The sequence below is a fragment of the Fictibacillus norfolkensis genome (assembly GCF_014836645.1).
Lineage (GTDB): Bacteria > Bacillota > Bacilli > Bacillales > Fictibacillaceae > Fictibacillus > Fictibacillus norfolkensis.
In genome coordinates this window covers 115344-199396 of record NZ_JACSQM010000007.1, presented here as the reverse complement: position 1 = coordinate 199396, position 84053 = coordinate 115344, and the positions used below count along the sequence as shown (strand labels likewise).

General features: G+C 41.1%; 83 protein-coding genes. 16 read left to right on the top strand and 67 right to left on the bottom strand.

Features of this window, described 5'->3' with window-relative positions:
- Positions 1-97 precede the first annotated feature (97 nt).
- From H9648_RS16075 to H9648_RS16025, 12 genes are all read right to left on the bottom strand, one after another.
- The gene (locus H9648_RS16075; RefSeq protein WP_225218944.1) at positions 98-901 is read right to left on the bottom strand and encodes a glycerophosphodiester phosphodiesterase; all 804 of its coding nucleotides are present in this window, start codon (positions 899-901) and stop codon (positions 98-100) included.
- A 207-nt stretch (positions 902-1108) separates the two neighbouring features.
- Positions 1109-1969, bottom strand: a complete 861-nt coding sequence (locus H9648_RS16070) for a Cof-type HAD-IIB family hydrolase (protein ID WP_191754827.1) — start codon at positions 1967-1969, stop codon at positions 1109-1111.
- Between the two features lie 128 nt (positions 1970-2097).
- Positions 2098-2229 (bottom strand): hypothetical protein, encoded by a 132-nt coding sequence (locus H9648_RS20905; protein WP_263600344.1) that lies wholly within the window; start codon positions 2227-2229, stop codon positions 2098-2100.
- A 96-nt stretch (positions 2230-2325) separates the two neighbouring features.
- Positions 2326-2631: an AzlD domain-containing protein gene (locus H9648_RS16065; protein ID WP_191754826.1), complete on the bottom strand. Its 306-nt coding sequence runs from the start codon at positions 2629-2631 to the stop codon at positions 2326-2328.
- The gene (locus H9648_RS16060) at positions 2624-3349 is read right to left on the bottom strand and encodes an AzlC family ABC transporter permease (protein WP_404825760.1); all 726 of its coding nucleotides are present in this window, start codon (positions 3347-3349) and stop codon (positions 2624-2626) included. The genes H9648_RS16065 and H9648_RS16060 overlap by 8 nt, the downstream gene beginning before the upstream one ends.
- A 78-nt stretch (positions 3350-3427) precedes the next feature.
- On the bottom strand, positions 3428-4492 hold the full coding sequence (locus H9648_RS16055) for an undecaprenyldiphospho-muramoylpentapeptide beta-N-acetylglucosaminyltransferase (protein ID WP_191754825.1): 1065 nt from the start codon (positions 4490-4492) through the stop codon (positions 3428-3430).
- A gap of 433 nt (positions 4493-4925) precedes the next feature.
- On the bottom strand, positions 4926-6359 hold the full coding sequence (gene lpdA / locus H9648_RS16050; RefSeq protein ID WP_191754824.1) for a dihydrolipoyl dehydrogenase: 1434 nt from the start codon (positions 6357-6359) through the stop codon (positions 4926-4928).
- Positions 6360-7637, bottom strand: a complete 1278-nt coding sequence (locus H9648_RS16045) for a dihydrolipoamide acetyltransferase family protein (protein WP_191754823.1) — start codon at positions 7635-7637, stop codon at positions 6360-6362.
- A gap of 13 nt (positions 7638-7650) precedes the next feature.
- Positions 7651-8646, bottom strand: coding sequence for an alpha-ketoacid dehydrogenase subunit beta (locus H9648_RS16040; protein WP_191754822.1), 996 nt, complete (start codon positions 8644-8646; stop codon positions 7651-7653).
- Positions 8646-9710 carry a pyruvate dehydrogenase (acetyl-transferring) E1 component subunit alpha gene (gene pdhA / locus H9648_RS16035; RefSeq protein WP_191754821.1) on the bottom strand — a complete coding sequence of 355 codons (1065 nt, stop codon included), beginning with the start codon at positions 9708-9710 and terminating at the stop codon, positions 8646-8648. Before pdhA ends, H9648_RS16040 begins: the two co-directional genes overlap by 1 nt.
- A 15-nt stretch (positions 9711-9725) precedes the next feature.
- The gene (locus H9648_RS16030; protein WP_191754820.1) at positions 9726-10826 is read right to left on the bottom strand and encodes a Leu/Phe/Val dehydrogenase; all 1101 of its coding nucleotides are present in this window, start codon (positions 10824-10826) and stop codon (positions 9726-9728) included.
- A 93-nt stretch (positions 10827-10919) separates the two neighbouring features.
- Complete coding sequence (locus H9648_RS16025) at positions 10920-11315, bottom strand: thioesterase family protein (RefSeq protein ID WP_191754819.1); 396 nt, start codon at positions 11313-11315, stop codon at positions 10920-10922.
- Between the two features lie 155 nt (positions 11316-11470).
- Here H9648_RS16025 and H9648_RS16020 point away from each other — a divergent pair, with 155 nt between their 5' ends.
- A complete protein-coding gene (locus H9648_RS16020; RefSeq protein WP_191754818.1) occupies positions 11471-11881 on the top strand; it encodes an HIT family protein in 411 nt (136 codons plus the stop codon).
- A gap of 182 nt (positions 11882-12063) precedes the next feature.
- Here H9648_RS16020 and H9648_RS16015 read toward each other — a convergent pair whose 3' ends face one another.
- From H9648_RS16015 to H9648_RS16000, 4 genes are all read right to left on the bottom strand, one after another.
- Positions 12064-12483, bottom strand: a complete 420-nt coding sequence (locus H9648_RS16015) for an AhpC/TSA family protein (RefSeq protein ID WP_191754817.1) — start codon at positions 12481-12483, stop codon at positions 12064-12066.
- A 157-nt stretch (positions 12484-12640) separates the two neighbouring features.
- Positions 12641-13360 (bottom strand): SDR family oxidoreductase, encoded by a 720-nt coding sequence (locus H9648_RS16010; RefSeq protein ID WP_191754838.1) that lies wholly within the window; start codon positions 13358-13360, stop codon positions 12641-12643.
- A 362-nt stretch (positions 13361-13722) separates the two neighbouring features.
- The gene (locus H9648_RS16005) at positions 13723-15057 is read right to left on the bottom strand and encodes a sodium-dependent transporter (protein ID WP_191754816.1); all 1335 of its coding nucleotides are present in this window, start codon (positions 15055-15057) and stop codon (positions 13723-13725) included.
- 36 nt (positions 15058-15093) lie between these two features.
- Positions 15094-16044, bottom strand: a complete 951-nt coding sequence (locus tag H9648_RS16000; protein ID WP_191754815.1) for an NAD(P)H-dependent flavin oxidoreductase — start codon at positions 16042-16044, stop codon at positions 15094-15096.
- 66 nt (positions 16045-16110) lie between these two features.
- On the opposite strand from H9648_RS16000, the gene H9648_RS15995 reads away from it, so the two are divergent.
- Positions 16111-16626 (top strand): gamma carbonic anhydrase family protein, encoded by a 516-nt coding sequence (locus H9648_RS15995; protein WP_191754814.1) that lies wholly within the window; start codon positions 16111-16113, stop codon positions 16624-16626.
- Positions 16627-16694: 68 nt separating this feature from the next.
- Here H9648_RS15995 and paaX read toward each other — a convergent pair whose 3' ends face one another.
- The 19 genes from paaX to H9648_RS15900 all read right to left on the bottom strand — a co-directional run bounded on the left by paaX (position 16695) and on the right by H9648_RS15900 (position 36203).
- Complete coding sequence (gene paaX / locus H9648_RS15990; RefSeq protein WP_191754813.1) at positions 16695-17588, bottom strand: phenylacetic acid degradation operon negative regulatory protein PaaX; 894 nt, start codon at positions 17586-17588, stop codon at positions 16695-16697.
- A gap of 190 nt (positions 17589-17778) precedes the next feature.
- Positions 17779-18555: an enoyl-CoA hydratase-related protein gene (locus H9648_RS15985; RefSeq protein WP_066391454.1), complete on the bottom strand. Its 777-nt coding sequence runs from the start codon at positions 18553-18555 to the stop codon at positions 17779-17781.
- A 14-nt stretch (positions 18556-18569) separates the two neighbouring features.
- Positions 18570-19775, bottom strand: coding sequence for a thiolase family protein (locus H9648_RS15980; protein ID WP_191754812.1), 1206 nt, complete (start codon positions 19773-19775; stop codon positions 18570-18572).
- Positions 19775-20647, bottom strand: coding sequence for a 3-hydroxyacyl-CoA dehydrogenase (locus H9648_RS15975; protein WP_191754811.1), 873 nt, complete (start codon positions 20645-20647; stop codon positions 19775-19777). The genes H9648_RS15980 and H9648_RS15975 overlap by 1 nt, the downstream gene beginning before the upstream one ends.
- A 499-nt stretch (positions 20648-21146) precedes the next feature.
- A complete protein-coding gene (locus H9648_RS15970) occupies positions 21147-22652 on the bottom strand; it encodes an aldehyde dehydrogenase family protein (RefSeq protein WP_191754810.1) in 1506 nt (501 codons plus the stop codon).
- A gap of 27 nt (positions 22653-22679) precedes the next feature.
- Positions 22680-23453: an enoyl-CoA hydratase-related protein gene (locus H9648_RS15965; protein ID WP_191754809.1), complete on the bottom strand. Its 774-nt coding sequence runs from the start codon at positions 23451-23453 to the stop codon at positions 22680-22682.
- A 13-nt stretch (positions 23454-23466) separates the two neighbouring features.
- Positions 23467-24243 carry an enoyl-CoA hydratase/isomerase family protein gene (locus tag H9648_RS15960; protein ID WP_191754808.1) on the bottom strand — a complete coding sequence of 259 codons (777 nt, stop codon included), beginning with the start codon at positions 24241-24243 and terminating at the stop codon, positions 23467-23469.
- Positions 24236-24541: an EthD family reductase gene (locus H9648_RS15955; protein WP_191754807.1), complete on the bottom strand. Its 306-nt coding sequence runs from the start codon at positions 24539-24541 to the stop codon at positions 24236-24238. The genes H9648_RS15960 and H9648_RS15955 overlap by 8 nt, the downstream gene beginning before the upstream one ends.
- Before the next feature lie 37 nt (positions 24542-24578).
- Positions 24579-25079 carry a 1,2-phenylacetyl-CoA epoxidase subunit PaaD gene (gene paaD / locus H9648_RS15950; RefSeq protein ID WP_404825759.1) on the bottom strand — a complete coding sequence of 167 codons (501 nt, stop codon included), beginning with the start codon at positions 25077-25079 and terminating at the stop codon, positions 24579-24581.
- 26 nt (positions 25080-25105) lie between these two features.
- Positions 25106-25912 (bottom strand): 1,2-phenylacetyl-CoA epoxidase subunit PaaC, encoded by an 807-nt coding sequence (gene paaC, locus H9648_RS15945; protein ID WP_191754805.1) that lies wholly within the window; start codon positions 25910-25912, stop codon positions 25106-25108.
- Complete coding sequence (paaB, locus tag H9648_RS15940) at positions 25909-26256, bottom strand: 1,2-phenylacetyl-CoA epoxidase subunit PaaB (protein ID WP_066391438.1); 348 nt, start codon at positions 26254-26256, stop codon at positions 25909-25911. Before paaB ends, paaC begins: the two co-directional genes overlap by 4 nt.
- Before the next feature lie 23 nt (positions 26257-26279).
- A complete protein-coding gene (gene paaA / locus H9648_RS15935) occupies positions 26280-27245 on the bottom strand; it encodes a 1,2-phenylacetyl-CoA epoxidase subunit PaaA (protein ID WP_191754804.1) in 966 nt (321 codons plus the stop codon).
- A 71-nt stretch (positions 27246-27316) separates the two neighbouring features.
- Positions 27317-28645, bottom strand: a complete 1329-nt coding sequence (locus tag H9648_RS15930; RefSeq protein WP_191754803.1) for a phenylacetate--CoA ligase family protein — start codon at positions 28643-28645, stop codon at positions 27317-27319.
- A gap of 967 nt (positions 28646-29612) precedes the next feature.
- Positions 29613-30602, bottom strand: coding sequence for a lipoate--protein ligase (gene lplA / locus H9648_RS15925; protein WP_191754802.1), 990 nt, complete (start codon positions 30600-30602; stop codon positions 29613-29615).
- Positions 30603-30629: 27 nt separating this feature from the next.
- Positions 30630-31364: an MBL fold metallo-hydrolase gene (locus H9648_RS15920; RefSeq protein WP_191754801.1), complete on the bottom strand. Its 735-nt coding sequence runs from the start codon at positions 31362-31364 to the stop codon at positions 30630-30632.
- A gap of 141 nt (positions 31365-31505) precedes the next feature.
- Positions 31506-32333: a carbohydrate ABC transporter permease gene (locus H9648_RS15915; RefSeq protein ID WP_066391426.1), complete on the bottom strand. Its 828-nt coding sequence runs from the start codon at positions 32331-32333 to the stop codon at positions 31506-31508.
- Positions 32334-32363: 30 nt separating this feature from the next.
- Complete coding sequence (locus H9648_RS15910; protein WP_191754837.1) at positions 32364-33692, bottom strand: ABC transporter permease subunit; 1329 nt, start codon at positions 33690-33692, stop codon at positions 32364-32366.
- A 162-nt stretch (positions 33693-33854) separates the two neighbouring features.
- Complete coding sequence (locus tag H9648_RS15905) at positions 33855-35162, bottom strand: ABC transporter substrate-binding protein (RefSeq protein WP_191754800.1); 1308 nt, start codon at positions 35160-35162, stop codon at positions 33855-33857.
- A gap of 54 nt (positions 35163-35216) precedes the next feature.
- A complete protein-coding gene (locus H9648_RS15900) occupies positions 35217-36203 on the bottom strand; it encodes a LacI family DNA-binding transcriptional regulator (protein WP_191754799.1) in 987 nt (328 codons plus the stop codon).
- Between the two features lie 211 nt (positions 36204-36414).
- Here H9648_RS15900 and H9648_RS15895 point away from each other — a divergent pair, with 211 nt between their 5' ends.
- The gene (locus H9648_RS15895) at positions 36415-37137 is read left to right on the top strand and encodes an amino acid ABC transporter ATP-binding protein (protein ID WP_191754798.1); all 723 of its coding nucleotides are present in this window, start codon (positions 36415-36417) and stop codon (positions 37135-37137) included.
- A gap of 257 nt (positions 37138-37394) precedes the next feature.
- Here the strand turns inward: H9648_RS15895 and H9648_RS15890 are convergent, their stop codons facing one another.
- The 8 genes from H9648_RS15890 to hemE all read right to left on the bottom strand — a co-directional run bounded on the left by H9648_RS15890 (position 37395) and on the right by hemE (position 48202).
- The gene (locus H9648_RS15890; protein WP_404825758.1) at positions 37395-38957 is read right to left on the bottom strand and encodes a glycine betaine ABC transporter substrate-binding protein; all 1563 of its coding nucleotides are present in this window, start codon (positions 38955-38957) and stop codon (positions 37395-37397) included.
- Complete coding sequence (locus tag H9648_RS15885) at positions 38941-40095, bottom strand: ABC transporter ATP-binding protein (protein ID WP_191754797.1); 1155 nt, start codon at positions 40093-40095, stop codon at positions 38941-38943. The genes H9648_RS15890 and H9648_RS15885 overlap by 17 nt, the downstream gene beginning before the upstream one ends.
- A gap of 209 nt (positions 40096-40304) precedes the next feature.
- Positions 40305-42443: a YhgE/Pip family protein gene (locus H9648_RS21005; protein WP_191754796.1), complete on the bottom strand. Its 2139-nt coding sequence runs from the start codon at positions 42441-42443 to the stop codon at positions 40305-40307.
- A 153-nt stretch (positions 42444-42596) separates the two neighbouring features.
- Positions 42597-43169 carry a TetR/AcrR family transcriptional regulator gene (locus H9648_RS15875; RefSeq protein ID WP_191754795.1) on the bottom strand — a complete coding sequence of 191 codons (573 nt, stop codon included), beginning with the start codon at positions 43167-43169 and terminating at the stop codon, positions 42597-42599.
- Entirely contained in the window at positions 43166-44443 is a 1278-nt protein-coding gene (locus tag H9648_RS15870; RefSeq protein WP_191754794.1) for an ATP-binding protein, read from the bottom strand. Before H9648_RS15870 ends, H9648_RS15875 begins: the two co-directional genes overlap by 4 nt.
- A 370-nt stretch (positions 44444-44813) precedes the next feature.
- A complete protein-coding gene (gene hemY / locus H9648_RS15865; RefSeq protein WP_191754793.1) occupies positions 44814-46220 on the bottom strand; it encodes a protoporphyrinogen oxidase in 1407 nt (468 codons plus the stop codon).
- 5 nt (positions 46221-46225) lie between these two features.
- Entirely contained in the window at positions 46226-47167 is a 942-nt protein-coding gene (hemH, locus tag H9648_RS15860) for a ferrochelatase (protein ID WP_191754792.1), read from the bottom strand.
- Between the two features lie 6 nt (positions 47168-47173).
- Positions 47174-48202 (bottom strand): uroporphyrinogen decarboxylase, encoded by a 1029-nt coding sequence (gene hemE / locus H9648_RS15855; RefSeq protein WP_144703764.1) that lies wholly within the window; start codon positions 48200-48202, stop codon positions 47174-47176.
- 341 nt (positions 48203-48543) lie between these two features.
- On the opposite strand from hemE, the gene H9648_RS15850 reads away from it, so the two are divergent.
- Positions 48544-48906, top strand: a complete 363-nt coding sequence (locus H9648_RS15850; protein ID WP_191754791.1) for a hypothetical protein — start codon at positions 48544-48546, stop codon at positions 48904-48906.
- A gap of 24 nt (positions 48907-48930) precedes the next feature.
- Here the strand turns inward: H9648_RS15850 and H9648_RS15845 are convergent, their stop codons facing one another.
- On the bottom strand, positions 48931-50184 hold the full coding sequence (locus tag H9648_RS15845) for a hypothetical protein (RefSeq protein WP_191754790.1): 1254 nt from the start codon (positions 50182-50184) through the stop codon (positions 48931-48933).
- A gap of 346 nt (positions 50185-50530) precedes the next feature.
- Positions 50531-52750, bottom strand: coding sequence for a transglycosylase domain-containing protein (locus tag H9648_RS15840; protein WP_191754789.1), 2220 nt, complete (start codon positions 52748-52750; stop codon positions 50531-50533).
- Between the two features lie 159 nt (positions 52751-52909).
- Here H9648_RS15840 and H9648_RS15835 point away from each other — a divergent pair, with 159 nt between their 5' ends.
- Positions 52910-53401 carry an antibiotic biosynthesis monooxygenase family protein gene (locus tag H9648_RS15835; RefSeq protein WP_191754787.1) on the top strand — a complete coding sequence of 164 codons (492 nt, stop codon included), beginning with the start codon at positions 52910-52912 and terminating at the stop codon, positions 53399-53401.
- Positions 53398-54312 (top strand): diacylglycerol/lipid kinase family protein, encoded by a 915-nt coding sequence (locus H9648_RS15830; RefSeq protein WP_191754785.1) that lies wholly within the window; start codon positions 53398-53400, stop codon positions 54310-54312. The genes H9648_RS15835 and H9648_RS15830 overlap by 4 nt, the downstream gene beginning before the upstream one ends.
- Here H9648_RS15830 and H9648_RS15825 read toward each other — a convergent pair.
- The gene (locus H9648_RS15825; protein ID WP_191754783.1) at positions 54290-54997 is read right to left on the bottom strand and encodes a phosphatase PAP2 family protein; all 708 of its coding nucleotides are present in this window, start codon (positions 54995-54997) and stop codon (positions 54290-54292) included. The two genes, H9648_RS15830 and H9648_RS15825, sit on opposite strands and share 23 nt — an antisense overlap.
- Before the next feature lie 306 nt (positions 54998-55303).
- On the bottom strand, positions 55304-55621 hold the full coding sequence (locus tag H9648_RS15820; RefSeq protein WP_191754835.1) for a DUF3243 domain-containing protein: 318 nt from the start codon (positions 55619-55621) through the stop codon (positions 55304-55306).
- 216 nt (positions 55622-55837) lie between these two features.
- On the opposite strand from H9648_RS15820, the gene H9648_RS15815 reads away from it, so the two are divergent.
- On the top strand, positions 55838-56269 hold the full coding sequence (locus tag H9648_RS15815; RefSeq protein ID WP_191754781.1) for a ferritin-like domain-containing protein: 432 nt from the start codon (positions 55838-55840) through the stop codon (positions 56267-56269).
- Between the two features lie 29 nt (positions 56270-56298).
- Here H9648_RS15815 and H9648_RS15810 read toward each other — a convergent pair whose 3' ends face one another.
- The 5 genes from H9648_RS15810 to H9648_RS15790 all read right to left on the bottom strand — a co-directional run bounded on the left by H9648_RS15810 (position 56299) and on the right by H9648_RS15790 (position 61466).
- A complete protein-coding gene (locus H9648_RS15810; RefSeq protein WP_318243545.1) occupies positions 56299-57072 on the bottom strand; it encodes an EcsC family protein in 774 nt (257 codons plus the stop codon).
- Positions 57073-57142: 70 nt separating this feature from the next.
- Positions 57143-58513 (bottom strand): FAD-binding oxidoreductase, encoded by a 1371-nt coding sequence (locus tag H9648_RS15805; RefSeq protein WP_191754780.1) that lies wholly within the window; start codon positions 58511-58513, stop codon positions 57143-57145.
- Between the two features lie 395 nt (positions 58514-58908).
- Positions 58909-60126, bottom strand: coding sequence for an ABC transporter permease (locus tag H9648_RS15800; RefSeq protein WP_191754778.1), 1218 nt, complete (start codon positions 60124-60126; stop codon positions 58909-58911).
- Positions 60123-60866: an ABC transporter ATP-binding protein gene (locus tag H9648_RS15795; protein ID WP_191754776.1), complete on the bottom strand. Its 744-nt coding sequence runs from the start codon at positions 60864-60866 to the stop codon at positions 60123-60125. The genes H9648_RS15800 and H9648_RS15795 overlap by 4 nt, the downstream gene beginning before the upstream one ends.
- Before the next feature lie 63 nt (positions 60867-60929).
- Complete coding sequence (locus H9648_RS15790) at positions 60930-61466, bottom strand: PCYCGC motif-containing (lipo)protein (RefSeq protein WP_318243544.1); 537 nt, start codon at positions 61464-61466, stop codon at positions 60930-60932.
- 603 nt (positions 61467-62069) lie between these two features.
- On the opposite strand from H9648_RS15790, the gene H9648_RS15785 reads away from it, so the two are divergent.
- From H9648_RS15785 to H9648_RS15775, 3 genes are all read left to right on the top strand, one after another.
- Positions 62070-62498 carry an HIT family protein gene (locus tag H9648_RS15785; RefSeq protein WP_225218930.1) on the top strand — a complete coding sequence of 143 codons (429 nt, stop codon included), beginning with the start codon at positions 62070-62072 and terminating at the stop codon, positions 62496-62498.
- 292 nt (positions 62499-62790) lie between these two features.
- Positions 62791-63870, top strand: coding sequence for a phosphoserine transaminase (gene serC / locus H9648_RS15780; RefSeq protein ID WP_191754773.1), 1080 nt, complete (start codon positions 62791-62793; stop codon positions 63868-63870).
- A gap of 116 nt (positions 63871-63986) precedes the next feature.
- Positions 63987-64508: a tryptophan transporter gene (locus tag H9648_RS15775; protein ID WP_191754771.1), complete on the top strand. Its 522-nt coding sequence runs from the start codon at positions 63987-63989 to the stop codon at positions 64506-64508.
- 31 nt (positions 64509-64539) lie between these two features.
- Here the strand turns inward: H9648_RS15775 and H9648_RS15770 are convergent, their stop codons facing one another.
- Entirely contained in the window at positions 64540-64965 is a 426-nt protein-coding gene (locus H9648_RS15770) for a YkvA family protein (RefSeq protein WP_186320596.1), read from the bottom strand.
- A gap of 360 nt (positions 64966-65325) precedes the next feature.
- Here H9648_RS15770 and H9648_RS15765 point away from each other — a divergent pair, with 360 nt between their 5' ends.
- Together H9648_RS15765 and H9648_RS15760 are read left to right on the top strand one after the other, a co-directional pair.
- On the top strand, positions 65326-65607 hold the full coding sequence (locus H9648_RS15765; RefSeq protein WP_191754769.1) for a YtxH domain-containing protein: 282 nt from the start codon (positions 65326-65328) through the stop codon (positions 65605-65607).
- 212 nt (positions 65608-65819) lie between these two features.
- Positions 65820-66401 carry an HTH-type transcriptional regulator Hpr gene (locus tag H9648_RS15760; RefSeq protein WP_066391382.1) on the top strand — a complete coding sequence of 194 codons (582 nt, stop codon included), beginning with the start codon at positions 65820-65822 and terminating at the stop codon, positions 66399-66401.
- On the opposite strand, the gene H9648_RS15755 is transcribed toward H9648_RS15760, so the two are convergent.
- Positions 66392-66733: a DUF1878 family protein gene (locus H9648_RS15755; protein WP_137790539.1), complete on the bottom strand. Its 342-nt coding sequence runs from the start codon at positions 66731-66733 to the stop codon at positions 66392-66394. The genes H9648_RS15760 and H9648_RS15755 overlap by 10 nt on opposite strands.
- A gap of 131 nt (positions 66734-66864) precedes the next feature.
- A complete protein-coding gene (locus H9648_RS15750) occupies positions 66865-67443 on the bottom strand; it encodes a YpmS family protein (protein WP_191754767.1) in 579 nt (192 codons plus the stop codon).
- A gap of 100 nt (positions 67444-67543) precedes the next feature.
- Here H9648_RS15750 and H9648_RS15745 point away from each other — a divergent pair, with 100 nt between their 5' ends.
- On the top strand, positions 67544-67723 hold the full coding sequence (locus tag H9648_RS15745) for a hypothetical protein (RefSeq protein WP_066391378.1): 180 nt from the start codon (positions 67544-67546) through the stop codon (positions 67721-67723).
- A gap of 173 nt (positions 67724-67896) precedes the next feature.
- Here H9648_RS15745 and H9648_RS15740 read toward each other — a convergent pair whose 3' ends face one another.
- The gene (locus H9648_RS15740; protein ID WP_082861266.1) at positions 67897-67992 is read right to left on the bottom strand and encodes a YjcZ family sporulation protein; all 96 of its coding nucleotides are present in this window, start codon (positions 67990-67992) and stop codon (positions 67897-67899) included.
- Positions 67993-68093: 101 nt separating this feature from the next.
- The gene (locus H9648_RS15735) at positions 68094-68186 is read right to left on the bottom strand and encodes a YjcZ family sporulation protein (protein WP_269148791.1); all 93 of its coding nucleotides are present in this window, start codon (positions 68184-68186) and stop codon (positions 68094-68096) included.
- 232 nt (positions 68187-68418) lie between these two features.
- Here H9648_RS15735 and H9648_RS15730 point away from each other — a divergent pair, with 232 nt between their 5' ends.
- Positions 68419-69312 carry a peptidylprolyl isomerase gene (locus tag H9648_RS15730; RefSeq protein WP_191754765.1) on the top strand — a complete coding sequence of 298 codons (894 nt, stop codon included), beginning with the start codon at positions 68419-68421 and terminating at the stop codon, positions 69310-69312.
- 257 nt (positions 69313-69569) lie between these two features.
- On the opposite strand, the gene H9648_RS15725 is transcribed toward H9648_RS15730, so the two are convergent.
- The 9 genes from H9648_RS15725 to H9648_RS15685 all read right to left on the bottom strand — a co-directional run bounded on the left by H9648_RS15725 (position 69570) and on the right by H9648_RS15685 (position 81382).
- On the bottom strand, positions 69570-69920 hold the full coding sequence (locus H9648_RS15725; RefSeq protein WP_191754763.1) for a sporulation YhaL family protein: 351 nt from the start codon (positions 69918-69920) through the stop codon (positions 69570-69572).
- Between the two features lie 61 nt (positions 69921-69981).
- Positions 69982-71292 (bottom strand): MDR family MFS transporter, encoded by a 1311-nt coding sequence (locus H9648_RS15720; RefSeq protein WP_191754761.1) that lies wholly within the window; start codon positions 71290-71292, stop codon positions 69982-69984.
- Between the two features lie 611 nt (positions 71293-71903).
- Positions 71904-72863, bottom strand: coding sequence for a 3'-5' exoribonuclease YhaM (gene yhaM / locus H9648_RS15715; RefSeq protein ID WP_191754759.1), 960 nt, complete (start codon positions 72861-72863; stop codon positions 71904-71906).
- 103 nt (positions 72864-72966) lie between these two features.
- Positions 72967-74331, bottom strand: a complete 1365-nt coding sequence (locus H9648_RS15710; protein WP_191754758.1) for a sensor histidine kinase — start codon at positions 74329-74331, stop codon at positions 72967-72969.
- Entirely contained in the window at positions 74328-75005 is a 678-nt protein-coding gene (locus tag H9648_RS15705; RefSeq protein ID WP_191754756.1) for a response regulator transcription factor, read from the bottom strand. The genes H9648_RS15710 and H9648_RS15705 overlap by 4 nt, the downstream gene beginning before the upstream one ends.
- A gap of 20 nt (positions 75006-75025) precedes the next feature.
- Positions 75026-77881, bottom strand: coding sequence for an ATP-binding protein (locus H9648_RS15700; protein ID WP_191754754.1), 2856 nt, complete (start codon positions 77879-77881; stop codon positions 75026-75028).
- 8 nt (positions 77882-77889) lie between these two features.
- Positions 77890-79107 (bottom strand): metallophosphoesterase family protein, encoded by a 1218-nt coding sequence (locus tag H9648_RS15695; protein ID WP_191754753.1) that lies wholly within the window; start codon positions 79105-79107, stop codon positions 77890-77892.
- A 111-nt stretch (positions 79108-79218) separates the two neighbouring features.
- The gene (locus H9648_RS15690; RefSeq protein WP_191754750.1) at positions 79219-80493 is read right to left on the bottom strand and encodes an ABC transporter permease; all 1275 of its coding nucleotides are present in this window, start codon (positions 80491-80493) and stop codon (positions 79219-79221) included.
- The gene (locus H9648_RS15685; RefSeq protein WP_153239274.1) at positions 80486-81382 is read right to left on the bottom strand and encodes an ABC transporter ATP-binding protein; all 897 of its coding nucleotides are present in this window, start codon (positions 81380-81382) and stop codon (positions 80486-80488) included. The genes H9648_RS15690 and H9648_RS15685 overlap by 8 nt, the downstream gene beginning before the upstream one ends.
- A 148-nt stretch (positions 81383-81530) precedes the next feature.
- On the opposite strand from H9648_RS15685, the gene H9648_RS15680 reads away from it, so the two are divergent.
- On the top strand, positions 81531-81716 hold the full coding sequence (locus H9648_RS15680) for a YhzD family protein (protein WP_137790551.1): 186 nt from the start codon (positions 81531-81533) through the stop codon (positions 81714-81716).
- 29 nt (positions 81717-81745) lie between these two features.
- A complete protein-coding gene (locus tag H9648_RS15675) occupies positions 81746-82180 on the top strand; it encodes a GNAT family N-acetyltransferase (RefSeq protein WP_318243543.1) in 435 nt (144 codons plus the stop codon).
- 351 nt (positions 82181-82531) lie between these two features.
- Here H9648_RS15675 and H9648_RS15670 read toward each other — a convergent pair whose 3' ends face one another.
- The gene (locus tag H9648_RS15670; protein ID WP_191754749.1) at positions 82532-84016 is read right to left on the bottom strand and encodes an aldehyde dehydrogenase family protein; all 1485 of its coding nucleotides are present in this window, start codon (positions 84014-84016) and stop codon (positions 82532-82534) included.
- Positions 84017-84053: the final 37 nt, after the last annotated feature.

Here is an 84053-nt window from a genome sequence, read left to right as displayed (position 1 = left end):
ATACCCCATAAAAAAACTCCCCTTAAGATAAACAGATTTTTTATTTCATCTGTCTACCTAAAGGGGAGCATATCACAATGTCAGCTGCTTTTCTTCGTTATTTACCTTTTTTCACTTCATGCAGAAGATCAGGGAAGTTTGTGAAAATACCTGTTACACCCCAGTCGATCAGTTTCTGCATTTCTTCTTTTTCATTTACAGTATACGGATGGATCTCGAGACCGTTCTGAACCACTTTTTGTACATACTCGCGGTCGATCATATCGCTGTTTGGCCCGATTCCCATCGCATATTGTTTGATGGATTGCACTTCTGCATCACTTAACTTAGCAGGAGTTGTATATTCTAAAAGCTGAACAAGGTTCACAGTCGGATCGAGCTTGTTCATCTTTAATAGACTTTCAGAGCTGAATGATTGAACCAACAGCTTATCTTTATTAATTCCGTACTCATTTACTTCATCAAGAAGCTTTTGTTCCATACCCGGATAAACTTCAGGTGATTTTGTTTCAATATAATAGTTTGCATTCTTCCCAAACGCCTCAAATACTTCTTTCAATGTTGGTACTTGAAGTCCTTCGTATTTTGCTTTTGCATGCTCCGGGTATTGCTCATTGAACCAGCTACCTGCATCAAGCTCTTTGATCTCTTCCAGAGTATGATCTTTAACTAGACCAGTTCCGTTCGTTGTACGATCTAACGTCTCGTCATGCATAGCGATCAACGCGCCATCTTTTGTCATTTGAAGATCAACTTCAATGTAGTCTCCATGCATTCTTTCACCCATCTTATAAGAAGTGATCGTGTGTTCTGGTGCATAACCAGAAGCTCCGCGATGTGCAACATTTAAGATGTCTTTATGCTTTTCTTTTGCATCAACCATTGAACTATCAGCCCCCATCAATGTAAGACTTAGTGCTAAAGCTCCTATACCCGTTTTTAATACTTTCTTCATCATGTTGCACTCTCCCTTTGTTGTAAGTGAACTACTTTGTCACTGTAACAAGGGAATGTGAACCTGCTTTGGCATTTCTGTAAATCACATGTGAAGTTTTTGTATACTAAAAAAGCTTGTCCGAAATGTTCGAACCAGCTTTTGTAAGTGTTATTATTTTTGTTCTAAGAATTTCTTGATTGCAAACGAGACACCACTCTCGTCATTTTCTTTCGTAACAAATGAGGCCATCTCTTTTACCTCATCAACAGCATTTCCCATCGCTACAGGAAAACCTGCCACTTCTAACATGGAAACATCATTATAGTTATCACCAATTGCCATCGTGTCTTTTAAAGAGATTCCTTTAAGCTCAGCATACCGTTGAACCGCCACACCTTTTTGTGCTTCACTGTTGGTAATCTCTAAGTTGTTATCAGCAGAAGCACTGACTGCGAGAGAATCAACACCTTTTAAATGCTGAAAAGCACGTTGAAGTTTTGCTGTATCACTTGAAAAGGCAAGGAATTTATAAACCTCAATACCATTCTCACTTAAAAGTTTATCAAAATCTCCAACAACACTCACTAATCCTAATCGGAAACGACGAAGAGCCGCTTTTTGAACGTCGTCATCTGTAGCTTCTGGATTGGAAGTTAATACGATATCTTTCATCACTTCGTAAGCTTTTTCACGATTATCTGTAAATGTTCCTTTGCTTGTGTAGAGTTCATAATAAATATCTTCTTCGTCCAGAATTTTTTTGATATCCTCGTACTGCTCAAACGTTAAAGGAATGGAAGAGAGAATCTCCCACCCTTCTGATCGAATCTCTGCACCATTCACACAAATAAGCGGCAGATGAAGATCTGCATCTTCTAGCGTGTGTTTGGCTTCATCATAAGAGCGACCTGTAGCGATTACAACATGATGGCCATCGTTTACAGCTTTTTTAATGGTTTCGCTGTTCTCTTTTGTGACTTTTAACTGTCTATTAACTAGAGTTCCATCCATATCAATTGCGATTAATTTCATCTAAATCATCCTTTATTGCTTAGTCCATTAGTAAGTGTACCCATAATTGAAAGCTTGTTAATCATTATTTGAAGCTTATCAGGTAACAAAAAAAAGAGCTATAGATAGCTCTCTGATTTTACAAATTATTAATCTTTATAGATAAAAGATTGTACAACGTCCGTTACAGCATGGAAAATCTCAACTGCTTGAAAAGAGAGTACAGATAAAGCTGAAACGGAAAATAAACCGATTAGTACAAAACGAACGAAATGAGGCATCTTGTATCTCCTCCTTTTATTTGTGATTATACGCCCACCTTTTCAACAAATCAATTCATAAGGTGTAATATTCACAAAGTAAATTATGACAATATCCTACAAGAACGTATAACCGTACAAAACGAAGATTGAAGATAGCACGACCACGATTACATTTAAGTTCAACCAAGCGGCGATAAATGCTGCTGCAGCGCCTATTCCTCCATATAGATAATTTTCTGGATTAATGGTTAACACACCTGGAAAAATGAGAGCACCTAATATAGCAAAAGGAACGTTCTTCAATATCCCCTGTATCTTTGGATGGAGATGGTTCGTATGAAAGAGAACGAGCGGCAACATCCTAGGAATATAGGTTACAATTCCCATCCCGACAATTACCCACATTAATTGTTCACTCATCCCTCTCATCCCCCTTCATAAAAAACTCGATTGAAACGGCAGCGATTAAAGTAGATAGAATAATTCCCCATCCACCTTTTAAAGTGGGAACGAAAGAGAAGATTGAATTTAATACCGCTGCACTTGAGGCAAGAGCAATGACTTTCTTGCTCTTTTTGGCAGCAGGTACGAGTAGTGCGATAAACATCGCATAAAGCGCGATACCCATACTGTCCTGCAGCGATTGTGGAAGTCCCGATCCCATCACATAACCTACCCCTGAAAAGATTACCCAACAGCTATATGCAACGATTCCCAATCCAAGCAAATAGCTTCCTGTGATTTTTTTTTCGGGTGAGGTCGCAGCAACAGAAAAAGTCTCATCCGTAATGAAAAAAGCGTAGATCGCACGCAGCCATTTAGGGTCATCCTCAGCACGCTCCTTTAGAGACGCACTCATCAGAAGATGCCTAATGTTCATAATGAAAGTGGTCAGGATTAGTTCTGCAGCACCACTCATTGCCACAATCATCGATAAGGCGATGTATTGCGAAGCACCAGCAAACACGATAACACTCATGCCTATCGTTTCAAAAAGACTTAACTCTGCAGCTTTAGCGAGCAGACCAAATGTAAAAGCAACTGGCATATAGCCAATCGCGATCGGCAAACCAGCTTGAACACCTTTCTTCCAGTATGCAGGTGTTTCTTCTCTATGTACGGCAGGGCTTGGCATCATCTTTTTTCATCTCCGTTTTATATGATGTGGAATCTATTAAATTGTAAGGGGTCTGTCCCCGGGACAGACCCCTTATCATTATTTCTGTCCTGTGATCGTGCGTAGAATAAGGTCTACACTATCAGAAGCTTTAAATGTGTCCATGTTTTTCTTCATCTGCTCTTGATCATCTTTCAGATCTTTTAAAGAAGTGATCAATGTTACTTTTGTAAGTTCTTCTTCATAAAGAACGTGGCAAAATCCCTGTTTTTCAAAGGATTGCGCATTAAGGATCTGATCTCCTCTGCTCGCCGCTCTTGAAAGCGGGATAAGCAACATCGGTATCTTAAGCGTCAGCCACTCAAAGATACTGTTCGATCCAGCACGAGAAATCACGAAGTCTGTTGCTGCAACCACATCCGGAAGTTCACTTTGAATATACTCAAACTGTCTGTAGCCTTCTGTATTTTTCAAACTCTCGTCTACGTTGCCCTTTCCACAGATGTGTACGATCTGATAAGAACGTAACAATTCAGGCAGTGCTTCTCGAAGAGCTTCATTGATCTTACGTGCACCTAAGCTCCCACCCATTATTGTGAGTACAGGGAGATGGCTTCGGAAGCCTAAGAAAGACAAACCTTTCTCTCTTGAACCTTGAAGCAGTTCATCGCGAATTGGTGAACCGGTCACAATCGCTTGCCCTGCTGCAAAATGTTTCTTTGCTTCATCGAACGTTACAAAAATCTTAGAAGCAAACTTAGCTGAGATTTTGTTAGCCAGACCTGGCGTAATATCTGATTCATGGATATAAACAGGAATCTTTCGCATCCATGCTGCGATAACCACAGGTACAGCCACGAAGCCTCCTTTTGAGAAAACAGCATCTGGCTTTAATTTTCCGAGCTTCAAATAAGCCTGTGCAATACCTGCTGCCACTTTAAAAGGATCTTTTATATTTTTCAAGTCAAAATAACGACGCAATTTCCCGCTAGATATACCATGATAGGGCACGTTCGTACCATCTTGAATCAAACTTTTTTCGATACCATCAACAGAACCGATGTAATTCAAGTCCCATCCCATCTTCTCCAATTTAGGTATTAAGGCAAGATGCGGTGTTACGTGTCCAGCTGAACCACCGCCAGTTAAAACTAACTTCTTCAAACAGCATTCCTCACTTCTTTTATATCCGCCGTGCTTTTCTATAGCGGATGTTATCTTATCGCCATTTTAATATATGTAGCCCAAAAAAGAAAATGGCATGTGAGTGATAATTGTTTGTTTATTCTGATTGAATATCACATTTTGAACGTTTTTGCTTGAGGTGATTCCTCTAATAGCTAAATAAACGTCATTTCAGTGATCGAAAGAATTTCCTACTGATACCAGCAGGGGTATAAGCATAGCTAATTCTAGAAATTCAGGAATTAATCCTAGAAATTCCGGACTAATTCCAGCGAGTTTGGGCGATAATCCGGCGAGTTTTGATCATTTATCAGCGAGATGACATAACTCGACAAACTGCAGACAGCCATATACCCTCAAACCCAACAAAAAAACGGCCCACAAGACCGTTTTTTTCACATCATCATAACAATCATACAGAGCTTTTCTCTTTTTTGCGAGCTGGCGGTACATGAATCGCTTTACCGCTCGCGCTTTCGATCGCTTCAAGCCATGCTTCGTTCAAAGCTGGATGCGCATAAACCGGGTAAGCCAAATCTTCTTCACGCGCAACCATCTCAAGTGCAAATGTTCCGGCTTGAATCATTTCGATAGCGCCAGCTCCCATCATATGAATGCCAAGAACAACATCACTCTTCGCATCCATCACCATCTTGGACAATCCTTCTTTTTGACCTAGGATGGAAGCAAACCCATTGCCGCTCATTGAAAATTGCCCCGTCTTCACTACATAGCCCTCAGCTAAAGCTTGCTCTTCTGTCAGACCAACTGAAGCGATCGGCGGATTCGTATGAACGACATAAGGAACCAGGCTTAAATTGAACGCAGACTGCATTCCCGCCATATGTTCAGCTGCCGTCTTTCCTTGTTTGATCGCTTTTGACGCTAACTTCATCCCAATCGTGCAGTCACCAGCAGCGTAAATGTTAGAAACAGAACTTTGGCTATGCTCGTTTACGATAATAAAACCGCTCTGGTCACGTTCGATCGAGATCGCTTCAAGTCCAAGCCCCTCCACATTTGGCGAATAGCCAGCGGCAAACAACACATGAGACGTCTCGACAGAAACTTTTTCATCACCGTCTTTTTTCAACGATACGGTTACTGAATCAGCCATCTCTTCAGCACTTTCCCAGAGATGATTCTTAAACACTTTTATCTTATTTTTCTTTAGTACACGCTGCAGTTCTTTTTCAATGCTAGCATCAAGACCAAAACCATTACGGGGTATGGCTAACGTAACATCACTCCCAAGCTGTCTATAAGCCATGGCTGCTTCTAGCGCGAAATAATCATCACCATAGATGAATAGACTTTCAGGAAGCTCACTCAACTCCCATAACGTATGGGGTGTCATGATTCTATGTGATAGCTTTGCCTGTTCTGGCAATAATGGTGAACTTCCTGTCGCGATGAGCGCATGCTCAAATTCATACATCTCAAAATGATGACCAGAATCGATACCTATTCTCTCACCGGACATAAAAGATGCTGTACCTGTTAAATGCTCGACTTTGTTTGCTTTTATCAGGGCTTCTACTCCCTTTTGAAGTCCATCTACGACCGAAGAATAGTAGTTTGAGAATGTATCATATTCAAAACTTGCTTCTGAAACTGAAATCCCCATATTTTTAAACTGAGAAAGGTTTGAAAAGTTAGAAGCAGACTGTGTAAGGCTCTTTGAAGGAATACATCCTTTATGAAGGCAAACGCCGCCCAACTTTGCTTTTTCGATCAGCGTAACTTCCATTCCAAGCTGTGCCGCACGGATTGCGGCATGGTATCCGCCAGGTCCGCCTCCGATAATAACCAGTTGTCGTTTTGTTGCAAAATCACCTACAACCATCTATATCAGCTCCAGTGTCATGAAGTAAGGATTCTCGATGAGTTCTTTTACGCGGTTCGTGAACATGACAGCCGTTGCACCGTCTGCCACTCGATGGTCAAACGACATAGATACGTTCATCATAGAACGGATCACGATCTCATCTCCGATCACAACAGGCGTCTTCTTTGTTTTATGAAAAGCCATAAGCGCAACTTCAGGATGGTTGATGATCGGTGTTGCTGCGATCGAGCCGAGCGGACCAACGTTTGAGATCGTAAACGTGCTTCCTGTTAAGTCAGAACTTTTCAGCTTGTTCGTCTTTGCACGTGTGATCTTGTCTTTCATGTCAACCGCGATGTCTCGTATATTTCTCTGTTCCACTTTTTGAATCACCGGTACGATCAAGCCTTCATCAGAGTCTGTGGCGATGCCGATATTTACGTTTTTCTCAAGACGAATAACTTCCTTTTCTTCATCCAGCTTTGCGTTAAAAATCGGGAAATCTTTTAATGCGATCTGAATCGCTTTTACGAACAACGCTGCAACAGACACGTTCATGCCACGCTTGTTATCTGGGTCCATCGCTTTAAGCTGTTTCTTCAGATCCATGACAGCTGTAACATCGATCTCTTCAAAATGAGTAACATGCGGAATCGTCGCAAGAGATTGAACCATTTTCTTCGCGATCTGCTTCCTGCGTCCTTTAAAAGGAATTTCTTCCGGGTCACTTGTTGAAAACACTTGAGTTGAAGCAGTCGCTTTTGCTTGCAAAGAACCAACTGGTGTTTCCTCTGTTTCTGCTGCTTTAGCAGGCTGATCCATAAAGTTATAAACGTCTTGATCTGTCACTCGTCCACCAGATCCTGTACCCACTATCTGTTCGATATCCACACCGTTCTCACGCGCAATTTTTCTCGTATATGGAGCAGCTAGAACACGTTTGTTCAGTGTTGCGATTCCGCCCGAAAAGGCAGTGTGACTTGGTGCTTTAACGATTTTTTCAACGACCGGCTGATCTTTACTTTCTAGAGCTTCTTCTCCTTTTTGAGAAGATGGCGCAGATGCAGCATCAATCGTTAAGATGACAGATCCGACAGTCACTACATCCCCCTCTTTTACCTTGATGTCTTTAATCGTTCCGGCTGCTGGTGAAGGAAGTTCGGCCGTTACTTTATCCGTTTGAACCTCTACTAAAGGCTGATCAACTTTAACGGAGTCTCCGGCTTTTACGAAAAAGTGTATAACTTCTCCTTCATGCATACCTTCACCGATATCATGCAATTTAACTTCTACCACTCACACTCACCTCCTAAAATTGCGTTACTTTTTCAATCGCTTGAACAACACGATCTGCACTTGGCAAATAATGATCTTCTAGTGCAAACATTGGCACCGGAGTATCAAAACCTGTTACTCGTTCGATCGGCGCTTTCATATAAAGGAAAGATGTATCATTGATCAATGACATGATCGTTTCTCCCAGCCCACCTGTTCCCGGTGCTTCGTGAACAATGACGGCACGACCCGTTTTTTGTACACTTTCAGCGATCATTTCTCTATCTAACGGATAGAGTGAACGAAGGTCAATCACGTCACACTTGATCCCTTTTTCTTCTGCAGTCTTTGCAGCTTTCATTACAACTTCGATCATCGCACCATAAGCAAAAATTGTTACATCGCTTCCCTCTTGTAGACGAGCAGCTTTCCCGAGTGGAACATTGTACTTTCCTTCAGGTACATCCATCTTTGTACTTCTGTAACAGCGCATCGGTTCTAGAAATAGGACTGGGTCAGGATCTTCAATCGCTGAAACAAGCATTCCTTTTGCGTCATACGGATTAGATGGAACAACAACCTTCATTCCTGGCATCCCCGTAAATAAAGCTTCAACAGAATCAGAATGGATTTCAGGTGCACGCACGCCTGCTCCAAATGGTGCCCGAATGACCATTGGCACTGTAAAATGTCCAAGTGTTCTCGCACGGATTCGAGACGCATGAGTCATGATCTGATTGAACGCAGGATAGATGAAACCAAGAAACTGCATCTCAGCGATCGGCTTAAAACCGTTCATCGCAAGTCCGATCGATGTACCGATAATGCCAGATTCAGCAAGCGGTGTATCAATAACTCGCTTCTCTCCAAATTCAGCAACAAGACCATCTGTTGCACGGAACACCCCGCCGTTCTGTCCAACATCTTCACCAAGCACGATAACGTTCTCGTGCTCTTTCATCATCACTCTCATGCCGTCTGTTACAGCTTGAACCATCGTTAATTTTTTCGTATCAACTAGCGTTGTCATTAGCGATCACCCCTTGAATGAGCGTATGCTTCTTTTTGGCTTTCGATCGGCCACGGATTTTCTGCGAACACATGATCAAACACATCGTTATAATGCGGTGCTTGTGCTTCTTCCATCTCTTTAACTGCTGCCTCGATCTCAAGCGTTAGTGATTCTTGAAGGTCTAGAGCCCATTTCTCATCCCACATGTTTTCGTTCTTCATAAATCGCTCAAGTCTAAGAATCGGATCTGTCGTTTCACGACGATTCACAGATTCTTCTTGGTTTCTATATTTCGAAGGATCATCTGCTGTTGTATGAGCTCCATAACGCCACGTTACAGCTTCAATCAACGTTGGTCCTTCCCCTTTTCTAGCACGTTCGACCGCTGTACGTGTGTGGAAATAGACGGCGAATACATCATTACCATCTAATCGAACGCCTTCCATCTCATACGCTACTGCTTTTTGAGCGATCGTTTTACTTTTCATCTGTTTTTCGATCGGCACAGAAATGGCAAACCCATTATTCTGATTAAAGAAAACAACTGGAGCGTTAAACACGCTAGCAAAGTTTAACCCTTCATGAAAATCACCTTCTGATGTAGCTCCATCTCCAAAGTAAACGATTGAAGCACGATCTGTACCTTTTAACTTTTCAGCCCAAGCTGCCCCAGTCGCATGAAGAAGCTGTGATGCGATCGGAACCGCTGGAGGAAAAATGTTCTTCCCTTCTGGAGGGATACACCCTTCCTGACGGCCTTTCCAATAAAGAAAAAGCGTTTTTAGCGAATGACCAAATGTCATCGTTGCCGCATGATCTCGATAAGTCGGGAACATCCAATCGCCCTCACCCATCACCATCGCGCTTCCAATCTGGGATGCTTCTTGCCCTTCAAAAGGAACGTACGTACCAATTCGTCCTTGACGCTGCAGGTTTACCCCTTTACGATCAAAAAGTCTAGAACGAAGCATCTTCGTGTAAAGCTCTTTCGTTAATTCCTCTGTGATCTCACCGCGGTATGTTTCATCATTCCACTCACCGTTCTCGTTAATGATCTGCATCTTTGGAAATAACTTTTCCATGGATAGAATCCCTCCTTAGTTTCGAACTTGCCATTTTGGTCTTCGGTTGTGAGCGAAAAAGCTGTTTCGTTTCGAACGAGCTGCAAGTTTTTCCTCACAGAAAAGATTTGCTGCTTCCATTGTAGATATCTGTTTTTTCGTGCTCTCACTATAGATCTGGATCAGACTGTCATAGATTGCTCTTGTTTTTGTTAATACACGAGCTTTATTCGGTCCATAAAGCTCATCAGCTACCTGAATGAGCCCTCCTGCGTTCACAATATAATCCGGACCATATAGGATTCCTTTTTGTTGCAGGTAAAGCCCATGTTTATCTTCTAAAAGCTGATTGTTGGCACTACCAACTATCGCTTTAACTTTCAACTGTTCGATCGTCTCGTCGTGAATGATTCCTCCTAACGCGCAAGGTATGAAGATGTCAGCGTCCACCCCGTAGATGTCGCTTCCCTCGACTACCTCCACATTTCCAGGCAGCAGTTCTGCTCGTTCTTGAATCATCTTTAACGCTTTTTCGTTAATATCCGTTACATAAATCTGCGCACCGGCAGCGAGCAGTTGCTCTGCGACCTTAAACCCTACTTTTCCTAATCCTTGTATCGAGTAGGACTTACCTGCGAGTTCATCTGTACCTTCGAGAGTCTGAATCGTAGCTTGAAGGCCATAGATAACTCCTTGTGCTGTTGGAACAGAAGAGTCGCCGCTGCCGCCATATTCCTCGGGTACCCCGACGATACAATTCGTTTCTTTTAACGCGTGAACAAAATCATCAGGCGTCGTACCCATATCCGTTCCTGTATAAAAGCGACCGTTTAAAGAATCTACAAACTGTCCGAATGCACGAAACAACTCTGGTGTACGATCTGTCGTGGGGTCTCCGATAATGACCGATTTACCCCCACCGAAGTCAACATCTGCACCTGCACATTTGTATGTCATACCTTTTGACAGTCTCAGAACGTCCTCAAGTGCCTCATCCACCGATCCGTACGGTCTCATTCTGCATCCGCCGAGTGCTGGGCCGAGTGTAGTGTTATGTATAGCGATAATTGCTTTGAGACCTGTTGATGGATCGTTACAAAAAACAACTTGCTCATGCTGTGATATTTTTTCAAACATGTGTAAATCCCCCTAGTGTGTCTCTCGTTACTCTATTTCTTTTTCGCTTTGCTGCTTTAAAGTGTAAGCGCTTTCATAATTGAACAAAAAAATTTAAATCTTCATTTCTTTTATTTTTTGTGAGATTGCTTCTCGTGGCAGAATATATTGTGTTACTTCTCCTTCACCTGCTATTGCTTTACCGTTATAGACGGTCACATCACATATGACAGCTTTACCTTTTACTTCTCTTAACGTTGCCGTTACAGTAAGCTCAGCGCCTTCTGGTGTCGGAGCCATATGCTTGGCTGCAACTCCTCCGCCGATTCCTTCTTCATGCTCTTCAAGATATGGCAATATAACCTGTCTCGCTGCCCATTCCATATGATAGACCATGCTAACCGTTGAATAGGCTGGATGGACAAGCTTTCCTTCAAATTGAGCAAACATATCGGGTGTAACGGTAGCTTTGATGGTCGCACTTTGGCCAACATTCATGCCTGATTTCATGCACACACCTCATATCTTTCATCTAATTTATATAACGTTTTCTTAACGTAATCATAACATTTTGTGTGATATCCGGTCAATGAATCCCCAGAATTGTTTGATTTGTAAGAAATATGAAAAATGTGCAAAAATGGTTCTGGAGGTGTTTTAATTAAATGGATGATTGTATATTTTGTGATCCCATGAGTTTTCCAGAACAAAAAATAGTGTTTGAGAATGAGAGCTGCTACTTTTTGCAGAGTCCGAGAGCTCAGGACATTTTACAAGGTGCGGGATTAATTATTCCAAAAGCTCATAAACAGACTGTATTTGATTTAAGTGAAAAAGAGTGGAGAGATACATATGAATTGATGCAGCAAGCAAAAAGATTGCTAGACTCAGAATTTTCACCTGATGGCTACAGCACGGGCTGGAACGTAAATACAGTAGGAGGACAGAGTATTCCTCACGCTCACTTTCATATCATCCCTCGATTTGAGGACGAGCCGTTTGCCGGCAGAGGAATACGTTCGTGGATAAAGTCGGAGGATAACCGCAGGCCTGGCAGTGTAAATAAGGCATTATAAAAATCTGCTATTCCACTTTTTATGTGATTGATGATCATTTCTATTTGATTCGTCATCTTTTTTATATGATTGATCACCATTTTTATGTGATCGATGCTGTTTTTTATGTGATTAAGCTTAGCGGACGCTTCCTACCCCATGAAAAAGCTGATATAGCATTTGCTATATCAGCTTTATTCTTATCATTTCCGCAACTGCTCCAATACTTCGTCGACTTTCGCATGATCTTCAGGAGTGTCATCCACGTGCTTCCACATAACATCTCCATTCCGATCAAACAGCCACGAACTTCCTTGAATGTTCACATCTTGATTTTTCACTGCGCTTAAAAAATGCTTTCTTTCCTTCTTATCTTTAGGCACAATGTCGCTTATCTTAACTTCACCTTTTAAGAGATCGGCCCCTACAGACAACATGCTTTTCACGGTCGTCATGTGGTGGTTCCCCATCTCCTCGTATAACTCAAGCTCCGGATCACCATAGATTTTAAACGGAAATGGGCCATGTACATTCAAAAACTCTTCGATTTGATCACGATTAGCTGGTGACACGGCTACAACCTTAACATCTGAACGTTCAAACTTCTCAAATGACTCACGCAACTGCGCAAGGAACTCTTGATAGTATGGTCAGCCAAGGTGTCTGACTAACACCACAAATGTTTTATCTTCACCAAACAATTCATGAAATGTAACAGATTTTGAACCTTCAATGGATAACACTTCCTGATCTAGTTTCAATCCAGATCGCCTCCTCGTATTATACGTTCGGATATTCCTGAGAAAGAGGGTGAAGCATGATCTCATCAACGACCATATGCTTTGGTGCGCTCGCCATGTAAGCAACAGCTTCTGCGATATCATCAACTTTTAACCAGTCTTCTTTAAAATCAAGACCTTGTTCAGAATCAGCAAAGTACGTATCGATCGCTCCTGGGTTCACAGTACCTACTCGTACTCCAAATTCTCTAAGTTCTTGTGCTAGAGACCCCGAAAATCCTTGAACCGCGTACTTTGTAGCTGTATAGACAGAGCCGTTCGCAATCGTTCTGCGACCAACATCTGATGAGATCGTGATAATCGTTCCCTCTTTTCTCTCTTTCATATGTGGAACAACCGCTGTACTACATAAGAATACACCTTGAACGTTGACTTCAAACATTTTTTGAAAGTCTACTAATGAATGTTCTTCTGCTAATTTAAACTGTCCTATACCAGCATTGTTTACTAGAATATCAATGTTTCCAAACGCTTCAAACGTTTGTTTAAATAATTCTGCTACGTCCGCTTCATTTGTCACATCGGCTTTTATGGCAAGAACATCGAAACCTTTAGCTTTTAACTCTTCTCCGGTTTTGAAGATACCATCAGAAGAACCAACGATCGCTAATTTTGCTCCTAATGTTCCTAGCTTTTCTGCTATAGCTTTCCCACACCCGCGAGTTGCTCCCGTTACTACTGCAATCTTGTCTTTCAACATCATTCATTCTTCCCTTCACTTCTGTATTTCACAAATTCTATTATTAACACAAAAAAGGCGCTAAAACCAATTATGGTCCGCGCCTTTCCCATTTTATTAGCTTTTCTTCAAGTCTGTTATAGCATGTATTTTGCTTTATATGAAAGTAGTTGATCTCCGTTTCAGACGCTCGCTTTCCGGGGGGCGTGCGGTGAGCCACCTCGGCACTTTGCGCCCATAGGTGTCTCACCTGTCCCGCTGATCCCCCAGGAGTCTCGCATCTTACACTCCAATCAACTTGTCAATGATGCCTTTGAAAATACCCAAAAGGCACAAATCTCTGAGACAAGAAGCTTTTTTATCGTTAGCAAAAAAGAATATTTTTAAAAAAGTCCAAGCATGTTAACGAATACGATGATGATTACAACAGGAACAACATAACGGATCAGCATAAGCCATAGCGCAAAGCCTTTTACCGAAACAGAGGAACCTGCTCTAAACTCTTGAAGAAGCATCTCTCTAGGATAACGATAGCCTACAAACAGCGCGATGAATAACGCACCTAAAGGAAGCAGGATGTTACTAACTAAATAGTCGAGTTGATCAAAGATAATCTTATCAAACAGCGTGAAATCTGACCATACGCCATAAGACAAAGTAGATGGTACTCCGAATGCAAAGATAAGGATACCAATGATCCATGACCATTTTGCACGGTTCTTAAGTTCACCCTTTGTGATTGATGCAACGATGATCTCTAACATCGAGAAAGCGGATGTAAGGGTCGCAAACAAGAACAATGCCAAGAACACGATAAAGAATAACTGTCCAAAAACGATCTGATCAAAAACGGCAGGAAGTACAACGAAAAGCAATCCAGGTCCTTCTGTTGGTTCTAGACCTAATGAAAATACACCTGGGAAGATCGCTAAACCTGCTAATAAGGAAATCAATACGTTCAGTAATACGATCGTTGTCGCTGATTTTGTAAGACTTTCTTTTTTACTCAAATAAGAGCTGTACGTTACCATTACAGAGATACCTACACTTAATGAGAAGAAAGACTGACCTAATGCAAATAGGATATCGTCTCCACCGATCTTAGAAAAGTCAGGAAACAAGAAGAACTTTACGCCTTCCATCGCATTATCAAGCGTTAATGAACGAATAATCAAAACAGCAAACAAAACAAAAAGAGCTGGCATCATAATTTGGTTTGCTTTTTCGATACCGTTCTTAATCCCGCGACTTACAACGAAAATCGTGATCATCATAAAGATGAACTGAGAGATCAAAACCGGCCATGTACTAGAGATCGATTGGCCAAACATTTGACCAAAGTCATGATTAAAGAAGTCCCCGGAAAAACTTTTACCCAGGTAGAGTACGATCCATCCACCGATTACACTGTAAAATGATAATAAGATAAATGCTGTCGCTACACCCATTCTGCCTAACCAAGGCCATGCAGAACCTGGCGCGATCTTTCGATAAGCAGAAACAGCCTCTTTTTGCGCTCCTCGGCCGATAACAAACTCAGCCATCAATAGTGGAAAACCGATTAGAAACGTAAACAACAAAAAGAGGATAAAAAAAGCTCCCCCGCCGCTAGTACCGGCGACATAAGGGAATTTCCAAATCGCACCGAGTCCGATTGCTGATCCTGCTGCAGCTAGAATAAAGGCTAACTTTGACGTCCACTGGTCTTGCTGATTCATAATTACATACACCCTCCTGTTACTATAACTACTGAATTAGATGAAACGATTGTTTAACATACTTACTGCTTCTCTTGCTTCTTTCATCATGGTCTCTAGCAGATCTTTTACGCTCGGCACATCTGAAATCGCACCCGCGATCTGACCGCTATTAATAAAACCGTTCTCCAAGTCCCCTTTTACAGCTCCTAAAATATGATGATCTTCTGAGGTGTGTGTAATAAACTCTTCAGGTGAGACGCCATTTTTTTCAAGTTGAATTAACTTTTGAGCATAAGGTGTATCATAAATTCTTCTGATCTTTCCTGTTGAGCGGCCAACGATTAACGTGTTGGTATCATCTGCCTCTACTAAGGAAGTTTTGTATCTTTCATGAAAAGGCGCTTCCTTTGTTGCAATGAATCGAGTTCCCATCTGAACACCTTGGGCACCAAGAGCAAATGCAGCTGCCATACTGCTCCCATCAGCAATACCTCCAGCAGCGATGACAGGAATCTGTACGCTTTTGGATACCTGCGGCAACAGAACCATTGTCGTTGTCTCATACGGTGAGTTAAGTCCCGCTGCTTCATAGCCTTCAGCCACTAGCAGATCTGCCCCTGCTGCTTCGGCTTTTTTAGCATGATAGACAGAAGCCACAACACAAATAACCTTTAAGCCGTGTTCCTTTAGTTTCGGTATGTAAGGAGCTGGATTGCCTGCAGATAAGGAAACAACTTCCACTTTATGTTTGATCAGAAGTCTAAGAATTTCTTTTACATTTGATGCAACGGTTAAAGGTACATTAACAGCAAATGGACTGTCTGTCATCCCCTTTGTTGCAATTATCAAATTTTCTATCTCTTCAGGTGACATCGTACCAGCACCGATTGTGCCTAACCCACCTGCATTTGATATAGCAGAAGCTAGTTCTGCATTACTAACATTTCCCATTCCGCCTTGAAGGATTGGATACTGAATGTTTAACAATTCACAGATGCGATTCAATTTCTCCACTTCCCATTCTAACCTTTGTTATACTGAACCTATAACCTGTTACGAGGGAGGCTCATAATGAAATACACGTTTAATGGCAAAACACCAGATGTTCATGAAAGCGCTTTTATCGCGCCTGGGGTTCACCTAATTGGCGACGTCACTGTAGAAGAAGGAGCTAGCGTCTGGTTTAACTCCGTTCTTCGAGGTGATGAAGGACCGATCTTCATCGGCAAAAAGACTAACGTTCAAGACAATTGCACGCTACACCTCTATGAAGGATATCCCCTCATTCTAGAAGATGAGGTGTCGATCGGTCACAACGTCATCCTGCACGGATGTACGATTAAAAAAGGCGCACTCGTTGGTATGGGTTCTACCATTCTTGATGGTGTAGAAATTGGTGAACAAGCCTTCATCGGTGCGAATACACTGATCCCTCCCGGCAAGAAAATACCGCCGCGTGTCATGGTCATGGGGTCACCGGGTAAAATCATACGCGAACTGAACGACGATGATCTAAAGCTCATTCAGCTTACGATCGACACGTATTATGAAAAAGGGAAACAGTTCCGTGACGAATTAAAAGAATAGTAGAAAAGCACTTTCGTACGATAACTTGCGAAAGTGCTTTTAAAATTGTCCAATCTAGCTAGATAGTTTTATGACCGGTTCTCCTGAATAAGAGGATGATTAAGAGCATCAAACTCTGAATCTTTCTTTAGATCGTTTCCATCCGAATAGATGCTTTCAAAGAAACGACTTGCAGGTCCTGCTAATGCTCGGTAATAATCACTAAAGAGCGAAGCTGCGTGATCCCCTAGCCATTCTGCATGAAGTAGCTCCTTCGGAAGACCTGGATCGATAAACAGGAACTTACGATATTCGTGAACAAGCTTTGTACGCTCTACAAAGCACTCTCCGTCTGTCATCTCACCTTTTTCAATCTTATTCTTATGGATCACATATTTTTGAGAATACGTTACGATGAACTCGTTGTATTTCTCGTTAATGTCATTCAGATCCCAACACTCAGAAACTAGCTTTTCATTCTCATTCGGACCATTGTAGACCGCTGTAAAAGAATGAACATAGTCTTTGATCTCATATTTATCGATCATGGATTGAATCTGCTCAGAGTATGCGTGCGGTGAGATCCAGAAGCTGTTAGCGAGTAGACCAAATCCGCTCCAGACCAGTTCTTTTCGAAGCTCATCACGAATGCTTCTTTTCTCTTCAGGAATCGTATAGGTGAACATCATCCATTCGCCGTTCCACGGTTCCTGTTGCGCGTTAAAAATTCTCTTGGCTGCTTCGTCCATCCGCTTTTTTCCACGCTCCGTTAAAAAATAATAACTTTTATTGCCTTGTTTTCTAGCTGCGATCCAGCCTTGCTTATTCATTCTGGAAATCGCTGCTCTTACGGCCTGTTCGTTGTGACCAAACTCTTCTAACAATCGAATCAAGCTGCCGATCCATATCTCACTGCCATAATGCCGGATATAGTCTCCGTATAAAGTGAATATCATGGAGCGTGTGTTTAAACTATTCTGCATGTTCATACCCTCATTTGTACCTGTTATTGTCTGTACAATCCTACCATAAAGAAAACTTAGCCGACATCAAGTCTTTCACGTCAGAACTTCGTTGCACTTATATTATCGAATTAAATCTGTAACCTGGTCGAAAATCATTGTACAAAAAAGTTACACTCTATGATAGTGGAATTATTGAGACAGAAACAAGTTACTCTCCCTTAAATACTGGGGGTCTTTTTTCTCCGAATGCAACAAGTGCTTCCATTCGATCTTTTGTAGGAATCGTCACTTCGTACGCTTTCGCCTCAATCGCAAGTCCTGTCTGAAGATCCACTTCCGTTCCATGCTTGATTGCATACTTTGCTTGCTGAACGGCTACTGGTCCATTCTTCATGATAAGACCAGCATAGTTTTCACAAACCGCCATCAATTCTTCTCTTGACGTCACTTGGTTTAAGATGCCGTATGAAAATGCTTCTTCGGCCATCATCTTTTTCGCTGTTAAGATCAGTTCCATCGCTTTCGCTTGACCGATCAGTCTCGGAAGACGCTGAGTTCCTCCCGCACCAGGAATGATCGCCCAACTAAGTTCTGTCAGACCCATCGACGCTTCTCTTACAGAAACCCGCAGATCACAGGCAAGAGCTAATTCGAAGCCTCCTCCAAATGCATGGCCATTGATCGCACAGATCGTAGGCTGCGGCAACGCTTCAACAGCAGAGAACACATCGCGAATCTTACGTACATTTCTTCTTACTTCTGATTCACTCAGTGTACGGCGTTCTTTTAGATCAGCTCCTGCACTGAATGCTTTTTCCCCTGCACCTGTAAAGATCACAACGCGAACATCATTGTTGTGATGAATGTCTTCTACGACTTCTTCAAGCTCTTTTAACGTTGAAAAGTTAAAGCAGTTTAAAACTTCTGGACGGTTTAAGGTTACATATGCAACATAATCTTTTACTTCGTATAAAATAGCACTCATGTTAGATGACCCTCCTATTCATTGATCGCTTCAACTACGGAAGCAATACCTTGGCCCACACCGATACACATTGTTGCTAGACCGTAGCGCGATCCCTGCTTTTTCATTTCATGAATAAGCGTTGTTAAAATACGCGCACCACTTGCTCCTAGCGGATGGCCGAACGCAATCGCACCGCCGTTTACGTTAACTTTACCAGAATCTAATCCAAGCTCTCTCATACAGGCAAGCGATTGTGACGCAAAAGCTTCATTCAACTCCACCAAATCCAGGTCAGCAATAGAGAGACCTGCGCGCTTCAGTGCTTTTTTGGAAGCTTCGATCGGGCCTACACCCATTATAGCGGGCTCAAGACCTGCAACACCGGATGATACATAACGGGCCAGAGGTTTTAATCCTAACTGATCCGCTTTTTCACGGCTCATCAAAAGTAAGGCAGAAGCTCCATCGTTGACCCCAGACGCGTTTCCTGCGGTTACGCTTCCGTTTTTAAACAACGGTTTAAGCGTACCAAGCTTTTCGAGTGACGTTTCAGGACGCGGGTGTTCATCTTCTGTAACCCACGTTTCGTTTCCTTTTCGGTCTACTACTCTTACAGGAACGATTTCTTCTTTAAAACGGTTCTGTCCGATAGCTTCTTTTGCTTTCTGCTGTGAATCATAAGCGAATTTATCTTGTTCTTCTCTTGTAATTCCATATTTCTTCGCTACGTTCTCTGCTGTTTCAGGCATAGAATCTGTACCGAATTTCTCATGCAGAAGCGGATTCACAAAACGCCATCCGATCGTCGTATCAAACATTTTCATATCACCACGAGGATAGTCGACTTCAGGTTTCCCTATTACGAGTGGTGCACGTGTCATACTCTCCGTTCCACCCGCTATGAAGATATCTCCTTCACCAGCCAAGATGGCTCTGGCACCGTAAATGACCGCATCCATACCAGATCCGCATAAACGGTTGATCGTCGTTCCACCTACTTCAACAGGAAGTCCAGCAAGTAAAGCAGACATTCTTGCCACGTTACGATTATCTTCTCCTGCTCCGTTTGCGTTTCCGAATATCACTTCTTCGATCTCGTGGACAGGAAGTTCAGGGTTTCTTTCCACAAGCGCTTTGATTACTACTGCACCTAGATCATCGGGGCGAACCGTTTTCAGTCCACCTTTGTATCGTCCTATAGGCGTACGAACAGCATCAACGATGACGACCTCTCTCATCACTTTTTCACCCCGCTATCTTCTGTGGTGTAGTCGTATACCCCTTTACCTGACTTTCGGCCAAGTCTTCCCGCTTTTACATACTTCACTAAAAGGGGTGCCGGACGATATTTTTCACCTAACGTTTTATGAAGGTAGTTCAAATTATTCAACCGTGTATCAAGACCTACTAAATCGCCAAGTTCAAAAGGTCCCATCGGAAAATTCAAGCCCAGTTTAATCGCTTTATCGATGTCTTCTGGCGTTCCTACGCCTTCTTGCAGCATATAGAACGCTTCATTCCCAATCATAGCTGAAATCCGGCTTGTAACGAATCCTGGGAACTCATTAACGGTTACGGTTTCTTTCCCCATCTTCACAGCAGCTTCCTTGGCAAGTTCAACCGTCTCATCGTTTGTTTCATGCCCGCGTACGATCTCGACAAGTGGCATTCTATGAACTGGGTTAAAGAAATGCATCGCGATTACTTTTTCAGGACGTTTCGTAAATGAACCTATTTCTGTCGGACTCATCGTAGAAGTGTTTGTCGCAAGCACACAATGTTCAGGTGCTGAACGGTCTAGTTCTTCAAAAACAGCACGCTTGATCTCTATGTTTTCTGGAACAGCTTCAATCACTAAATCTGCACCGCTAACGGCCGCTGAGAGATTCGTAGCATACGAAAGTCTTGCTTGTGCTTCTTCAGCCGCACTTTGTGATAACTTTCCGCGAGATACTGCTTTTGAAAAAATAGAATCGATCTCTTTTTTTGCATTTTCAAGTTGTTCTTCTTTTACATCAACGAGTTGAACATCAAAACCGCCAACTGCGCTCACATAGGCGATTCCTCTTCCCATCACACCAGATCCGATGACTATAGCATTTTGTAACAATAGTCTCTCCTGCCTTTCTTTTAAACAAATGTTTAACGTTTTGTATGCAATACTGCTTTTGAAGGAGGTTAATTTCCGCTGCAAGGCTTGCTTTCCGCAGGGTGTGCGGTGAGCCCATTCGCCGCTTTGCGTCATTGAACGGTCTCACCTGTCCCACTCATCCTGCAGGAGTCTCGCCTTTCCGCTCCAATTAACTATTCAATGAAGTAGTAATTTAAATCTCTTTGCAGCAAATTCTTGTATAAAAAGCGAGCACTAAGGCCCGCTTTTGTTTTGTTCTTTACTAAATAAATCACTGACAGAAAAGCTTTAAAACCTTCTGTTAAAGGTGATTGTAGTGGAAGATGCGAGACTCCTGCGGGACAGGCCGGCAGGTGAGACACTTAAGAGTGAAACGCTTCAAATGTGGCTCACCGCCTGCCCCGCGGAAAGCGAGCATCTGAAACGGAAATCAACTCTCCCACAAGCAACAAAGCTTAAATAAACAGTTATTTTGTTTTTACAGATTAAAAGGATTCAACGGACGTGATCCTGTGTAGGACACGACGCTCTTTGTTTCTGAGTAAAGATCAAGTGTCTCAATGCATAGCTCTCGGCCGAAACCTGATTGCTTGTAGCCGCCGAACGGTGTTCCTGGGAATGCTGAGAACGGTGAGTTGATCATGATCGTTCCAGCTTGAATCATGCCTGCTACTCGCGTTGCTTTTGCGTGATCTTTCGTCCAGATCGCTGCAGCTAAACCAAAGTCTGTGTTGTTTGCTAGTTTCACAGCCTCTTTTTCGTCCTTAAACGTTGATACAACGACAACCGGTCCGAAGATTTCTTCTTTGACTACTTTCATTTCTTCATTTACATCTGTGATGATCGTTGGAAGATACCAGTGACCGTTTTCAAAGCCATCCACTTTCGCACGTCCACCGCCTAAAAGGATGGTTGCTCCTTCTTCTTCAGCAGATTTGACGTAGCCATCGATCACTTCCAACTGACGCTCTGAAATAATCGCCCCAACATGGGTACCTTGATCGAGCGGATTACCAAGTACAAGTTTTTTCGCTTTTTCAACGAACTTCTCCATGAACGCATCATATACACTTTCCTCGATATAAAGACGAGAACGTGCTTCACAGGATTGACCTGTATTGTAGAAAATACCAAATAATGAGCCGTCGACTGCCGCATCAATATCTGTATCCGCAAAAACTAAGTTAGGAGATTTCCCGCCAAGTTCAAGTGTCACACGTTTTAACGTTTGAGATGCTTTTGCCATGATGTCTTTTCCTGTTCCTGTTTCACCAGTGAACGCTACTTTATCAACACCTTCATGTTCAGCAAGGTATGAACCTACTGTAGCTCCGTCACCTGTAATGATGTTTACAACACCTTCTGGAACACCCCCTTCGTGGCAGATCTCCGTCATTACGATCGCTGTGAGTGGCGTTAAGCTAGCAGGCTTTAAGATAACTGAGCAACCTGTTGCGATTGCAGGTGCGATCTTCCACGCTGCCATCATCATCGGATAGTTCCAAGGAATAATCTGTGCGCATACTCCTAGAGGTTCTTTTAACGTGTAGTTCATGAATGGTCCTGGCAAAGGGTTCACAGCACCGCGGTGGCTGACAATCGCACCTGCGTAGAACTCAAAATCTTCGATCGCTTGCATGACTTGACCTTGTGCAGCGCTTAATGATTTTCCGCTGTTTAAAATTTCAAGCTCAACAAGTTCGTTATAACGAGAACGCATGATACTAGCGATCTTGTTCATCGTGCGAGAACGCTTGTTTACAGGAGAACGCTTCCATTTTCCTGTTTCAAAAGCTGTTCTTGCCGCCTCAACAGCACGATCAACATCCGCTTTTGTTGCTTTTGCTACTTTCGCTAACGCTTCACCTGTTGCTGGGTTATATGTAATAAAGTATTCTCCCTCAGATCCACTAACACTTTGTCCGCCAATAACCATTTCGTATACATCACGTTTTACCGCTTTTACTTCTGTCTTTGTACTCATGTTCTCCACTCCTTTTGGTCTAGATGTCTATTTTCCTGTGAATGCTGGTTTTCTCTTTTCTATAAATGCATGCAAACCTTCTTGATGATCCGCTGACTCTCCAGCAATTTTTTGCGCTTGTGCTTCATATTCCAACACTTCGTTCAAATCGCTTTCCCAGCTTTTATTCATATAGCGTTTGATGAGGCCGATTGCTTTTGTTGGCATGTTTGCTAGTTTCTCAGCGAACGTTTCCACTTCAAGCATGAACTCTTCTTCACTTACCGTTTTAGTAACGAGACCAAACTCTTTCGCTTGTTGAGCGGTAATCTTCTCGCCTAACACAGCTAGCTCCATCGCTTTTGCGTGTCCTACTAAACGCGGCAAGAAGTACAGATTGCCCGAGTCAGGTACGAGACCCACATGAATGAACGCTTCTATGAAACTCGCTTTCTCACTTGCGATACGGAAGTCACAAGCTAGAGCGAGACTCATTCCTGCACCAGCTGCAACACCGTTCACGGCTGCGATTACAGGCTTCTCCATGGCAACTAGTGCTTGCACCATCGGATTGTATCCTTTTCGCAGAACATCGCCATAATCAGTGCCCTCTGGTGAACCTGTTAAGTCTTGACCTGAACAGAATGCACGCCCAGCGCCCGTTATAACAACGGCTCTCACATTGCTATCTTTGTTAGCTTCTTTTATCGCTGAAACCATTTCCTTATGCATGAGTGAAGTGAATGCATTGAGTTTATCCGGACGATTTAAAGTAATCCAAGCCGTTTTCCCTCTTGTTTCGTAGCTGATCGTTTCAAACATGTTCATACCCCCTCTACTTCCCTTTAAATTCGGCTGGACGCTTTTCAACGAAAGCCTTCATGCCTTCTTTTTGATCCTGAGACGAGAATAATAGATAAAAGTTTTTACGTTCGAACTGCATGCCTTCGTGTGTGGAATAATCAATAGACTTATAAACGGTCTCTTTTATTAAACGAGTAGATAATGGCGCTCTGGATGCGACAATTTTCGCATACTTTTTCGCCTCGTCCACGACAAGTTCAGGTGCGATGACACGGTTGATCACTCCGTATTGAAGAGCTTCATTTGCTGTCATCGGATCACCGAGCCATAGCCACTCAAGCGCTTTTTTCTGACCCATCAGTTTTGTTAGTTTTACCGTCCCACCAGCACCTGGCATCACACCAAGTTTGATCTCAGGAAATCCGAACTGTGCGTTTTCTGCCGCGAAGAGGATGTCTGCGCATAACGCTAGTTCAAAACCTCCTCCGAAACAGTAACCGTTGACGGCACCGATGATCGGCTTTTTGATCGTTGCGAGACGATCCCATTCTTTAAACTGGTTTAATAGTTCAAGCGAGACCGCTGTATCTTCTTTCATCTCATCAATGTCGGCACCGGCGGCAAATGCACGCTCACTGCCTGTTAAAACAATTGCTTTTACCTCATCATTACGGTCGAAGCTTTCAAAAGCTTCTAATAGTTCCGTAACCATCGGCCTGTTGATCGCGTTTAACACGCGCGGCCTGTTTAATTGAATAGAGGCTATCCCATCTTCAACAGAGGTTAGAATTGTTTCGTAATTACTCATTGATTTCCTCACCGATCATGAGCGTTACAAGTTCAGCAGCAAAGCTCATCAAGTCTTTTCCAGAAGCTTTACCTTCATCAGACTTCATCGCCGCTTTCAACGCATCGTGATCGTCATAGTACATTTCACAAAGAATGTGATAATCGCTTTTCCCCATCGGCGAACCTACGATTTTCGTTACTTCCATTTTGCGAAGTCCAGGAATTTTTTTCGTGATCTCAGTATGTTGTCCAAAATAGTGGTCATCGAACTGCTCCAAGTTTTCCGGTGTTTTGTAAAGTGCGATTAGTTTTACCATGTGTGTTGCCTCCCTATTTTCAAACTCATTATTTGTCTTACCCCATGTCAGCAACAGGTTTCATCGCTTCAAACGGGTTCTTGCACGACTTGCAATATAGGATACTTCTGCAGGCTGTAGGTCCAAAGATGTTTTCCATCGTTACGTATGTTGATCCACAATACGGACAATCGATCTCCCAAGGCTCACCCATGACATGGTTCGCTGGTGGAGGCGAGATGCCGAACTCTTTTAAACTCTCTCGCCCCTCTGGTGTAATGCGGTCTGTTGTCCACGATGGTGTAAATACAAATTTCACTTCTGCTGAAGTAATTCCTTCTACATTTTCAATCGCTTTTTTTATATCTCGTTCGATGATGTGCAGAGCTGGGCAGCCAGAGAACGTAGGTAGAACAGAAATTCTTACCTTATCATCTGTCACGTCCACTTCATGCACCATCCCGAGATCCAATATGCTGACAGAGGCGATTTCAGGATCTTTTACATCCCCAAGCGCGTCCATCACACTATCAATCATGCTGCTCTTTAATTCGGACACGTGGTTCATCTCCTTTCTAAATCGTCTTACCAGCCAGTTGCAGGATTTGTTGCATAAACTTCAGACAGTGTTGCAGTTGCTTGCTTCAAGTCTTCCGTGTGCACGCCGTTTCGGCCGTTGCCTCTTTCCATGCGAGGTTCACCGGGATAAGAAGCACCTACTTCTTTTAAGACAGCTTCAATCTTGTTGTTCCATCTCTTCTTCATAACGTTCTCATCATCGATCAAGTTCGCCTTTACGATATCTTCATAGTACGGTCCGAGCGTAAGAACTCCGCCAAAGTCTTTCCAAACCTTTTGGATAGCTGCTGTCATTCGCAGGATCGCTTCATCTGTACTGGTCATGAGCTGCTTGAACCAAATCTCCCAGTGCATCAGGTGGTAATACTGCTCTGTCATGATTTTGCGTGCTGCTTCTGCCAAAGGTTCATAGGATGAGTGGCGTAGTGAATCTAGACGTATATGTTTGTGTACAGCGTAAAAGTAGTTCCGTACAACAGTGAATGCCCAGTCATAATCTGGTTCTTTTAAGTATGTTCCAGGTCCGTTCACTTCTTCTAGGATGATCGCATTTCGAAACTGATTAGGCGATCGTAAGTGAGCGATTCTGTCAGCTTCGCCTTCTCCAATGTTCTCTAGCAAGTTATAATACAGGTTTGCGTGCCCCATCATGTCTTGTGAGATGGATGAGAATGCAACATCCTCTTCAATATGCGGTGCTAGACCAAGCCACTCCGATCCGCGAAAGGCAAGAAGAAAATCATCGTCTGCAAGCTGATAGAGAAGCTCGATCAATGCTTTCTTTTCTTGTGGTTTTAACGTTTCTTGTGTCATGAATTGTCTCCCCTTCCGCCAAGGATGTGCTGTTCGGTAAACTGCTCCTGATTATAGTCGCGCCACTTCTTCTTTAGATATCCGTATCCTTTTGTTTCTCTATATTGTTTATCAAGACGTTTTAGCATCTCTCTTTCGTCTTGGTTAAGCCCTCTGATGTTCTCTCTCTTAACAACCCAGATGTCAGCGACCGTTTCTCTTCTGAAAAAGTTCTCTTTTGCCATGATGAGCGCCATATCCGCGTTTGGTGCTAAAAGGCTGAAGCTATGCTGAAACGGAGATTTGTCTGTTTTTTTGCTGAATACTTCATATACATTATAAAATTCGTTTGTTGATTCGTTCACCTTTGTTTCTCTCCTTTCCGCTGTTAGATCGCCTTTTTAGCAGCGAGCGCCGTTCGTACCCACTCGTTATTTTTGTATGAGCGGCGACGCAAATCTAAACGATTCTGTGATTGTGGTCCGTTACCTGAAACGATTTGTTTGAACTTGCTCCAGTCAGCGTCCTTATAGATCCACATCTGGCTGTCTTCATCAAATCGGATCGTATCGTCTGGAATCGTTAATCCAAGCGACCAAATACGCGGAATATATTTAGTGAAGAACTCTTGTCTAAGGTCCTCGTTTGTTTTTGTACGGATTTTGTACATGATGTTCTTATCAGCGTTTGAATTTCCGGTTTCTTTTGCTGACTTTGGTCCGAAGAACATGATCAGTGATTCCCACCAGCGGTTTAATGAATCCTGAAGCATTTCACGCTGTTCCGGCGTTCCTTCTGCCATCGCTAAAATGATGCTCTCGCCATGCTGTGCGTGGAAGACTTCCTCTGCACAGATACGCTTTAAGGCTCTAGCGTATGGACCATAAGAAGAATCAAGCATCATGCTCTGAGAGATGATTGCCGCTCCATCCACAAGCCACGCGATGATTCCCGCATCGCCCCATGTTGGAGCATCCATATGAAACACGTTATGAAATTTTAATTTGCCTGAAAAAAGATCTTCCATGATGTCGTGGCGGTTCTTGCCAAGAGGTGCCATCAAATCTTCTGCCACACGAAGCAAAAGCTGTCCATGTCCCATCTCATCCTGAACTTTAGCCATGATCGCAAGTTTGCGGTGAAGAGAAGGCGCTTTAGGTACCCACTCTTTTTCTGGAAGCGCTCCCATAATTTCCGAAATGCCATGCATAGAAATCAAACGAATCAGCTGCAGGCGATAATCTTCCGGCATCCAGTCATCCGGTTCAATCTTTTCACCAGCGTTGATCCGATCAAGAAAATGAGTCATCTTCTCTTCTTCACTAAGCTGATTAAAACTCATACCAACTGTCATGTTGTTTCCCTCCTGTTATATTACGTTTATTTACCGTAATTATAAATTAACGTCATACAATTGAAAAGTAATTATACGCCCATTTTTTTCTGTACCCGTCTGACCACACGGATTGCCTTCCCTTCAGAACGCGGAATCCCTTTTGGTGGATACACTTTAATATTCATGGATACAAGGCATGTGTCTTTAACTTTCTTTGTGATCGTCTTCTTTAATAGGTGCGTCGCCTCATGATTTTCGTCTCCGTTTGTTACAGCATAAAGTTGTTCCGTCATCTCAACATGAAGTTCGATATGTTCTTTTAAGCCTTCTGTTAAAATATGAACTTGATAGTGAGGAACGATATCCTCTATCGAAAGAAGACAATTCTCAATCTCAGACGGAAACACGTTAACTCCACGGACGATAATCATGTCATCGATCCGTCCCTTAACACGGCTCATTCGTATGGAAGTCCTTCCACAACTGCAAGGTACTCGATTAATGGAAGCAATATCTCCTGTCCGATATCGGATGATCGGAAAAGCTTCCTTTGTTAAACTCGTAAACACAAGCTCTCCATACTGACCATCTGGCATTGGTTCGAGCGTATCAGGATTAATAATTTCAGCTAAAAAATGGTCATCCATAATATGAAGGCCATCCTGGGCTTCATGGCATTCCATCGCAACCCCGGGCCCCATCACTTCACTCAATCCATAAATATCCATCGCTTTGATATTTAATTTTTCTTCGAGCGTTGATCGCATCTCTTCAGACCACGGCTCTGCTCCAAATATTCCGTATTCTATTGAAGTCGCTTTCGGATCTTTTCCTAGCTCCTCCATCTTTTCAGCAATGGTTAGGATATAAGAAGGAGTTCCGCATATCACCTGTGGTTTAAAGTCTTCGATTAAAAGGATCTGGCGTTCTGTATTACCGCCCGATACAGGAACCGTAATCATGCCAAGTCGCTCTGATCCGTTATGAAGTCCGAGCCCCCCTGTAAAAAGGCCATAGCCATATGCATTATGAAGGACATGACCTGGTTCTCCACCTGCAATGGCGATAGAACGCGCAACCATGTTGCTCCACCTGTCAATATCACCTTCTGTATAGCCAACTACTGTCGGTTTTCCGCTCGTTCCAGAAGAGGCATGCAGTCGGACAAGGTGATCGTTTGGAACTGCGAAAAGTCCAAATGGATAATGATCGCGAAGGTCTTTTTTTACGGTAAAAGGAAGTTTTTGAAGATCGTCTAATGTATCAATTGAAGAGGGATTAATTCCTTTTTCGTCAAATGCATTTTTGTAAAAAGAGACATTCTCATATACGTTGTTTACCGTCTGCTTTAACCGATGAAGCTGCAGCTCTTCTTTTTCATCACGACTCATACATTCCACTTGTGGATGGAGGATCATTCTTTCATCTCCCTTTATAATATGTAAGCGATTACAATTGAGATTAAAAAAATATGACGTTTTTGTACCGTTATCTAATTATTGTGTGATGTATTTGGTTTCAGCTTATCATTTATAATAATTTTCTGTCAAATGAAAATACAAAGCTGAAATGACCGTTAAGCCCCGAACAGCACATCATTTCCTGAATGGGATACGTTTTTTGTATCCTAGTCAGGAAAGAATGTGACCTCGAGGGGCTGGTCATTGAAGCTGGACTGATTTTGAGTGCTGAAACAGCCGTTTAGACACGAACAGCACTTTACTCTTTTCTGAAGACACGCTCTTTGTGTCACAAGAAAAGTGTAAAGTGACCTCGAGTGTCTGGCTGTTGAAGCCGGATAAAATACAAAGCTGAAATGACCGTTAAGCCCTGACATAGAAAACACCGTTTGTGTAGTTTACAAACGGATGTTGCACTTGTGCCTGTGGTGCCAGCACATCATTTCCTGAATGGGATACGTTTTTTGTATCCAAGTAAGAATAAGATGGTTTTGTTTGAACTTCTGTTGTACTAAGTACTCTTATTTGTTGTAACAAAGCACTGTTTGATCAAGAAACAATTTTTTTCACCTAACACTATGTATCTCATTAGAAAATCAGCTCTTAGACGAGTTCCCCTTTATACCAACCCGGGTATATCGAAGGTGGATTCGAGAAATTTCAAAAGTAATTCAAGAAATTTTGGACTTATTCCGGCGAGTTTTGGCTATAATCCGGCGAATTTTCCTCATATATCGGCGAGTCTACAAAAATCGACAAGCTCCACCCCACCATATACCCTCAACCTCCAACAACAAGCCCCACACACTCGCCAGCTACAACGCCACTCACAAGGTTTTAGTTTAAGAAACAACAAAAAAGAAGCTGATCATACAAAGGACAAACTCAAGCCCTTTACTTAATCAGCTTCTACACACTCTTTTAATTAATAAAGAAGATCCAAGAACTCCTGACGCGTTACATTCCCGAAGTAATGGCTCAAATCAAGGTCTCCAAGCACTTCCTCGATCGCCTCACGGTCATAACGAACACCGTTCAGCTTGTTTTCAATATCTGATACGTCACCTACACCAAAGAAATCCCCAAAGATCTTACTTTCTTGAATAATTCCTTTTACGATATGAAGACGGATATCTACGGAGCCTGCAGCAAATCGGTTCGAAAGTTCTACATTGAACTTCGGTGACTTGCCGTAGTTCCAATCCCAGTTGGCATACCGTTCTCTTGAGATCTTGCGGATTTCTTCCCAATCGCTTTCCGTCAGTTCATACTTTGGAATAGAATCGAATTCTTCAAACAGATATGTTAATAGCGTCTGTTTGAACTCTTCCATCGTCATATCTTCATCCAAGTGCTCACGGATATTTGTTACTCGGCTGCGGATGGACTTGATTCCTTTTGACTCGATCTTGTCCATACGTACATTTAGAGCAGAGACTACATTTTCGATCTCAGAATCAAAAAGCAAAGTGCCGTGGCTAAACATACGGCCTTTCGTAGAAAACTGAGCGTTGCCGGAAATCTTCTTTCCGTCTGCCAAAATGTCGTTTCGTCCGCTTAATTCAGCGTTCACACCAAGTTTATTAAGTGCTTTTACAACAGGGTCGGTAAACTTCTTGAAATCATGAAACGAATTCCCGTCATCTTTTGTAATAAAGCTGAAGTTTAAGTTTCCGAGGTCATGATACACGGCACCGCCACCTGATAAACGACGAACCACATGAATGCCTTCATCACGAACATAGTCCGCGTTGATCTCTTCAACGGTATTCTGGTTCTTACCGATGATAATCGATGGTTCATTTATATAAAAAAGCAAATACGTTTCATTGATGTCTAAATGTTTTAAAGCGAACTCTTCTATAGCTAGATTCACTCTTGGGTCTGTAATATTTTCATTATCAATAAAAAGCATATTTCTCTCCTCTTTCAGTCCCTATCTTTAAGCTCCCCACGTCCAGCCGGAAGAGGCAAGCTCCACTTTATTGTTATACACCTCTTTTGCCTCTGTGACAAGCTGTGATAACTGACCAAAATGAGGAAGATGTGTGAGGAGCAGTTCACGAGCTTCAGACTCCTGCGCTAGCTTGCCGCAATCTTCTGATGTCATGTGACCTGGGCCGCTTCCATCCATCCCTTTGTAAAAGTTGCATTCTGCGATTAACAAGTCCGCATATCGGCTGAACGGAACGAGTTCAGGAATGAGCGCAGTATCTGCCGTATATACGATCGTATGCTTTCCATCCGTTATACGCATCGCATAGCAAACCGCAGCATGCTTTGTCAGTTGAAACGTGATCGTAAAAGGCCCGACCTTCAACACTTCATCTGGATGATAGGGAATCCCCTTTGTGGTAGTCCCGTGCGTGAGCGAGCGAAAACCATCTTGATCCTTATCGTGGCCATAGATTGGAAGTGTCTGTATTCCTTTTTGTAAAAACGACTGAATGAGACGACTGTATTGAAGAACACCTACATCAGCCTCATGATCCGCATGATAATGCGATAATACGACTGCATCTAATTTTTCTGGCTGTATATACTTTTGCAGTTGTGAGAGCACGCCGCTTCCACAATCGATGAGCAGATTGAATCCTCCGCTCTGAAGAAGATATCCCGATGTGGCTTCTCCCGCTCCTGGATAACCACCCCAATATCCGATGACCGTTAGTTTCATAACTCTAGCCCTCCGCCTTTTTATTTACTAGTTTACACAATGCCTCACTCTTTACACTAGTCATCGGACTTTTTTAAGAGACAAAGCAATAGTAGAGACACAATAAACCCCCGCTTTTTTAGCGAGGGCTACCGATCAAATCTATTCTTTTACCGCACCTGAAGTTAGTCCTGATACGATTCGGCGTTGGAAAAGTAGAACCATGATTACAAGCGGCACCGTTACGATAACGGTCGCTGCTGTAACTTCTCCCCAAGGAATCGTGAACTGGCCTTCGAACATTGCAATTCCGACCGGAACGGTTTTGAACTCATCATCGGTATTGATCGTTAATGCGAACAGAAACTCGTTCCATGCTGATATGAATACAAGAATCGCTGTTGTGAAGATTCCTGGTATCGCTAGCGGCAGAATCACACGCCAATACGTCTGCATTGGTGATGCCCCGTCCATTTTTGCTGCTTCTTCAAGATCGAACGGGATCTTTCGGAAGAACGTTACAAGAAGCCAGATGGATAATGGCAACGTAAAGGTTGTGTACGGAATGATCAAACCTAGATAGCTGTTCGTTAATCCAAGATTTTTCAAAACGATATAGATCGGTGAGATCGTTGCGATCTGTGGAAACATGGAAACCGATAACACTAATCCAAGGATGACTGTTTTTCCTTTAAAGTTTAATCGTGCGATCGCATAAGCTGCAAAACTCGCTACAAGGACTGCATAGACGGTAGTAATCGTTGACACGACTAAGCTGTTCCATAGATATTTTAAAAATGGATAGTTAACAAATACAGATTCATAGTTCTCACCTGTCATGTTGTTTGTAAACGGTATGAACGCACGGTCGCCAAACAATTCCGCAACCGGTTTAATTGAGCTTGCCAGTACCCATAAAAACGGAAACATGACAAGGAAGACAAACAATGTTAAGAATACGTAAAACATTGGGCCTGCTTTTTTGTTCATTTCCTATTCACTCCTTTATCTGTTCCGTTTTTATCTATCATTCAAAAGGTCTCGTCCAAGAAACTTGATGTAGATCATAGAAATGATCGCTACACAGACAAAGACGATAACCGACAGCGCCGAACCTTCACCAAAATTGGTCTGTGCAAACATGACTTTGTAAGCCAGGATCGATATCGTTTCCGTAGAGTTTGCTGGACCTCCACCAGTGAGTACATAGATTAAGTCGAACACACGGAACGCATCTAGTGTACGGAACAACAAGGCAACAAGGATGCTAGACTTTAATAAAGGCAGTGTGATCTTTAAGAACTGTTTCCACTTGCTCGCTCCGTCAATCGCAGCTGCTTCATACAATGAACTTGGAATCGTTTGAAGCCCCGCTAATAATAACAGTGCCATATATGGCGTCGTTTTCCATACGTCTGCGAAAATGACGGCAAACATAGCGCCCGTGCTTGTTGTCAGCATATCCGTCATTTGGTCAAACAATCCGATCTCTGCAAAAGCCTTGGCTACGATTCCATTTTGGCCATCATATAGATACTTCCACATGAACGCCGAAACAGCAGTTGGGATCGCCCATGGAATGAGGATGGTTGCTCTGACGAGTCCTCTACCAAAGAATGCTTTATTAATGAGCAGTGCGATCGCGAGTCCGATAACGAGCTCTGCAAAAACAGAGATTATCGTAAAGACAGTTGTATTTTGAATCGCTTTCCACATGCGGCTATCTGTTAGATTTTCTTTATAATGCTTCAACCCGATAAAGTTAGGCGTGATGACTGAATCCTTTAATGATGCTGAAAGTCCGATCACGTCTTCTGGGTTTTGCAGTTCACCCTTCAGTTCTCTAAGACGTTCAGAAGAATCTGTTACAGCTTTCTCCAGATCGAGCGCTACCTCTTTGTCCAAATCAGATACAGCAAGCTCTTCACTGATCGGCTCCATCACGGTCAGCTTTTCATCTATTTCGTCATACTTGCTACTCAATTCTCCATCAGACTTTAATTCTGCATCTACTTTTTCAAGATTTGTTTTAATCGCTTCAAGCTCTGTTTTTGTTTTGCCTGTTGCTTCATCTACTTCATCTTCTAGTGAACTGATCAAGAATGGATAGTTATCTAGATAGGTTTGCAGATTCACTTTATACGATACATACGCTTCCGATTTTGCTGGATTGTTGAGTCTCAGATCAAACATGCTGTAATAAAAAGATTGAAATACGGGCCATATGGCAATGATTAAGATCAAGATCATCGACGGGGCGATCAGCATGTAGCCTAGAGAACGGTCAGAACTCTTTTTCTTCGCCTTTTGTTTCGTTTTTGCTGCTATGGGCTTTTGGTTGTTAGGCATTAGATCAGGTTTCAAACGTGTCAGCTCCTTACTATTCGAATGCAATCGACGGACGGGCGCTGTTACGTCCATCCATTTCACTCTTTGTGGAATCGATACCAATTATAAAAGTAAGGGGAGCCTTTCAGAGAGAAAGGCATACCCCTTATCCATTTACGTTTCTTACTTTACTAGTTTTTCAGAGATTTCTTTTTGCATGTTTTTAGCCGCTTGTTCTGGTGTAATTTTTTTCGCTACAGCTTGAGAAACTTGTACTTGAATGATGTCAGAGATCTCAGGGTAGTTTGGTGCTACTGGACGAGATACTGCTGCTTCAAGTGCGTTTACAAAGCCTTCTTCTTTAAAGTATGGGTTCGCATCTAAAATTTCTTGATCTTCATAAAGGGATAGAATCGTTGGCGCGTGTCCACCTTTGATCGCGTCGATCTTCTGTCCTTCTTTACCAGCCATAAAGCTTAAGAACTTCCAAGCTTCTTCAGGATGCTTCGTGTTTTTGTTGATACCAGCCATCCAGCCGCCAAGTGCTGCAGCAGATCCTGCATCACCTGCTGGAAGTGGAGCTACTCCAACTTTACCTGCGATCTTAGATTGCTTCTCATCATTTGCTAGTGCGAATTGATATGGCCAGTTACGGATCAGACCTGCTTGTCCGTTGATGAATGCTGTATGTGACTCTGGCTCAGCAAACGTTGTAACGTTTTGCGGAACAACATCAGAGTTTGCAACTTCTACAAGCTTAGCGATTCCTTTGATCGCTTCTGGAGAGTCAACTTTAACATCACCATTTTCGTCGATGATCTGTCCACCGTATGATGCGATAAATTCAACCGCGTTACATACAAGACCTTCGTATTGCTTCGCTTGCATCAAGTAACCAAACTGTGTTCCACCTTGGCCCTTCGTTTCCTTCGCTTTCGCTAGAAGCTCGTCCCACGTCTTGGGAACAGAACCTTCATCGACTAAGTCTGTGCGATAGAAAAGCATTCCTGCATCGATAAACTTAGGAAGAGCCCATTGCTTTCCTTTAAATTTAGATGCTGTGATCGCACCTTGGTTATAATCATCTGCGTTGATACCGTCTTTTTCCATAAAGCGGTCTAACGGCATCAGAAATCCTGCTTGTGCAAATTCAGCCGGCCAGATTACGTCTAGATCGATAACGTCGATCTCATCTGAGTTGGCGTTGAACGCTGTTACATATGCGTCATGCTGCTTGCCCGTATCAGCAGGCATCTCTTTAAAATCAACATTAATGTTAGGGTATTTCTTTTCAAAAGCTTCCACCATTGCTGTTGTACCTTGTGTATCATCCTTACCACGTGCATAGACGATCGTTACTTTTTCGTCTTTATCACCGCCGGAATTGTTACTGTTGCTGCTTCCTTCTTCTTTGTCCGAACAAGCTGCAAGTACAAGTGACAACGCTAGTGAAGTAGAAATCACTTTTGAGATTTTCTTTAGCTTCTTCATTGTGTTTCCCCCTAATCTCCTGTTTTGTAAACGATTACATTCCACCACAAAAAGTTACGTTGAGGATCGTTGGATTAACTGAAATGGCAGGATTACTTCTTTTCGACTTAAAGGTTTCTTTGCCTGAATCGCTTCTACCATCAGATTCATAGCCTGCTTAGCAATGGTGTCGATGGGCTGTTCGACCGTCGTCAGATCCATTAATGCTGCCAGAGGCTGGTTATCAAAGCCTATGATAGCGAGGTCATCTGGTACTCTCCAGCCAGCGTCAAACGCAGCTTTTGCGATACCTGCTGCCACTTCATCACTACCGGTAAAAACCGCTTGTGGCTTATCATCCAGCTCACTCAATTTTTTAAATGCAGCAAAGCCGTCTTGCACACTATAGGCGTTGTAAAAGAACCACTCTTCCTTCATCATGATTCCCGCATCATCTAGCGCTTGTAAGAAGCCGATCTTTCTGTCTTTAGAAACTCTGGAGCTTTTGTGGTTGCCCGTGCAATACCCGATCTTTGTATAGCCTTGGTCGATCAAGTGCTTCGTTCCTAGATAGCTACCTTCTATCTGGTTTAAGTAGACGGAAGGTACTTGAGCAGAGTCTGAGTATTCGTTGCAAACAACGATGGGGCCGAACGATAAGTATGGTTCAAACTCACTCCAATCGTTTTCTATGGATGTTAAGATCAGACCATCTACTTGCTTTGTTTTTAAAAGCTCTAAAAAATTCCGCTCTTGCTCTTTCTTATAACGGGTCTGGCACAAAATCAGCTGATAGCCTTTTTTCGCGGCTTCCTTCTCCATCACTTCAACTAGATGACTAAAAAATGGATTCGTGATCCGAGGCACATAGACAGCGATCGTTTCTGTCTGCTGCCGCCTCAATCTTCTTGCTGATGAATTGGGCACATAATTCAGTTCTTGCATCGCCTGTGTTACGAGACGTTTCTTCTCTTCTGTCACATACGGATGTTCATTGATCACCCTAGAGACAGTTGTGCGGGATAATCCTGCTTTCTTCGCCACATCTTGAATGGTTGCCATCAGATTCTCCTCTTAAAACAATTGTGGAATCGAATTCATGAAATCGTTTTCATAATCAGAGTATAGTTCACGAAATATTCACAGGTCAATCCTTTTTTTCAGAAAGTTTTGTAATTAAAGATTTCATCGGAAGCAGGAAATACAACGATTCAAACGAACTTATGATAAAATACATACACCATTTTGTTTTTAACGTGAAAGGAGCCGGACCATGATTACAGTAAAAAATTTAAAAAAGTCCTTTGGTGATCTTGAGGTATTGAAGGATATCAATGCAGAAATAAAAGCACAAGAAGTTGTTTGTGTGATCGGCCCTTCTGGCTCAGGAAAAAGTACATTTCTCCGCTGTATCAATAAACTTGAAGATATAACTGGTGGACAAGTCATCGTGAACGGAACGGATATCACAGATCCAAAAACGAATATCAATAAAATTCGGGAAGATGTTGGAATGGTATTTCAACAGTTTAACCTTTTCCCTCATAAAACCGTCTTAGAAAACGTAACACTTGCTCCTCTTAAAGTGAAAAGCACCAATAAAGAGGAAGCTCGTGACAAAGCATTAAAATTACTCGCAAAAGTAGGCTTGCAAGATAAATCAAACGCCTATCCTTCTCAGCTTAGCGGTGGTCAGAAGCAGCGTGTTGCTATCGCACGTGCACTCGCGATGGACCCTAAGATCATGCTCTTTGATGAACCTACCTCAGCACTCGATCCAGAGATGGTCGGTGAGGTTTTAGAAGTAATGAAAGATCTTGCGCGTGAAGGGATGACGATGGTCGTCGTAACGCATGAGATGGGCTTTGCGCGAGAAGTTGGTGACCGCGTGCTCTTTATGGATGGCGGCTACATTGTTGAAGAGAACATTCCGTCTGAATTGTTTGGAAACACGCAGCACGAACGTACGAAGTCGTTTTTGAGTAAAGTTTTATAAGGTGATGCCGGTTCCTAATTGTGAGGGGCCGGCTTTTTATTTTGCTTTCTATTGGATGTGGTGAATGTCGAATGGCCTTTATTTTTGATTTTAGAATTAATTGGTCTGGGTTTAGACTTAATTCACTGCTGTTTTGACTTAATGTGATTCACTTTCGACTTAATTCATTGGCCTTAAGACTTAATTGACCCTGCTGCCCCTCTTTCAAACCACCCACAAACAAAAAACTGGACCCCTAAAGAGTCCAGTTTCCTACTTTACTTAATCAATCCTTTGTTTTTCAGAAATTCTTGCGCTACTTCACGCGGATCTTCTTTATCTAGGTCCACTTTCGCGTTCATTTCTGCCATATCTTCTTCAGAGATCTTCCCTTCAAGCTCATTTAAAACACCTTCAAGCTTTGGATACTTCTTCAACGTATCTTCTCTAACAACTGGTACTGCATAATAAGGTGGGAAGAATTTCTTATCATCTTCTAGCGTCTTCAAATTGAAACGAACGATTCTTCCATCTGTTGTATAAGCTGGAATCGCGTCCACCTTACCTTCTTTTACAGCAGAGTACATCAAGTTCGCATCCAGACTCTTCTTATCCTTAAAGTTTAGATTGTACGTATCCACAAATGGCGTATAGCCGTCCTCACGTTCAAAGAACTCTGTTGGACCACCGAAAGTAAGCTGGTTCGACCTCGGTGCTAGTTCTGAAATCGACTTCACATTCACTTGTTTCGCCGTATCAGGATTTAACGCTAGCGCATATGTGTTTTCAAAACCGAGTGGCTTTGTCCACTTCAGGTTATACTCTTTCGCATAGCCTTCTTTTACTGCATCATAAATTTCTTCAGGCTTCATACTCGGATCATATTTTTCTTTTAAAATCGTTAAATAGCCTGTTCCTGTGTATTCTACATAAAGATCGATATCACCCTTTTTAATCGCTTCCGTAAGAATAGGCGTCTCACCAATCGCTTCTTTAACGATTACTGGATAATCTGTTTTGTCTTTGACATACTCAGAAATCACATAAGGCAGGATATATTGCTCTGTCCACTTCTTACCTGTGATCACGATCGCATCTTCTTCACCGCCACCGCGCAGTGCAAAGAAAAGAACTAGCGCAGCGATCGGTACCCCAATAAGGACTGGCAGTTTCCATGAACCACGTTTTTTCGAAGCTTTAGGCTCAGTAGCTAACTCAATGCGTCGCAGAATAAAATCAAATACGATGGCAAGCAATGCAGCTGGAATCGCACCTGCTAGGACGAGCTCATTTCGTGTTGTGGATAATCCGCGATAGATCAGATCACCTAGACCACCTGCTCCAATAAATGCCGCAAGTGTAGCTACACCAATCGTTAATACAGTAGCTGTACGGAGACCAGCCATGATGATCGGCAGAGCTAACGGCAGTTCGATCATTCGTAAGATTTGAGTATTTGTCATACCCATACCTTTACCTGCTTCAACAGCCGATTTATCTACCCCTGTAATTCCTGTGTATGTGTTGCGCAGGATAGGCAAGAGTGCGTATACGGTAAGTGCGATGATAGCTGTTGTACTTCCGATTCCGAAAACAGGGAGTAAGAAACCGAATAAGGCCAAACTCGGTATCGTTTGAAAAATGGCTGTAATCCCAATAACAGGTTCGGCAACCGTTTTTCTTCTTGAAATAAAGATTCCTAGAGGAACAGCGATCACAGCAGCGATCAAGATTGATACAAGAGATAAAAATAAATGCTGCTGAAGTCCTGTAAGAATTTCTGGCCATCTGTTCACAAACGTATCTTTAATCGTGATCAAAAAGTTATTCAATGCCCGCACCTCCTTCAACAGGTTTTTGTGCGGAAATATTTAACCCAGCTAAACCGCGCATCATGGATGCACGTGTGATTAATCCAACTAATTTTCCGTTATCGAGTACAGGAATCATATGAACACCATGGGTTGCGAAAATTTCTGCAACCTCCGTGTACGTTGAGGACACATCGACCGTAATGATCTCTTTTTCCATCAGATCACCGATGGTCTTGTCTTCTTCAGGATAATGCTGTTCGATTTTATCAAGTGTAGTGATTCCTAGAAGTTTGTTTTGCTGATCTGTGATCAAGAGACTGTCTACTCCATATCTCTTCATCATTTTTAATGATTCCGCAAGTCCTCTCGTTACTTTAGCCGTAACCGGATTCGGTCTCATAAGATCTACTGCTTCTGGCATGGACGATTCATCAGCAGACAATCGGTTCTCTCCGATAAACCCTTTAACAAAATCGTTCGCCGGATGACGCAAAATTCGTTCTGGTGTATCAAACTGAATGATCTCTCCTTTATTTAAAATCGCGATCTTATCAGCAATCTTAATGGCTTCATCCATATCATGCGTAACGAATACGATTGTTTTCTTGATCGTATCTTGCAATTTAACGAGTTCATCTTGCAGCTGTTCACGGCTGATCGGATCAAGTGCAGAGAATGGTTCGTCCATTAAGATAATAGGAGGTTCTGCAGCAAGGGCACGAATAACACCAATACGCTGCTGTTGACCACCGCTTAGCTCAGAAGGATATCGCGTTCTGAATGTTTTAGGATCTAATCCAACTAGATCTAGCAATTCATCAACTTTGCCATCATATTTTTCTTTTTCCCACCCTTTTAAACGTGGTACGAGTGAAATGTTGTCTTCTATCGTCATATGAGGCAATAGACCAATTTGCTGAATAACATATCCAATATTCCTTCTCAGCTCAACGGGGTTTCGGTTTGCAATATCTTCTCCATCAATGAGAATCGTTCCTTTTGATGGCTCGATCAAACGGTTTATCATTCTCATGGTTGTTGTCTTACCACAACCACTAGGCCCGATTAAAGCTACTAACTCCCCTTCATTAATTTGAAAGTCAATATTCTTCAAGGCCACAAAACCGTCAGGGTACGTTTTCCCTACGTTTTTGAAAGTTATCAAGTTCGGTTCTCTCCTTTACATCTACATAAATAAGCTGCATCCATTAGAATGTCCATAACTTATGTTTCCCTTGCTTGCTTGCTTGAAAACTTATTTTCTAAAAGTTTTTTGTTAACATTGTTGCTATTGCTGCAAAAAGACCGGATTCCGCATTTACAAAACGATAAAAAAACACCTGAAAGGATATTGTCCCCTCAGGTGCTTTCTTATTATGCTACTGAACCTTCGTCTTCACTATTCTTTTTTCTAAACTGACTTGCAAAGTATGCCCATGTACCGATCATACTGATCGCCATGAAACCTACTAGAATCCATAGATTTAAGCTGAAGCTTTCCATGTCTCCACTTGAGATTACCGCTTTAAAGCCTGAAACGGAATATGTCATAGGAAGCCATGCATTGAATCCTTGCAGTCCGTTCGGAATAAGTTCTAACGGGAATGTTCCCGCACTCGTTGTAAGCTGTAGGATTAAGATAATAATCGCGACAAATCGTCCTGGATCTCCAAGCACTGTAACAAGTAACTGGACGAGAGCTAAGAATGTAAGACTCGTGACGATACTTAGTCCAAGGAACGCTCCAAAGTTACTCACTTCAATCCCTAGACCATAGATCAATACTGCATCCGCAATAAGTGCTTGAACAACACCGACAACTGCTAAGAATGTGAACTTACCAGCAAACCAGCTGAAACCTGATCGCGGATGTCCTGCTTTATCACGTAATGGGAATACGATTGACATTAACAATGCTCCTACGAAAAGACCTAATGATAAGAAGTAAGGAGCAAAGCCTGTTCCATAGTTTGGAACATCAGAAAAGGTTTTTGTTTTAACAGAAACAGGGTTCGCGATTCGTTCGAACATGTCACTGTCTGGATCAAGCTCACCTGTTTTGTCCGCTGCATCACTTAATGAAGAAGATAGTTTTCCGCTTCCATCAAGCAGCTTTTGTTCACCATTATGAATTTCCTTCACATGACCCGTAACTTCCTGCCAGACTGTTGCTACAGTGGAAGTTCCATCTGCTAACTTGCCACTCGCACCTAACAGCTGCTGACTGCCGTTAGCCGCTTCGCCCAATTTAGATTGGAACGTTTGCGTACCTTCGTTTACTTTTGCTTGACCACTTGCGAGCTGATCGACTCCGCCAACAAGTTTTTGCTGACCGTTATGAAGGTCTTCTGCTCCTTTTGCTACTGCCGTTTGTGAATCACTTAGCTTTTTAGCTCCTGCAGAAAGTTCATTCGCTCCGCCAGCGATCTTTCCTGTTGCTGCAGTTAAGCTATCTAAGCCGTTATTTATGCCATTACTTGCTGCTGCAAGCTGTTTTAAAGATGCGGCCATCTGCTCTTCTGACATGTTTCCTTGGTTTTGAATGAGTGCATTAATTTGTTGTTTTAGCTGTTTCGAACCTGCTGTTGCTTTTTGTGCACCAGCGTTCCACTCATTTACAGAACCTGCGAGCGTACTTGCACCAGTCGACAATTTAGTTGCACCGCCTTGTAAGGCTAAGCTTCCGTTCTTAATTTTTTCAGAACCTGCTGTCGCTTGGCTAAGTCCACCTTTTAGAGCTTGTGCTCCATTACTTAGTTGACCTTGTCCGTCTGCTAGTTGTTTATGAGCAGCAAGCAATTTATCCATGCCACTATCGAACTCGGTCATTTTTGAATTAAAAAGCACAGCTCCTTCTTTTAACTCATTGATTTGAGGTGTTTTTGCTTCCATTCCAGAAGCTAGCTCACCACTGCCAGAAGATGCTTTTTTTAATCCATCTGTTACTTGATTTGACCCATCTGCTGCTTTCTCCAACCCGCCAGCCAACTGTTCGACTTGATCGAACATCACTTCAGCGTATGTTTTTGTTAATTCATTAGACAAACTTTCTTTCATTTTATCGACGGCTGTTCCGCCAATTTGTGCTGCAAGAAAGTTAAAGCCAGCATTCGGTGTATAGATGATCTCAGGCTTTTTGTTCGAGTTTCCTGATAGAGCCGTTGCCTCTTCAGAAAAGTTCTCAGGAATCTCGATCATCATATAGTAATCGTTATGTTCCAAACCTTGCTTTGCTTTTTCTTCACTAACGAACTTCCACTCAAACTGTGGATTCTCTTTGAGTTTTTTTACGAACTCATCTCCAACTGTTAAGTTCTCACCGTTATATTCATAACCTTCATCTTGATTGACTACGGCCACTGGCAGATCTTCCATCTTGTCATACGGATCCCAGAACGCCCATAGAAACATTCCGCTGTATAACACAGGTATAAATAGAACTGCTAAGACCGGTACTGCAATTTTTCTGTTAGAAAAAACTGCTTTAAATTGAGCTCCGATACTTTTTAGCACAGTTGTTCACTCCTTCTAAAACTGAATGACCGTTATAGTCATTTGGTCATTTAATGGTAAAAAAAGAGACTCTTACAGTCCGCTTTTTCAAAATGACCGAAATAGAAATTCGGTCAAAACTTAATGTAACACGTTTTCCTTGCTTCTGCAATACTATGGTTTCCTTAAACCATCCATTACAAACATCTCTAGAACTTCAAGCATCTTTTCTTTCTGAAGAGCTTCGTGATCACGTTCCCAATCAAAAATAAGAGCGATATATACCTTTACCATCATAAACGCCACAATATCTGTATGACATTCTTTGATCTCGCCTTTTTCGACCGCTTTATCCAGCTCTTTTTGAACAAAATTCAATACCGCTTTTTCGATTCTCTGCAAAGCCTCAGTTACAGGTGAAGTGTTTAACTCTTTCACTTCTTGAGAAAGTTTAACGGCTAACTTGTGCGTTTTACGAAGTTCAACGACTTCATACAAAGCATTATGCAAGTTCTCGTAAAAAGGTCGATCCTCTTTTATTGCAGAAGATGCCGCAAGTTTTGTCTCAGTTACTAAGTTAGTGATAATTTCCGAAAATAATTCTTCTTTGTTTGCGAAAAAAGTATAGATCGTTCCTTTTCCAACGTTTGCGATCTTAGCGATTTGATCCACTGTACTCGCCTTATAACCAAACATAGAAAAACAGCGCTCTGCTGCATCTAGAATACTTTTTCTGCGGTCCATCATCCCACCTCCTCACCATTAACAATATTTCGTTTCGTACATAACTGCAAGGTTAAAAGGACTCTCGTGCCTTCATTAAGTACGCTCTCATACCGGAGTTTCCCGTCCATATCTTGAATTAGTTTATAGGTTACCATCATACCCAAACCCGTACCTTTTGCTTTCGTTGTATAAAAAGGTAGCCCGATCTGTTCGAGTTCCTCTTCTGTCATACCCTTACCATTATCTTCGATCGCTATCGTAATTCTACTTTTAGTAACTTTATAGCGATACAGATGGATCGTGCCCCCTTCTTCTATCGCTTCTATCCCGTTTTTGATAATATTTATTAAACCTTGCTTAAGTTTTGGTTCATCAATGCACACATTGTAAGACCCTAATGGACTAGCGGTAACTTCCACATTATTTATCGCTCCATATGGGGCAGTAAGCGCAATAACATCTCTTAACACTTTTTCGAGTGAAACGGTCTCAAGCTTAGGAACATCAGGCTTAACCATGGACAAATAGTCTGTGATAATCTTATTCGTTCGATCTAGCTCTTCGATTAAGAGCGGCGAGTGTTCCCTTAGCTTAGCATCTGTTGTCGTGCTGCCAAGGAACTGAATCATTCCACGAATGGTCGTCATCGGGTTTCTAACTTCATGCGCGATTGCTGCTGCCATCTGTCCCGCAACTGCCAGCTTATCTAAGTAAACGGTTTCCTTTAACTGCATGTTGATCTTAACAAGTCTCTCTATTAAAAAGATACAAGAAAAGAACGCGATCAAAAAACTGGAAAAATAGACGAGATAAAAATCGATTGTCAGAAAATCAAGATATGTATGAATGAACAACATATAAAAAAGTGTATAGACTAAAGCAATATAGATAGCAGAAACCCATCTGCGCTTATCTTCATCAAAGAATCCATGATAGATAAGACACACAACATATGCTAGTGAGATTAAAACGATGCCTAGCCATGCTAGTTCTCCACCTACTGCTAACCTTGCGATCGCAACTATTATCGAACAGATTGCTCCCGGTAGCCAGCCTACATAAAGTGTGACAATCATGATTGGAACATTTCGAAGATCAAAAAAAGAATCCTTCAGCGTCTCGATTGGAAACAGCATACAGACTAGTGCACCCGCACCACTGATCAGACCAAAGACAACTTGATTCTTATAACTCGGAATGACACCAGGATGAAGAGGGAAGAACATATTCAATAGATGAGTAAAAGAAAATATGATTGCAATATTTACAAATAACGGCTCGATAAATGCTTGCACAGCGGCTTCCCCCTTCCTTTTTTCTCCCTACAGTATAGCAGAAACATTCTACAAGAAAATATAAAAAACGACAAACATATCCATTTGCCGTTTAATTCTTAACATATTTATTATTTTTAGCGCTCTTTTCTAAATGAGTGTTGCTTTTAACTCCTTGTCACCGTTGATAATTGATTGGAGTGGAAGGTGCGAGACTCCTACGGGACAGGTGGGCAGGTGAGACACTTAAGAGTGAAACGTACGAATGTGGCTCACCGCGTGCCCCGTGGAAAGCGAGCCAGCCTGGAACGGAAATCAACACTTCCAAAGCAACAAAGTTTACGAAAACAGCCTTTTTTAAAAAAGTTTGAGTGATTTCATGTCTCATTCTTTAAGAACGGAACAAAGAATCCACAGCCATTTTTGCTGAATTCACACAATCTGGCAGTCCCACACCATCATATGGAGCTCCTGCTAGTCTTATGCCAGGCAGCTCCTGTTGAAACACAGTTCTGAGCTTTTTGACATACTCTTTATGTCCGACTTCATATTGCGGCATCGAATCAATCATACGAGAAACATGGTAGAATTCAGGACGAGAATCAACACCCATAATCTTCTTCAAATCATCTAATACTTTTTCCAAAATAACTTCATCTGATTGTTGAACGATGTCTTGATCTTCTGCTCGTCCTACATAACAACGAAGAACCACTTTACCTTTCGGAGTCGTATGCGGCCATTTTCTGCTCGTCCATGTACACGCAGTGATGGATGTTTTTTCACTTTTAGCAATGACAAAACCTGTTCCATCAAGATTAAAGTTCACGTCTTCTTCATTAAAGCTCATCGCAACAGTTGCTACTGAGGTTGGCTTCGTGTCGTGAAAACCCACAGGAAACAGAGATTCACCAAGAAGTTTTTTCGTAACATGATAAGGAGTTGTGACAATTACATGATCACCTTTCATTACCGAACCATCTTCCATCATCACAGAATATGTCCCGTCTTCAGACCGCTCGACAGCTTTAACGGAAACCCCTGTCTTTATACTCTCTCCTGGCACTGCTTTCGAAAGAGCTTCAATGAAAGAGGACAGCCCGCCTTGGAGTGTTAAAAAAGCACCTTTTTTCTTTTTCGTGATCGGTGACTTCTCTTGTTTAGGCTGCGTTTTTTTCATGCCTAAGATTAGACTTCGATATTTCTTTTCCGTTTCTACAAATTGCGGAAACGTAGATTGCAGACTAAGCCGATCGATCCTTCCGGCATATATGCCCGATAACAAAGGTTCGATCAGCCGATCAACTACTTCATCACCAAGACGTCTTCTAAAAAAGTGACCGACAGAAATATCTTGTTGCGCATCTTTTCGTTTAGGAAGAATAAGGTCTAACCCTGCTCTTGCCTTTCCTGTTACAGAGAAAAGAGGTGTTGTGGCAAACGGCATCACTTTTGTAGGAATTCCCATCACAGCTCCTTCAGGAATTGGGTGAAGCCTCATATTATGCAAAATATAAGCCTGACCCGTTTCATTAGAAACTAAATCGTCGCCTAGACCAACATCTTTAACAAGTTCTGTCATTACTGTTTTTCTAGCAAGATAAGAATCAGGACCCCGCTCTAGAACAAAACCATCTTCTTTAATCGTATCGATCTTACCGCCAAGACGGTTGCTTGCTTCGATCACTGTGAAGGTTATCGGCTTGCCCGTTTCCTTACCATATTTCTGAACATAAAAGGCAGCGGCTAAACCTGTTATGCCGCCGCCCAATATAATAACGTGCTTTCGCTCGCTCATTTCTTTCACATTCTTTCTTTTGCTAGTGCGTTTTCAATGACCGTTGCCAAACAGTCTATAAATTCCGGCCTTGCGTTAGGCATCTCAGGACGATAATAGTTCACGCCTAACTCATCTGTGACCACTTTACACTCATAATCGTTGTCATAGAGAACTTCTAGATGATCCGCCACAAACCCTACAGGACAATAGATAAAATGCGTATAGCCATGCTCGTTATAAAGATCTCTAGTTAAATCTTGAACGTCTGGTCCGATCCACGGTTCAGGTGTATTACCGGCACTCTGCCACCCAATCGTGTGATGAGGGACATTTGCCTCTTTTGCGATCAGATCAGCTGTTTCCTGAAGCTGCGTTGGATAAGGATCTCCCATTTGAAGGATCTTTTCTGGCAGACTGTGTGCAGAGAAGATCACAACGGTTTTGTCGTGTTCGTTCTCTGGAATAGAGTTAAACGTTTGTTTAATGCCGTCCGCCCAAAATTGCACATACTTTGGCTCATCATACCAGCTGTCGATCGTCGTAAAGGATGGCCCGCCAATTTTTGCAGACTCTTCCACAGCACGTCCGTTGTATGATTTAACGCTGAACGTTGAATAGTGAGGAGCAAGAACAAGCGTTACTGCTTCTTCAATTCCATCTTCCTTCATCTGCTGCACAGCATCTTCAATGAAAGGATCGATATGCTTTAGACCAAGATAGCTTTTAAACTCACGATCGGGATAACGCTCATTCATCTCTGCTTCAATTTTTTGCGCTTGCTCTTCTGTAATCTTAGCAAGTGGCGAGATTCCACCAATCTGTTCGTAGCGTTCTGTAAGTTCTTGCAGCTGTTCAGGAGACGGCTTCCGTCCTCGTCTTATATGTGTGTAATAGCTTTCTACTTCATCAAGACTTCTTGGCGTTCCGTACGCCATGATTAATAGACCTGTTTTCTTGTTACTCACTTTTTATCACCCTAGTTTTTTAGACGTATATTCATGAACAAAGGTGGTCAACTGCTTTAATGTTGCAATGTTTACTTCAGGGAAAATACCTTTTCCGACATTGAAGATAAAGCCTGGTTCTTCCATACCTTCATCCAAAATTTCTTTCGTACGTGCTTCGATTACTTCCCATGGCGCCAATAGAATGGAAGGATCTAAGTTTCCTTGAAGAGCCTTCGTAACACCCATCTGACGAGCTTCTCTTGGGGATAATCTCCAATCAAGTCCGATCACATCGATCGGAAGCTCGTTCCACTCCATGATTAAGTGTCTTGCACCTGTTCCGTAAAGAATCAAAGGAATATTTTCTTCTCTTAGTGATGAGAAGATCTTATACATCACAGGCTGAATGTATTTTCTGTAATCAGCTGCATTTAACGCGCCGACCCATGAATCAAAAATCTGAAACGCTTGTGCGCCAGCAGCGATCTGCGCTTTTGCATAAGCGATCGTCATATCGCCTAGCTTGTCCATCAGCATGAACCAGCTTTCAGGATCAGAGTACATCAGCTGCTTCGTTTTATGATAATCACGGGATGGCCCACCTTCAACCATATAGCTCGCAAGGGTGAATGGAGCACCTGCAAACGTGATAAGCGGCACTTCTAACTGCTGTCTTAAAATTTTTATCGTATCCAAAACATACGGTACGTCTTTCTCAGGGTTGATCGTCCCTAAGCGCTCTACATCTTCGCGCGTTCGTACAGGCTTATCGATCACTGGTCCAATTCCCGATTTAATCTCTACGTCTACTCCAATCGCTGGAACTGGAGACATAATGTCTTTATAAAGAATCGCAGCATCCACTCCATGTTGATCTACAGGAAGCTTCGTAACGCCAGCGCACATCTCTGGTCTATGTGTGATTTCAAATAGTGAATACTTCTCTTTCAGTTTACGGTACTCTGGCTGGGAACGGCCCGCCTGTCTCATGTACCATACAGGAATATGTGAATTTTTCTCCTTACGACACGCTTTCAAAAACTCTTCATTCATAGTCAAAACGTACACACCTTTCTATACAAGACCAAAAGCTGCAGCACTATTGTTATCTCCTAGCTGCTGAAACTTAAAACCTTTAACGTCAATATCCATACACATTGTAAGGGAATTCATAATAAAAGTATAGGCAATAAGCTCAAATGTCATGATTTTGGCAAAATGGGTAGAAAATCTGTCATCAATATGAATTATAAACATTATTCTAAAGAAATTTTACAAACGAGTCGTTTATGTTTTATTGTTCAATTAATTTTTTTTGAACACACTATAGCCTAATTTTCATACTATGTTTCTATGGATTGGTAAAATTTTAATTAATAATGAGGTGAAAGTTGATGAATTCTGAGGATCTACAAGAATTGTTTTCTCAATTACAAAAAGAGGTTCTTCTTAATTTAGAAACTGAATTAGAAGAAATGAAGAAAAAGTTTAAAGAAGAAATCGACACCTATTTATCTGCAAGAAAAGAAGGTTTTGTAAATACGGTTAGAACCCAATCTGTTCAATACAATCCCCCAAAAACACAAAGTCAAGTGATTGTTAACGGAGAAGTCATAAAAGGAGAAAACTCCTCTGATAATCCTGCTATCGACGGGAAGCTACTAAGCGAACAAATTATAAACAATGTTTGGGAACAACTGGCCAAGGCGAATATTCACAAAAAGAAAGAAAAAGAGAACAAGAATGAAAAAGAATAAGGGTGCTTCTTCGCACCCTTATTCTTAATCTTCATCATCCATACAACAATTAAATAAAGTGATTATAGGTGTTTGTGGTGGAGCTGGTGGAGCTGGTGGAGCTGGTGGTGGTACGATAGGCGTTAATACTGGAGTAAATCCGTTGATTGCACATAGGGTAAACACATAGACGATTGTAGGCGTAATAAGATCATCGACGAAGAATCCTAAGCAATCACAAACATTTCTTACGAATACTGGTCCTATCGGATCCTCCAAATCTTCTACAATAAGATTTACTTGCCCACCAATTGGGAGCTGTTCTCCAATTCCATTTGCACAACAATTACAGCTGCAGAATTCATTGTTACATGTGTTGCAATCATCGTCTCCTCCACAATCACACTCTCTTCTAAAGCAAGGATTATTCGTACAATTGTTTGCAAACGCAAGTATCGTTTGCACTAGACTTGGAGTAGTTGCTTGTAGACCAGCTACTTTACATAGTTGCAGCGTCGTAATCGGTGTAACTATAGGGATCGAACCTGTAGCTACAGATACTGTAGAACATCCATTTACATTCGTAATGGTTTGATTCTCTAAAGGGTTATCTAAAGCCGGAGAATCAGTTAGATAGAGATTCACGGTTTCAAGGGACGATAATTGATTTTGTCTCACTTGATTCAAAAGATTTCCGAGTGCTTTAGCACAGCAGTCACAACGATTACCTTTTTGCGGACGTCTTTTCTCCTTTTTCTTCTTCTCTTTGCAGCCACAGTGTACGTTCACGTTTACAGGTACACTTACTGTTACTCCATTAACAGAAACATCTGCGCTGCTGTTATTCGTTGGGTTAGCTTGAAGAGTCTGAGCTCCCGTTGTTTGATTACCATTAGTATGCGTTTGAGTTTGTGAATTGTTCCCGCCTAGTGTAGGTGTTGAATTTTGGGTTACAGTGGAGCCAGTTTGTGAGGGATTCTGCGTTTGTGTTAAAGTTGATCCTGATTGACCTTGGGAAGGATTTTGAGTCTGGTCTCCCATGGTTGATCCTGATTGACCTTGAGTAGTATTCTGAGTTTGCGGACCAAGAGTTGAACCAGAAAGGCCTTGAGTATTCGTTTGAGATTGTGGCCCTAAACTTGATCCCGTCTGACCTTGCGTGTTCGTTTGTGCTTGATTCCCAGTTTGACTTCCCATTGATTGCGTTTGATTTTCTATTGGATTTTGGGTTTGGGAACCTAAAGTTTGACCTTGCCCTTGGTTAACATCTACATCCCCCTGCTCAACATCAACAGTCAAGTCTCCTTGAGCTATTGTTATCTCTTCAGAAGCATCTATTTTAGTAAGTTCACATCTCTCCTTACATTTACATTTGCAAAATTCGAGACCACATGACTTGCAACATCCGAAAAGCGTTTTGTTTTGACAACAGCATTTATATGACTTGCAACGCTGACAATGCTTGTATATTGAGCCGTCCCTATGAAAACTTGACATCTTTTCCTCTCCTTTAATTCTTTCGTCCATTGCTTGTATCTTATTCAATTCGTACAAAGATGTGAAAAGGACTATATGAATTAAACAGCATGTTTTAAAAAAATAAAAAGATGGTTGTTTAACCATCTTTAGCTCATCCATCTTATTTCTAATCTCGTTTCTTTTTCTCTTTCTTCTTTTTTCCTTTAACAGCTTTTTCTTTTTGTTTTGCCTCTCTTTTATCATCACCAAAACTAGGGAAAAGAGAGATGGACACTACATTTGATGCTTCTCCTTCTTGTTTTGTAAGAGGATTATAGGGAACAACATAAAAGTCTGGCAGCGTGAAAAGATTCTTGCCAGAAGCACTATACTCCCCTTTGCCTTTTATCGTATCTAATAGAGTCGTTTCTCCTTCATTTACCGCGTAAACCTTGTATTGCAGACGCTCGTCTTTTGAAGGAGTCCAGTTCAGTTTAACCGAAGGAATTCCATAGTCCCCCATACCAAATGAAGCACGCAGATCGTTTAACTCTATAAGCTCGATTGGCGGTGGCAAGTCTTTTACCCCATCAGGTTTTTTGAACGATAGTCCTTGTTGAGACGGCATTTCGTTAATCACTTGTTTAAATAGAAGCGTGGGTAGAGAGCTGCCGCTATTTAGATAAGATTCTTTGGTCGTTCGATCATAGCCAATCCATACAGCACCGACTATTTCAGGTGTATATCCGACAAACCAAGTATCTTTGTTTCCTTTATCTACGTTTGGGTAGTTTGTTGTACCCGTCTTTCCTGCGATCTCCATGTTCTCTTTTCCATCAGATCCAGTTCCGTTCTTCACGACTTGCTGAAGCATACGCGTCATGTACCATGCATTCTGCTTTTTCCAAACTTTCTTTTCTTCCTGTTTGGCTTTACCGATCAGTTCCCCTTCATTGTTATAGATCTTGCTGATCACGAAAGGCTCGATCGTCTTACCTTCATGAAGAAAACTGCGGTATCCTTTTACCATTTGCAACGGGGTTACACCTTGATCGATGCCGCCGAGTGCAATTCCGAGTCCTTTATCCTCAATCGGCATGCCAAGCTGTTCAAGATAACTTTTAGAGTCAGCTATTCCGTTCTTGTTCAACAGCCATACTGCCGATGAATTTACAGAGTTAGAAATGGCATCCGCCATGGAAACTTCACCATCGTATCTGCCGTTATAATTCTTAGGTTCATAACCGTCGTAGCTTAATTCTTCGTCACGCAGCATAGAATAGGGTTTGTATTTTTCAGATTCAAGGGCGGGACCATATACGGATAAAGGCTTGAACGTCGAACCTGGCTGCCGATTCACCTGTACTCGATTAAGTCCCTCTGTCACATAATTTCGTCCGCCTTGAACAGCGAGCAAACCACCCGTTTTTCCATTCATCAGCACCATGGCGCCTTCAGGTTTTTCCTGACCCGTTCCTACAAAATAACGACCGTCTTGAAAGCTTTTATATACAGAATCTTGTGCTGCAAAATTCATAGGTACAACGATTTTATAACCACCTTGTCGCAGCTCTTCTCTTGAAAGTTGATACTTTTCTTTTGCTTCTTTTATAACCATATCAATATACGTTGTATAAGCAGGGTTTCTTTTTTCTTGCTGAAAATCTAAAGCAATCGTTTTACCTTGCGCTCTAACGGTTTCAGAAGGTGTCAGATAATCTTGTTTCTCCATGAGGGCAAGAACGAGATCACGGCGCTCTTTCGCTTCCTTAGGATTCTTTAATGGCGAATAATAGTTTGGTGCTTTAGGAAGTCCTGCAAGCATCGCACCCTCTGCTACAGTTAAATCTCTGGCATCCTTATTGAAATACGTTTTTGCAGCAAGCTGAATGCCGTATGCGCCATGCCCAAAATAGATTTGGTTCAAATACATCTCCAAGATTTTATCTTTCGGGTATCTTCTTTCTAGATTGATAGCAATGACAGCTTCTTTTGTTTTTCTTAGCCAAGACTTCTCATGAGATAAAAAAACATTCTTTGCTAGCTGCTGAGTAATCGTACTGCCGCCTTCGACTTTTCCACCAGCTAAAATATCTTTATAGATAGCACGCGAGATCGCTTTAACATCTATTCCATTATGTTTGTAAAAACGGCTGTCTTCTACCGCTACAAAAGCTTCTTGAACATGTTTCGGAATATCCTCAATGTCGACGATCTCTCTATTTTCATCATAGATCTTTGTTATTTTATCTCCATTCTCTGCCACAAGGACAGTAGCTGAATCCATTACAAGATCTTTTTCATCGATCACATAATCTCCCGCTAAGATAATGAAGAGATAGGCGAAAAAACCTATTATAAGTGAACCCGTTAAAATACCGAGTACGACAAGACTTCTCTTTACCATAACCAACCCTCATTTCATTCTAGGTCGAAAAGTACATTTTATATAATTTTCCCTTAGTTGGAAAGTATATTACAAGTAACCAACTTCTTACACTGTTTAATGTGCTGAACGGTTGGGTAAAACAAAGGTAAATCAATAAAAAAAGGGGCAGGGATTCCTATGTACATATATATTACTTATGGGACTTTAGACTATTTAGCAACATATCAAGAAAAATACGATGGAGCTCTTCTGCTAGAAGGTGACTCTAATTCTGCTCTCGTGATCGAAACAGATGGTGAAAACCCATTTACAGAAAAACATGAGTATGAAGTAATAAACCAAAGAGGTTCCTTAAACGGTGCTGGCTTTGTTGTAATGAACCACATCCCGGTTACAGAAGAAGGAAGATCTCTTTTTGAAGAAAGATTCCAAAACCGTGCAGGGCTTGTTGATAGTGAACCAGGCTTTAGTGGCATACGTATTCTTCGACCTCTTCACCAAGATCCTTATATCGTTATGACACTTTGGAAATCACATGCTGATTTTATAAATTGGCAACAATCCAATGCCTACGAGGAAGCACACAAAAATAGAGGCACTTCAAAAGGCTTGCCAGAAACACTCTTTACTGGAAAATCATTTGTTAAAGAATACATGGTAGCCAAATGACTAGAAATCCATCAACAATAAAAAGAGCATCTGTCATATTAAATCCTTCTGCCGGTCAAGGCAGATTGCTGAATCAATGGGATGCCGTGCTAGAGCAGCTAAAAGTTGGTTTTGAGGACGTTCAAGTTTATAAGACGACCGCTCCAGGGGAAGGTGCTTCCTTCGTTAAAGAGCTGGAAGGTAAGACAGATTTGATCATAGCTGCTGGCGGTGACGGCACGGTACATGAAATTGCAGAAGCGGTATTGTCGATCAAAGAAAATCAACCAGCTTTCGGAATCTTACCAGGTGGAACGTGCAATGATTTTTCTAGAGCGCTAGGCATGAATCAAAATCCTGTAAAAGCAGCGGAACAGCTTAGTGAAAAAAAGTTTCGCAACATTGACGTTGGAGAGTTTAACGGACATTTCTTTACAAATTTCTGGGGAGTTGGGTTGATCACACATGTCTCCGAATCCATCGACCCAGATACAAAAGAAAAATTTGGACGTCTTTCTTATTATTTATCTGCGGCAAAATCCTTTCAAACATGGGAGCCATTTGACATCTCCATCTCATCTAAGGAGTTCCAATTTGATGGACAAGCTGCAATGTTTCTTGCTGTGAACGGGCCCTTTACCGGTGGTATCCGTCCCTTCTTTCCGGATACTGATATACAAGACGGAAAGCTCGATTGTTTGCTGATCGAAGAGCCTTCCACTTCGTTTATTTGGGACGTCCTTCTGAATCGTTTATCTGATACTTCAAAAGAAGGACAAGGGTATCATTATTTTCAAAGCTCAGAGATAAGCATAAAAACAGCTCCCCAACAGCTTATTGACTGTGATGGAGAGCGACAACATCGTACACCTTCAGTTATTAAATGTTTACAAAATCAACTACTCACACTTACTGGGGATGTTTCCTTTTAAAAAAAGGAAGCGTCCTTTTTTGATAAGCTCTTATCGATTCACGTCCAGCTATACATAGCAGTAGCCAAACCGTTCCAGCACTAAATCCTGCTACTATATCAGATGGATAATGAACGCCTAAATAAACACGGCTAAAACCAATAAGGAGAATCGTAGATACAAATGCAATCGTGAGAATGATCTTAAGCGGCTTTCCTCTTCTGCTTCTTACGACCAAGTAGCCAAGAAAACCATAATAAATGAGACTGCCCATGGCATGTCCACTCGGATAACTGAAACCTTGTTCGACGATTAAGCTATCTTCTGGTCGTATTCTTCCAAACCAATGTTTCAACCCTAGGTTTAAAAGACCTCCGCCCGCAACAGCAATCAAATAGAAAATAGCACCCCAATAGTTCTTTCGTTTTGCGATTAGCCAGATCAGACTTCCTACTAACAAGAGTGTTAGAATATTTTTTGACCCTAAAAAGGTAATCACTTTCATTACTTCCGTTAACGTGTCTGTTCTGATATCCGTTACATATTGAATGATCACTTGATCAAAATCAAATACCTCATTCTCCATTAAGTCTTCTGACAACTCAAAAAACACGTTTAATGATAAGAAAGAAAGACCTAATCCGCTTATGATATATATAAGAGGAAGGATCGGAAAGGGTAGTTTATTGGCCAGTTCTCGTAACATTAAGATTCTCCTCAACATCATTTTTTCTCTTTTATAAACTCTTATTAAAGCTAAGTTTTCACTCTTTTATCGTTGATTAAACCACTTTAAAACATTGTCGTTTTTTTAAAGGTCTTTGTAAACGGTCATTGAGGTGAATTTATTGACGTTTTAGCAAACTTTATAGGTTTCACAAGCTTTTTACTATTTATAGGGATTGCTTCATTACATTACGAAATTTCACACGGCAAACAAATGTGTTGGCTACTTCTAAATAATGGTGTAAAAAAAAAAGCCGCTCAAAGATGAGCAGCTTTTACATGTATGCTATTTAACAAGCTTAACTAACATATGAGCCAGCTTATGACGCTCTTCTTGCTCTCCAACTTTCCATAGTTCTTTTAAGAGGTTCTCTTCTGAGTTACGAGGTTCCTCATGGTTAGCTAAGTAATCTGCTACTTTCTCTGCAGTTTTTGCAAGTGTTTCTTCGCTCATGCCCATTTTTTCACCGATCTGCACTTTACCGTGCAGGTAGCTCTTAAACTCTTCAAAGTTTGATAAGATCTCTTCTTTCTTGCTCTCGCTCATACGGCTTGCTGTTTCTTCAACCTTACTTGTGTCTACATTACGATCTTCATCAACCATGTGTCTGCTATCCATTTTTGTTACCTCCTTAAATTTTGTATCACTTTTGTTCAATATTTGTTTCATGCATAGTAGTCTTTTACCGATTTTAACAATCCTTAAACCTTATAATGCAGTTCCTTTATTTTTTAGGTCGTCTATCCTACAAATATTGTTTATGGTAACGAGAAAAGGGGAAGGATATCTCTGTAGAACAAGATTCAGGAGGTTATACAAATGGAAAAAGACTTACAAGCACTAATCGATGGACTAAATGAGGATCTTGCAAACGAGTACTCAGCAATCATTATGTACAACCATAATGCAGCTACGGTTTCTGGTTTGTACCGTCAAATTCTAAAACCTTTCTTCCAAAGTGAAATTACTGATGAGCAAGGACATGCTCTATATTTAGCAGAGAAGATTAAAACACTTGGTGGTACACCTACTACTCAACCAAAACCAGTTAAACAAGTTGAGAGTGTTCGTGAGATGTTGGAAGAAGCTCGTAACGCTGAGGAAGATACGATCAGACGTTATGAAGAACGTAAAGAGCAAGCATCTAACTTAAAATTGACTGAGCTTGTCGTTCAGTTAGAAGATATGATTGCTGATGAAACGAAGCACAAAGAAGAAATGGACCGCCTATTAAGCGATAGCCGCTTCTAAACCCTCATATTATTACAAGCACCCGCAATTTATTGCGGGTGCTTGTTGTTTATGATCCTCTTCTTTTTTTCATCTGTTAACAAACGCCATCTGAAACAATTCTTTGCCACATGACCTAAATCATCAAGAAAATGATAATTCGCATATGCCCCAACAATCGCTCCCAATCCTGGTATCATCTGAAGCATCTTTATGAGATCGATATGATCCCGATAATCTTGCTGCAGTTCTTGCCAATTCATTTGGTTGATCGATTCAGGAGACTCCGGAAATTCTTGAATGGTCTCTTTCCATGAAATTACCCTTTGATATGCATCTTCTCGCTTGTGCGGATCAGAAAAAGCTAGGCGAAATACATGCAGAATAAAGATTCTCTCTTTGTAGTCCCTAACATCCAATCCATAAATACTAGCTGCTTCGAACAAAAATTTCATTTTTATTCCTAACAATAATGGAAGATCTGCAATACCTAGCAAAATGCCTCCAGCACCTGTTCCTGCTCCTTCAATTGCTGCTGTTTTTCTGTAGAAGGATAGCCGATCTTCAAATTTAAAATCACGCTCTCGTAGATCTGCAGTAAACTTAATCGTTTTTTTAGTCGTATATTCAGAACCGATCAGAGTCGCTTTAATCATATGTTTCATACTTGATGTCATAACATCATGCACTTTTTGCGGAATTTTCTCATTGATTTTTATTTGAAGAGATTTTGTTGTCTTATTCCATAGTGAGGGCCGTTTACACATTTCTGTTTCCCATTTTTTAAGCTCTTCTATTACTTTTTCTTCATAAGTGTCCATCATCTACCTCCCTCCTTCTATACGATTTTTGTTAGGCTTTCGTTTCAATATTTTCGCCCTCACATTATGAGATCTACACAATCATATTTGCAGTCGGAATTCCTAGCGGGAACGTAAACACATTTTTTGGATCGTATTTTGTTTTCACTTCAATTAAGCGAGGCAGGTTCACAAAGTAACATTGTTCTAACCAGTTCTTAATACAATTATCATGAAAATTCACATAAGCTCCATCCGCAAAAGGAAGTAGAGAATTTCTTAGACTTTCTACCCAGCGTGTATTTATGTCTGCCTCACTCTCATTCTGCCATTTCGTAATATAAAGCAAGCTGAACAATGCTTCTCTATGAACATAAGCCGTTTCCGTCGGACTTATACAAGAAGCATTTCCGGCTAGAGCTTGCAGCTGCACTTTGTTCTCAATACTAGGTGAGTTTGATAGAAAGTCTTTCAGTTTTTTTATCGCACTCATCGGTAACTGCCTTTTCGCAAACGCACCTGTATTCTTAAATGGATGCGCATCAGGATCACCATGGTTTACAGCATACTCCATCATACCTGGCATCATTCCTCCAAATATCTTGACCGCATCAATATAAGGTACTTTCTTAACTTCAACTTCTTTTGGTGGAAAGGCGATCAAAAGAGGCTCCAGCAACTTTTGCAGTTCATCCGTACTGCCAAGAAATTCTCCTAATGCACGCAACTCACCAATGTCTTTCGTTAAGAGATCAATAATGGCTGTCAATCTGACGTCTGTATAAGGAGCCCATTTTTGCCACGCATCCACCACTTTTTCAAACCCTTTAAAGTCCCATGTAATTTTAAAGATGGCAACATCATCTACGGGAACAACTTGAAAACGAAATGATGTGACCACACCAAAGTTCCCGCCACCACCGCCCCTTGATGCCCAGAACAAGTCCGCGTTCTCATGCTCATTTGCTATGATGATATTTCCATTTGCATCGACCATCTCCAGCTCCAGAAGCTGGTCGATCAGCATTCCATAAGGCCGGGTTAACATCCCCCATCCACCACCAAGTGTCAGACCGGAAAGGCCTACTGATGGACATGTACCTCCTGGAATCGTGAAACCTTCTTCATACAATTTTTCATATAGTGGAAAAAGAAATGCCCCGGCACCAAGTACGGCCGTTTTTGATTTCCGGTCCACTCTTACTTCATTCAACTCGCTTATGTCTATCACTAAACCTCCATCTAATGATGAATAAGCTTCATAACTATGTCTTCCTGTTCGAATCCGAAACTTAACCTTCTTCTTTCTTGCCCAACGTATTGCGTTTGAAACATCCTTAGCAGTTTCACAAAAATTGATAATCAAAGGAAACAAGTTAAAACGAGTATTGAACTCTTCTCTTGCTAGATCATAATCAGGACTTCCTGGTGTTACAATCCTCCCTGTTAGTCCATAAGTATTCATGAGACCCAGCTCCCTTCCATAAAACTTATAGGCATAAGCTATGAAAGATGCCCAAAATTTGTTTACAAACTTGGAAGTAGTTGATTTCCATTCCAGGATGCTCGCTTTCCGCGGGGCAAGCGGTGAGCCACATTCGTACGTTTCACTTTTTAAGTGTCTCACCTGTCTAGTTGCAGTGGCTAGCCCCTCGAGGTCAAAAGTTAAATCGTCCAGAAGGCATAGTGCGCCTTCAAAGCCCATTTACTTTTGCTGGTCGGGGCTGAACGAGCCACCTCCACTTTTCAGACTGCACGCCTGTCCCACAGGAGTCTCTCACCTTCCACTCCAATCAACTGTCAAAGGAGACAAGCTTTTAGAAAAGAGCGCTTTTAAAAAAACTTCCCAGCCATAAAGAGCTAGGAAGTCAACGTAATGTGTTTTTTCGTCATAGTAGGCAGTCGTAATATACTGTATAGAATTGCTCCAACAGGCATTAGGATCGCGATCATCCAGTCTCCTGACAGTAGTCCATAGAAGAGGCCATAGAATACACCTTGTATGATCAGCAAGTGTCTCAGCCAATTTTGAAATGCTTTTACTCTTGTATCTTGTTTGATCGGATAGATCATGAATACAACATTCCATCTATACTGGGTGTAAAGTGTGAATAATTGCAACGCAAACATTTGAAAGAACAAGAACACGACAATCAACTGCCACCATCCTGCAGGAATTAAATAAATAAACAAAAAGCCGATTAAGATCAGTCTTACATATAAGCCCAGGTAATCGCCTGAACGGACAAATGTCTTCATGTATAGAGCAGGAAGTGCATTCTTCTTTTTAAACGAGAAACTTGCTAAGCTGTTTAACCATGGTCGCTTATGAACAGTCTGCTTTAAAGCTGGGACATCTGTAAAGTAATTGACGAATCGGTACCCTTTCATCTTTAAAGACTGTTCTTCGGCTAATAACATTTCCCACTGATAGCCATGCTGTTTCTTAAAGACACCGAAAACAAAATTCTTTAAAACATACATAATCGCAAAAATCGCGATTAAGAAGATGTATGCTTCATTAAAGAGCAAATAGGCATATACAAAGTTTACAATGAACCTCATGATCTTATAGTTCGTTTGATGACTCTTATAGGGTAATCTTCTTTCTTCCCATGATACATAAATATTAAATACTTTGGCTGCGATCAAAAAGAATCCAAATGTGACATACATCTTCCATCCATCATGGATAAAGAATTGAACGATCGGCCATAACAGCGTAAAGATAAATAGGGTTAAAAAAGCTCCCGTAGCAGTTGCAGATGAGATTGCTTTTGAGAAATATTGTTTCATGCCTGATTCTACAGGAAGTAAAAATACGAGATCTCCTTCTTTTAACAATGTACGGATCGGACTTTTAGTCAACCAAACAGAAAAGACGATCGTTAAAATAAAAACGGCCGGAAAATTCTCAGGAAGTGCTTGCAGAAGCTTCGCATAATATACACTTCCGATTACGATGAGCAAAATTAAGGAAACAATAAGTCCGCTGTTTGCCATTAAACTAAAATATTTAAGCGTTTGGGTAACGTGTGCATTGCGTCGTTTTGTCCATAATTTTTTTACATCGATCATGTTACTTTACCTCTTGCTACATAGAGATAGATCTCATCTAACGTTGCATTCTCCAGCCCGCTTCTTACACGTAGTTCCTCTAAAGTTCCGCTTAGTACCAGCCTTCCTTCATGCATGATTAAAAAGCGATCGCAATATCTTTCTGCTGTAGACAAAATGTGAGTAGACATCAACACGCCAGCGCCGTTATTTCTAAATTTAACCATATATTCAAGAAACGATTGAATACCTAATGGATCAAGACCCACGAACGGTTCATCCACGATATATAGCTTAGGTTCAACCAATAGTGCACAAAGGATCATTACTTTTTGCTTCATCCCTTTTGAGAACTGACTCGGAAACCACTTAATCTTATTATCCATTCGAAACTCTTCTAGTAAAGGGCGTACACGAGTTAAAAAGGTTTGTTCTTCTAGTCCATATGCCATTGCTGTTAGCTCTAGGTGTTCCCATAACGTTAATTCTTCATAGAGAATCGGCATCTCAGGTATGTAAGTAAATTGACTTCGATAATTTTCTGGTTCTTCCCTAAACGTCTGTCCATCGATTTTAGAAGTGCCTGACATAGGTTCCATGAGACCTAACACATGCTTGATGGTTGTACTTTTACCGGCTCCATTCAAGCCGATCAAACCTACTATCTCATTTTCTTTCACCGTGAAATCTAAGTGATGAATAACAGGCTGATTAGGAAGATACCCTCCTGTTAGATCTGTAACTTCAAGGATTGGTTTCATATCGTACCTCCTTCTGCAATCCAGCATTTTCATTATTGTTTGCCATTTTTCTCGTTTTACACCTTATGAGGCAGGCATCGGTGTCGGAGTTGGCTCTGCAAATCCTTCTTTATATTTCTCATCGATCATCTTTCTGATTTCAACAGGCGTCTTTCCATCAGCAGAAGCACTCATGCTGATCGCAGCGATCTCTAAACACGTCCCGCATTTTGTGCCATGATCATCCCATACCATTTTGCCATCTTCTTTGTTTTCTGAGACGAAACAATCATAATTGTCTTTATGACCTGCCGATTCACCACAGCCACAAAAACAAGGCATTGATTCAAGCAGATCCTTATATTTAGGAACTTCCGCATAAATGGCCGCAATCTCATCAGGTTGTTTATCCAAGAAACCTGGCAGTTCTTCCATTGATGCAGTAAGTTCTTGAATATCACCGTTCGGCAAATGATTCTCATGTCCTTCATGAGACGTTTCTTGTTTGGCGCTTGACTCCTCTTGATGATTTTTATGCTCATCCTCTGATTTATTCCCGCACCCTGAGATGAGGAAACTAACACCGAGTGTCATTGTGAAAATAAGTTGTCTTTTTTTCACGGAGAGTCCTCCTTTTTGTCATTCTTTCCTTATAATAGCTCAATTCCCGTTTCCTTTACCAATTTTATATGTATAACTTGTAAGACTTCCTGGACAAGATATAAGAGAAGAAGGTATCCCCCCTTCTTCAAGGAGAAAGATACAAGGTATTAGATTTTTTCTGAAATGCTAAATTTTAAGGAGATGGTTCTCTTGGACTATTTAGTGCTTGAGCAATTACAAATTCTTAACATTGAGGTGCATGGCTAAAAAATCGTATTGTTTTGTTTTCGTGTTCTCCTTTCTTCTCTAACCTCTATAAGATGAAGGGTCCTATTTTTGAATAGGACCCTTCTTCTTTTTTTAAGTTGTTGCTATTAGAAGAGGTTGATTTCCGCTCCCAATTGCTCGCTTTCCACTGGGTGTGCGGTGAGCCTCCTGCCACTACGCGCCATTAGGAGTCTCGCACCGTGCGCTCCAATCAACCTGTCAATGAAGAAAATAATAAAACATTCAAAAGCAACTATCCTGTAGAAAAGAGCCTTTTGATAAGATAAAGAGAATACCTTATTTTTTAGGTTGATTATGTGTGATATGATAAGTAAAAAAAATGAGGTGAGCCACTTGTCCCACGATTTAAACTGCATTTTTTGTAAAATTGTTGCGGGAGAAATTCCATCCTACAAAGTGTACGAAGACGAAAACGTCCTAGCCTTCTTAGACATCAGTCAGGTAACCAAAGGACATACGCTGATCATTCCTAAAGAGCATTCCACAGATATTTTTGAACTTCCTGCAGAAACAGCAGCGAAGCTTTATTCTGTCGTGCCTAAAATTGCCTCTGGAATTAAACAAACGTTTAACCCGATCGGTCTGAACATCTTAAACAACAATGGTGAAGCAGCTGGACAATCTGTTTTTCATTACCATATGCACTTCATTCCACGTTACGGACAAGGTGACGGATTTGGAGCAGTCTGGAAAACACAGGATACCCCTGCAGACGAAATGACTGAGATCGCTCAACATATTAAAGAGAACGTTAAAAACTAACGTTACATAGTAAAACTGCCTTTTTTAAACTGGGCAGTTTTTTCATATTCTTTTTTAGTTTTTGCTTTATTCTAACAATTCTTTGCTTGTAAGACGTCACTGAAAAGTTGATTGGAGTGTAAGGTGTGAGACTCCTGCGGGACGAGCGGTCAGGTGAGACCCTTAAAGGCGCAAAGCGGCAAGGGGCTCACCGGTCGCCCCGCGGAAAGCGAAGCACCTGTAACGGAAATCAACAACTTTCAATTGCTCTAAGAGTTTACTAAAACAACGTAATTTTATAAGGAGGAGAACGATGACACGCATCTATTTTCAAGCCGGACCCACAACATTGCCAAAAGAGGTCATGCAGCAAGCAAAGGAAGAGTGGGATGACTTCTTAGGTACTGGGTTAAATATTATGGAGCATAGCCACAGGGGTTCAGAATATGAAGGCATCCACAATCAAGCGAAAACACGCATGAAACGTTTGCTCAATATACCAGATACACATGAAGTATTGTTCTTACAAGGCGGAGCAAGTCTACAGTTTGCTATGATTCCGATGAATTTTATTCAAGGTGGAAAGACGGCAAAATACGTACTCACTGGGGCATGGTCTGAAAAAGCTTATAAAGAAGCTCAGAAAATCGGATCGTGTGAGGCAGTCATTACAGGTAAGGACTCTGACTATCGCACCCTTCCAGAGATGAATTATGTTCCTAGCGAAAATGACGCCTATCTTCATATTACTTCTAATAACACGATCTATGGCACACAATGGGCAGACCTACATGCCTTCACACATCCAAATCTTGTAGCGGACATGTCGAGCGATATTATGAGCAGACCCTTATCTGTTGAAGATTATGGATTAATCTATGCGGGTGCTCAAAAAAACCTTGGACCTTCGGGAGTAACCGCCGTTATCATACGTAAAGATCTGCTACAGGAAAATAAATCTGTCCCATCCATCATGTCGTATTCAGTTCATGCAAAGAATAATTCTCTTTATAACACGCCTCCTGTTTACTCCATCTACTTGCTAAACCTTGTACTAGGCTGGGTAGAAAAGTGTGGTGGTGTCAATGAAATGGAAAAGAGAAATCATAATAAAGCTGGAGTCATCTACGACACGATCGATAGAAGTAATGGGTTCTATAACGGGTATGCTACACCTGAATCCCGTTCGAACATGAATGTTACTTTCACTCTTTTGAATGATGAACTGGAAAAGCAGTTTATTAAAGAGAGTGAAGCAAACGGAATATATGGGCTAAAAGGACACCGATCGGTCGGGGGATTCAGAGCTTCTATCTATAATGCTGTACCACAAGAGTCGTGTGATAGCCTTGCACAGTTCATGAAACATTTTCAGGAAAAATACGGAAAGTAGTTCACAAACCTTTTCAGTTGTACGTACATCTGTTAACATAAAGGTACTTTCGCATTAGGCCAAGAGGGCACTATTGGAAAGAAATTAGGCTAAGAGTAGCTGAGGAGAGATGAGAAATGAATACGAATACTAAATCATTAGCTTTAACATCTGTACTTATTGCATTAGGGTATGTGTTTCACACTGTTGTACCCCCATTATTTTTTGGAATGAAACCTGACTTATTACTCGTGATGATGTTTTTAGCCATCATGCTATCACCTACTAAACAAAACGTGATTATTGCAAGTATGGCAGCTGGAGTCATCTCAGCACTAACAACTGGTATGGCCGGCGGACAGATCGCCAATATCGTTGAAAAACCTATAACAGCTTTTATCTTTTTGGCGTTGTTCTTACTTGCTAAAAAAGTAAAAGTAAATGCGATAAGCGCTGTTCTTTTAACAGTAGTCGGAACGATTATCAGCGGTACATTATTTCTCATGGTCGCCATGCTCGTAGCGGGATTACCTGGTACATTACTTAGCTTCATTGGAATGATCGTTGTTCCAACAAGCGTCGTTAGCGGCTTGATCATGTTTTTTATCTACCCGATCGCAGAACGACTATCTAAACGTTCAAACTTAACTGCAAATTAATAATGATAATGTCAAAATAAAAAGCCAGCTCCTATGGAGTTGGCTTTATGTATTTATCCTCTTCTTCTTTTTCTTCTTCCCACGTCTGAAAAGCTGCTATCTCAGTTGATAACGTTGAAAAAATAAAAGCTAGGACAGTTGCATCATCCAATAGACCTGCTCCGATCAGAAAATCAGGTACTGCATCAATTGGACTAACAAAATACAGAAGTCCTGCGACCACTAATAGTAAAGATTTTTTGGAGACATCACGATAGTCGCCTCTTTTATATGACTTTACCATTCGAACTAACGCTTTTACTTGAGAGCCTAGGTTACTTAAACCTTGTTTATCAGGTTGCGAACTTTTTTTCTCAGCTTCTGTAACAAGCTCACCCGTTTGAGTAGAACTTTCAAGCACAGCATTCGCTTTTTCCTTCATTTTATTAAAGTAGTTGCCGATTGTGTTTTGTTTCAACCCATATCCCTCCATTCTTTTTATTATGTATACCCTCTTTTAAACCTCTTCGTCAATTATGAAATTTTTTTCCCTTTCATTTATTTTATATTATCTTTCTCCAAAGTCAGTCAAATATCTTCTGTTTTAGACAAGTATGACATTTTTTGAAACAACGTACAGCGTCACTATTTTCTTCTGATTTTCCTATTGTATCAACGGTTTTCAAATTTTGACCGTTCTATAAAAGCTTGATCTTGCATGTCCAAACATGACGAAATCTATCGGGAAATATTTTTATATTCGTCATTATTTTTCATAGGAATATAAGAGAAATTCGCGAATTCATAAGATAATAAAAGAATGAGGAGGAATTATAAGATGTCTAAACAAAAATCCATGGTAGTAGGTTTCGCATTAGGAACGGTGGTTACTGCAGCAGCTACTCTGCTTTCTACACCAAAAGCAGGTAAAGAAGTCAGAGAAGATCTTAAAGTGAATATGGATAAAATGAAATCGACGTTCTCCAGCATCAAGCGTGATGGCATTCAGCTTAGAGCAAAGATCAGATTTGCTAATAAAGAAAAAGAAGAGGCTCTACAAGAAACAGCTGCCTCTACAATTGAAGAAACTCCTGAAGAAATGGATCAAGAAATTAAATAATCCCAAAAAAATTCTCCCTTTTTGGAGAATTTTTTTTATCTATACTTCCGAACAAGTAAGAACACTTACATCAACACCATATCAGCTAAAAGTTATATAACTATTTTACTAAAAAATAAGGAAAAATTGAAAAATTTTACTTTCTTATTATAGGAAATACTGGCATAATGAGGAATAGGATGTGTTTTATAAGATGGAGGGGCATTTTAAAAATGAACAAAGATCAATTATATAGTTTTCAAGAAGCCATGATCTATAGTCACAAACTTTCACAGATTAGTAAAGCTTTATGGAAAAGTGTAGAAAAAGACTGGCAAAATTGGATTAAGGACTATGGTTTAAACATTAATGAACACCATATTCTATGGATTGCTCATCATCTTGAGGGTGCATCAATCTCTGATATTGCAAAGTTTGGCGTTATGCACGTATCCACTGCTTTTAACTTTTCAAAAAAGCTTGAAGAACAAGGCTATCTAACATTTTCTAAAAAAGAAGATGATAAGCGAAATACATATATTTGTCTAACACCTAAAGGTGAAGAGCTTTTACTTCAAACATTGAACACGTACGATCCTTCAAAGTTTGGTGTTTTCAGTGCATCTATGCCGATTAAAGAGTTATTTGGAAGGTTCCCAGAGTTTCCTGAATTGATGTCGATCATCCGCAATTTATATGGCGATGACTTCATGTCGATTTTCAACAAACTCGAAGAAAAGATCGAAGCATCATTAGATGATCAGCCTGCATCACCTGTGATAGCAGCTGAAGAAATTGCCTCTTCTCATTCGTAACGTACAGATAACTCATAAAGCTTCTCCATCAAAGAAATATACTTTTCTTGTTGAAGCAAAGCAGTAATCGTTTCTCTTGGGGAAAGCTTTGGCGTTAACATGCCTGCAAAATGCAACAACAGCGGTGTGTAATGCACAAAGCCTTCTTCACTCTGCATTTCATATTTTCGTTGAAGCTCATCGCAAAGAAGGAAGACCTTATTCACTTCCTGCTCGGTGAGCTTTTTTTCCATGACCAGTCTAAAAAATGGATACGCTGTAAGATCGACACTCTCAATCGTTAGCTGATTATAAAATTCTAGTCGTTCAAGTCGTTCTTCCACCGTCTCCATACAAAACCCTGCTTTCTAGTCATTGTCTGTCTATAATAATTATAATCCAACTTTCTCCATTTGGGTATGAATAATTGAGGAAGAATAATTAAAGCGCTCCTTCCCTAACGTGCTCGGGAGAAGCGCTTTTTCTAGTTTTTCGTATAGACTCCCAATTTAATAGAGTTCTTCTTTAGATCGAATTCTTCCGCTTTCACCGCATAGCCTTTCTTTGTTGGCATTTCGGTCACTCTCATCAAAATGCTCTCATCTTTCGGATAGACGTCTACCCATTCAGGAAACTGAACGGTCTTTTTGATCAGTGTGAACACCTCGTCACCGGGTAGTGGGAAACGTCCTACTTGCATATCCTTTTCCTTCAATAACAGATCACCGTTTTCAAGAACCTCAGGCTCAAAGGTAACCTGATATGGAAGCTCTTGATCAAACGCGATGAATGATCCGTTAAGCACGGCTTCATCATTTCTTAAATTTACGTATACGTTCACATCTGGCGCTTTTTTGCGGAGCTCTTTATTTAACAGATCTTCCACCTGTTCTTTTTCTGTATGTATGCTTAAGAGCTTTTGATTGTCTCGAATATCTGTATCTAGTGAACTACGATCTAAACGGCCACCAGCAGGATCACTAAAAAGCATAGCGGCTATGGCGATCGGTACGATTAAAAATAGAAGCAACAGTGTAAAAAATGCCGTTTTCCATTTATTCATAAATTTCTCTCCCTCTCTCATCTCTTAGAAGTTATTTTCCTATTCATATTCCACATATTTTGGTAAAGTTAAACAAGTAGTTCATGTTGGAGGTTTTCATATGGCAGGCTATATCTTCGTTTTTTTGGCACCAATCTTTTTATTCGTATTTAACTCACTCACTCACAAGTTATGTGACAAAAAGAACTTGTCCTCAAAACAGCAAGACTCTGTTTATCGTACGATCAACGTTTCTATTACCATTCTGCTCATTTCATCCTATGTTTCAAACGTTCTATAGAAAATATAAAAAGGGGGAACCTAAATTGCATTCCCCCTTGAGTAACCGTACCATACACATGCTGCACCTTTTGATCAAGAGTAGTAAAACACACATTAACGAAACTGCTTATAAACGTCAAGCCTGATCAGTCCCCCTTCTTAAGAAAAGGTCCTGCTTAGCCGTCATTTATTTTAGCAGAAACATGCAGCACCTACGATAATCAAAAGAATAAACAACACAACAATCAATGCGAAGCCTTTTCCATGCCCGTATCCACCGTAACCCATGAAAGCCACCTCCTTTGATATTCTGTACACTATCCTATGCATGACCCGTTATTCACGCATAGGCATTCGCCCTATAAATTAATTTAAATTTCTATTCACCATCAATAGCAGTAACAAGCTCCAATAATGATGAGAAGGATAAAAAGAACTAAGATTAGTGCTAATCCTCCCCCATGACCGTAACCATAACCCATCATCATACCTCCCTTTTCTTTCTCCATATCATATAGTGATACGCCCTATTGTGATTAGACGAATGACCCGGTTTTAAAAATTTTTTTATTAAAATCGTGTAGAATACCCGAAAATACTGGATTTATAATGTGTAAATTTTCTCATATTTCATTTATTGAATAGGAATACCTATAACGTTTATGCTATAGTAAGAGTTGTTAAATTATTACTTCACAGTAGGAGTGTTTGAAAATGAAAAAATGGATGTTATCAATTGGACTCACAGCGGGACTAATTTCATTATCCGCTTGTAATAATGCTGGTGGTGCTGATTCAGAAGCCATCGTAGAATCTAAAGCAGGAGATATTACGAAAGAGCAATTCTACGATAAGATGAAGGAACAATACGGTGACCAAGTACTTAGTCAAATGATCGACGAAATGGTGCTTGAAGATAAATATAAAGTAACAGACAAAGAGATTGAAAAAGAAACAGATAAGATCAAAGAAGAGCTAGGTGGCGAGGATGCATTCAAACAAGCACTTGAGCAAAACGGCTTATCTGACGAAAAACAGCTAAAAGAACGCATCAAGTCTATGCTTTTAAATGAAAAAGCAGCAACAGAAGGTGTTAAGGTTTCTGAAGCTGAAATGAAGAAAACATTTGAAGAAAAATACAAAACGGAAGTTAAAGCGAGCCACATTCTTGTAGATGATGAGAAGACGGCTAAAGAAGTTCAAAAGAAATTGAACGAAGGCGGAGACTTTGCTAAATTAGCAGAAGAATACTCTAAAGACCCTGGTTCAAAATCAAAAGGTGGAGACCTTGGCTTCTTCGGTAAAGGCGCAATGGTTCCTGAATTCGATAAAGTTGCTTTTACTCTTGAAAAAGGAAAAACAAGCGAACTGGTTAAGTCTGAATATGGTTACCACATCATTAAAGTAACGGACAAGCGTGAAAACAAGTTCGAAGACAAGAAAGAACAGATCGAACAAGAGCTTAAGCAGCAAAAAGCGAAGCCTATCACTGAGATCTTAGAAAGCCTGAAGAAAAAAGCGGATGTTAAAGTAAAAGATAAAGAATTAAAAGAAAAGATGGAAAAGAAAGCTGAACAACCTCAAACGCCACAAATGCCTCAACAATAATGGCATGATATATGAAAACCAGACCCTTGATGGGGTCTGGTTTTTGTTTTGTACTTATACAGAAGGATATTGCACCACAGTTGGCTGCAATATCCTTCTTAAAACGACAGAGAAATTCACAGATCACATAAAAAATACACGTCATCACATAAAAAAGTCGGATTATCATATAAAAATGATAACATCAGCAGTACATGTCTACCCTAAAAAGACAGAACAATCAAAAGACATGTTCTTAGCAGGTCTTTTCCTTCATTCTACAGACGATTTGTGTCATCATGATAATGATCTTCATCCCCTGCTGCTGCAACTAAATCCTCTGCATCATCATCTTCAGCGGAAGACTGAGCTGATTCCTGAGCCTTTGCTCTCTCGATACGCTCCATGTATACTCTGCCTTCTTCTTCAATCACTCTTTGCTCAATTTCTTTATCTTCTTGGAACAATGTAACGATCCGATAACCGCTATAGATAATGCCACAAAGCACAAAATACATCCACCATGGAGTCATAGTAAAGAAGTTGCCCACTCCAGCTGAGTATTCTTTCAACACAAAGGCAGCTATGAGTATGGCACCGAAAAATAAAGCAGCGTATCCTTTCATCATTTAACTCCCCCTTATTAGACAAGCTTTACATCCAGTCTATGAGGGATTATAAAAAGTTATGTCATGAAAGTGCAGGTTCAGCTTTAGATTCTTTTTCTGATTTATTTGACTGAACTTTCTTGTCAAAGGCACGGAACATCACGTAATAGAGTCCGGCACTCATCACCGCTAATACAAATAGAAGATAGAACGTATTTTCAAAACCAATCCACATTGTTAATGGAATAGAGATCGGTGCGATCGTACGTCCGATTGTAAATCGCAGACCCGCTGCAGCAAAGTACTGCCCTCTCATGTTTTCCGGAGCAAGCTTAGAAATAAAGCTCTCTTGGATACCAACTACCATCAGCTCAGCCGTTGTAAAGATGACCATCGCACCAAAAAGGATCCACATCATCGTCGTACTTCCAAACACAAGCATCGACACACCATATAGAAGTGCAGAAAGAATAAATACCCTGCCTTCTTTGAATCGGTTCATCCATTTAGCCATCCAAACCGTACATAATGCGACCATCAATCCGTTAAGCGAGATCAGATAACCAAAAACCTTTTCACCCGTTAGCGAAATGTCCCAGTTCCCAATGGCAAAGAGCGATTGCTCTGGCACTTTTTCCGTTGTATAAACTGCTAGGAGTAAATCCATTTGCATGAAGGTCTGAGCTACAAGAATACCCGCTAAAATAAAGAGCAAGAATAACTTATCACTCGCGATCACTCGATAGTCTTTCAACTGTTCGCCGATCGCCTGGAACCAATTCTTATCAGTCCCTACTTGTTCTAATACTTCTTTCTTTACCGGAACCGTTTCACGAATGTATTTCGCTAACACTACGGCTAACACAACGCTCACTAGTAAACATGCTAGCAATAATTCAAAACGGTAAGAGAAAAAGAAGATACTTCCTAATACAGGACCAAAGACCACCGATATATTGATCGATGTGTAAAACACGGCAAACACTTCACTCCTATGCTTTTCTTCTACAACGTCTGCGATCATCGCATGACTAGCTGGCCAATACAGAGAACCAAACAATCCTAACGCTGAAAACGCAATAAACGTTAAAATCGGCGAATCCATCCACGGTGAGTTAGCAAGACAGAAAAATATAAACGTTGCTGCCTGCCCCCAAGCCGAGATTACCATCATCTTCTTTCGTCCATATTTATCCGCACAATAGCCACCTACAAGGTTTGTGATGACACCGACAACTTGTGACAGGACTAATAAAATACCAGCTGTTGTTTTTCCCATTTCATCTGAAAAGTAAATCGCCATAAACGGGAAGAACATCCAAAACAATAGATTTACAAAAAACTCTCCAATTAAACGAACCTTTAGATTAGCATCCCAATCTTTCCATCTCATGCTGTCCACTTCTTCCTTTTTGTTATTTCCGACACTGTTGATTTATCTGATCCAACTTTTGAGCAGTCACCTTCATAAGCAAGCCGTGAATACAGCTATTTTTTCAATGAGAGCATAGAAAAAAGCCTATGAGTATACACCGTTACATGTGCATACCATAAGCTTTTCGTAAAAAAGGCTCGGGATGACACATGGAGAGATTGCTCAAAAGCAGGTAGATCGCATAGCAAAATAAGCCTTCCCAAATGGGATTAGACGTTATTTAGCCAGCTTTCTTTCCTTACCTTGAACAATGCTAACCATGAGTCATTGCCTCCTAAAATTTCGTTTCTTAACTTCCAATTCCAAATTTACCATATCTCCCATTTTTACACAATGGGTTTTTATCAATAATTGAGTTGCTTTGTTGCTCTTGTGGGTTGTTGATTTCCGCTTCAGGCTGCTCGCTTTCCGGGGGGCGTGCGGTGAGCCACCTCGTGCTTTGCACCTACAGTGTCTCACCTGTCACGCTAATCCCCCAGGAGTCTCGCACCTTTCACTTCAATCAACTGTCAATGAAGACAAGACAAGACAAGACAAAACACACTATCTAAAACCTTTAGAAACGGGCCTTAATTTTTCGCAAACTCCCCTTGGAATAGGGGTTTATATAACGATCTATTTTCTAGAGCGAACTGCTTATCTGTAAATTCTCCAGGCTGTACTTTTTCGAGTGCGCGGTCCATCATATTCATTCTAGCGTCAAAATTATCGATCATATGAAGGATCTCTGCTTCACGAATCAACGGCGCTTTAGGGCTTCCCCACTCAGGTTTACTGTGGTGACTTAAAACAAGATGCTGAAGGACGGTTACTTCTTCTCCTTCGATCTCTAACTCATCTGCCGCCTTTCCGATCTCGTTCACCATGATTGTAATGTGACCGAGCAGCTTTCCTTCGAGTGTATAAGACGCAGCAACTGGTCCTGACAACTCGATGACTTTTCCAAGGTCATGCAGGATGATTCCAGAATAAAGAAGGTCTGTATCTAAAGATGGATAGAGTTTGCTGAATGCTTTTGCCATATCCAACATGGATACAACATGAAACGCAAGACCTGATACAAACTCATGGTGGTTCTTAACCGCAGCAGGGTATTCTAGAAATTCAGCTTGATGTTTCTTTAATAAGTGTCTTGTGATGCGTTGGATATTTGGATTCTTCATCTCAAATATGTATTTGGTGATCGTCTCTACCATCGCGTCTTGAGATAATGGAGCTGTTTCTAGGAAATCACTAACCTTAACACCATCTAGTTCCGTTGCAGGGCGAATGGCTTTAAGCTTCAACTGCATTTTCCCTCTGTAGTTCCCCATCTCACCAGCTAGTTTTACGATAGCTTGAGCGGCGTAGAGCTCTTCGTCTTCTGGTGAACTATCCCATAGTTTTGCCTCCACATCACCTGTTTGATCTTGAAGGATCAGCGTCAAGAATGGTTTACCATTACTTGCCGTCCCTTTTACAGATGATTTGATAAGAAAGAAACCATCTACGATCTCTCCTACCTTATAAAACGCAAGTCCTTTTTTCATCTTTCACCCCGCCTTTCTTTGCTTTAGTATAGCATATCCGTCTATTTAACTACTTGTCGTAACACTCTTGCTGTAAAAATTACAACTAGTGAATGATTCTCTTCTATCTTTTTCTTTTAAGGTTAGTAATCGAAATTTTAATCTGAAAAGCTACACCTTCTGCTCTATTTTCCGCGATTACTCTTCCTCCATGCAATTCCGCAATTCGTTTTACGATAGCAAGACCCAGCCCAAACTGACCTTTATTTCCTTTACGGAACGGCTGGAAGATTTCTTCTCCAGTTACACCAGTAAGACGTTCTCCATCATTAAACACTTCAATAACAAATTCAGATCCATTATTAAAAGCTGAGAGTCGAATCGTCTCGTGTGCATAACGTAATGCGTTCTGAACTAAGTTATCCAGCAGAATACCCCATTGCTCTTTATCACCATTCAGATTGTAATGGTTACCTGTAATCTCAAAATCTATGTCTTCACGCTGATATCTGAAGCGTTCAACAATATCTTCTGCAAGATCACCAAAGTTAAAGTTCTCTTTTGTTAATACATCTAGTTTCAAAGCATCAAGCTTTGTATAGTACAGCATGTTTTGAACACGCTTTTCCATTCTCTCGGTTTCTTTTAAGATCACGTCCATCATATCTTCCGTTGTATCTTTCGGCATGATGCCATCTTTTACAGATTGAGCGTAACTCTTAATCGTCATAATAGGTGTCTTTAATTCATGAGATGCATGCTGAATAAACGTTTTTTGTGCATGGTCATGTCTTAACAAGTTTTGACGCATCTCTTCAAACTGCTTGGAAAGAATATAAAATTCATCATCACCTTTCCAATGAAACGGCTCTTGCCAGTTGCGTTTAGCGATCTGTTCGAACCGCTTTCCTAAGATGGTGAGTGGCGATCGTAAATACCGTGCTAACCAAATCGCAGGGATGATAGAGAATATACCTGTGAACAATAAAATCAGTACGAGTCTTAGCCATAATCTGTTGACCATTTGATCGCGATACGTATCCCACATATAGGAGATTAAGTACACCTTTTCGCCTTTTACGTTCGTTTTTGTTGTGATTGCATAAAATAAGGTGGCATCTTCGTACGTTAACTCGTAACGACCTTTATTCTTCTTTTGGTTGTATGCTTTTTCAGCCATCTCATATAGAACTTCCTCAGGTACAGGGTCACCTTGTGAGTTGGCGTACTTGTCAACAATCACAACATGTCCAACATCACGAGCTGCATTCCTTCTCTCAATAAAATCAGTTGGAGACTCCCCTTCTCTAGGAAGCTGATTATTGGGATCCCAGACATTCTGCTGTTCGTTCTCAATGATTCGATACGTTTCTTCAGTCAGCGTGTCTTTAATGGAAAGCGGATAGATGATCGCGGTTAAGAGACCAATCGTAAATATCAGCAGACCGAATGAAAGCCATATCCGCTGAGTTAGATTTAAGCGTATCATGACGGTATGATCCTATAACCAGCTCCGTAAACGGTCTCTAAGTTCAATCGAGGCATCTTCTTACGAACGCGTCTGATGACATCATCCACGGCACGTTCAGATCCGAAATAATCGTCTCCCCACACATATTCTAGAATCTCTTCTCGCTTACGAGACTTCCCTTTATTCTCAATCAAATAAAGAAGAACATCGATCTCTTTTCCTGTAAGATTAATCATCTCTCCATCACGTGTGATCTTTCTTGAGATCGGATCGATCATATATCCTGTAATCTCAATCGTTTGTGGCAAGCGGTTACCGGTTTCATAGATTCTTGTTAACAGTTTTCTTACGCGAATAACGAGCTCTCTTGGCATGAAAGGCTTGGCTAAATAATCATCACTGCCGAGCTCAAGTCCAACGATTCGATCTAAATCTTGGTCTCGCGCAGAAACAAAAATAACTGGAATGTCTGAAGCTTTTTTGATCTCTTTAATAATTTCATAGCCATCCATACCTGGCAGCATAATATCTAATATCCAAAGGTGCGGTTTGTTTTCTTCCGCACTTTTCAAAGCATCTTCTCCATTATGAAAAACGGAAACGGTCCAGCCTTCTTTTTCCATATAGGCTTTCAGCACTTGAGCAAGATCTTGTTCATCCTCGACTAAGTAAATGGAATACTCATTTGACATGAGCCATTCCCCTCCTTTGGTTACATTTCAGCGATAACAGATTGATGTGGCCAATGTATGACAGGGACCGCGGGAACCGTAGATGTGATATGTTTATGACAGGTAAAGAATAACACCTGCCGATTAAACGCCGTTTCTTGTATCAGTTGTAAGGTTCGTTTTGTCCTTAATCCATCAAAGTTAACTGCGATATCGTCCATTAAAATCGGAAAGTCTCTTGGTCCTGCATGAAAAGCTACTGCTAATCGGATAGCCAAATACACCTGTTCGGCAGTACCTCGACTTAACTCATGCGGATAAAAACCTAAACCATCACCATTTAAAACCATTAATTCATTATTATCTGTGAATGTAATAGATTGATATTCACTTTCTGTTATTTTACTAAAATAAACACTGGAAGTCTCTAAAACCGCTGGCAGCTTTGTTTTTTGATAATCTTCCTTCACTTTTGAAAGTGCATGCTGTGCAAGTCGCAAGCTTGCCCACTTCTTCACTAGCGTGTTCCATTCTTCTTTAAGCATCTCATATCGATGCAGGTTCTCTGAGTAACTGCCATCTTCAAGCAGTTTCGCTATTTCCCAATCGAGTTTCCCTTTTGCTTCTATCTTCTCGTCGTACCCTTTTTGCTTTTCTTGCACCTGTTCTTCCAATATCGAAATATGATGAAGGGTTGTCTCATAATTCACCGTTACTTTTTCTGCCATTACTGCGATTTCATCATTTGAAAATCCTAACGATATAAATTGATTAAAAAGCGTTTCACGTTCTTCTGTTAGCTTGCCAAACCGTTCCTTGTTCTTACCTTTTACATAAAAGTCCGCTTCGTTGCTAACTTTAGCTGCATCCCATAGACTGCGGATCTGAATATCTATAAAAGAAATCTTTTTCTGGAGCTCATTCTTCCGCTCGAGAAGTTCTTTTTTGCTTTGCTGAATGTGCTCTGATCGCGACTGATTTTTAAGTTGCTTCTCTAATTCAGCATAACAAGAGTTGATCCAGCTTTTCGTATCCTCCTGGAGTTCTTTACCGAATGCATGCGAAAGTGAAGAAGCCTTCTTCTCATAACTGCTTTGTTTAAATTCTATATCCTGCACTTTATTCTCTGTTTCATTTCGCTGTCTTAACAACTCTTTAAGCTGAAGCACTCGTTTCATATACCCTGATACAAAAAGACGATCTAACTTTCCTCTGTATCCTTGATCATGCGCCCATCGTTTCGCATGGTCCCAGACAGATGCTTCTTCCACCTCTAAATAATCCAGACGTTTAGCAAGCTGTACATAAATGTTGTTTTCATTAGAAAGCTGTAATGAGAGCTCAAGCCATTGTTTCCTATGAACCTCATCTTCTAACAATCGCTGATGTACGTGTTTTGGCATCTCTTCACCAGACGGATTCCTCTTTAGATACAGAAAACTTAGTACTAGCGATGTAATCAGTAGCAGCACTCCTCCAAGCATGACAGGAGGATGGTTTGAAACCCAGCCCGACCATAGAAGTAAGAGGGAAGAAAGAATGGGTAATAGTGTTGTGTAAAAAGAGACCTTTCGAGTTTCTTTATGATTAGAATGCTCATACTTTGCATATTCTTCTTCAGAAAGAAGCTTCTTTTTCTGTTTTGCTTCTTCTGTTTCAAATCGCTCCAACTTCACTCTAGAATCCTCGAGCTCGTCTTCTAACCTACTTTTTTTATCTTGAATCTGCTCATTCTGCCTGATCAAATCTTCTAGAAAATGAAGCGATGATAAAGATAGTGAAAGTCCCTTAAGTTCTTTTTCAGACCACGCTTCACCGATTTCATCAAAAAGCTGGCTTTCTTCTTTTCTTAACGACTGAATGTGGCGTTGTAGCTCTTGAAGCTGGTTGAAAAGATGTTCATATTCAGGAAGTAAGTTAAACAAACGTTTAATCTCTGTTTCATACCGTATGATATTTTCATTACTTATGATGGATCCGAGCTCAGCTTCAGCATCTTGAAGACGGCTATCATCGTAAGTTAAGTCACTTTTCAAGCGTGACAATTCTTTTCGTAACTCCTCATATTGTTGAAGACCGTTCTCTGGAAAAGAATATGATTCAGAATCAAAAGAGCGAATCTCGACATCAAGCTGCTTGTACCTTTGTAATACTGGCTTTAATTCGAGCAGCCTCTTGTTTGAGAGAAGTTCGGTTTGAATCTCTGTTAGTTTTTGTTTAATTACTTCTAGTTCCTTTTCATGGCCATCTTTCTCGTTCGTTAACGCTTGATAATTCTCATTTTTTTCTTTTAAGAGTTGCAGGGATTTTGCTGAAGATGATAGCTGTTCTAATCTTTCATTAATGATTGGTTTTTTACCTGCCTTTTTAAATAAAAGGGCTTGTTTCTTTTCAAAGGTCTGTTCAATGTCAAGCAGATCACGGTCACCTGAGATCGCGGTGCTTAATAAAAAGTTTCCAAGTTCTTCCGATGATAACTTGTCTAATTTCTGTAATCCATCTAGTCCAAAGCAGAAAGCACCCGTATACAAAGATTGTTCCATTCCGTCCAACAACTGCAGCAAAAATGCCTCTTCTTTCTGCTGACCGCTTTCATCATAAAGCCTGAGATCACCGGTTACAGTTGAATGTGCAACTCTCTCAATCGTCCATGTTCCGTGTACCTGATGATGAATGGTAATCTTACCACCCATTCTGTTTCCGTCTTTCGGTTCATAGCGGCGTTGATTTTGACTTTTTGTCGGAAAACCGTAGAACATGCATTTAATAAAGTCCATCAGAGTAGTTTTTCCGGCTTCGTTTTCTCCGTAAAGAATCTGCAGCCCTTTTTCTTCGAAGGAAATTTTACAATCCTTTAATCCACCGAAATGATAGATATGTAGGGTAACAAGTTTCATTTTTTCACCTACCTGTTTTTATGAAGTTCAGATAATAACAATTGTTCTGCTTGTTGTTTGATATCTTCCCAATCTTGTTCGTTCAACTCTATGTATTTTCTAGCTGTTCTGTGTGTCGATAACTCTGAGATCGCTAATTGCAATTCTGTGTCATTCTCTAAAATATTCTGTAGATCTTGAAAAAAGGCGGACTGTCTCATGGATTGTTCCTCTTGAAGAGATGGACTTGTTATATTCTTGATCGCAACCACATGCACAAAAGAAGAGTCATAATCTTCTTCACGCAAGATTTCTTCTAGATCTTCTATGAATGTTCCATCCAAAAACTCATGATAAAGCTGTGTTTGACCCGTCAACTTTAAGACGAGGAGTACACCTTTATTTTGTTGCAGATACGTGCTGATCTTTTTTTCACACAAATGGATCACTTCTTGCAGACTATCAACCTCTGTTAAATCAACTCGGCATTCCTGCCAATCGATTTCAGACGTGGAGTAAAACTGACTTTTTACTTCATTATGGTTTAATGTAACGATGTAACCACCTTTTTCACCTAGTTCTCCACTATGTCTGCCTTGTATATTCCCTGAATAACGAACAGGTGGTTCTAGATTTAGATCGATCCGTTTATGAATGTGGCCGAGCGCCCAATAATCGTAGCCCTTTTTTAGAAGCTCTGTTAGTAAAAATGGTGCATATCTGCTATGTCCGCTATAACCATCTGCCTGTCCATGCAAAATACCGATATGATACAGATCATCTCTTTTTTCGGGATAGTGTAATGTTCGATCATCTGTGACTGCTGCGGTTTCATAACTAAATCCGTGCAGAGCTGCTACTATTCTTCCTTGTTTTTCAAAGTGGAGAGTCTGAATGTGGCTGCCATCAAAAAAGTGCACATTGCTTGGCCATTCAAGATCTACCCATTGTCCATCTAACGGATCATGATTGCCATGAACAACATATACGTTTATGTTGTGACTGTTCAATTGCTTAAAACAATTTTTCAAAAAAGACTGAGCTTTTAAACTTCGGTTCCCACTGTCAAAAAGGTCACCTGCAATTACTACAAAATCTACTTCTTCTGAAATTGCCAGATCGATAAGCCGTTTAAAGGATACGAACGTGCTATCAAAAAGCCGCTGAAAAAGCCCCTCAGGCAACGAGGAAAGTCCTTTGAACGGACTATCTAGATGAAGATCTGCACAATGTAAAAACTTTATCATTTCACTCATCCTCTTTTTCTACCATTCTTCCCTTCATTTTAACATATATACGAAAGCACGTTCGCTTGTGAACGTGTAAAAAAAAGAGAGCACGAGGCTCTCTTTTTCAGATTAGATGTCGGTTGTGTTTTTCTTCTCTTGCTTCGATAAAAGAAGAGCTTGCTTGAACAACTTCAGGGACGGTGCGTTTCCGTACATTAATACACCACCGCGATACACACGAGCACCAATTATGGCAAACAAGAAGATGGCTCCGACTAGGACGCTGATTCCCAGTGCTACTTCCCAAACCGGTAATGAAAGCATCCCTACACGAAGCAGCATGAGCATCGGTGTAAACAGCGGGAAGTAGGATGCCGCTGCAACGAAACCAGACTCTGGGTTTTCTCTGCCGAACATGGCGATCATGAATGCCGCTACGATGACAATCACTACAGGTGTCATTAAATTATTTACTTCTTCAACTCTGCTGATCAATGAACCAAGCATCGCAAATAGAGTTGAGTAGAGGAAGAATCCTAAAATGAAAAACACAAGAGCATAAATGATTAATGAGGTTGGAATCTCATTCAGCTTTAATTCATTTATGATACTCTCACTTCCGCTAAGCTGTCCGTTCAATTTCACTGCCAGAAACCCTCCAGCAACAAACAACGCTAGCTGAGTTAATGCTAAGAGTACGATACCAAAGATCTTACCAAACATTTGTGTCACAGGCGATACAGAAGAAATCAGGATTTCCATAACACGTGAAGATTTTTCTGTTGCCACCTCTACAGCGATCATACTTCCATACATCATGACGGCCATGTACATGAAAAATAGAACCACGTAGACTAAGATATATACTTGTGCTGCTTCTTCCTCACTTTTTGCTGAATCAGACAATGACTCTTTAGCAAAAGAAACCGGCGAATAAATCGCAGCGAGCTGTTCTTGATTTAATCCGATGGACTCAGCGGCTGATTTGTTCTTAATCTGCTGCAGCGCTAGCTCTACATCTGCGATCAAGCTCTGTTGTGTTACATCTTCTGCTTTATATGTTCCTGAGATGATACCTGAATCATCCCTATCGAGAATTAAAATCCCTTCGATCTTACCATCAAGGACGGCTTTTTCTGCTTCACTCTCTGATTTTGTGAACGCTTCGGCTTTCAGATCATCACTCGTTTGCTTAAGCTGTGTTTGAAGTGCCGGAAGCGTGTCTCCTGTTCGGTCGATAACGCCAATTTTAGAAGCCTCATCTTCACCGAACATTTTTGTGATCTCGTTCATATTCGTTATTACGAATAACAAACCGATTGTAATGAGTGTTGTGATCAGAAATGGTTTTGATTTTATTTTAGATCGGTATGTATGCATCATTACGGTCATAAATTTACTCATGAACAACACCTACTTTCTCGATGAAGATATCATTTAAGGAAGGTTCCTCAAGTTCAAACTTTCTTACAAACCCTTTTGATTGGATAGCTTGGAATAAATCCTTTGCCACTTCTTCTCGTTCAACTTGAAGAATGATTCCGTCTCCTGTTGTGCGATGCTTAATAACTCCAGCCGTATCTTTCAGATAAGTTAGATCAAAATCCGCTTTAACAGATACGTTCTTTTTCCCAAAAGATCGTTTGATTTCTTTTAGATTTCCTTGAACAACTGACTTTCCTCTATGCATGATACAGAGATGCTGACATAGCTCTTCTACATGCTCCATTCGATGAGAGGAGAAGACGATCGTCGTTCCTTCTTTTTTCAGCTCATGTACAGCACTCTTTAGAAGCTCAACGTTCACAGGGTCTAGTCCGCTAAACGGTTCATCTAAGATCAAAAGTTCCGGACGATGAAGAACAGCCGCAATGAACTGGATTTTTTGCTGATTTCCTTTTGACAACGCTTCTACCTTCTTATTCAAATACTCTTCAGCACCAAAACGCTTCAACCACTTATCCGTCTGTTCTTGTATTTGTGATCGCGTCATACCGCGCAACTGCCCGAGATAGATCAACTGCTCTCTTACAGTCAGTTTTGGATATAATCCTCTTTCTTCGGGTAGATACCCTATAAGATCACTCGTCTCATAAGAGATTTCTTTATCGTTCCATGTAATTCTTCCTTGTGATGGTGTTAATAATCCTAAGATCATTCGAAATGTCGTCGTTTTCCCCGCACCATTCGCACCCAGCAACCCAAAGATCTCACCTCTAGGAATCTGTAAGTTAATTCCGTCAACGGCTGTAAAACTACCAAACTGTTTCCTTACTTCATTAATGGTCAACATGACTTTATCCCTCCCGCTGTAAAATATACCATATATTCCTAGTACGCGGGGGCAATCGCTTAAGTTTCATATAAATTCTTAAGTTTGTGGCAGGAAAAATTCGTCGAATGTTGAAATCCAATTTAGATACGAAAGGAGTTCGATCATCATGAATACATACGCACTAACTGCATACGAAAGTAATGGTGAAAAAATATTGGATGAAACAATTTCTGCACAGAGCGACTCTGAAGCAAAAGAGCAAGGAGAAGCCCGTTTGGCTGAACTGAACATGCAAGAAAAAACGCATCGTCTGACATCACCAAAGGGACAGTTGCTTCTTTTCCATCGCTAATGAAACTCATGGAAACGAGGGAGAAAACAGTGAGTGAAGTGATTCTACGAGAAGCTCGATACGATGACAGTTACGAACTTTCTTATTTAATGGGAGAGCTCGGTTATCCAACCAAGCCCGAAGAGATGACAGAGCGATTAGAGACACTGCTTCCTAATTCTGCTTATGCTTGTTTTGTGGCTTGTGTAAACGATCAAGTGATTGGGATGATCGGCCTTGCAAAAGGTATATATTTTGAGAAAAACGGCTGCTATGCACGTATTACTGCTTTAGTGGTAAGTGAAGAATTCAGAGGAAACGGCATCGGCAAGGAGCTTGTTCGTTATGGGGAAGAATGGGCAAAAGAACAAGGCTGTACGGCGATCTTGCTTAATAGTGGAAAACAAAGAACAGATACGCATGAGTTCTATCGTAGTCTAGATTATGATGATACAGGGTTGCGATTCATAAAGGTAATGCTTTAATAATCAGCTGCTTAACCATGTATAAGTTGTTCAATCAGAAGCAAGAAGATCGAGGAAGTGAAGTTTTTGAGGAGCGGAGTATAGTCTTCCTGCATGAGCACCGAGAAAACAAAACTGACGAAGAGTTTCGAAGCTTATCAATGAACAAATTGTTCATTCAGAAGCAAGAAGGTCGAGGAAGTGAAGTTTTGAGGAGCGGAGTGTAGTCCTCCTACATGAGCACCGAAAAAACAAAACTGACGAAGAGATTCGCCGCTTATCAATGAACAATGAAAAAACCGGATGCTGGATCTAGCACCCGGTTTTTCTTATTTATCCGTTCAATTTTTTGACCCCGTTATGTCTTGTTGTCTATTTAAGGTTCACCCACACACTCTTTACTTCTGTGTAGTTGTTTAATGCATAAGAACCCATTTCACGTCCGATACCCGATTGCTTGTATCCGCCGAATGGTGAAGCAGCATCAAACGCATTATAGCAGTTCACCCATACTGTACCAGCACGAAGCTTGTTCGATACATAATGAGCGGTTTTTAGATTCTCTGTCCATAGTCCTGCAGCAAGACCATACTCAGAGTCATTTGCACGAGCGATTACATCATCTAAGTCATCAAACGGCATTGCAGCCACAACTGGTCCGAAGATCTCTTCTTTCGCGATCGTCATCTTATCATCTACATCAGCGAAGATTGTCGGCTCAACAAAGTATCCTTTGTCAAATGGCGTTGTTCCTCCTGTTAACAATTCTGCACCTTCATCTTGTCCTTTTTGAATATATCCAAGAACGCGGTTATGCTGTTCTTGAGATACGAGCGGCCCCATCGTTGTATCTGGATCTAACCCAGGACCTTGCTTGATCTTCTTCGCATGAGACACAAGGTCTGCTACGACATTATCAAATGATTTCTTTTGAATATATAAACGTGATCCCGCACAGCAAACTTGTCCTTGGTTGAACATGATTCCGCTTAAGGCACCAGGAACTGCACGGCTCATGTCAGCATCAGGCAGGATGATATTTGGTGATTTACCACCAAGCTCAAGCGTTACACGCTTCAAAGAGTTAGACGCATTACGCATGATCAGCTTTCCAACTTCAGTGGAACCTGTAAATGCGATCTTGTCCACGTTTGGATGATCAACTAGCGCTGCACCTGTTTCACCAGCACCCGTTACAACGTTTAACACACCTTCTGGGAACCCAGCTTCATGTGCTAATTTTGCCAAGTAGAGTGCTGAAAGAGGTGTTTGCTCAGCCGGCTTCAGTACGACCGTACATCCCGTCGCAAGTGCTGCACCAAGCTTCCAAGCAGCCATCAATAATGGGAAGTTCCAAGGAATGATCTGTCCAACTACCCCAAGCGCTTCATGACGTGTATAGTTGAAGAAGCTTCCTGCTACAGGAATCGTCTGTCCCACAATTTTCGTTGACCAACCAGCATAATAGCGGAAATGTTCGATCGCGAGCGGAACATCTGCATTCATCGTTTCGCGGATCGGTTTCCCGTTATCCAATGTATCAAGCTGTGCTAATTCTTCTTTATTCTCTTCCATTAATTCTGCTAATTTGTAGATCAAGTAACTTCGCTTTGAAGCTGGCATCTTTGACCAATAACCTGTTTCAAAAGCAGCTCTTGCCGCCTTTACCGCCTTGTCGATATCTTCAGTTCCACCTTCAGATACAACTGCTAATACTTCTCCAGTTGAAGGGTTTAACGTTTCAAATGTTTTTCCGCTAGCTGAGCTGACCCATTCCCCATTGATAAAATGTTTTTTCGTTCCGTTAAGAAACTCGGCCACCTTTGGTTTTAATTGAAGGTCTAAAGTTTTTTCCATTTGAATCCTCCCTTTGCATTGTGGTTCTTACATAAAT

Bases quoted from the DNA above. Each gene is read 5' to 3' on its own strand.
- H9648_RS16075 (WP_225218944.1), bottom strand. From the start codon at position 901: ATGGGGGCTGATAGTTCAATGGTTGATGCAAAAGAAAAGCATAAAGAC.
- H9648_RS16070 (WP_191754827.1), bottom strand. From the start codon at position 1,969: ATGAAATTAATCGCAATTGATATGGATGGAACTCTAGTTAATAGACAG.
- H9648_RS20905 (WP_263600344.1), bottom strand. From the start codon at position 2,229: ATGCCTCATTTCGTTCGTTTTGTACTAATCGGTTTATTTTCCGTTTCA.
- H9648_RS16065 (WP_191754826.1), bottom strand. From the start codon at position 2,631: ATGAGTGAACAATTAATGTGGGTAATTGTCGGGATGGGAATTGTAACC.
- H9648_RS16060 (WP_404825760.1), bottom strand. From the start codon at position 3,349: ATGATGCCAAGCCCTGCCGTACATAGAGAAGAAACACCTGCATACTGG.
- lpdA (WP_191754824.1), bottom strand. From the start codon at position 6,359: ATGGTTGTAGGTGATTTTGCAACAAAACGACAACTGGTTATTATCGGA.
- H9648_RS16040 (WP_191754822.1), bottom strand. From the start codon at position 8,646: ATGACAACGCTAGTTGATACGAAAAAATTAACGATGGTTCAAGCTGTA.
- pdhA (WP_191754821.1), bottom strand. From the start codon at position 9,710: ATGGAAAAGTTATTTCCAAAGATGCAGATCATTAACGAGAACGGTGAG.
- H9648_RS16030 (WP_191754820.1), bottom strand. From the start codon at position 10,826: ATGTTTGAAAAAATATCACAGCATGAGCAAGTTGTTTTTTGTAACGAT.
- H9648_RS16025 (WP_191754819.1), bottom strand. From the start codon at position 11,315: ATGAAATCAGGCATGAATGTTGGCCAAAGTGCGACCATCAAAGCTACC.
- H9648_RS16020 (WP_191754818.1), top strand. From the start codon at position 11,471: ATGGATGATTGTATATTTTGTGATCCCATGAGTTTTCCAGAACAAAAA.
- H9648_RS16010 (WP_191754838.1), bottom strand. From the start codon at position 13,360: ATGTTGAAAGACAAGATTGCAGTAGTAACGGGAGCAACTCGCGGGTGT.
- H9648_RS16005 (WP_191754816.1), bottom strand. From the start codon at position 15,057: ATGAATCAGCAAGACCAGTGGACGTCAAAGTTAGCCTTTATTCTAGCT.
- H9648_RS15995 (WP_191754814.1), top strand. From the start codon at position 16,111: ATGAAATACACGTTTAATGGCAAAACACCAGATGTTCATGAAAGCGCT.
- paaX (WP_191754813.1), bottom strand. From the start codon at position 17,588: ATGCAGAATAGTTTAAACACACGCTCCATGATATTCACTTTATACGGA.
- H9648_RS15985 (WP_066391454.1), bottom strand. From the start codon at position 18,555: ATGAGTGCTATTTTATACGAAGTAAAAGATTATGTTGCATATGTAACC.
- H9648_RS15980 (WP_191754812.1), bottom strand. From the start codon at position 19,775: ATGAGAGAGGTCGTCATCGTTGATGCTGTTCGTACGCCTATAGGACGA.
- H9648_RS15970 (WP_191754810.1), bottom strand. From the start codon at position 22,652: ATGAGTACAAAGACAGAAGTAAAAGCGGTAAAACGTGATGTATACGAA.
- H9648_RS15965 (WP_191754809.1), bottom strand. From the start codon at position 23,453: ATGTTTGAAACGATCAGCTACGAAACAAGAGGGAAAACGGCTTGGATT.
- H9648_RS15960 (WP_191754808.1), bottom strand. From the start codon at position 24,243: ATGAGTAATTACGAAACAATTCTAACCTCTGTTGAAGATGGGATAGCC.
- H9648_RS15955 (WP_191754807.1), bottom strand. From the start codon at position 24,541: ATGGTAAAACTAATCGCACTTTACAAAACACCGGAAAACTTGGAGCAG.
- paaC (WP_191754805.1), bottom strand. From the start codon at position 25,912: ATGACACAAGAAACGTTAAAACCACAAGAAAAGAAAGCATTGATCGAG.
- paaA (WP_191754804.1), bottom strand. From the start codon at position 27,245: ATGACAGTTGGTATGAGTTTTAATCAGCTTAGTGAAGAAGAGAAGATG.
- H9648_RS15930 (WP_191754803.1), bottom strand. From the start codon at position 28,645: ATGATCCTCCATCCACAAGTGGAATGTATGAGTCGTGATGAAAAAGAA.
- lplA (WP_191754802.1), bottom strand. From the start codon at position 30,602: ATGCTTTTTATTGATAATGAAAATATTACAGACCCAAGAGTGAATCTA.
- H9648_RS15920 (WP_191754801.1), bottom strand. From the start codon at position 31,364: ATGAAACTAACGGTCATCGGATATTGGGGTGGTTATCCAGGAGCGGGA.
- H9648_RS15915 (WP_066391426.1), bottom strand. From the start codon at position 32,333: ATGAACAAAAAAGCAGGCCCAATGTTTTACGTATTCTTAACATTGTTT.
- H9648_RS15910 (WP_191754837.1), bottom strand. From the start codon at position 33,692: ATGCCTAACAACCAAAAGCCCATAGCAGCAAAAACGAAACAAAAGGCG.
- H9648_RS15905 (WP_191754800.1), bottom strand. From the start codon at position 35,162: ATGAAGAAGCTAAAGAAAATCTCAAAAGTGATTTCTACTTCACTAGCG.
- H9648_RS15900 (WP_191754799.1), bottom strand. From the start codon at position 36,203: ATGGCAACCATTCAAGATGTGGCGAAGAAAGCAGGATTATCCCGCACA.
- H9648_RS15895 (WP_191754798.1), top strand. From the start codon at position 36,415: ATGATTACAGTAAAAAATTTAAAAAAGTCCTTTGGTGATCTTGAGGTA.
- H9648_RS15875 (WP_191754795.1), bottom strand. From the start codon at position 43,169: ATGATGGACCGCAGAAAAAGTATTCTAGATGCAGCAGAGCGCTGTTTT.
- hemY (WP_191754793.1), bottom strand. From the start codon at position 46,220: ATGAGCGAGCGAAAGCACGTTATTATATTGGGCGGCGGCATAACAGGT.
- hemE (WP_144703764.1), bottom strand. From the start codon at position 48,202: ATGAATGAAGAGTTTTTGAAAGCGTGTCGTAAGGAGAAAAATTCACAT.
- H9648_RS15850 (WP_191754791.1), top strand. From the start codon at position 48,544: ATGAATTCTGAGGATCTACAAGAATTGTTTTCTCAATTACAAAAAGAG.
- H9648_RS15840 (WP_191754789.1), bottom strand. From the start codon at position 52,750: ATGGTAAAGAGAAGTCTTGTCGTACTCGGTATTTTAACGGGTTCACTT.
- H9648_RS15835 (WP_191754787.1), top strand. From the start codon at position 52,910: ATGTACATATATATTACTTATGGGACTTTAGACTATTTAGCAACATAT.
- H9648_RS15830 (WP_191754785.1), top strand. From the start codon at position 53,398: ATGACTAGAAATCCATCAACAATAAAAAGAGCATCTGTCATATTAAAT.
- H9648_RS15825 (WP_191754783.1), bottom strand. From the start codon at position 54,997: ATGTTACGAGAACTGGCCAATAAACTACCCTTTCCGATCCTTCCTCTT.
- H9648_RS15820 (WP_191754835.1), bottom strand. From the start codon at position 55,621: ATGGTTGATGAAGATCGTAATGTAGACACAAGTAAGGTTGAAGAAACA.
- H9648_RS15815 (WP_191754781.1), top strand. From the start codon at position 55,838: ATGGAAAAAGACTTACAAGCACTAATCGATGGACTAAATGAGGATCTT.
- H9648_RS15810 (WP_318243545.1), bottom strand. From the start codon at position 57,072: ATGATGGACACTTATGAAGAAAAAGTAATAGAAGAGCTTAAAAAATGG.
- H9648_RS15805 (WP_191754780.1), bottom strand. From the start codon at position 58,513: ATGAATACTTATGGACTAACAGGGAGGATTGTAACACCAGGAAGTCCT.
- H9648_RS15800 (WP_191754778.1), bottom strand. From the start codon at position 60,126: ATGATCGATGTAAAAAAATTATGGACAAAACGACGCAATGCACACGTT.
- H9648_RS15795 (WP_191754776.1), bottom strand. From the start codon at position 60,866: ATGAAACCAATCCTTGAAGTTACAGATCTAACAGGAGGGTATCTTCCT.
- serC (WP_191754773.1), top strand. From the start codon at position 62,791: ATGACACGCATCTATTTTCAAGCCGGACCCACAACATTGCCAAAAGAG.
- H9648_RS15775 (WP_191754771.1), top strand. From the start codon at position 63,987: ATGAATACGAATACTAAATCATTAGCTTTAACATCTGTACTTATTGCA.
- H9648_RS15765 (WP_191754769.1), top strand. From the start codon at position 65,326: ATGTCTAAACAAAAATCCATGGTAGTAGGTTTCGCATTAGGAACGGTG.
- H9648_RS15760 (WP_066391382.1), top strand. From the start codon at position 65,820: ATGAACAAAGATCAATTATATAGTTTTCAAGAAGCCATGATCTATAGT.
- H9648_RS15755 (WP_137790539.1), bottom strand. From the start codon at position 66,733: ATGGAGACGGTGGAAGAACGACTTGAACGACTAGAATTTTATAATCAG.
- H9648_RS15750 (WP_191754767.1), bottom strand. From the start codon at position 67,443: ATGAATAAATGGAAAACGGCATTTTTTACACTGTTGCTTCTATTTTTA.
- H9648_RS15745 (WP_066391378.1), top strand. From the start codon at position 67,544: ATGGCAGGCTATATCTTCGTTTTTTTGGCACCAATCTTTTTATTCGTA.
- H9648_RS15740 (WP_082861266.1), bottom strand. From the start codon at position 67,992: ATGGGTTACGGTGGATACGGGCATGGAAAAGGCTTCGCATTGATTGTT.
- H9648_RS15735 (WP_269148791.1), bottom strand. From the start codon at position 68,186: ATGGGTTATGGTTACGGTCATGGGGGAGGATTAGCACTAATCTTAGTT.
- H9648_RS15730 (WP_191754765.1), top strand. From the start codon at position 68,419: ATGAAAAAATGGATGTTATCAATTGGACTCACAGCGGGACTAATTTCA.
- H9648_RS15725 (WP_191754763.1), bottom strand. From the start codon at position 69,920: ATGATGAAAGGATACGCTGCTTTATTTTTCGGTGCCATACTCATAGCT.
- H9648_RS15720 (WP_191754761.1), bottom strand. From the start codon at position 71,292: ATGAGATGGAAAGATTGGGATGCTAATCTAAAGGTTCGTTTAATTGGA.
- yhaM (WP_191754759.1), bottom strand. From the start codon at position 72,863: ATGAAAAAAGGACTTGCGTTTTATAAGGTAGGAGAGATCGTAGATGGT.
- H9648_RS15710 (WP_191754758.1), bottom strand. From the start codon at position 74,331: ATGATACGCTTAAATCTAACTCAGCGGATATGGCTTTCATTCGGTCTG.
- H9648_RS15705 (WP_191754756.1), bottom strand. From the start codon at position 75,005: ATGTCAAATGAGTATTCCATTTACTTAGTCGAGGATGAACAAGATCTT.
- H9648_RS15700 (WP_191754754.1), bottom strand. From the start codon at position 77,881: ATGAAACTTGTTACCCTACATATCTATCATTTCGGTGGATTAAAGGAT.
- H9648_RS15695 (WP_191754753.1), bottom strand. From the start codon at position 79,107: ATGATAAAGTTTTTACATTGTGCAGATCTTCATCTAGATAGTCCGTTC.
- H9648_RS15690 (WP_191754750.1), bottom strand. From the start codon at position 80,493: ATGAGTAAATTTATGACCGTAATGATGCATACATACCGATCTAAAATA.
- H9648_RS15685 (WP_153239274.1), bottom strand. From the start codon at position 81,382: ATGTTGACCATTAATGAAGTAAGGAAACAGTTTGGTAGTTTTACAGCC.
- H9648_RS15680 (WP_137790551.1), top strand. From the start codon at position 81,531: ATGAATACATACGCACTAACTGCATACGAAAGTAATGGTGAAAAAATA.
- H9648_RS15670 (WP_191754749.1), bottom strand. From the start codon at position 84,016: ATGGAAAAAACTTTAGACCTTCAATTAAAACCAAAGGTGGCCGAGTTT.